This is a genomic window from Faecalibacter rhinopitheci, assembly GCF_015234135.1.
Lineage (GTDB): Bacteria > Bacteroidota > Bacteroidia > Flavobacteriales > Weeksellaceae > Empedobacter > Empedobacter rhinopitheci.
In genome coordinates this window covers 1-115,343 of the sequence record NZ_JADGIK010000003.1, presented here as the reverse complement: position 1 = coordinate 115,343, position 115,343 = coordinate 1, and the positions used below count along the sequence as shown (strand labels likewise).

101 protein-coding genes and 5 tRNA genes (1 of these 106 running past the window's edge) are annotated in these 115,343 nt (G+C 31.2%); 46 read left to right on the top strand and 60 right to left on the bottom strand.

All coding sequences use genetic code 11. The features are described 5' to 3' along the window. The 3 genes in view from IM532_RS05550 to IM532_RS05540 are tightly spaced (at most 4 nt apart) and all read right to left on the bottom strand, a layout consistent with a single transcriptional unit that may run on beyond the window. A protein-coding gene (locus tag IM532_RS05550; protein ID WP_194182465.1) for a TolC family protein crosses the window boundary here: on the bottom strand, positions 1-472 show its 5' end (the start). It extends 833 nt beyond the left edge of the window; the window shows 472 of its 1,305 coding nt (coding positions 1-472); it begins with the start codon at positions 470-472; its stop codon lies off the left edge, out of view. 2 nt (positions 473-474) lie between these two features. Continuing rightward, positions 475-3,552 (bottom strand): efflux RND transporter permease subunit, encoded by a 3,078-nt coding sequence (locus IM532_RS05545; protein ID WP_194182464.1) that lies wholly within the window; start codon positions 3,550-3,552, stop codon positions 475-477. 4 nt (positions 3,553-3,556) lie between these two features. Then, positions 3,557-4,621: an efflux RND transporter periplasmic adaptor subunit gene (locus IM532_RS05540; RefSeq protein ID WP_194182463.1), complete on the bottom strand. Its 1,065-nt coding sequence runs from the start codon at positions 4,619-4,621 to the stop codon at positions 3,557-3,559. 452 nt (positions 4,622-5,073) lie between these two features. On the opposite strand from IM532_RS05540, the gene IM532_RS05535 reads away from it, so the two are divergent. From IM532_RS05535 to IM532_RS05505, 7 genes are all read left to right on the top strand, one after another. Further along, entirely contained in the window at positions 5,074-6,369 is a 1,296-nt protein-coding gene (locus IM532_RS05535; RefSeq protein ID WP_194182462.1) for a tyrosine-type recombinase/integrase, read from the top strand. Between the two features lies 1 nt (position 6,370). Further along, a complete protein-coding gene (locus IM532_RS05530) occupies positions 6,371-7,180 on the top strand; it encodes a hypothetical protein (protein ID WP_194182461.1) in 810 nt (269 codons plus the stop codon). A 108-nt stretch (positions 7,181-7,288) separates the two neighbouring features. Beyond that, the gene (locus IM532_RS05525; RefSeq protein WP_194182460.1) at positions 7,289-7,573 is read left to right on the top strand and encodes a helix-turn-helix domain-containing protein; all 285 of its coding nucleotides are present in this window, start codon (positions 7,289-7,291) and stop codon (positions 7,571-7,573) included. Between the two features lie 9 nt (positions 7,574-7,582). Beyond that, positions 7,583-8,926: a hypothetical protein gene (locus IM532_RS05520; protein ID WP_194182459.1), complete on the top strand. Its 1,344-nt coding sequence runs from the start codon at positions 7,583-7,585 to the stop codon at positions 8,924-8,926. A gap of 231 nt (positions 8,927-9,157) precedes the next feature. After that, positions 9,158-9,301 carry a hypothetical protein gene (locus IM532_RS05515; RefSeq protein ID WP_194182458.1) on the top strand — a complete coding sequence of 48 codons (144 nt, stop codon included), beginning with the start codon at positions 9,158-9,160 and terminating at the stop codon, positions 9,299-9,301. Between the two features lie 240 nt (positions 9,302-9,541). Continuing rightward, positions 9,542-10,282: a hypothetical protein gene (locus IM532_RS05510; protein ID WP_194182456.1), complete on the top strand. Its 741-nt coding sequence runs from the start codon at positions 9,542-9,544 to the stop codon at positions 10,280-10,282. A gap of 96 nt (positions 10,283-10,378) precedes the next feature. Continuing rightward, positions 10,379-11,482 carry a helix-turn-helix domain-containing protein gene (locus tag IM532_RS05505; RefSeq protein WP_194182454.1) on the top strand — a complete coding sequence of 368 codons (1,104 nt, stop codon included), beginning with the start codon at positions 10,379-10,381 and terminating at the stop codon, positions 11,480-11,482. A gap of 123 nt (positions 11,483-11,605) precedes the next feature. Here IM532_RS05505 and IM532_RS05500 read toward each other — a convergent pair. From IM532_RS05500 to IM532_RS05490, 3 genes are all read right to left on the bottom strand, one after another. Then, positions 11,606-11,676: transfer RNA gene (locus tag IM532_RS05500), tRNA-Cys, on the bottom strand. Positions 11,677-11,728: 52 nt separating this feature from the next. After that, a complete protein-coding gene (folB, locus tag IM532_RS05495) occupies positions 11,729-12,085 on the bottom strand; it encodes a dihydroneopterin aldolase (RefSeq protein WP_194182452.1) in 357 nt (118 codons plus the stop codon). 71 nt (positions 12,086-12,156) lie between these two features. After that, positions 12,157-12,759 (bottom strand): superoxide dismutase, encoded by a 603-nt coding sequence (locus IM532_RS05490; protein ID WP_228063670.1) that lies wholly within the window; start codon positions 12,757-12,759, stop codon positions 12,157-12,159. A 134-nt stretch (positions 12,760-12,893) separates the two neighbouring features. On the opposite strand from IM532_RS05490, the gene IM532_RS05485 reads away from it, so the two are divergent. Beyond that, positions 12,894-14,072, top strand: a complete 1,179-nt coding sequence (locus IM532_RS05485) for a serine hydrolase domain-containing protein (protein ID WP_194182451.1) — start codon at positions 12,894-12,896, stop codon at positions 14,070-14,072. A 1-nt stretch (position 14,073) separates the two neighbouring features. Further along, positions 14,074-14,781: a 3'-5' exonuclease gene (locus IM532_RS05480; RefSeq protein WP_194182450.1), complete on the top strand. Its 708-nt coding sequence runs from the start codon at positions 14,074-14,076 to the stop codon at positions 14,779-14,781. Positions 14,782-14,830: 49 nt separating this feature from the next. Here the strand turns inward: IM532_RS05480 and IM532_RS05475 are convergent, their stop codons facing one another. After that, the gene (locus IM532_RS05475; RefSeq protein ID WP_194182448.1) at positions 14,831-16,237 is read right to left on the bottom strand and encodes a hemolysin family protein; all 1,407 of its coding nucleotides are present in this window, start codon (positions 16,235-16,237) and stop codon (positions 14,831-14,833) included. 196 nt (positions 16,238-16,433) lie between these two features. On the opposite strand from IM532_RS05475, the gene IM532_RS05470 reads away from it, so the two are divergent. After that, positions 16,434-18,143: an ABC transporter ATP-binding protein gene (locus IM532_RS05470; RefSeq protein WP_194182446.1), complete on the top strand. Its 1,710-nt coding sequence runs from the start codon at positions 16,434-16,436 to the stop codon at positions 18,141-18,143. A 59-nt stretch (positions 18,144-18,202) separates the two neighbouring features. On the opposite strand, the gene IM532_RS05465 is transcribed toward IM532_RS05470, so the two are convergent. The 3 genes from IM532_RS05465 to IM532_RS05455 form a co-directional block, all read right to left on the bottom strand. After that, positions 18,203-20,050, bottom strand: a complete 1,848-nt coding sequence (locus IM532_RS05465; RefSeq protein ID WP_194182445.1) for a SurA N-terminal domain-containing protein — start codon at positions 20,048-20,050, stop codon at positions 18,203-18,205. A 101-nt stretch (positions 20,051-20,151) separates the two neighbouring features. Then, a complete protein-coding gene (gene lptC, locus IM532_RS05460; protein ID WP_228063669.1) occupies positions 20,152-20,739 on the bottom strand; it encodes an LPS export ABC transporter periplasmic protein LptC in 588 nt (195 codons plus the stop codon). 29 nt (positions 20,740-20,768) lie between these two features. Next, positions 20,769-22,052 carry an aromatic hydrocarbon degradation protein gene (locus tag IM532_RS05455; RefSeq protein ID WP_194182442.1) on the bottom strand — a complete coding sequence of 428 codons (1,284 nt, stop codon included), beginning with the start codon at positions 22,050-22,052 and terminating at the stop codon, positions 20,769-20,771. A 251-nt stretch (positions 22,053-22,303) separates the two neighbouring features. On the opposite strand from IM532_RS05455, the gene IM532_RS05450 reads away from it, so the two are divergent. Together IM532_RS05450 and IM532_RS05445 are read left to right on the top strand one after the other, a co-directional pair. Then, positions 22,304-22,376 (top strand) — tRNA-Phe (locus IM532_RS05450). 192 nt (positions 22,377-22,568) lie between these two features. After that, a tRNA-Phe gene (locus tag IM532_RS05445) sits at positions 22,569-22,641 on the top strand. Positions 22,642-22,996: 355 nt separating this feature from the next. Here the strand turns inward: IM532_RS05445 and IM532_RS05440 are convergent. Both IM532_RS05440 and IM532_RS05435 read right to left on the bottom strand, forming a co-directional pair. After that, positions 22,997-25,261 carry an aconitate hydratase gene (locus IM532_RS05440; RefSeq protein WP_194182440.1) on the bottom strand — a complete coding sequence of 755 codons (2,265 nt, stop codon included), beginning with the start codon at positions 25,259-25,261 and terminating at the stop codon, positions 22,997-22,999. A gap of 196 nt (positions 25,262-25,457) precedes the next feature. Then, positions 25,458-28,220, bottom strand: a complete 2,763-nt coding sequence (locus tag IM532_RS05435; RefSeq protein ID WP_194182438.1) for a bifunctional aconitate hydratase 2/2-methylisocitrate dehydratase — start codon at positions 28,218-28,220, stop codon at positions 25,458-25,460. A 567-nt stretch (positions 28,221-28,787) separates the two neighbouring features. Here IM532_RS05435 and argH point away from each other — a divergent pair. Both argH and IM532_RS05425 read left to right on the top strand, forming a co-directional pair. Next, complete coding sequence (gene argH, locus IM532_RS05430; protein WP_194182437.1) at positions 28,788-30,089, top strand: argininosuccinate lyase; 1,302 nt, start codon at positions 28,788-28,790, stop codon at positions 30,087-30,089. Positions 30,090-30,326: 237 nt separating this feature from the next. Continuing rightward, positions 30,327-30,539, top strand: coding sequence for a hypothetical protein (locus tag IM532_RS05425; protein WP_194182435.1), 213 nt, complete (start codon positions 30,327-30,329; stop codon positions 30,537-30,539). Positions 30,540-30,626: 87 nt separating this feature from the next. Here IM532_RS05425 and IM532_RS05420 read toward each other — a convergent pair whose 3' ends face one another. Both IM532_RS05420 and IM532_RS05415 read right to left on the bottom strand, forming a co-directional pair. Then, positions 30,627-32,477 (bottom strand): lysophospholipid acyltransferase family protein, encoded by a 1,851-nt coding sequence (locus IM532_RS05420; RefSeq protein ID WP_194182434.1) that lies wholly within the window; start codon positions 32,475-32,477, stop codon positions 30,627-30,629. After that, on the bottom strand, positions 32,477-33,718 hold the full coding sequence (locus tag IM532_RS05415; RefSeq protein WP_194182432.1) for an aspartate kinase: 1,242 nt from the start codon (positions 33,716-33,718) through the stop codon (positions 32,477-32,479). Before IM532_RS05415 ends, IM532_RS05420 begins: the two co-directional genes overlap by 1 nt. Positions 33,719-33,902: 184 nt before the next feature. Between IM532_RS05415 and fbp the strand changes: the two genes are divergently transcribed. Next, a complete protein-coding gene (gene fbp / locus IM532_RS05410) occupies positions 33,903-34,916 on the top strand; it encodes a class 1 fructose-bisphosphatase (protein WP_194182430.1) in 1,014 nt (337 codons plus the stop codon). Between the two features lie 89 nt (positions 34,917-35,005). Here the strand turns inward: fbp and IM532_RS05405 are convergent, their stop codons facing one another. From IM532_RS05405 to IM532_RS05395, 3 genes are all read right to left on the bottom strand, one after another. Then, a complete protein-coding gene (locus IM532_RS05405; protein ID WP_194182428.1) occupies positions 35,006-36,562 on the bottom strand; it encodes an SGNH/GDSL hydrolase family protein in 1,557 nt (518 codons plus the stop codon). Between the two features lie 13 nt (positions 36,563-36,575). Continuing rightward, the gene (locus IM532_RS05400; protein ID WP_194182426.1) at positions 36,576-37,808 is read right to left on the bottom strand and encodes an OmpP1/FadL family transporter; all 1,233 of its coding nucleotides are present in this window, start codon (positions 37,806-37,808) and stop codon (positions 36,576-36,578) included. A gap of 150 nt (positions 37,809-37,958) precedes the next feature. Next, positions 37,959-39,167: a BaiN/RdsA family NAD(P)/FAD-dependent oxidoreductase gene (locus IM532_RS05395; protein ID WP_194182425.1), complete on the bottom strand. Its 1,209-nt coding sequence runs from the start codon at positions 39,165-39,167 to the stop codon at positions 37,959-37,961. A gap of 95 nt (positions 39,168-39,262) precedes the next feature. Here IM532_RS05395 and IM532_RS05390 point away from each other — a divergent pair, with 95 nt between their 5' ends. Beyond that, complete coding sequence (locus IM532_RS05390) at positions 39,263-39,697, top strand: DUF6646 family protein (protein ID WP_194182424.1); 435 nt, start codon at positions 39,263-39,265, stop codon at positions 39,695-39,697. Positions 39,698-39,746: 49 nt separating this feature from the next. Here IM532_RS05390 and IM532_RS05385 read toward each other — a convergent pair whose 3' ends face one another. Then, positions 39,747-40,505, bottom strand: a complete 759-nt coding sequence (locus tag IM532_RS05385; protein ID WP_194182422.1) for a tyrosine-protein phosphatase — start codon at positions 40,503-40,505, stop codon at positions 39,747-39,749. A 111-nt stretch (positions 40,506-40,616) separates the two neighbouring features. Between IM532_RS05385 and IM532_RS05380 the strand changes: the two genes are divergently transcribed. Then, positions 40,617-41,459 (top strand): siderophore-interacting protein, encoded by an 843-nt coding sequence (locus IM532_RS05380; protein WP_194182421.1) that lies wholly within the window; start codon positions 40,617-40,619, stop codon positions 41,457-41,459. Positions 41,460-41,544: 85 nt separating this feature from the next. Continuing rightward, positions 41,545-42,264 (top strand): GLPGLI family protein, encoded by a 720-nt coding sequence (locus IM532_RS05375; RefSeq protein WP_194182419.1) that lies wholly within the window; start codon positions 41,545-41,547, stop codon positions 42,262-42,264. A 40-nt stretch (positions 42,265-42,304) separates the two neighbouring features. Here the strand turns inward: IM532_RS05375 and IM532_RS05370 are convergent, their stop codons facing one another. After that, entirely contained in the window at positions 42,305-43,876 is a 1,572-nt protein-coding gene (locus tag IM532_RS05370) for an Rne/Rng family ribonuclease (protein ID WP_194182418.1), read from the bottom strand. 224 nt (positions 43,877-44,100) lie between these two features. After that, entirely contained in the window at positions 44,101-44,397 is a 297-nt protein-coding gene (locus IM532_RS05365) for an HU family DNA-binding protein (protein WP_194182416.1), read from the bottom strand. Positions 44,398-44,481: 84 nt separating this feature from the next. On the opposite strand from IM532_RS05365, the gene mutY reads away from it, so the two are divergent. From mutY to IM532_RS05335, 6 genes are all read left to right on the top strand, one after another. Continuing rightward, complete coding sequence (mutY, locus tag IM532_RS05360) at positions 44,482-45,522, top strand: A/G-specific adenine glycosylase (RefSeq protein WP_194182414.1); 1,041 nt, start codon at positions 44,482-44,484, stop codon at positions 45,520-45,522. A 42-nt stretch (positions 45,523-45,564) separates the two neighbouring features. Continuing rightward, positions 45,565-46,008, top strand: a complete 444-nt coding sequence (locus tag IM532_RS05355; RefSeq protein WP_194182413.1) for a single-stranded DNA-binding protein — start codon at positions 45,565-45,567, stop codon at positions 46,006-46,008. 17 nt (positions 46,009-46,025) lie between these two features. Then, a complete protein-coding gene (gldD, locus tag IM532_RS05350; RefSeq protein ID WP_194182411.1) occupies positions 46,026-46,631 on the top strand; it encodes a gliding motility lipoprotein GldD in 606 nt (201 codons plus the stop codon). 70 nt (positions 46,632-46,701) lie between these two features. Then, positions 46,702-48,012, top strand: a complete 1,311-nt coding sequence (gene rseP, locus IM532_RS05345) for an RIP metalloprotease RseP (protein WP_194182409.1) — start codon at positions 46,702-46,704, stop codon at positions 48,010-48,012. A 67-nt stretch (positions 48,013-48,079) separates the two neighbouring features. Next, positions 48,080-48,153, top strand: a tRNA-Asn gene (locus tag IM532_RS05340). A 57-nt stretch (positions 48,154-48,210) separates the two neighbouring features. Further along, a tRNA-Asn gene (locus IM532_RS05335) sits at positions 48,211-48,284 on the top strand. 57 nt (positions 48,285-48,341) lie between these two features. On the opposite strand, the gene meaB is transcribed toward IM532_RS05335, so the two are convergent. From meaB to IM532_RS05310, 5 genes are all read right to left on the bottom strand, one after another. Beyond that, on the bottom strand, positions 48,342-49,286 hold the full coding sequence (meaB, locus tag IM532_RS05330; RefSeq protein WP_194182408.1) for a methylmalonyl Co-A mutase-associated GTPase MeaB: 945 nt from the start codon (positions 49,284-49,286) through the stop codon (positions 48,342-48,344). A gap of 68 nt (positions 49,287-49,354) precedes the next feature. Further along, positions 49,355-50,047, bottom strand: coding sequence for a helix-turn-helix domain-containing protein (locus IM532_RS05325; protein ID WP_194182406.1), 693 nt, complete (start codon positions 50,045-50,047; stop codon positions 49,355-49,357). Between the two features lie 168 nt (positions 50,048-50,215). Further along, positions 50,216-50,365 carry a FeoB-associated Cys-rich membrane protein gene (locus IM532_RS05320; RefSeq protein WP_194182405.1) on the bottom strand — a complete coding sequence of 50 codons (150 nt, stop codon included), beginning with the start codon at positions 50,363-50,365 and terminating at the stop codon, positions 50,216-50,218. A gap of 6 nt (positions 50,366-50,371) precedes the next feature. Continuing rightward, the gene (feoB, locus tag IM532_RS05315) at positions 50,372-52,471 is read right to left on the bottom strand and encodes a ferrous iron transport protein B (protein WP_194182404.1); all 2,100 of its coding nucleotides are present in this window, start codon (positions 52,469-52,471) and stop codon (positions 50,372-50,374) included. Further along, on the bottom strand, positions 52,471-52,704 hold the full coding sequence (locus IM532_RS05310; RefSeq protein ID WP_194182403.1) for a FeoA family protein: 234 nt from the start codon (positions 52,702-52,704) through the stop codon (positions 52,471-52,473). Before IM532_RS05310 ends, feoB begins: the two co-directional genes overlap by 1 nt. A 174-nt stretch (positions 52,705-52,878) precedes the next feature. Here IM532_RS05310 and rplU point away from each other — a divergent pair, with 174 nt between their 5' ends. Both rplU and rpmA read left to right on the top strand, forming a co-directional pair. After that, positions 52,879-53,184 (top strand): 50S ribosomal protein L21, encoded by a 306-nt coding sequence (gene rplU / locus IM532_RS05305; RefSeq protein ID WP_194182402.1) that lies wholly within the window; start codon positions 52,879-52,881, stop codon positions 53,182-53,184. Between the two features lie 45 nt (positions 53,185-53,229). After that, the gene (gene rpmA / locus IM532_RS05300; RefSeq protein ID WP_194182401.1) at positions 53,230-53,487 is read left to right on the top strand and encodes a 50S ribosomal protein L27; all 258 of its coding nucleotides are present in this window, start codon (positions 53,230-53,232) and stop codon (positions 53,485-53,487) included. Positions 53,488-53,613: 126 nt separating this feature from the next. On the opposite strand, the gene thiL is transcribed toward rpmA, so the two are convergent. Next, positions 53,614-54,675, bottom strand: coding sequence for a thiamine-phosphate kinase (thiL, locus tag IM532_RS05295; RefSeq protein WP_194182400.1), 1,062 nt, complete (start codon positions 54,673-54,675; stop codon positions 53,614-53,616). Positions 54,676-54,683: 8 nt separating this feature from the next. Next, positions 54,684-55,187, bottom strand: coding sequence for an acyl-CoA thioesterase (locus tag IM532_RS05290; RefSeq protein WP_194182399.1), 504 nt, complete (start codon positions 55,185-55,187; stop codon positions 54,684-54,686). A 162-nt stretch (positions 55,188-55,349) separates the two neighbouring features. Here IM532_RS05290 and IM532_RS05285 point away from each other — a divergent pair, with 162 nt between their 5' ends. Further along, entirely contained in the window at positions 55,350-56,180 is an 831-nt protein-coding gene (locus IM532_RS05285; protein ID WP_194182398.1) for a universal stress protein, read from the top strand. A gap of 48 nt (positions 56,181-56,228) precedes the next feature. Here the strand turns inward: IM532_RS05285 and IM532_RS05280 are convergent, their stop codons facing one another. Then, complete coding sequence (locus IM532_RS05280; RefSeq protein ID WP_194182397.1) at positions 56,229-58,148, bottom strand: heavy metal translocating P-type ATPase; 1,920 nt, start codon at positions 58,146-58,148, stop codon at positions 56,229-56,231. 66 nt (positions 58,149-58,214) lie between these two features. Continuing rightward, on the bottom strand, positions 58,215-58,631 hold the full coding sequence (locus IM532_RS05275; protein WP_194182396.1) for a Fur family transcriptional regulator: 417 nt from the start codon (positions 58,629-58,631) through the stop codon (positions 58,215-58,217). Positions 58,632-58,742: 111 nt separating this feature from the next. Between IM532_RS05275 and IM532_RS05270 the strand changes: the two genes are divergently transcribed. Next, on the top strand, positions 58,743-59,411 hold the full coding sequence (locus tag IM532_RS05270; RefSeq protein WP_194182395.1) for a copper homeostasis protein CutC: 669 nt from the start codon (positions 58,743-58,745) through the stop codon (positions 59,409-59,411). Positions 59,412-59,438: 27 nt separating this feature from the next. Further along, positions 59,439-60,563, top strand: coding sequence for a DNA polymerase III subunit (locus IM532_RS05265; RefSeq protein ID WP_194182394.1), 1,125 nt, complete (start codon positions 59,439-59,441; stop codon positions 60,561-60,563). A 50-nt stretch (positions 60,564-60,613) separates the two neighbouring features. On the opposite strand, the gene IM532_RS05260 is transcribed toward IM532_RS05265, so the two are convergent. Beyond that, on the bottom strand, positions 60,614-60,862 hold the full coding sequence (locus tag IM532_RS05260; protein ID WP_194182393.1) for a hypothetical protein: 249 nt from the start codon (positions 60,860-60,862) through the stop codon (positions 60,614-60,616). 454 nt (positions 60,863-61,316) lie between these two features. Here IM532_RS05260 and serS point away from each other — a divergent pair, with 454 nt between their 5' ends. Continuing rightward, complete coding sequence (serS, locus tag IM532_RS05255) at positions 61,317-62,585, top strand: serine--tRNA ligase (RefSeq protein ID WP_194182392.1); 1,269 nt, start codon at positions 61,317-61,319, stop codon at positions 62,583-62,585. A 74-nt stretch (positions 62,586-62,659) separates the two neighbouring features. Here the strand turns inward: serS and rfbD are convergent, their stop codons facing one another. From rfbD to IM532_RS05210, 9 genes are all read right to left on the bottom strand, one after another. Further along, positions 62,660-63,517 carry a dTDP-4-dehydrorhamnose reductase gene (rfbD, locus tag IM532_RS05250; RefSeq protein WP_194182391.1) on the bottom strand — a complete coding sequence of 286 codons (858 nt, stop codon included), beginning with the start codon at positions 63,515-63,517 and terminating at the stop codon, positions 62,660-62,662. Between the two features lie 9 nt (positions 63,518-63,526). Then, positions 63,527-64,078: a dTDP-4-dehydrorhamnose 3,5-epimerase gene (rfbC, locus tag IM532_RS05245; protein WP_194182390.1), complete on the bottom strand. Its 552-nt coding sequence runs from the start codon at positions 64,076-64,078 to the stop codon at positions 63,527-63,529. A 57-nt stretch (positions 64,079-64,135) separates the two neighbouring features. After that, the gene (locus IM532_RS05240) at positions 64,136-64,651 is read right to left on the bottom strand and encodes an OmpH family outer membrane protein (protein WP_194182389.1); all 516 of its coding nucleotides are present in this window, start codon (positions 64,649-64,651) and stop codon (positions 64,136-64,138) included. Positions 64,652-64,676: 25 nt separating this feature from the next. After that, on the bottom strand, positions 64,677-65,294 hold the full coding sequence (locus IM532_RS05235; protein ID WP_194182388.1) for an OmpH family outer membrane protein: 618 nt from the start codon (positions 65,292-65,294) through the stop codon (positions 64,677-64,679). Between the two features lie 61 nt (positions 65,295-65,355). Continuing rightward, entirely contained in the window at positions 65,356-67,875 is a 2,520-nt protein-coding gene (gene bamA, locus IM532_RS05230) for an outer membrane protein assembly factor BamA (RefSeq protein ID WP_228063668.1), read from the bottom strand. A gap of 22 nt (positions 67,876-67,897) precedes the next feature. Continuing rightward, complete coding sequence (locus IM532_RS05225) at positions 67,898-68,641, bottom strand: isoprenyl transferase (protein WP_194182645.1); 744 nt, start codon at positions 68,639-68,641, stop codon at positions 67,898-67,900. Positions 68,642-68,653: 12 nt separating this feature from the next. Further along, the gene (gene porG, locus IM532_RS05220; protein ID WP_194182387.1) at positions 68,654-69,427 is read right to left on the bottom strand and encodes a type IX secretion system protein PorG; all 774 of its coding nucleotides are present in this window, start codon (positions 69,425-69,427) and stop codon (positions 68,654-68,656) included. Positions 69,428-69,528: 101 nt separating this feature from the next. After that, a complete protein-coding gene (locus IM532_RS05215) occupies positions 69,529-70,413 on the bottom strand; it encodes an NAD kinase (protein WP_194182386.1) in 885 nt (294 codons plus the stop codon). A gap of 2 nt (positions 70,414-70,415) precedes the next feature. Continuing rightward, positions 70,416-71,075: a CBS domain-containing protein gene (locus IM532_RS05210; RefSeq protein ID WP_194182385.1), complete on the bottom strand. Its 660-nt coding sequence runs from the start codon at positions 71,073-71,075 to the stop codon at positions 70,416-70,418. 248 nt (positions 71,076-71,323) lie between these two features. On the opposite strand from IM532_RS05210, the gene IM532_RS05205 reads away from it, so the two are divergent. From IM532_RS05205 to IM532_RS05195, 3 genes are read left to right on the top strand one after another with little or no spacing between them, the layout of a single operon-like run. Continuing rightward, on the top strand, positions 71,324-72,241 hold the full coding sequence (locus IM532_RS05205; protein ID WP_194182384.1) for a mevalonate kinase family protein: 918 nt from the start codon (positions 71,324-71,326) through the stop codon (positions 72,239-72,241). A gap of 18 nt (positions 72,242-72,259) precedes the next feature. Continuing rightward, positions 72,260-73,192, top strand: coding sequence for a geranylgeranylglycerol-phosphate geranylgeranyltransferase (locus tag IM532_RS05200; RefSeq protein WP_194182383.1), 933 nt, complete (start codon positions 72,260-72,262; stop codon positions 73,190-73,192). Continuing rightward, positions 73,189-74,244, top strand: a complete 1,056-nt coding sequence (locus tag IM532_RS05195) for a pseudouridine synthase (RefSeq protein ID WP_194182382.1) — start codon at positions 73,189-73,191, stop codon at positions 74,242-74,244. The genes IM532_RS05200 and IM532_RS05195 overlap by 4 nt, the downstream gene beginning before the upstream one ends. A 100-nt stretch (positions 74,245-74,344) precedes the next feature. Here the strand turns inward: IM532_RS05195 and IM532_RS05190 are convergent, their stop codons facing one another. Together IM532_RS05190 and rluF are read right to left on the bottom strand one after the other, a co-directional pair. Beyond that, on the bottom strand, positions 74,345-76,801 hold the full coding sequence (locus IM532_RS05190) for an alpha/beta hydrolase family protein (protein ID WP_194182381.1): 2,457 nt from the start codon (positions 76,799-76,801) through the stop codon (positions 74,345-74,347). A gap of 102 nt (positions 76,802-76,903) precedes the next feature. Next, complete coding sequence (rluF, locus tag IM532_RS05185) at positions 76,904-77,827, bottom strand: 23S rRNA pseudouridine(2604) synthase RluF (protein WP_194182380.1); 924 nt, start codon at positions 77,825-77,827, stop codon at positions 76,904-76,906. A gap of 98 nt (positions 77,828-77,925) precedes the next feature. Between rluF and IM532_RS05180 the strand changes: the two genes are divergently transcribed. Next, on the top strand, positions 77,926-78,276 hold the full coding sequence (locus IM532_RS05180; protein ID WP_194182379.1) for an arsenate reductase family protein: 351 nt from the start codon (positions 77,926-77,928) through the stop codon (positions 78,274-78,276). A gap of 1 nt (position 78,277) precedes the next feature. Next, positions 78,278-80,410, top strand: a complete 2,133-nt coding sequence (locus IM532_RS05175; protein WP_194182378.1) for a S9 family peptidase — start codon at positions 78,278-78,280, stop codon at positions 80,408-80,410. 33 nt (positions 80,411-80,443) lie between these two features. On the opposite strand, the gene IM532_RS05170 is transcribed toward IM532_RS05175, so the two are convergent. The 11 genes from IM532_RS05170 to IM532_RS05120 form a co-directional block, all read right to left on the bottom strand. Beyond that, the gene (locus IM532_RS05170) at positions 80,444-81,484 is read right to left on the bottom strand and encodes an acyltransferase family protein (RefSeq protein ID WP_194182377.1); all 1,041 of its coding nucleotides are present in this window, start codon (positions 81,482-81,484) and stop codon (positions 80,444-80,446) included. A 75-nt stretch (positions 81,485-81,559) separates the two neighbouring features. After that, entirely contained in the window at positions 81,560-81,988 is a 429-nt protein-coding gene (locus IM532_RS05165; protein WP_194182376.1) for a hypothetical protein, read from the bottom strand. Positions 81,989-81,999: 11 nt separating this feature from the next. Continuing rightward, positions 82,000-84,207, bottom strand: a complete 2,208-nt coding sequence (locus IM532_RS05160) for a M1 family metallopeptidase (RefSeq protein ID WP_194182375.1) — start codon at positions 84,205-84,207, stop codon at positions 82,000-82,002. Positions 84,208-84,289: 82 nt separating this feature from the next. Further along, positions 84,290-85,513: a DUF6051 family protein gene (locus IM532_RS05155; RefSeq protein WP_194182374.1), complete on the bottom strand. Its 1,224-nt coding sequence runs from the start codon at positions 85,511-85,513 to the stop codon at positions 84,290-84,292. A gap of 153 nt (positions 85,514-85,666) precedes the next feature. Further along, the gene (locus IM532_RS05150; protein WP_194182373.1) at positions 85,667-86,278 is read right to left on the bottom strand and encodes a DUF4254 domain-containing protein; all 612 of its coding nucleotides are present in this window, start codon (positions 86,276-86,278) and stop codon (positions 85,667-85,669) included. Between the two features lie 91 nt (positions 86,279-86,369). Continuing rightward, complete coding sequence (locus IM532_RS05145) at positions 86,370-86,540, bottom strand: twin-arginine translocase TatA/TatE family subunit (RefSeq protein WP_194182372.1); 171 nt, start codon at positions 86,538-86,540, stop codon at positions 86,370-86,372. 37 nt (positions 86,541-86,577) lie between these two features. Beyond that, the gene (locus IM532_RS05140) at positions 86,578-88,245 is read right to left on the bottom strand and encodes a murein hydrolase activator EnvC family protein (RefSeq protein WP_194182371.1); all 1,668 of its coding nucleotides are present in this window, start codon (positions 88,243-88,245) and stop codon (positions 86,578-86,580) included. Beyond that, positions 88,245-89,039 (bottom strand): DUF4292 domain-containing protein, encoded by a 795-nt coding sequence (locus IM532_RS05135; RefSeq protein ID WP_194182370.1) that lies wholly within the window; start codon positions 89,037-89,039, stop codon positions 88,245-88,247. The genes IM532_RS05140 and IM532_RS05135 overlap by 1 nt, the downstream gene beginning before the upstream one ends. Before the next feature lie 9 nt (positions 89,040-89,048). Next, complete coding sequence (locus IM532_RS05130) at positions 89,049-90,071, bottom strand: sugar phosphate nucleotidyltransferase (RefSeq protein ID WP_194182369.1); 1,023 nt, start codon at positions 90,069-90,071, stop codon at positions 89,049-89,051. 24 nt (positions 90,072-90,095) lie between these two features. Next, complete coding sequence (gene dut / locus IM532_RS05125) at positions 90,096-90,527, bottom strand: dUTP diphosphatase (RefSeq protein ID WP_194182368.1); 432 nt, start codon at positions 90,525-90,527, stop codon at positions 90,096-90,098. Positions 90,528-90,532: 5 nt separating this feature from the next. After that, positions 90,533-91,954: a lipopolysaccharide biosynthesis protein gene (locus tag IM532_RS05120; protein ID WP_194182367.1), complete on the bottom strand. Its 1,422-nt coding sequence runs from the start codon at positions 91,952-91,954 to the stop codon at positions 90,533-90,535. A 96-nt stretch (positions 91,955-92,050) separates the two neighbouring features. Here IM532_RS05120 and IM532_RS05115 point away from each other — a divergent pair, with 96 nt between their 5' ends. The 7 genes from IM532_RS05115 to IM532_RS05085 all read left to right on the top strand — a co-directional run bounded on the left by IM532_RS05115 (position 92,051) and on the right by IM532_RS05085 (position 98,299). Further along, on the top strand, positions 92,051-93,052 hold the full coding sequence (locus tag IM532_RS05115) for an NAD(P)H-dependent glycerol-3-phosphate dehydrogenase (RefSeq protein ID WP_194182366.1): 1,002 nt from the start codon (positions 92,051-92,053) through the stop codon (positions 93,050-93,052). A 1-nt stretch (position 93,053) separates the two neighbouring features. Continuing rightward, positions 93,054-93,464, top strand: coding sequence for a hypothetical protein (locus IM532_RS05110; protein WP_194182365.1), 411 nt, complete (start codon positions 93,054-93,056; stop codon positions 93,462-93,464). A 203-nt stretch (positions 93,465-93,667) separates the two neighbouring features. Beyond that, a complete protein-coding gene (locus tag IM532_RS05105) occupies positions 93,668-94,336 on the top strand; it encodes a hypothetical protein (protein WP_194182364.1) in 669 nt (222 codons plus the stop codon). A gap of 7 nt (positions 94,337-94,343) precedes the next feature. Further along, entirely contained in the window at positions 94,344-95,996 is a 1,653-nt protein-coding gene (locus tag IM532_RS05100) for a hypothetical protein (protein WP_194182363.1), read from the top strand. 133 nt (positions 95,997-96,129) lie between these two features. Next, positions 96,130-97,005, top strand: coding sequence for a bifunctional 5,10-methylenetetrahydrofolate dehydrogenase/5,10-methenyltetrahydrofolate cyclohydrolase (locus IM532_RS05095; protein ID WP_194182362.1), 876 nt, complete (start codon positions 96,130-96,132; stop codon positions 97,003-97,005). 6 nt (positions 97,006-97,011) lie between these two features. Then, positions 97,012-97,659: a 7-carboxy-7-deazaguanine synthase QueE gene (locus tag IM532_RS05090; protein WP_194182361.1), complete on the top strand. Its 648-nt coding sequence runs from the start codon at positions 97,012-97,014 to the stop codon at positions 97,657-97,659. A gap of 115 nt (positions 97,660-97,774) precedes the next feature. Beyond that, complete coding sequence (locus IM532_RS05085) at positions 97,775-98,299, top strand: plastocyanin/azurin family copper-binding protein (RefSeq protein ID WP_194182360.1); 525 nt, start codon at positions 97,775-97,777, stop codon at positions 98,297-98,299. Between the two features lie 289 nt (positions 98,300-98,588). On the opposite strand, the gene pgi is transcribed toward IM532_RS05085, so the two are convergent. The 8 genes from pgi to IM532_RS05045 all read right to left on the bottom strand — a co-directional run bounded on the left by pgi (position 98,589) and on the right by IM532_RS05045 (position 109,110). Further along, positions 98,589-100,241 (bottom strand): glucose-6-phosphate isomerase, encoded by a 1,653-nt coding sequence (gene pgi, locus IM532_RS05080; RefSeq protein WP_194182359.1) that lies wholly within the window; start codon positions 100,239-100,241, stop codon positions 98,589-98,591. 199 nt (positions 100,242-100,440) lie between these two features. Continuing rightward, positions 100,441-101,352 (bottom strand): hypothetical protein, encoded by a 912-nt coding sequence (locus IM532_RS05075; RefSeq protein ID WP_194182358.1) that lies wholly within the window; start codon positions 101,350-101,352, stop codon positions 100,441-100,443. 31 nt (positions 101,353-101,383) lie between these two features. Then, positions 101,384-101,854: a ribonuclease H family protein gene (locus IM532_RS05070; RefSeq protein WP_194182357.1), complete on the bottom strand. Its 471-nt coding sequence runs from the start codon at positions 101,852-101,854 to the stop codon at positions 101,384-101,386. Further along, the gene (locus IM532_RS05065) at positions 101,854-103,704 is read right to left on the bottom strand and encodes a M1 family metallopeptidase (protein WP_194182356.1); all 1,851 of its coding nucleotides are present in this window, start codon (positions 103,702-103,704) and stop codon (positions 101,854-101,856) included. Before IM532_RS05065 ends, IM532_RS05070 begins: the two co-directional genes overlap by 1 nt. Further along, the gene (locus tag IM532_RS05060) at positions 103,704-104,441 is read right to left on the bottom strand and encodes a lysophospholipid acyltransferase family protein (RefSeq protein ID WP_228063666.1); all 738 of its coding nucleotides are present in this window, start codon (positions 104,439-104,441) and stop codon (positions 103,704-103,706) included. Before IM532_RS05060 ends, IM532_RS05065 begins: the two co-directional genes overlap by 1 nt. A gap of 1,292 nt (positions 104,442-105,733) precedes the next feature. Beyond that, positions 105,734-106,870, bottom strand: coding sequence for a DegT/DnrJ/EryC1/StrS family aminotransferase (locus IM532_RS05055; protein ID WP_194182355.1), 1,137 nt, complete (start codon positions 106,868-106,870; stop codon positions 105,734-105,736). 1,446 nt (positions 106,871-108,316) lie between these two features. After that, positions 108,317-108,514, bottom strand: a complete 198-nt coding sequence (locus tag IM532_RS05050) for a hypothetical protein (protein ID WP_194182354.1) — start codon at positions 108,512-108,514, stop codon at positions 108,317-108,319. Between the two features lie 149 nt (positions 108,515-108,663). Beyond that, a complete protein-coding gene (locus IM532_RS05045) occupies positions 108,664-109,110 on the bottom strand; it encodes a DUF5675 family protein (protein WP_194182353.1) in 447 nt (148 codons plus the stop codon). A 470-nt stretch (positions 109,111-109,580) separates the two neighbouring features. Here IM532_RS05045 and IM532_RS05035 point away from each other — a divergent pair, with 470 nt between their 5' ends. The 4 genes from IM532_RS05035 to IM532_RS05020 form a co-directional block, all read left to right on the top strand. Then, entirely contained in the window at positions 109,581-109,859 is a 279-nt protein-coding gene (locus IM532_RS05035; protein WP_194182352.1) for a MerR family transcriptional regulator, read from the top strand. Between the two features lie 1,191 nt (positions 109,860-111,050). After that, on the top strand, positions 111,051-111,698 hold the full coding sequence (locus IM532_RS05030) for a DUF6266 family protein (protein ID WP_194182351.1): 648 nt from the start codon (positions 111,051-111,053) through the stop codon (positions 111,696-111,698). 264 nt (positions 111,699-111,962) lie between these two features. Continuing rightward, on the top strand, positions 111,963-112,610 hold the full coding sequence (locus IM532_RS05025) for a helix-turn-helix transcriptional regulator (protein ID WP_194182350.1): 648 nt from the start codon (positions 111,963-111,965) through the stop codon (positions 112,608-112,610). A 1,910-nt stretch (positions 112,611-114,520) separates the two neighbouring features. After that, positions 114,521-115,343, top strand: an 823-nt coding sequence (locus tag IM532_RS05020; RefSeq protein ID WP_394368345.1) for a DoxX family protein, incomplete at its 3' end; no start/stop codon positions are given.

The window sequence follows — 115,343 nt, the reverse complement described above, 5'->3', positions numbered from 1 at the left end:
CTTCTAAAAACTTTTTTTGTTCTACGATGGTATAATAGTTCGTAATTACATCTGAAACTCTTAATAATATTGTTCTTTTTAAAGATATATCTCCTTTTTTTTGATTTTCTTTTAAGATATCATATCTCGTAAACATTCCCATTCCATCAAAAATCGTCCAACCTAGGCTTACACCATAGTTTAAACTATTATTTTTTGCGTTTTTTAAGGACTTAACTTCTCCTGAAGATTGCGTTTGATTTATATTCTGTAGATTATTATTTTGAGTCAGATTACCTGTTAAATTTGGTAAAAATCCAGCGTTACCATACGTTATATTTTCTTGTGCTATTTCTAGATCATTTCGAGAAAGTTTTATATCGTAATTATTTGCAAGAGCAATCTCTACTGCATCTTTCACAGTTAATAAATCTTGTGCCTTTGCTATACCGATCGTAAAAAAAAGCTGTAATATTATAAAGTTAACTTTCATGATTAATCTTCAGTAAATTCAAATTTGGGATTATTTTTTTTCTCTTTGGATAGAATTAAATAGAATGCAGGAATTACAAATAAAGTAAGAACTAATGAAAATGTAGTTCCACCTACAATTACAACTCCCATACCTATACGACTTGTAGAGGCAGCACCTATAGATAACGCAATTGGCAATGCTCCTAATGCAATTGCTAAAGAAGTCATTAGAATAGGACGTAAACGGGCTTCTGAAGCATGTACAATTGCATTGTATTTAGAATAACCTTCCTCACGTAATTGATTCGCAAATTCTACAATCAATATTCCATTTTTAGTTACTAAACCTATCAACATGATGGTTCCGATTTGACTAAATATATTCCACGATTGACCAAATAACCATAAAGAAAATAAAGCTCCAGCTACGGCTAATGGTACAGTAAGTAATATGATAAATGGATCTATAAAACTCTCAAATTGTGCAGCTAAGATTAAGAAAATTAATAACACTGCTAATCCAAAAGCAAACATCGTATTGGATCCACTTTCCATAAAATCGCGGGATTCTCCACCTAAATCTGTCGTAAATGATTCATCTAAGACTTTTTCTTTAATACGTTCCATCGCTGCAATTCCTTCTCCCATACTTTTGCCTGGCGCTAAACCTGCCGATATAGTAGCAGACATATATCTATTGTTATGATATAGCTGTGGAGGACTGCTATGTTCTTCCATTTCTACTATATTATCCATCTGAATCAATTCCCCTTTGTTATTTTTTACATACATAGAATTAAGATCCATAGGAACTGAACGGTCATCTCTATCAAATTGTCCAATTACTTGATATTGTTTTCCATTCATCATAAAATAAGCAAATCGCTGACCTGAAAGTGAAAGTTGAAGTGTTTGTGCCACATCAAGAACTGATACGCCTAAATTTTCAGCTTTTTCTCTATTGATGGAAACATGTACCTCAGGCTTGTTAAATTTTAAATTCACATCAGTAATGGAGAAAGTATCATCATTTGCTAATTCATCCATAAACAAAGGAACTTTTTCTTCTAATTTTTGAAAATTATTGGCTTGCAAAATATACTGTATTGGCATTCCTCCCCGTTTATTCACAGCAATTGTTGGCTGCTGACTTACGGTAACTTTTCCTTGTGAATATTTTTTAGTTAATTTCGTTAAGTTATCAACAATTTCAGTTTGAGATCTTTCTCTTTCACCAGGCTGAACTAAACCTAATCGTACAAATCCACTATTTGCAGCTCCAGAACCGAAACCTGGAGAAGTAATCGCAAGCGCTACCTTTTTTTCTGGAACGGAGTCATTTATTAGTTGAGTTAAATCTTTCATGAAGTTGTCCATATAATCAAATGATACACCTTCTGGTCCATTTGCTCTCACCACTACATAACTTCTATCGTCATATGGAGCGGTCTCTTTTGGAAGAATTTGAAAGAAGAAATAAATCATTCCGAAACACGCAACAATTATAACATAACTTAACCATTTAAATTTCAAAAAACTTATTAAAGAACCTTCATATTCTTTGTTCATACTTACAAAAAAAGGCTCTGTTTTTAAATAAAAATTTGATTTTTTCTGCTTACCTCCTTTTACTAAATAAGCATTTAGCATTGGAGTTAAAGTTAAAGAAACAAAGGCGGATATTAAAACTGCAGCACCAATCACTACCCCAAATTCTCGAAATAATCTTCCTATAAATCCTTCTAAAAATATGACAGGTAAAAATACAGCTGCCAAAGTAATTGAAATGGAAATAACAGCGTAAAATATCTCGTTAGAACCTTTAATAGCAGCTTCTATTGGAGACATTCCTTCTTCTAATTTTTTATAAATATTCTCTGTAACAACTATCCCGTCATCCACTACTAGACCTGTAGCTAATACAATTGCAAGTAAGGTCAGAACATTTACGGAAAAGCCACAAATGTACATGATAAAAAATGTAGCTATTAAAGATACCGGTATATCAATTAAAGGTCTAAATGCGATTGCCCAATTACGGAAAAACAAGAAAATAATTATTATTACTAAAACTACAGAAATCGCTAATGTTTCTACAACCTCAATCACTGCTTTACTTACAAATAATGTATTATCAATAGCAATTTCCATTACAAATCCCTCTGGTAAATCGGCTTGTAATTTTTCATATTCTTTATAAAATTCCTTCGCAATGTCTAAATAGTTAGTTCCTGGCTGAGGTATGATGGCTAAACTTACCATTGGCTTACCAGATTCAGTCATACTCGTCTCAAAATTCTCTGCCTCTAAATAAGCATTTCCTATATCTTTTAACCGTATAACCTTATCATTCGTAGATTGAATAATTATATCATTAAATCCTTCTTCTGAAGAAATATTACCAATCGTTTTAATTCCCATTTCCGTACTAGAACCTGTTAATTTACCTGATGGTAATTCAACATTCTGTGTACGTAATGCAGCTTGAACATCTAGAATAGTTAAACCATAGGCTGCTAATTTATTGGCATCTATCCATAATCGCATAGCATATTTCTTTTGCCCAAATATTGAAACTGAACTAACACCCGAAATAGATTGTAATCTTTGAGCAATTACATTTTCTGCATAGTCAGAAACTTCCAATATATTTTTTGTAGAACTTTCTAAAGTTAAAGTAATAATAGGCTCAGAATCTGCATCTGCCTTAGAAACAACTGGAGGAGCATCTATATCTTGAGGCAAACTTCTGATTGCTTGCGATACTTTGTCACGTACATCATTTGCTGCTTCTTCTAAATTTTTATCAAGTTTAAACTCGATATTAATTGTACTAACTCCCTGTGCAGAGTTAGAGGAAATATTCTTAATTCCGTCAACAGAATTAATTGCTTTTTCTAAGGGTTCTGTGATCTGGGACTCAACAATCTCTGAATTGGCTCCTGCATAGTTTGTACGTACAGTAATTTGTGCAGGATCAATAGAAGGATATTCTCTTACACCTAGAAATGTATAACCAATAATTCCGAATAAGATTAAAATCAAATTCATTACAATGGTTAATACTGGCCTTTTTATACTTAAAGTGGATAAGCTCATATCTTTATTTTCTTAAAACCACTTTAACAGGTGAATCATTTTTTAATGTCATTACACCAGTTGTTAAGATGGTATCACCATCCGATATACCTGAAGTTATTTGTATATCATCTTTTGTACGCGATCCTATTTCTACAATTACTTCTTTTGCTTTACCAGATTTATATACAAATATCTTTTTCCCATTCTGAATCGGAATTAAAGCCTCGGCAGGTACCAAAAGTGCATCATTAGTAGATTCTAATGGAAAAACAATATCTGCAAATGTTCCTGGTATTAATTGATTAGAATTATTAGTTGTAATAGCTTTTACTAATAAAGTTCTTGTGGCTGTTTCTACAACAGGCTCTGTTGCATATACACGCGCATTAAAATCATTCGGATTTCCTTGTACATTAAATTTAATCACATTATTAACCTTTACCATATGAGCATATTTCTCTGGTATAGAAAAAGTAACTTTAATCTGATCTGTATTAACTAATTTTGCAATAATAGTAGATGGAGTAATATAACTTCCTTTCGAAACATTGCGCAAACCTACCTTACCAGAAAATGGTGCTCTAATAACCGTTTTACTTAACTGAGCTTCTATAATTTGAATTTGTGATTGAGAAGTTCTATAATCAGCTGTTGCTATATCAAATTCTTCTTGGCTTATCGCTTCTTTTTCTAAAAGTAATTTTGCTCTTCTTTGGTTTTCTGAAGCTAAAGTATTTCTCGTTTTAGCTTGCGCCAACTGCGCTCTTAGCTCTACATCATTTAATCGAATCAAAATTTGTCCTCTAGACACATATTTCCCTTCATCAAAATTTATAGATTCTATAATACCGGAAACTTCACTCTGTAAATCGATTTGTTCATTTGCCTCCATCGATCCTGATAAAGTTAAGAAATCTGAAAAATATTGTTTTTTAATTATTTTTCCTTCTACAGATATCTCTTTAGATGGGCCTGCTCCTTTGGTTGGCTTTTCATCCTTACTTTGATTGGCGTTAATTCGATATATAATTAATCCCACCAAAACTGCAAGTGAAATTATAATTATAAATATTCTCTTTTTATTCATGTGTAGTGTATGTCTATTAGATTTATACTATTATGTAAATAAATCTTAATGAATAGTAAAGATATAATTTTAAAGAAAAGTTAATAGAAAATTATTTTAATAAAAGTATAAAATATCGCTATCAATGAATATATATACATTAAAAACAGAAATTTTAATCTAACATATACATTTTAGATACGAGAAAAGAAAGAATTACAAAAATATAGTACATAAAAAAAACCTCTAATCTAAAGATTAGAGGTTTTAAAAATTTGGAGGTTCCTAGCGAACCAAAACAATACAATTCACACCTATTTTACATTAACATAAAATCATTAAAAACACAACAAAAGCCACTACACCAAAGGGTTAGTAAAAATATTTTTACTAGTATAATATTTTATTTAATCTTATATTGCGTGGCAAATGTGTGGCAAACCACTTTTAACCACAATTAAAATGTATTATTTATGGCTAAAGTTTCTTATAGAATTAGATCTAAATCAAATTCATCAAATATTCTTATTCAATTCAATATTAATCGTGATATAAGACCAGAAGTAAAAACTGGATTAATAATAGATGCTCAATACTGGAATAGTAAAATTGAAAAGATTACAGATAAAAACGTAATTACAAAAAACTTAAAAACTCAACTATTAGATTTAAAAACTCATATTCTTAAAGAATATAACTTAGACTTTGAAAAAGGAATCGTATTTAATAAAGAATGGTTAGAGTTAAAAATCAATAACTTTTTTAACCGAAAAGATGAAACTATTGATTTAAATTTTCTAACAAACTACATTAATGACTTTATTGAAAACAGAAAGTTAAATCCAGATTTTAAACCTACTACAAATCAAAAGTTTAAAACACTCTTAACTAAGATTGAATCATTTGAAAAGCAGAACAAAGTAAAATACTTATTAAAAGACTTTGATCAAAAGCTATTTAACAAATTTAGATTCTATTTAATGGCAGAAGGTAAGCTAATGGAAACAACTGCAAATAGAACTCTTAAAAACCTTAAAACGATTCTTAGAGATGCTCGATTCAATGGTTTTGAAATTAGCCATCAAGTAGATGGAATTAAAACAGAAGTTAAATCTGATGTTAAGATTTATCTATCATTTGAAGAAATTGAACAAATCAAAAAAACTCATATCATAGGCTCAAATAATGCAATAGCTAAAGACTGGTTAATTATTGGTTGTTTTCTAGGTCAAAGAGTTGGCGATTTAATGAAAATGAACAAATCAATGATTTATAAAAAAATCAATGCACAAGGTCAAGAGTTTGAATTTATTGAATTAAAACAAGAAAAAACTGGACAAAATGTATCAATACCAATTCATTCAGAAGTAAAGAAAATTCTTAAAAAATATAATGGAGAATTTCCACCTCTATTTTCTACAAATGCAAGTGCTAACGCTACTTTATTTAATCGTTATTTAAAAGAAGTAGCTGGAATATGTGAAATAAATACAATTGTAAAAGGAAAAGTATTTAATGATGAATTAGGTAGAAATGAAATAGTAGAAACAGAAAAACACAATTTAATAACATCACACGTTTGTAGAAGGTCATTTGCTACTAATTTCTATGCAGATAAAAGATTTCCGACACCATTATTAATGGCTATAACTGGACACAAAACAGAAAGAGTATTTTTAGAATATATCGGTAAAACTTCATCTGACTATGCAATGGACACAGCCGAAACTTTCGCACAAATAGAAAACGAAAAACAAAAACTAGCTTAATATGAATACTAAAATCGAATCAATACTTCAACTAAATTCTGATCTTGAAAAGTATAGAAATGAACATTTATACATTTTAAGTATTGAAAATAAAATCGAATTTTTAGGAGAACAATCTCATTATATTGAACTAGAAAAAAATAAGATCAAACTAATTGATAAAAATCAATATAGATTTGATTTAATAGAAAAATACAAAAAAGGTATTTATGATATTTTAAGTTTTGATTTTAATCAACAATCTGATCAAGGAATAAGTTTAAATAAAATAGGTTTAAAATTCATTTCCTTCTACTACGAACTAAAAAGATCCTTTACAGAAAATACATACAATATTCAAGCAGAAAAACAGAATGAATTAAACTTTTTTTATAATCAAGTAGGAAAAGATTTAGGAATTAAAAAAATAGAAAATCTTTTTCCTATTGACAAATCAATAACAACACATAACATTGAAAATGAATATTATAATGAATTAATTAAAGAGTGGAAATACGGAAATAATTTAACCTTCTCTAAAAATATATATAGTTCAGAAGTAGAATACTTAGCAAATAGAATACTTATTAATAAAAAAGATATGGAAAGTTTTTTAAATAAACTCGTAGAACTTAATGATCGATATGATGAAAAAAATGATGATCTAAAGTTCACTAACATATACTTATATTTTAAGGAAAAAGATGAATATTTAAAACGTCATTCTGTAAAACCATACAAAGCTTTAATTGAAAAACTTTTTAATTATAAGATAAAACGTGAACAATTACGAAATGACCATTTTGATGAAAATAAACTAGATAGATTATAGAAATAGATTTTATTTAGTGTTATTTAACACAATCCAGTAGGTAAAGTAGTTACCAACTAGTAAGTTTCACAAACAAACTTTGTTGCATAGAAATTTAAACATAATTATATGCAACATTTACATTTTGTAGGATTAAATCCTAAAGATTTTATTGATGATTTAAAACAATCATTAATCCCAGAATTAAAAAAGCAATTAGCAGAAGAATTTCAACCTAAAAAACCAGTTGAATATCTTTCAAGAACTGAAACTGCTAAACTTCTAAAAGTAGATCTATCTACATTACATAGATGGACAAAAACTAATCTATTAACTGCATACGGATTAGGGAACAGAGTTTATTATAAAAGATCTGAAATAGATCAATACCTAGAAAATAATAAACTTTTATAATACTAGATTATGAAAAGTATATCTAGTTTAAATAAAGAATTTCAAAAGGTTAAAGCTTTAACTTTTTGGAAAAAATCGAAATCGAAATTTATAATTAATCCATCTGAATTAAAACAATTTTTAGAATTAAATGGATTCTGTTTATACAACGATAAACTAATTCAGATATATGAAAATATAGCCATTGAATTAAATCCCCAACAAGTCTTTAATTATTGTTTAAAGCATATTCAAAGTTTAAAAATAAGCGATTTAGATAATGAATTTATGCGTCAAGGCGAAACATTATTAATGACTAAAAAAGCTTTATTAGGATCATTAAAACAATCTAATATAACACCTCTTAGAGATGATTTAAAGACTGGCTACATACTTTTTAATAATGGAATTCTAAAAGTTACAGAAAACAAAAAGGAGTTAATTGATTATAATCACATAAAAGATAATTTCATCTGGTTAGATTCTATTATTGAATGTGATTACACAGAAAATAATGAAATTTCAGTTTTTGAAAAATTCCTTAATAAAGTTACTAATGATGATAAACATAAACTTTCTGTTTTATCATCAATAGGATTTGCAATACATAAATATAAAATTCCTAGTTCAAATAAAGCCATTATTTTAAGTGATGAGAATACAGAATCAGAAAATAATGCAAATGGTAGAACTGGAAAAGGTTTGATTGTTCAAGGCATAAGTAAAATGGTTAATCTGATTACTCAAAACGGAAAAAATTTGGACCTAACAAATAATAGATTTGCTTTTCAAGATGTAACACATCAAACAGAAATAATATTTTTTGATGATGTAAAAAAAGCGTTTGATTTTGAGCAACTTTTCTCAATTCTTACTAATGATATAACAATCGAAAAAAAGAACAAACAAAGTTTTATTATACCCTTTGCTTTAAGTCCTAAAATAATACTTACAACTAATTATCAAATAAATGGTAATTCAAGTAGTCATAAAGGTAGAAGGTTTGAAATATATCTAAATAACTATTTCAATGATAATCACACACCCTTTCTAGAGTTTAATCATCACTTCTTTAATGACTGGGATTCTTTCGAATGGAATAAGTTTTACAACTTTATGACTAACTGCTTACAAACATTTTTAAAATCTGGTTTAATACCATATAACAATATTGATCTAAAGCAGAAAAAAGTGGTTTGCGATATAACAAAGGAATTATTTGATAAACTCGAAAAATGCGAACTAAACAAACGTTATTTTCTTAAGGATTTTGATAAAAGACTTGATCCAATAAAAAAATATGCAGAGTTCAAAAATTACACAATTAAAAAAAGTGAATACAATGGACTTACAACCTTTACAATTTACGATTAATACACTTTATATCAACATATTAAGAACTCAAAATTTAGACATTTTTTTGATAAAAGTATTAAAATGAATTTACTAGGTAATTGCATTAAATAGAATAACAATTTAACAAATATCAACTTGTAGACTTTGTAGACTTATTTACCTATATAATATTTTAAAATAAAAATAGAATATATATAAAGAATAAGTGATGATTTTAATCTACTAAGTCTACAATAAAAAATTAGAAAAATGAAACAATATAAAATTTTAAGAGATTCAAATTTAAAAGATTTTGAAACAGAATTAAATGAACTTATAAAAATCGGTTGGATAGTTCGTGGTAGCATAGTATTTAGCAACGATAACGACTTTCATATTCTGCTTTATAAATAACAAAATATCGATATAACACGATTTTAGAATGTGTCAAGTGTGTATAAAAAGCAGGTCGCAACACATCTCAACAAACCAAAACAACTAACGGAGTACCTTTTGACAATATAATAGATAAAAAATCTTATTTAAAAAAACATAAAATTCAAATTTGTTATAAATAATGTTATAATTTTTTGTATATTTGCGCAAGTGGTTTCAAAAAAAAGTATTTGCAGGTGATACAAATACATAGAAAATATGAGACAAAATTTTATAAAAGATAATAATTCGACCCGCCAGTTGAATAAAACTTTAGAAGTAAAAAATCTTGTATCTGGTGACAAAGATACAAATTTCGATTCTTCTGACAAAGAAAATTTAGTTATATATAAAGATATAGCTAATCAACAAGCTGTCAAAGAAGAAATAGGTGATGTTCTTTTAGAATTCGATAGTATTATAAGAGATTCTATTGATGAAGTAAACGAAAGTCGTTTAAGAGATAATATTAAATATTCTCAACGTGGATATTATTCACAAGATTTAAACGCTACCATTAAAAGTAAAATTTTAAAACGAATTGGATCTGATAGTAATTTCAGTAATAAAATTCAAGTTAAAACTAATAGTGGTTCAGTTTTCTTCATTGTAAAGAACAAGTATGTTTTATACGTAAAGAGACTATATGGTCAACTTAATAAACCTAAATCATACCCAACACCAAGCAGTAATAAGTTATATGCGGGAAAGCTTTTTCCAGAATTAGCGCATATTCCTTATTTATTTATAGGTCCTAATTTAGGGTCTGAAGGTAATAATTCATTTGTAACTTCATTAATTAGCAAACATGAAGTTAATTGGACACAAGCAACAATGAATTTATTTGAAACAGATACTATTGATATTAATCGTAGATCAGAAGATTCTGAATTAAACGATCAAATTTCAATTTTACACGTTAAAGAAAATGTAAAGATTAAAAGAAGAAACATTAAGTAATATTAACAATCATCTGCAAACACATCTTTTAACTTTACGCTAAAATAATTAAGTAGGTCATTTGACCTACTTTATTTAATTCATTTTATTAAAATGATGGAAAACGTTATAAACACTGAAAGAGTAAAACTAGCTAGAGAAAGTCGAGGACTATCTCAATCTGCACTTTCTAAAAAAATGAAAACTGCCTCTCAAGTATTATTATCAAAAATTGAAAAAGGCATTTCAAATCTAACACCCGAAGTTTTAGATGAACTATCACAAGTATTAAACTATCCTAAATCATTCTTTTATAAAAATGATGAATTAGTACCATTAAAACATTTTTATTTTAGAAAAAATCTTGGGACTAGTCAAACAAAATTAAAATCATTAGAAGCTGAAATAAATATCATTAATTCTAATATAAATGAACTTTTGGATTCAATAGAAATTCAAAATTCTATTCCATATTCTAATTTAGAAGAATTCAAAAATTCCCCTAAAATATTAGCATCAAGAATTAAAGAATTCTTAAATCTACCCAGAGGACCTATAAAAGATATTGTCAATTTAGTTGAAAAACTTGGAATTATTATAGTATACCATAATTTTAATACAGATATTAAAATAGATGGAGTAAGCTTAATTGGAAATAATGGAGTTCCTATTATGATTATTAATAAAAAGATTCCAGATTCAAGAAAATCCTTTACAATAGCTCATGAATTAGGGCATATAATTATGCATTTTAAATACGGAATTATAACAGAAGATCGAGATGTTGAAAAAGAAGCAAATGAATTTGCCTCAAATCTATTAATGCCTAACGAAGATATAAAAGGAGACCTATTTAATCTAAATTCGGAAAAACTATTCGATTTAAAAAGGTATTGGAAAGTTTCTGCACAAGCAATATTATACAAATCCAAAGATTTAGGTGTGCTTACACCTGATCAACACCGAAGATGGGTAACTAAATTTAACTATAACGGTTGGAGAGTTAAAGAACCTAATGAATTTAATTTAACGGAACCTAAGTTAACTCAAGAACTTATTCGAATACATTTAGAAGAATTAGAATATACAAAAAATGATATTTCTGAACTTTTTGGTTTATCAGAAACTGAATTGGATCAATATTATTTTAATAACTACTCTAGTATAAAACATTATTCTTCATTTAAAAATAATGTGATTAAACTTAAATTATCGGTATAATATAAAGGGTGGTATATTGCCACCCTTTTTACTTATATAAAATTTTGCGTGGCAAATGTGTGGCAAACATAAAAAACAAAAACCTCAACTATCTATATTTCAAGAAGTTGAGGTTTTTTAATGAGGTTCCTAGCGGATTCGAACCGCTGTGGACGGTTTTGCAGACCGCTACCTAACCGCTCGGTCAAGGAACCATTTCCATCATTTTGGTTTGCAAATATAGCAATAATTTTAAAAAAACAAAGCCTAAAAATGTTTTTCTAAAATAATACTTACTTTTTCTACGTGCCCACCAATAGGAGGATTCAGCTTAGATAATTTAACCTTCGCATACGTTACATTTGTAAGTTCCTGACTTATACGAGTTAAGATTCTTTGACATACATGTTCTAATAATTTTGAACGGATTCCAACTTCTTCTTTAACGATTGCATTTAAAGAAACATAATCTAATGCATCCACCAATTCATCTGACTCACATGCCTTAGAAAAATCAGCATGTGCCTCTAAATCCACTAAATAATCTGAACCGATGCGTGCTTCTTCGTCCAAACAACCGTGATTAGAATAAATTTTTATATTTTCTAAAATAATAATTCCCATATCCCAAAATTAAAAAAGACTTGCTTAAAACAAGCAAGTCTTTTAAATTATTTCTGTTAATCAGATTTTAATTATTTAGCTGCAGCGTATAATTCAGCAACTTTTTCCCAGTTTACAACGTTAAAGAAAGCGTTGATATAATCAGGACGACGGTTTTGGTAGTTTAAGTAATAAGCATGTTCCCAAACGTCTAATCCTAAAATTGGTTGTCCTTTAACATCAGCAACTGGCATTAACGGATTGTCTTGATTTGGAGTAGAAGTAACTACTAATTTCCCATCAACAACAACTAACCAAGCCCATCCTGAACCAAAACGTGTTGCAGCAGCTTTAGAAAATTCGTCTTTAAACGCATCAAAAGATCCAAAAGTAGCAGTAATTGCTTCTCCTAATTCTCCTTGAGGCTCTCCTCCTGCATTTGGAGCTAAAGTTTCCCAGAATAAGTTGTGGTTATAAAAACCTCCACCATTGTTACGTACAGCTGGTTTATCAGTTCCGTTTGCTAAAATTTCTTCGATTGTAGCACCTGCTAAATCAGTTCCCTCGATTGCAGCATTTAAGTTTGTAGTATATGCAGCATGGTGTTTATCGTGGTGAATCTCCATTGTTTTAGCGTCAATGTGTGGTTCTAATGCATCAAATGCATATGGTAATTGTGGTAATTCAAAAGCCATAATATTGTATTTTTTAGATTTAATATTTTGATTAAATTTAATTATAATACTACAAATATAAGACCGAAAGGATTAAATTTTAACAATAATTAAACTTATTCATTTAAATTAGTAGAACCATAAAAATTCGTACTATGAAAAAAATATGGAAAATCATTAAATGGTTTTTTATAATAATTGCTTTAATCCTTATTGGACTATGGGTTACAGGGAATGATTACATCATTAGAGGTTTACAATTAACCTATTTAAAAGGAGAAAAGACTGCTAATATTGATGATTACAAAGACTTTGATAACAATGTAATTTTGGCAGGAAATCCGCAAAATTGGCAACAACATAGTTTTTATAATAAAATTTCTTTAAATCCTTCTTTCGAAAAAGAAATGAATGAGTTTAAATCAGCAGCATTTCTTATTATTAAAGATGGAAAAATCATCAATGAACATTATTTTAATGGATATAATGAAAAGAGTTTAACGAATTCATTTTCGATGGCGAAATCAATCACTACAATGTTGATAGGAAAAGCTATTGAAGATGGATACATTAAAAGTTTCGAACAAAGAATCACTGATTTTTTACCGGAATATAAAGATGATGAATTTAGTAAAGATGTAACTATTGCGGACTTATCTGCGATGACATCTGGTTTTGATTGGACAGAGGATTATTATTTACCGTTAAACCCAACAGCAAAAGCATATTACGGAGATAATGTAGAAAAGCAAATGCTTGCTACAAAATTCATTACACAACCTGGTGGTCACTTTAAATATGCTTCAGGAGATACGCAACTGCTAGGAATTTTATTAAAACGCGCATTAAAAAATAAATCAATCTCTCAATACATGCAAGAATCGTTTTGGCAACCTATGGGAATGGAATTTGATGCACAATGGTCCAAAGATAGAGCAGATGGAATGGAAAAAACCTATTGTTGTTTCAACTCAGATGCGAGAGATTTTGCTAAACTTGGTCAATTACTTTTAAATAATGGAAATTGGAACGGAAAACAACTTTTAGATTCTACATTCGTTCAAAAGATGATTCAACCTAATACAAAAGCTTTTAATGAAGATGAGGTTCCTGTATATGGACATTCAACCTGGATGGATCCTTCTTATAAGACTCCATTCTATGCAATGTTAGGACATTTAGGGCAACGTATTATTATAATCCCATCTCAACAACTTGTTGTAGTTAGAACAGGGAAAACTCATGACGATAAACCATCGAATAAACCACTTTCAGATGGAGATATTTATAGATTAGTTGACGAAGCTATACGCATTAATTCTAATATAAAATAGTATGCTAGATACAATACCTTACCGCAAAATATTATTCCTAGATATAGAAACTGTTCCGCAAACGGATAATTGGGATTTATTATCTGAACGTTCTAAAGATTTATGGGCTAAAAAGACCGCTTTCCAACGTAATAATAATGAAATTTCGGCCGAAGAATTTTATCATGAACGTGCAGGGATTATGGCTGAATTCGGAAAGATTATTTGCATTTCTTGTGGAATTGTTGTGAATGAAAATTACATTCATATCAAAAGTTTTTATGGGGATGATGAACAAAAAATACTAAATGAATTCAATACACTTTTAAAAGATAATTATTATAAACCAGATCATTTATTATGTGCACATAATGGGAAAGAATTTGATTTTCCCTATATCGCAAGACGAATGATTATACATCAAATAGAAGTTCCTAGAATTTTGCAATTATTTGGTAAGAAACCTTGGGAAATCCCACATTTAGACACCATGGAATTATGGAAATTTGGGGATTATAAACATTATACTTCTTTAGATTTATTAGCTAATATTTTTGAAATACCAACTTCTAAAGATGATATTGATGGATCCCAAGTGGCTAAAGTTTATTATGAAGATAATAATATAGAACGCATAAAAGAGTATTGCGAAAAAGATGTTATAACGTTGATTAATGTCTTTCGTAAAATGAGATACGAAAATACAATCGGTCGTAGAGATGAAGAATAAAAAAACCCTTGCATTTTGCAAGGGCTTTTTTTGTATTATATGAGAAGTATTATTCTTCCTCTTTTACATAATCTTCAATAATATCAACTCCATCATGAATTGTCAAAACAACTTGTTCCACAGAATTGCGATACATCTTGGTAATCACACCAGAATATTCGTTTAACTCTATTTTATCATCAACTTCTAATTCACGATCAAAATAGATTTCTGAAATTAATCCAGCTAATGTATCATAATGTTCAGATTCTTCAAATTTATAAGGCAATAATCTATTGATATCAGAGATTGCATTATGCGTATTTACTAAATAAACACCATGATCTAAACGTTCTACAACAGGATCTTCATTATCATATTCATCTTGTATTTCACCAACTAATTCTTCTAATATATCTTCCATTGAAACAATACCAGCAAGCTCGCCAACTTCGTTTGTAACAACGGCCATCTGAACGCGTTTTTTCTGAAACTGTTTTAGCACATGCTTAATCATAGCACTTTCAGAAATAAAGATAGGCTCACGTAGAATTTCTCTAACATCTTGTTGAGATGGATTCTCAATCAGTTGTTTCATTAAATCTTTAGTATATAAAATACCAATAATATTATCCAACGATTCTTCATAAACCGGATATCTAGAATATCCTTCTTGTATTGCAAAATCAATGGCATCTTTTACAGTTGTCGTTACATTTATTGCAGATACATTTTTTCGTAATGTTTGAATGTTAATAACACGGCGATCATCAAATTCAAATACATTTTGAATTAAATCTCTTTCAGATTCTTCAATTGCTCCACCTTCAGAACTTTCTGTAATAATCATTTTCAGTTCTTCTTCCGTATGTATATCTCCACCATGAATTGGCTTAATACCAATTGTTCTTAAAATTAACGTTGCAAAACCATTCATCAACCAAATAATTGGTCTAAATACAAAATAGAAAACACGCAATGGCCAAGCGATTGTAAAAGTCGTTTTAGCTGGATATTGTATAGCCAAAGATTTAGGAGCTAGCTCTCCAAAAACAATGTGTAAAATGGTGATGATAACAAAAGCAATTATAAATGAGAAACTTTGTGCAAAGCTCATCCATTCTGGACTTGTTAAACCAAAAATTTGAAAAATCTTAATTATAACAGGCATCAAAGATGATTCACCCACCCACCCTAATCCTAAGGATGCAAGTGTAATACCTAACTGAGTTGCAGCCAGATAAGAATCAAGATTATTTACAATTAATTTAGCGACGTTTGAGACTCCAGAGTTGATATCTTGGTTAACCTCAATTTGGGAAGATCTTACTTTTACGATAGCAAACTCGGCTGCCACGAAAAATCCATTTAAGAAGACAAGAAATATTGTTAGCAAAAGCTTTGCTATAGAAATTTCATTAGTGACATTGTGATTAGCAACTAAAAACAATGTCGAAATCTGGGAGTATGTATCCATTAGTTAAATTTAAAAACCAGCTTGTTCAATCTTTTTTTAGCTGGGAATCAATTACTCTAATTTAATTATTTTTTTTTAATTAAAATTAGATTTTTGATTCTCAACAAATTTAAGATTTTTTTGAATTGGTTTTTAAAATTTCTAACTCTATCTAATCAATATTTTTTCAGTAAATTTCAACCATCAATTTATAGGCATGGATGTAGCAGAAACACAGCAATCTTGGATTATCGAAGTAAAAAATTTATCTGTTTCTTTTGGAGAAAAACAAGTATTAAAAAATATCAATTTTAAAGTTAATAAAGCAGAAACTTTAGGAATTGTAGGAGAATCTGGTTCCGGAAAATCGCTTACTTCATTAGTAATTATGAGCCTGCTTTCACCAAATGCTACAATACATGCAGGAAGCGAAATCCTCTTTAATCATCATAATAAAACCATTAATCTTCTGTCATTAAGCCAAGAAGATATACGAAAAATTAGAGGTAATGAAATAGCAATGATATTTCAAGAGCCTATGACTTCTCTAAATCCTAGTTTACGTTGTGGTGAACAAGTTGAGGAATCTATCCTATTACATCAAAAACTTTCAAAAAAAGAAGCTAAAGAAAAAGTCATTCGATTATTTAATAAAGTTAAACTTCCTAATCCGGAACGTATTTATAAAGCTTATCCGCATGAATTATCGGGAGGACAAAAGCAACGCGTGATGATTGCTATGGCCATCTCTTGCGAACCGAAACTACTTATTGCAGATGAGCCTACTACTGCTTTAGATGTTACGGTACAAAAAGCAACTTTGGATCTTTTGAAAGAATTACAACAGGAACATCAGATGAGTATGATTTTTATTTCACATGATTTAGGTGTAATTGCTAATGTATGCGAAGAAGTGCTGGTAATGTTTAGAGGCGATGTAATAGAAAAAGGAAATGTAAAAAGCATTTTTGAAAATCCTAAAGAAAATTATACAAAAGGACTTATCGCATGCCGACCTCGATTAGAAGAACGTTACAAAAGATTACCTACTGTTACCGATTTTTTAGCTGATGCTAATCATCAGTCAGAAATATACACAAGTGAAGAACGTAATCGTTTCCATCAAAAAATATATCAACAAACACCTATTTTAGAAGTTAAAAATCTTAAAAAATACTTTTTTCCTTCATCATTATTAGGACAATCTAAAGAACCTAGTGTAAAAGCTGTAAATGATATTTCATTTAAAGTATATCCAGGGGAAACATTAGGATTAGTAGGAGAATCCGGCTCTGGAAAAACGACCTTATCTAGAACTGTTTTATTATTAGAAAAACCTTCTGCTGGAGAAATCTTTTTTAATGGTATAGATATTACACAATTAAAGAAGGACGAAATAAGAAAATTGAGACGTGATATTCAGATTATTTTTCAAGATCCATATTCTAGTTTAAATCCACGCCATAGTGTAGCTCAAATAATTATTGAACCTATGGATGTACATAAAATAGGTTCTAATAAAAAAGAGAGATTAAAAATTGCTGAAAATCTTTTAGAGAAAGTAGGTTTGTCTGCAACAGATTTAAATAAATATCCACACGAATTTTCTGGTGGTCAGAGACAAAGAATTGGTATTGCAAGAGCTCTTGCATTACAACCAAAATTCATTATATGTGATGAATCTGTATCGGCCTTGGATGTTTCAGTTCAAGCGCAAGTTTTAAACCTTTTAAATGATTTAAAAAGCGAATTTGGATTTACCTATATCTTCATCTCTCATGATTTAGCTGTCGTAAAGTATATGTCAGATCAATTGTTAGTAATGCAGCATGGAGAAATGATGGAGTTAGATGATGCAGATAATGTATATGCTAATCCGTCTACCTCTTATACTAAAGAACTGATATCTTCTATTCCTAAATTATAGACCATAAAAAAAAGCCTGAATCTAATGATTCAGGCTTTTTATTTATATTAAAATAGCAATTATTTTATTACTCGATCACGGTTATCTTTAATGTCAGCCGCTTGTATTAACGATGGTAATAATGTTTGAGAAATGCGTCCTTTTATTTGACGATTTAAGTTCTCTAACAGCATATCACCTTTTTGTCCTGTAGGAATGTTTTGAGTCTTTGGAGTAATGTAAAAAACTCCTGCATTACCAGCAATAGCTTTAGACGATGTATTCGGCTTTACACCAAATGCAGCACCTACTACACGTGGTTCCATTCCAATTTCTTGAATATTTGAATTTGAAAAATTAACCATCGCAGTTGCTTTCGTACCACCAAATTCTTTCATAAAAGCATTGATACCACCAGTACCAATTTTCTCATCTACTAGTTTCGTTATTTTTTCTTGTAATAAGATTGGTTCTATAAACTCTCTTACTACTGAAGGATTTGCTAAACCTTTATCAAAACGAGAAGTTAAAAATACTACTATATAATCACCATTTTCTGAAGTGAATAAATTTGTAGTACCCGCTTTTACTTTTTTATCAAAAGCCCATGCTAATATTTTATCTGTTTGGTCAGCTGGTAATTCTTGAGCAATAAAAGGAGCAAAGCGCTCTATAGTCTCAGACGAACCATTTACAAAATTAGATTTTTTAGCTGTTGCTTTAAATTCAGCTAAAGATTTATTTGTAACGTTTTGTACAAATGTTCGTGCATCACTAAACGCTTTATCTGTAGTAGCTTTAGACGGTTCTATACGTTTTACAATATTTGCAATTTGGTAAACTGTTTTAGAGCTAACAGAATCTTTTTGTTCTTTCGATTTAGATAATTTATATAATTGGTAAGAATCACCAACTTTATAAGGTCCACCAACTTGTCCTACTTGTGCAGTATTAAAGAAGTTTAAAATTTCTGGTGTTAAATTAGCTTTAGCTAATTCTTCTTTAGAGAAATAATTAGAAATAAATGGCTGATCCGAATTTAATGAAACATAGATTGAATCATTTTTTGTAGATCCAAACGCTTCTATCGTATCTGTAACATTATTTACTTCATCGTGTCTTATCTGTTGACCTAAATATTTTTTGATATTTGCTAACGCAACAGCATCATCTGCTGTAGAAGCTTTTGCTGGAAAATAAGCATAAGCTATTTTAACTAATCCTTGAGCTTCAAAACGTTTCGGGAATTTATTCTCGTATGCTAAAATCTCTTCATCAGAAATTTTAACATTTAATTTTTTTGCTAAAGTTTTATAATCTACAAATGCATAGTCTATCGTTGCATTCGATCCATTATAAGTTTGTTGTAAGTCAGCCTCTTTAGAAGTTACCGCAGAACCAGCCATTACATAGCTTAAGTATTTTTGAGATAAAATTTCTAATTTTATTTGCTCTGCAGTTTGTAACCAACCTTTATAATTTTGCATCATATTAGGATCTGAAGCAGCAGCTTCTTCTAACTGATTAATTTGTTGTTGAGCCTCAGCAGGAGATTTCATCCCAAAATTCTGTGCTACATAACCCCAAAACTCATCATCAGAAACCTTTAAACCTAATTTTTCTGCATGTTGTTTTAATATTCTTTGGCTAACTAAACTTGACCAAGTTTGTTGAGCTAACTGGTTACCAGTTGCATTTTGCCCTTGCTGCTGTAACATATTTTGTACAGCTTCTTGCTGAGAATAGTATTCACTTATACTAATACTCTCACCATTGATACTTCCCACTTGGTTAGGATCTCCAGTGAACAACTGTTTAATTTTAGAGTTTTCTCCGAATAAATCACCTGCTACGAAAGCAAGCATTGCTATTCCGATTACTACGAAAATTAACCAGGTTTTCTTACGAATTTCTCCTAAAATTGCCATTCTTATGTTAATTTATATACGATAATAGGTGGCGAAAATACGACAATACATTGAATAATAAAACAGAAGAATTAGAAGATTGAGGTGTATTGTAAAAATTTTTAAAATTTTTGATCCTCTCCCATTAAGATATACCCTTCGTTATTGAAAAGTGTATATTTTTCTAAATCATCCGTTGCTTCTATTCCGTTTTTAGCCGTTACTTTACTCCCATCTTTACCAATTAATTCTACTTGTTTTGTTGAATATATAAGCTTGCGATTTTTATCCCAAAAAATTTGCTCTGATTTTACAGAGTCTCCATCTTCTGTTATCATAACCACATTTCCTCTTCCTTCATAAATCCCAGTCTTATCGCTTAATTTGCCCCAATCAGCTTTCAAAAATCCTGGTTTATCAGATCCATCATTAAAAAAATCAAGTTCTAAACCTTTTCTGAAAATAGTATAAGGTGTATCAATTAAGCTATATTCCTCTATAAGTGGGGAACGAAGATTCATTGTTATTTTCCCTGAATCTTTGAAGATAATATTTGCATCTATTAAACTACGATTAGGGAAATTTGTCTTTAATCCTTTAGTTATAACTGGTGCCGTTCTTTCGCATGAAAAAAGTGTAAAAAACACTAGAAGAATATAACCTATTTTCATAACGTCACTCCACATAAAATTTTTCACACTTTTTTTCATTATTCTATTTTTCATTGATTAGCTAGCTCTTAATCAATTACTCTTTTTCTAAACCATACATCGTTTAAATCAAAGCCTACTTTCACTCCAAAATAGTTTTCTTTGATCAAACCATAGCTATCTGTTCCTTTTTGGCCATATTCTAATGCAAGATTAATCATAGACCCATCATTTGTTTTCCCTACAGGTAAGCCAGCTCCTAATGTAACTCCGTATCTATTAATATCTTGTCCATATACTGAAAACGATGCTGATTCATAGTAAACACCAGCACGATAAATTACACGGTTTAAATAACTTTTATAACTGTTAAAGTCTGGTATCCAGTATCCTCCTACTCCTACATACATATTGTTTTTATATTCTGTATTTGAAGAAACGTTATTTGCACCACTTAAAGTAGGTTTCTCAAAATTTGACCATGTATTAAATTTTACTTCTCCAGCTAAAGCCCATGCATTATCCTTTGTATAAGATGCTCCAAAAGCAATAGTATGAGGTAGTTTTGTAGAAACATCCGAATTTCTAAAATAAGAAACTGTGTCGATTGATGCTGGTGTAGACCCCATAAAAGTATAGGTAGATGTCATTTCCTTTAAATCTGTATTTAGATCAGATCCAATCGTATAATAAGCTCCTAAATATAAATTATTATTTTTTCCAATCTTCTTTTGATACATTGAACCTAGAGTAAATTGTATCCCTCTATAATTAGCTTTTGTATCGTAATCAGTTAATAAACTAGCTCCATCTAAAGATACCAATTCATTCGTTTTTAATGCTCCAAATAAATAATTAGCACGTATACCTACTGAGAATCCTGAGGCTATGTTATGATTATAAAATGCGTGAATAGAATTAATTCCTCCTTCTCCTTTCATAGATGAAGTTTGCTTTAAATCTCCTCTCTCTGAAGTATTTAAAACATTATATCCTAAACCTGTGTATGGTTGAAAACCTACACCAACACTTCCTTTTTTAGAGACAGGGAATGCTAATGAAACATTAGATAATTTAAAACTTCCTGTTGATTTTTTCTCTGCTTCTGACTCAAACGAGCTATTATCTCCTCTGGCACTAACATTAAAGTTAGTCATACGAATATTCTGATTCGCTGCTGGGTTTGAAAAATTAGCATTTTGACCGTAAGGGTTGGTTGGTACAGTAGAGATTCCGCCCATAGCACCTTGTTCTGCGTTATTATTAAATAATTGTTCACCTACTCCAAATGAAGAGTACGGAGATACAGATACTGTTTGTGCTTGAACAGTCATCGCTCCAAAGAGAGCAAGACTACAAATAATCCATTTCATATGACGTGTATAGAATTCTAAGGCACAAATATGATGATTTGTTGTTAAACTGAAAAATTACAAAGCAAAAATGCATTGTTAAATGTCTATTAAATTTTAAATTAGCCCTAATTATAGCTACATCATCTATAAATTTATTTTTCAAAAAATATTTTATAACATTTCTACTTCTTTAATAAACTTTATAAAAATAATTAAAAAAAGATTTGGAGGTTAAGAAATTCGATATATATTTGCATCACAATTAAGGCGGTGCCTTAGCTCAGTTGGTAGAGCAAAGGACTGAAAATCCTTGTGTCCCTGGTTCGATTCCTGGAGGCACCACTGCTTAAAATCTCAATCACTTCGATTGAGATTTTTTTTTGCTTCATATTTTAGGGTTTTGATTTTTTAATAAAAAAATATTTAACCTTAAAATTTCACACTATCAAATACTTAGATAATATCTCTAAAAAAATATTAAAAAAATATTTGGAGGTTCAGATTTTCGATATATATTTGCATCACAATTAAGGCGGTGCCTTAGCTCAGTTGGTAGAGCAAAGGACTGAAAATCCTTGTGTCCCTGGTTCGATTCCTGGAGGCACCACTGCTTAAAATCTCAATCACTTCGATTGAGATTTTTTTTGCTTTATATTTTGGTTTTTTTTTAGATTTATATATCTAATTTAATCCAACTATGAAACTCAATAAAATTTTCTATTTTATCCTTATTACTTTATTCTTTATTTTAACTATAAAGAAGATTATAAGTTTATATTACTTTGAATTTAAACAAATTGAAAGCTTATCGTATCATTTAGGTGAGATAACAGGTTCTATCTTAGCGATTATAGCATGTTTAGGTTTCATAAAATTATTTTACAATAAAAGTCAACTTATAAAATAAAAAATCCGATACAAAAATGTATCGGATTTTTTATTTAAAAACTATAATATGAGTTTTATGCTTTTCCAGCTTTAATTAAATTAAGCGCAGAACCAGCTTTAAACCATTCTATCTGCTGAGAATTATAGGTATGATTTGCTAAAATAATATCCTTAGTACCATCTGTATGAACAAATTCTAATTTTAATGGTTTTTCTGGTGCAAATTCTGTTAAATCTAAAAAGTTGATTGTATCGTCTTCTTTTATTTTATCATAATCTGCTTTATCTGCAAACGTTAACGCTAACATTCCTTGTTTTTTTAGATTCGTTTCATGAATACGAGCAAATGAACGTACTAACACAGCCACCGAGCCTAAATGACGAGGTTGCATTGCTGCATGTTCTCGTGATGAGCCTTCTCCATAATTCTCATCTCCTACTATAATTGATGGAATATTTGCTGCTTTATAAGCGCGAGCAGTATCAGGAACAGTTCCGTATTCTCCTGTTATTTGATTTTTAACTTTATTTACATCTTGGTTAAATGCATTCACCGCACCAATTAAAGTGTTATTAGCAATATTATCTAGATGACCACGAAAACGTAACCATGGACCAGCCATGGAAATATGATCGGTAGTACATTTTCCAAATGCTTTAATTAATAATTTTGCACCTGTAATATTCTGACCATTCCAAGGTTTAAACCCTTCTAATAATTGTAAACGTTCTGAATTAGAATTAACAATAACATCTACAATAGATCCATCTTCAACTGGCGCTTGGTAGCCATTATCTTCAAATGCATACCCTTTCGTAGGAAGTTCATCTCCTTTTGGCGCATCTAACATTACTTCTTCTCCATTTTTATTAACTAGTTTATCTGTTAGTGGATTAAAGTCTAAACGTCCAGCAATAGCGATCGCTGCTACCATTTCTGGTGAAGTTACAAAGGCATATGTATTAGGATTTCCGTCTGCACGTTTTTTAAAATTACGATTGAAAGAATGAACAATGGTATTTTTTTCTTCTTTATCTGCACCTTCACGGTCCCATTGTCCGATACATGGACCACAAGCATTCGTAAAAATTACGGCATTTAATTCCTCAAATGTTTTTAATAATCCATCACGATCTGCAGTATAACGTACGACTTCAGACCCTGGATTAATCCCAAAAGAAGCTTTTGTACCTAATCCTTTATCTATAGCTTGTTGAGCAATAGAGGCTGCACGGGATAAATCTTCGTAAGATGAGTTTGTACAAGAACCTATTAATCCCCATTCTACTTCCAGCGGCCATCCATTAGCTGCTGCAGTTTCTTTCATTTTAGACACTGGAGTCATTAAATCTGGCGTAAAAGGCCCATTTAAACGAGGCTCTAATTCTGATAAATTTATTTCAATTAATTGATCATAATATGCCTCGGGATTAGTATATACTTCTTCATCAGAACGTAAATAAGCTTTCATTTGGTTTGCAGCTTCCGCTACATCGTGGCGATCTGTGGCTCTCAAATATCTTTCGGATGCGTCATCATAAGCAAAAATAGATGTTGTAGCTCCAATCTCAGCACCCATATTACAAATTGTACCTTTTCCTGTAGCAGACAATGATTCTGCACCCTCACCAAAGTATTCCACAATTGCACCTGTTCCTCCTTTTACAGTTAAACGACCTGCAACCTCAAGAATAACATCTTTTGGAGAAGCCCAGCCTGATAATTTACCAATTAATTTTACACCAATGAGTTTAGGCATTTTTAATTCCCAAGCCATTCCCGCCATAACGTCTACTGCATCGGCACCACCTACACCAATAGCAACCATTCCTAATCCTCCGGCATTTGGCGTATGAGAATCAGTTCCTATCATCATTCCTCCTGGAAAAGCATAGTTCTCTAAAACAACTTGATGAATAATTCCTGCTCCTGGTTTCCAAAATCCTATCCCGTATTTATTAGATACTGATTCTAGAAAATTAAATACTTCTGACGATTTACTTATCGCTTCTTGCAAATCAGTTTTAGCACCTACTTTAGCTTGTATTAAGTGATCACAATGAACAGTAGAAGGAACTGCAGTTTTTAATTTGCCTGCTTGTATAAATTGTAATAAGGCCATCTGTGCAGTAGCATCTTGCATTGCTACACGATCTGGTCTGAAGTCTACATAAGATTCTCCTCTTGTATAGGCTACTGCTGGATTACCATTATATAAATGTGCATATAAAATTTTCTCTGAATAAGTTAAAGGTCTTCCGACGATAGTTCTTGCGCTATCTACACGCTGTTGCATTTGCGCATAAACTCCTTTAATCATATTGATATCAAAAGCCATAAATATTAATTTTAATTAGTATAGTTGTTAATAAATTCAATATACAATATAAAATTTTTTATCCATTTTAATAGTTAATTAATGTTAAATGATTATCCGTAAACTCTTTATATCTCTTTATAAACTATACAATAATAAAAAAGGCTAACCATTACGGTTAGCCTTTTTATAATATATTATAATAAATTAATATCTATTATTTTGTTGAAACTGGTTTAAACTTAGTTAAGTTAATACCTTCTACAGCAGCTTTGTATTCTTCAATAGAAGGAATACGTCCTAAGATAGCAGATAAAACTACTACTGGAGTAGACGCTAATAAAGATTCACCTTTTTTACCGTCTCTATCTTCTACAACACGTCCTTGGAATAAACGAGTTGAAGTTGCCATTACAGTATCACCTTTTTCAGCTTTTTCTTGGTTACCCATACATAAATTACAACCAGGACGCTCTAAATACATGATGTTTTCGTATTGAGTACGCGCTTCACCTTTTGGTAATAAGTCACTAAATTCGAAACCTGAATATTTTTGTAACATTTCCCAATCACCTTCAGCTTTTAATTCATCAATGATATTATAAGTAGGAGCAGCAACAACTAATGGTGCTTTGAATTTAACTTCACCATTTTGTTTTTCAATGTTTTTCAACATTTGAGAAACAATTTTTAAATCGTCTTTATGCACCATACAAGAACCTACGAATCCTAAATCAACAGATTTTTCTCCGTTGTAGAAAGATAACTCACGGATAGTATCGTGTGTATAACGTTTAGATACATCATCGTTATTAACATCTGGATCAGCAATCATTGGTTGATCAATGATATCTAAATCAATTACAACTTCTGCATAATATTTTGCGTTAGCATCTGGTTGTAAAGCTGGTTTAACACCAGATTTAATTTCCTCGATACGTTTGTTCGCTTTTTCAATTAATCCATGTAATACGTTATTATGATTCTCCATTCCTTTATCAATCATGATTTGGATACGAGACTTAGCAATTTCTAATGATTGGATTAATGTTTCGTCTTGAGAAATACAGATAGATGCTTTCGCTTTCATCTCTGCAGTCCAGTCAGTAAATGTAAACGCCTGGTCAGCTAATAAAGTTCCAATATGTACCTCGATGATACGACCTTGGAAAACATTTTCACCGTCAAATTGTTTTAACATTTGTTGTTGTGTAGCATGAACCACATCACGGAAATCCATGTGTTGTTTCATTTCACCTTTAAATGTAACCTTAACAGATTCTGGAATTGGCATAGAAGCTTCACCAGTTGCTAAAGCTAAAGCTACTGTTCCAGAGTCAGCTCCGAAAGCTACACCTTTAGACATACGTGTATGAGAGTCACCACCAATAATAATTGCCCACTCGTCGATAGTAATATCGTTTAATACTTTGTGGATAACGTCTGTCATTGAGTGGTAAACACCTTTAGGGTCACGTGCTGTAATAACTCCGAAATCGTTCATGAATTTCATTAAACGAGGAATATTAGCTTGTGCTTTTTTGTCCCATACAGATGCAGTGTGACATCCTGATTGGTATGCCCCATCAACAACTGGAGAAATAACTGTAGCAGCCATTGACTCTAATTCTTGAGAAGTCATTAAACCTGTAGTATCCTGAGAACCTACGATGTTTACTTTAACACGTACGTCAGATCCTGCATGTAAAACTTTACCATCAGCAACACCAACTGCATTGTTATTAAAGATTTTTTCTACTGCAGTTAACCCTTGTCCTTCTACAGAAATTTCTTTTGCTGGAGCATAAACTAATGGAGCTTCAATTCCTAAAGTTTGTGCAGCGAAAGTTTGAATTTTCTTACCAAATACGATAGCATAAGAACCACCTGCTTTGATAAATTCTAATTTTTGCGGTGTGAATGATTTAGAAATATCTTTTAATTCAACCTCACCGTTATATAATTTTTTAGTTTTAGTGTTAATTGTTAAAACTGTACCAGTTGCTACAGAATAAACTTCCTCTAAAACAGGATCCCCATTTTCATTACGAACAACGTTTCCATTTTCGTCTGTTTTTTTCACCCAGTTTTGTAAGTCGATACCAATACCACCAGTAACGTCAACTGTAGTTAAGAAAATTGGAGAAATTCCATTTGTACCTGCTACGATTGGAGCAATATTTACGAAAGGAATATATGGAGAAGCTTGTTTACCTGTCCATAAAGCAACGTTATTAACTCCTGACATACGAGAAGAACCAACTCCCATTGTACCTTTCTCAGCGATTAACATTACAGAAGCATCTGGATGTTTAGCTTGTAAAGCTTTGATTTCCTCTTGAGCTTCTGGTGTAATCATACATTTTCCATGTAATTCACGGTCAGAACGAGAGTGTGCTTGGTTACCTGGAGATAATAAATCTGTAGAAATATCACCTTCTGCAGCTACGTAAGTAACAACTTTAATTTCTTCTGCTACTGCTGGTAATTTTGTAAAAAATTCTGCTTTAGCGTAGCTTTCTAAAATTTCTTTAGCGATTTCGTTACCCGATTCGTAAGCAACTTTTAAACGGTCAGTATCTGCTTCATATAAGAAAACTTGCGTTTTTAAAACTTCAGCAGCTTGTTTAGCGATTTCTGCATCATTTCCTAATGCTAAATCTAAAAGAACATCGATAGATGGTCCTCCTTTCATATGAGATAATAACTCAAATGCAAAAGTTGGAGTGATTTCAGCAACAGCTTCTTCACCTAAAATAATTTCTTTTAAGAATTTAGCCTTAACAACTGCAGCAGGAGTTGTACCTGGTAATGTATTATAGATAAAAAATTTAACTGAATCCTCACGGTATTCATTATTTAAATCTTTAATTTGTGCGATAACTTCGCTTAATAACTCAGCACCATCTATAGGCTTTGGATTAAGCCCTTGACTTTTTCTTTCTTCAATTTCTTTGATGTACTCCTTATAAAGGCTCATAATTCTAAATCTTTTGAATATTTAAAGCTGTTCAATAAAAATGAGTTAACACTCCTACCTTACCAACCGTTAGTTTTTTATAACTTTCTCTTTTATAACAATAATGTCTAAGAAAAAATTTCTTGGCAAATGTATATAAGATTATATTATTAATTGTTTAATTATTTACTACAAAAATACGTCTAAGCTGAATAATCTTAATAAAACTACCATTAATTTTATTTATATTCTAATAATTTAGAACAATTACAAAAAAGAATTAAATTTCACATTATTAATAATTTAGGCCAAAAAAAACTAACTTAAAAATTTTATGAGCGTTAAAATATCTACTTAACAATTTCTAGGTCTATTTTTTGCTAAGTTGCAGATTTTCTATATTTTTTAAATATTTTTTTGAGCCTCAGAAATGCACCCAACTTTATCGATTTGTATAAAAATAACATCTTAAATTACGATATACATAATTAACGTATAATTATAAGTTATTTAAGATATTTATTCATTTATATTGTAATTTTATACAAAGCTTTTTATAAATTTGCACCCTTAATCATTATTCAACATATGAAACTTTGGGATAAAGGTTTTACCATTAATGATAAAATCGAAAAATTTACCGTCGGGAAAGATAGATTACTAGACGGTTACCTTGCTAAGCATGATGTTATCGCCTCTAAGGCACAAGCTAATATGCTAGCAAAAGTTGGTTTAATTACCAATCAAGAAAATGAAGCTTTACAATCTACATTAGATGAGATTCTTGTATTAATTGAAAAAGACGATTTTAATATTGATGATAATTTTGAAGATATTCATTCAAAAATAGAAGCTTATTTAATTGAGAAAACTGGAGATGCCGGAAAAAAAATCCATGTAGCACGTTCTCGTAATGATCAAGTTTTAGTTGCTATTCAGTTATTTGAAAAGGAATATTTAAAGGATATTAATAAAAAGCTATTAAACTTAATTGATATTTTACTTCTTAAGGCAGATCAATATAAGGATGCATTGTTACCAGGTTACACACATTTCCAAGCGGCAATGCCAAGTAGTTTCGGGATGTGGTTTTCAGCATATGCAGAAAGTTTATTGACTGATTTATACTTTTTTGAAGCAGCTTATAAAATAGCAGACCAAAATCCATTAGGTTCAGGTGCAGGATTCGGAACTTCATTCCCTATCGACCGTTTACAAACAACACAAGAGATGGGATTCTCTGAAGTTTTAGTTTCTTCAGTCGGAGCACAAATGTTACGTGGAAAAACAGAAAAATCGGTTGCAACTGCTTTAGCTATGATATGTGGTACATTATCTAAAATGTCTTATGATTTGGTTTTATACAATTCGCAAGATTTAGCTTTCGTGAAGTTACCAAACGAAATGACAACTGGTTCTTCAATTATGCCTCACAAAAAGAATCCAGATGTATTTGAATTAACACGTGCACATTGTAATCGTATCCAAGCATTGCCAAATGATATTATGCTAACGATTAATAATCTTCCAAGTGGATACCATAGAGATTATCAAATCTTGAAAGAAATATTATTCGAGCCTATGATGCAATTCGAAAATATATTGGACATTTTAACTTTTGCGATTCCACAGTTAGAAATTAAAAGTGGATATATGGAACAAACAAAATATGATCCGATTTATACTGTAGAAAACATCAATGATGCAATAAAGAATGGAACACCTTTCCGTGATGCTTATCGTGAAGTAGGATTATCTGTGGAAAATGGAAACTATGTTCCACATAAAGAATTTAAAACTTCACATGTGGGAAGTATTCATAACTTAAGATTAGATTTAATTCAAAATAAAATCGAAAATTTTAAACTAGATTCTTCAATCTGTAAATAATTTAGATTAGACAACTTACAACAATAGCTTAAATCAATGTATTTAGGCTATTTTTTTGGAGCATAATTCTTTCAAATTTCAGAAAATTATCAACATAAAGTTTTGTATATAATACATTTGTAAATTATTATCTATTTTACAAATGTATTACAACATCATTACTGATAAAAACTTAAAAATCTATCTAAATTTGACTTGTCAAGTTAACAAAACGTTTAATCGATTAAATTAAAAAAGATGAAAAAATTTTTCGCATTAGTTGCAGTTGCAACTTTATCATTAGGAGCAGTATCTTGTGGAGAGAAAACTGAAACAGTAGAAGTAGAAGGAACTAACGATTCAGTTGTTGCTGAGGTTGTTGATACAGTTGCTGTAGATTCTACAGTTGTTGTTACTGATTCTGCAGTTGTTGTTGCTGATTCTACAGTTGTTGAAGCGCCAGCTCAATAATTATAAAAAAAAGCGAAGCTTAAAATATAAAAAGCGCCTAACAATTGTTAGGCGCTTTTTTTTATACTTATATTTAATAAAGGAATATTATAATTCCATATTACCTTCTGGCTTTACCGAATTTATTTTTCGTTCAAGTTCAGCTTGAATATCTTCTATTACTGGACGTACTGTAGACTCAGGAATATCTGCAACGCGGATATACATTAAACCATCTATAGCATCGTTAAAGTTTGGATCTACATTAAATGCAATAACTTTTGCATTTTGTTTGATGTATTTCTTAATTAAAACCGGTAATCGAAGCATGTTAGGCTCTACCTCATCAATCAGTTTATCAAACTTATTTAAGTCAGCTTCTGATTCATCAAAAATAAATTGTTTATCTTCATCAGATAATTTTACTTTATAATCCTTTTTTGGACGCACATATTGAGCAATTGTAGAATCGTAGTAGTGTGATTTCATAAACTCAATCATCAACGATTTTGAGAAATCTGAAAATTGATTACTAATACTTACCCCTCCAATAATAAATTTTTGGTTTGGATTACGTAAAGTTACATGGACAATTCCTCGCCATAATAAGAATAAAGGCATTGGCTTTTGTTGGTATTCTGACGAAACAAATGCTCTTCCCATCTCTATACATTGACTAAAAAATGGATGAATTTCTTGATCAAAATTAAACAATTCATTTACATAGAACCCTTTTATACCATATTTTTCATATACCTCAGCTCCAATTGCCATGCGATATGCACCTGCAATTTTATTGGCATCTTTATCCCAAAGAAATAGATGGTGATAATGATTATCAAATCGATCTAAATCAATTTCATCATTTGTTCCTTCACCAATCTCACGGAAGGTAATTTCTCGTAAACGTCCAATTTCTCTTAAAACATTTGGGATATCGTCCGCTTTAGCAAAGTAACATTCATAATCATGATTTTTAAATAATAACGATAATTCATCTTTTCTTAAATTTTCGATATCACTCTGGATCAAATCTATGGATGTTTCTGCTACAATATCTTTTACCATCGTCTTAGTATAGATTTTTGGTAAATGAATATTTGATGGATTTTTTATAACATCTTTAAATGATTTCTTCTTATTATAGTAAGAAGAAAGCATATAAGTTTTCTTACGTAAAAAAGCTTTGAATTCTTGAATATCATTAAATTCATCCTGCTGTTTTAGTAAAATTGGTTTACCTATACGAATTTGAATAGGACGTGTCCTTTTCTTCATCATTTCTGATGGTAGCATGGCAGTCTGAAAATCTGGATGAATTTTCGCTACACGATAAAATAACTCACTATTTTTTGCTCTAAAAAAAACAGGTATAACAGGTACTTTAGCCTTTTTTATCAACTTTATAGCAGCATCTTGCCATTCACGATCATTTAACTCACCATTTTCATTTCGGTAAGAAACTTCACCCGCCGGAAAAATACCAATACATCCTCCATCTTTTAATGTACGAAAAACTTCGCGCATACCGTTTAAACTATTGTACGCATCTTTTCTTGACTCAAAAGGATTTACAGGAATTACCATTGGCTCTAATGGTTTTATCTTGTGCAATAAGAAATTACCCATTACCTTAAAATCAGGACGAATTTTATTCATAATATGCATCAATAATATTCCATCCAATGCTCCTAGCGGATGATTAGATACTATTACAAATGGTCCGGATTTAGGAATTCGTTTTAAATCTTCTTCATGTATTTCATAATCAACATTTAAATCATCAATTAAATATGATAAGAAATCTACTGCTCCTAGATGAGAACCTCCATCGTATAATTTGTTCAGTTTATCAAGATCTAATAATTTCTTGACGCACCATGCCACAGGTTTTCCTATTATCCCTAAGCGAGATAAACCCGAAGCATTGTATATTTCATTAGTTGTAACTAAGCCCATTAATTTTTAACGACAATTTGTAATGTCTCTCGAACTGTTTGACGCAACAATTCTTGATCCTTGCTGATTATTGTATCAGAAGATACGTCAAAATGACGAATTGTGTATAATAATACATCTCTATCCAACTGAACTTTGAATTCTGTTTCTACATCTTGTAGAAACAATTCTAAATGATTGTATTTATCTTCTAAACACATCGAAAGTGAAATTGCAGAGTTTTGCATTAAGTTCACTTTTATTTGTCTATTATATAATTTTGTAAATATTCCGCTTAGTTTATCCTCTGTTATAAAAGAAAAATCTTTTGAACTAAGTCTAACTAAATGTTGTTCTTTCTTTAAAATAAAACAAGGAACTTTTGGTATTAAAGGTTGTCCTTTTTTTACAGCTGTACCAGGCTCTAATGGATTAATAAAAGATTTTACAAAGAATGGAATTTCTTTTTGCTGTAAAGGTTGTAATGTTTTTGGGTGAATTACAGAAGCACCGTAGTAAGCCAACTCTATTGCTTCCTCGTAAGAAATATGCTCTAGTAATTCTGTTTCTTCAAAATAACGTGGATCTGCATTCAATACCCCAGGTACATCTTTCCAGATTGTCATACTTTCTGCATTTGTACAATAAGCAAATATTGCCGCAGAATAGTCTGATCCTTCGCGTCCTAAAGTAGTCGTAAAATAGTTTGGATCTGATCCTATAAAACCTTGCGTGATATAAAATCCTACTTGAGGTAATTTTGAAATATTTTCTTCCGTTAATTTCCAATCAACTTTACTCTCACGGTAAGTATCATCTGTTTTTATATAATCTCTTACATCTAACCACTCGTTGACAATACCTATAGAGTTTAAATACATAGATAAAATCTTTGTAGAAATTAATTCCCCGCAACAAACTACTTGATCATACACATAACTTCTGTTAGGAGATTTATTTCTTCTTAAAAATGAGGTTAAATCATTAAAGAATTGACTAATCTCGTTTGATACATCTGCTGCATCTGCAAATAACTCAATAGCAATATCTATATGATGTTTTTCAACTTCATTAATCTTTTTAACGTAGTCTTCCTTTTCAAAATAATGTTTAACAACTTCTTCTAACGCATTCGTAGTTTTTCCCATTGCAGACACAATCATACATGTGTTTTGGAAGCCTACAGCTTGCAATAAATTAGCTACATTTCTGATTCCTTCAGCATCTTTAACCGATGCACCACCGAATTTGAAAACCTTCATATTAAATCATTTCTAATAATTAGCCTGCAAATATAAGCATTTGAGAAGTTTAAAATACTAACACATTATATAATGTACGTGTATTTTTAAAAAATATATCTTATTATTTTTTTTTACAATTTCAAACGTTTGAAATTGATTTATAAAATTAAAAATTCCGATATTTGAAGAGCAAAACAATACTATGACACAAAATTCACATCAAACTCTAGGTGAGTTTATTATTGAAAATCAAGAAGACTTTATTTACTCTACTGGTGAATTATCTCGACTATTAAGCTCTATTAAATTAGCAACTAAAATTGTAAATTATAAAGTAAACAAGGCGGGTTTAGTTAATATTCTTGGAGAATATGGAAATGAAAATGTACAAGGAGAGAAACAACAAAAATTAGATGTTTTTGCAAATGAGACATTTATTGAAACACTTTCACAGCGTGAAGTAGTTTGTGGTATTGCATCTGAGGAAAATGAAGATTTTATAGAAATTAAGGCAAATAGAAATCAAGTAAACAGTAAATATGTTGTATTAATTGATCCTTTAGATGGTTCTTCAAATATTGATGTAAATGTATCTGTAGGTACAATTTTTTCTATTTACCGCCGAGTATCTGAGCCTGGAACTCCAGTTACATTAGAAGATTTCTTACAACCTGGTAACAAACAAGTAGCAGCTGGATACGTAGTTTACGGAACATCTACGATGTTAGTTTATACTACAGGTAATGGCGTAAATGGATTTACTTTAAATCCTGGAATTGGTACCTTCTACTTATCTCATCCAAATTTAAGAATACCGGGAGATGGAAGTATATATTCTGTAAATGAAGGAAATTACGTAAAATTTCCTCAAGGTGTTAAAAATTTCATTAAATATTGTCAGACAGAAGAAGATAATAGACCTTATACTTCTAGATATATAGGTTCATTATGTTCAGACTTTCATCGTAATATGTTAAAAGGTGGTATTTATTTATACCCTTCTGGTACTAACAATCCACAAGGTAAATTACGTTTATTGTATGAATGTAATCCTATGGCTTATATTGCAGAACAAGCCGGAGGAAAGGCTTCTGATGGGTATAGACGCATATTAGATATTAATCCTAAAGAACTTCATCAACGTGTTCCTTTTTTCTGTGGATCAAAGAATTTAGTAGAAAAGGCAGAAGAGTTTATGGCTCAAAACCCAGAATAAACCTTATTAAGAGTATTTATTTTAAAATATAAAAAAAGCTTCTCAAATAATGAGAAGCTTTTTTTTATGTATTTTAAGTTCTTTATGTATTAAGGGATTTTAACTCCTGGATAATTTCCTGGATTAACCTTTCTTAATGTAGAACCATATTTTGCATTAATTGCATCAACAAACATATTAGCTACAATTGCATATCCCGTTCCTGTTAAGTGAATTCCGTCTAAAGAAAACGCTCCACCAGATACGAAAGTAGTTGTATATGTATTTCCGTAGAAACGAATACCTGTATTCGAAGATAATTTCTTCATTTCAGAATATGTATCAACAATTGCTAAATTATATGATCTTGCTAACTCTAATATTGCTGTATTGTATTTTGTTACAGCAGCTTCAGCTTTTGCAGTTTCTTTTTCTGATAAAACCCATTTATCTTCTAAAGGATAACTAACTCCTGCAACTGCTAATTGCGCAGCTTCTTCTTCAGATAAACCTAAACTTTTTAAAGTCTGAACACGAACGTTATCAACTTTACCTAAATAATTAGAAGATGATAATACTAATAAATCTTTAGCAGTAGCCTGACGAGCTTGTCCGTATGTCATACCAAACAATGTAGCTTTTGCCGCTCCAAATACAGGAGTTAAAGCAGCTGTAATTTGAGCTGATAAATCTGTTAAATCTTTATCCTTAATTACTACAGCACTTGCAGAATTTGTAGAAAATACGATTTTTCTTTCCGGAACACCTAAAGCTTCAAAAACTTGGTTTAACCCAGCATATGTTGCATTCAAAGTTGGGATCATCGGTCCAAAAGCAGGGTTTTTAGGATCTAACGGCGCATAAGGCACTGTTGTAAAATAAGGTACAGATGTAACAGATGGAATATTAGCAATTACACCCTTAGCTCCATTAGCCGTTAAAGCTTGTAAAGCTGAATTTATAGAAGATTTTACAACAAGAACATCAGAAATATCAGATGATCCATATTTAGATGGATCTAAATTTCCTGTTTGATCAACACCTACTCCACCAGAAATAGCATAACCCAAAACATCATTATTTCCAATCCAAAAAGAAAAGAAAGTTGGATTTTGTGCCACTGCATCTGCAACTACTGAAGTTGTTGCACTACTTGCAAAGCGTGCAAAATATGGATTAGCTAATCCTGCAGCTAACCCTGCAGCGTTTCCATAACCTGGAGCTACTAAATGATACGATTTTGCACCTGGAACTCCCATATTTTGGTATGGTCCTGATGCTGCAATATTATCCAATGCCGTTACACCTTCTAAAGGCTCTGGAGCTAAAGTTCCATTATTGTTTCTTAAAACTAATTTACCTGGAAAACCTGGTAAGTTTACAAAACCACCAATATCATCTTGCATATAAGGCGTCTTAAATTCACCACCACCGGCAGCTTTCATTAAACCAGCTAACATATTTGGATAAGAATTTTCTTGTCCTGATCTATACAATGCATTATCTGCATATCCTGATGTTAATGAATTTCCTAATGCAATATATTTTGAAAAGTTTGCTTCACCTGCAGAAGCTTGAAATTCCTCTACAGGATTTTCAAAATCATTATCACAACTAAATAGAGTTACAGCTAATGCTGCTAATAATATCTTGTTTAATTTTTTCATGTTTCCTGTAGTTTTATTTTAAATTATAAGCAACTCCTACCCCAAAATTGAATGCATGCATCTTAACATCTCCGATAAAATTATCAGCAATATTATGAATGTGTCTTTCTTCTCCTTTAACGTATCCCGCAAATAAATCTATGTAGAATCCACTTGGTAAATTAAATCCTAAACCTCCTGTAAATGAATGTAGATTAGTACTAGGAGTTTCTGATGACCAATATGAGCTTGGAACTGGCGACTTATCAAAATAGTATCCTAAACGACCTTGTATCAAGTCAGAGAATGTATACTCTGCCCCTACACGGTATATAGTATTATCTTTCCAATTCTTAACTGATACAGATTCTTGTTGATATCCTGTAGATGAGTTATATAAATTAATCGTTAAATTTTCATATCTCGTCCAATTTTGCCAAGCTACATCAGCAAACATCTGGAACTTAGGTGTAAACTTATATGAAATTCCTGCTGTAAATTCTGATGGTAATGGTAAAACTGTATTCCACTCATTTGTTTGGAATGTTTCATTACTTCCTAGACCAGATGGAACCCCAGACCATGTAATTTTTCCTTTATTCGCTTTTGCATCAACATTAGAACGGTAAGCTAATCCTAAACCAAATTTCTCTCCTGGTTTAAACATTACACCTACATTAAATCCTAATCCATGTGCATCATCATCTTCTAATTTAAGTCCAATATCATTACCTGCAACAGTTTGTACTTTTTCTAACGTCGCTGATCCATGTGTATAAATAAATCCTGCTCCTATACTAAACCAGTCGTTAAATTTATAAGCAACAGTTGGTTGAATATTAAATGCTTTTAAATCTATATGAGTAATATTTGCTCTATTCGCCCAATTTTCTGGCCAGTTCAAAGAACTTCCAAATGGTGTACTAACATTTACACCTATTGCTAAATCATCTGTTGGCTTATAACTAACCGATAAATAGATTGGTGTAGATAACTTATTATCTGTATCTGAACGTTCTAAAGTTAAAGGATCTTGCCAATTCGCTTCAGAGTTTACTCCAAATCCTCCTACAGCAACACTTAGTTTAGCGTCTACAAAAGCTAACCCTGCCGGATTATAAAAAGCAACACTTGCATCTCTTGTTTGAGTAGCAGAAGTTCCTCCTAATGCAGCTTGTCTTACACCTTGTAAAGCTACTCGATATCCTCCTGCATATGCAGATGAGGATAAAGCTATCAAGGCTAATGTCAAGAAAGTTTTCTTCATATCTTTTTTATAAATAGTTTTTTTGTTAATTTCTTATTAACAAAAATATAATATTTTCTTTATAATGTTATGTTTACATAGTAAATTTTAATACTTCATTTCAAATAAAGTAGTTAAATATTTAAAAAACGAGTGTAAAAAATACACTGATTAATAAATATCCTTTAATTTATTAGAAATTATGTATGCCTCAGACCAACAAGCTTGGAAATTAAAACCTCCTGTAATGGCATCTATATTTAACACCTCCCCTGCAAAAAATAGGTTAGGAATTAATTTTGATTCCATTGTTTGGAAATTAACCTCTTTTAAATCAACTCCACCCGCTGTAACGAACTCGTCTTTAAATGTACTTTTACCATTTATCGCGTATTCAGCTTCTGTTAATTCTTTTGCTATTAAATCGATTTGTTTTTTAGATAAATCAGCAAAAACTAATTGTTCGCTAATTTTACAATATTGAAGTATACTAATCCAGAATCTTTTAGGAAAATCAAAAGGATTGTATTTATAAATAGACTTTTTAGGATCGTCAAATTTTTTATTGTGGAGAAGATCAACGACATCTTCTTTTGTTTGTTGAATGAAATTGATCTGAATATCAAATTTATACCCCTTTTCATTCAAAGCAATCGCTCCCCATGCAGATGATCGTAAAATTGCAGGACCACTAAACCCCCAATGTGTTATGAGTAAAGGACCATCATTTTCTAATTTCTCTGATTTCATTTTAATTTCAGCATTTTCAAAGGAGATTCCCATCAATCCTTCAATGCGTGGATCTTTACAATTAAAAGTAAATAAAGAAGGGACAGGTGAAATTATTTTATGTCCTAGTGATTTAAGGTTTTTCCAGAATTTAGGTGTACTTCCTGTTGTAACAACAACCGTTTCAAACTGATATGTCCCCGAAGAAGTCTCGAGTTCAAAACCTTTCTCAATTTTTCTTATTGATTTTACTCCATCTGAAAAATTTACTTTTACTTTGTTTTTTTCGACTTCTTTTAAAAGACAGTCTATAATTGATAAAGAACTATTAGAAACTGGAAATATTCTATTATCATCTTCTATTTTCAGCTCTACCTTTCGTTCTTCAAACCAAGCCATTGTATCCCCCGGTTGAAACTGATAAAATACACTCAGCAATTCCTTTTTACCACGAGGATAATACTCAACTAAATCTAAAGGATCAAAACAAGCATGTGTTACATTACATCTTCCTCCTCCAGAAATACGTACTTTTTGTAAAGGCAATAAAGATTGCTCAAATATTACAGTATGCTTCCCAATCTCTTTTCCTAGGTTAGCGGCAAGGAAATACCCTGCTGCTCCGCCACCAATTACTGCTATTTTTTCCACGGTGTAAAGTTAAAAGAATATTTTTAAACTAATTTTAACATAATTTTACAATTAGGTACAATAATTGTTTATATTTCCATCGTTATATAATGACTATGAAAAAATTACTATTTACAGCACTTTTAAGCTTATTTACTTTCAATTTTGCAACCGCTCAAGCATACTCAGGAAATGGTGACCAAAAAGTATCTTTAGGATTTGTTCCTTGGGGTTACGGGACAGGTTTAACAGCCATATATGATTACGGATTATCTGACTTAATATCTATTGGTGGTGGTGGAGAATTCTACTTTAGCGGAAAAAATGAAGATAAGGATAATTTCTATGTTTTTGGACGAGCAAATGTACATTTAGGAGAATTATTAAACATGCCTTCAAATATGGATTTGTATCCAGGATTAGACGTAGGTTTTAATCATGGTTTAGGTTTAGGTGCACATTTAGGATTTAGATACCTATTTAGTGATAATATTGGTGCTTATATAGAAGCAGGATCTAGAGGATCGTTAGGATTACTAATTCAATTATAAAAGATATAAATATCTAAAAAAGCCTCAAAATAATTTTTTGAGGCTTTTTTTAATGTGTATAATTTTTTTTCATTACATCTATATCTACTTTCAGTACATCTGTAAGATAATCTGTCACAGAATAATACTTGTTTATAATCATATCATAAGCATAATTAATATATTCACTTTTCACTAAAAACAAATCTTCTAATTCTGGGTTTAAAGAAATGTAACCCTCATATTTCTTCTGTAAGAAATGGTTAGAAAGTAGATAATCTTCTTCTATTACATTTCTATCTACATTTAAACATTCTAAAATTAAAGCTGTAGCTATTCCTGTTCTGTCTTTACCTGCTGTACAATGATATACTACAGAGCAATTCTCCTTATTTTGCAAAATTTCAAAAAAATGCTGATAGGACTCAATGGCATTAGGACTAGTTACTAAATCGGAATAAAAATGACTTAATATATTTTTATAATCACTATTTCCTTGTTTAATTTTAAGGAAAAAATCATTCATATTACCAGCCATAATATCTAAATGAAATTCGTTTTCACATGTCGTAGGAACTTTATCTACAGAAATTTCCCTTTCCTGTTTTGTTCTAAAATCTACAATGGATTTTACATTAATCTCGGCCAGATAATCTAAATCTTGATTTTCGAGATTACTTAATTCATCTGTTCTAATTAAAAGATTTTGTATAACTTCTTTTCCATCGTTAGTTTTTATTCCTCCTAAGTCTCTAAAATTATATCCACCTACAATCGGTAAAACTCTAAGTTGATGCGATAGTTGCATATCCAAAATATTTAACTTCAATCTACTCTAATTTTTGGTAAAAAATGAAAGATTTTGTTAAAAAATAAAATTATTTTTATTAATTCTAAATTTAGATTAGTTTTGTATGGAATTAGATTTAATCTAAATAAGATGGCTGAAAAAACTAAAATCGCAAAAGAAAAATTTTATTTGAAACGTAAAGAATATGTAACACCACATTTAATACGTTTATATTTAGGAAATGATGAGGTAGAAGTTTTTGAAAATACAACATTAGGTGGTACTTGTAAATTATCCTTTCCACCACTCGGAATTCGTGATATTCACTTTGCTGAATATGATGAAAATTCGAAAAAATGGTATACTCCATCAGATAAATTTAAGCCTGTAACTCGCACATATACTTTACGTGGTGTAAATGCTAATCATAATGAGTTAATCGTAGATGTAGCAGATCATGGTGATAATGGACCTGGTTCTCGTTGGGCAAAAAATGCAAAAATTGGCGACAGAATTGGTGTTTCTATGAAAGAAAAGAAAAAAGACATTGCACCAAAAACAGATTTTATTTGTTTAGCTGCTGACTTAACGGGGTTACCTGTAATTTCAGTCATTATTGAATCTTTACCTGCAACTACGAAAGGAATTGTTTGTATTGAAATTCCGACGAAAGAAGATGTTCATAAAATTGAAACTAAAGCAAATCTTGAATTTAAATGGATCGTTAATCCACAACGAGGAAAAGGAACAGCATTAGCGAAATTAATTACGAGTCAAAAATATCCAAAACGTAAAGAAGGAAAACGCTTTATATACGCAGCTGGAGAATCTCAATCAATTAAAAAAATTAAATCTTTTTTTAAAGAAGATTTAGAATGGGCAAAGGACGAAATGTATTGTACTTCACATTGGAAAGCTGGTAAAGCTGAACGAAATGGGTTAGAAGAATGCCATGATAGAATAGAACAAACAGAAACTGTTAAGGTTTTTTAATTCCAAATATTTAAACTTTTTTAAAAAGGCTTTCATAAAATGAAAGCCTTTTTTTTATTATATTTATAAAATTAAACCACTGATTATGAATTTATTGTATCTTAATTTATTATTCTTTTCTATCTCAGTATATTCCCAAGATAAATTTAATATTGAGTATGAAAAGAGAAGTTTCCTTAAAATAGAAGGTAATAATGCTGAATATAGACATATGGAAGAAGAATTTTCCAAACCATCTTATATTCAATTATTAGGTGATGAAAATAAATGTTCTCTGAAACAAATAGATAGGATTAGTAATTCACAAGGTCCGAGAACACAGATGACAATGATTGGCGCAGAAAAGGATCTAGAATCTTATTTAGATTTTACTACTAATGAAATGATTGTTTCAAAAGAATTAGATGGAAAGATATTTCTAATTACATCTAAGATTCAACCTTTCGAATGGAAATTATCTCGAGAAATAAAAAAAATAAATGGTTATAATACTAAAAAGGCAACCTTTGAAAAAGATGGATATGGTTATGAAGCATGGTATTCCACTGATATAAAATCAAAATGTGGACCAGATAATACTTTTGGATTACCAGGATTAGTAATTGAGGCTAAAATGACATTTCTTGAAAAACCCGAAAATTACACACAATATAAATTAGATAAATTAACGATAGATCATAATCTAACATTTTCTGTGCCTAAAAAAGGAAAAGCTATATCTGCACAAGAGTTTAAAACATATCGAAAAGAATATGATAAACGATTATCAGAAATGTATGGAAACAAAGGAGTTGATAAAGATTAAAAAATAAGCTATAGAAAAAGCCTCGCATTGCGAGGCTTTTTTAATTTGATTCGTTGTAAAGTGTATTGTGATTTTTATCCAAGAAATTGAATTGTAAATATTTATACGCATCTCTTGGTACAATCTTAATCCACTTTTTGTGTTTAAAAAACCATTTCATTTGAATGCTTGGTAATCCATTTTTTAAGTACGCCGCAACGAACGGATGCACATGTAAAGACATCTTACTTAGATCTTTATCTTTACGTTCAAGGATATTCAAGAGCACTTGTTCAATTTTGTCAATTGTAACGATAGGTGCCTCAACTTCATTCATTTCCTGGTTTGGATTTTCTTCTGTTGTGACAAAGTTGATCTCTGGTCTTACTCTTTGTCTTGTGATTTGGATTAATCCAAATTTACTTGGTGGCAAAATTTTATGTTTCGCTTTGTCTTTGCCCATTTCTGTGCGCAAATGCTCAAACAATTCTTTCTTATGTTCAGCATCTGTCATATCAATAAAGTCCACTACAACAATTCCTCCCATGTCTCGTAACTTTAATTGGCGTGCAATTTCTGACGCAGCAATTTTATTTACAGCATAGGCCGATTCCTCCTGATTTTTTGAGTTTCTTGAAATATTCCCAGAGTTTACATCAATAACATGTAATGCCTCTGTGTGTTCTATCACTAAATATGCTCCTTTAGATTGTGGAATGGTTACCGTTTTTCCAAAAGCTTGCTTTATTTGACGTTCAACATTAAATTTTTCAAAAATCGGAACATATGGATCATCATATTCTTTAACTAGATTGATGACTTCTGGCGCGATAACTTCCAGATATTCCCTCATTTCTTCAGCAAGTTGCGCATCATCTACAGATATTTTAACAAACTCTTCGTTAAAATTATCTCTTAAAATAGATGAAGCTCTATCCATCTCACTCAAAATCTTAGCGGGAGCAACTTTCTTTTGTAAGTTTTTAAAGATTTGAGCCCATTTATTGATTAAATAATTTAAATCAGCTTGTAACTCATCAACTTTTTTCCCTTCAGCAACCGTACGGATAATTACGCCAAACCCTTCAGGAGCCAGTCCTTCTAGTATATTTGTTAAACGTTCTCTCTCGGGTTTTGATTTTATTTTTTGTGAAATAGAAACTCTATTCGAAAATGGAACTAAAACTAAGAATCTACCAGCAATTGAAATTTCTGATGTAATTCTTGGCCCTTTCGTATGTATAGGTTCTTTTGTTATTTGAACTAATACTGAATCGCCTGAAGCAAAGATTTCAGATATAATCCCGTCTTTGTCTATAGGCTCTTCCATACGGAAGTTTTTTAGTTTGTCAGTTTTATACAAACCATTTACTACTTTTTTAGCAAAAGTATTAGATGATCGTATTTGTGGACCTAAATCATGGTAATGTAAAAAGGCATCTTTAGAATACCCAATATCTACAAAAGTCGCATTTAGGCTAGGTGCTAATTTTTTTATTTTCCCCAAGTAAATATCCCCAACAGCAAAACCGTCATTTATAGAATCTTGATGAAATTCCATCAAACGACCTTCATCAAGTACAGCTATACGTACCTGATCTCCTTTTGTTGATATAACTAGTTCTTTGCTCATCAAAAATTAACAAATATTAACTTTAATAAAATGATAAAAGCACTTTCCAAAATCTGTGTTGAAAAGTGCTAATCTTCAAAAAAGATTAAAATATCAAACAGTTACCTGTTTATTATTTTTTCTTTTTGTGTCTGTTAAGACGACGACGTTTTTTACGTTTGTGCGTCGCTACCTTATGTCTTTTACGTTTTTTTCCGCTTGGCATGATACAATTATTTTACTTGTTATTTTACTTCGTTTACTTCGCTAGTCTTTACATCTTCGATGAAAGTTTTAGCTGGTTTGAATGTAGGCACGTTATGCGCAGGAATAATGATAGATGTTCCTTTAGTAATGTTTCTACCTGTTTTTTCAGCTCTCGTTTTAATAGTAAAAGAACCAAAACCTCTTAAGTAAACATTCTCTCCATTAACTAAAGATTTAATCACCTCCTCCATAAACGATTCTACTACTCTTTGAGTATCGCTCTTTTCAAGTCCTAATTTACCTGAAATATTATTTACTATTTCTGCCTTTGTCATAATTCCTTTTATTCTTCTTAAATTTGAAAGCGGGTGCAAATATAACTATTACATCTTAACAAAAAAAGCATTTTAGCAGATTTTATGAAATTCAACTACCTGATTTTGTCATGGTTTGACCGCAATAAAAGAGAATTACCTTGGCGCAATACTCGAAATCCGTTCCATATTTGGTTGTCAGAAATCATCCTTCAACAAACAAGGGTGGACCAAGGTAAGAATTTTTACCTTAATTTCATAAAAGAATTTGATACCGTAAAAGATCTTGCATTAGCAGATGAACAAAAAGTATTAAAATTATGGCAAGGATTAGGGTATTATTCTCGTGCAAGAAACCTACATTACACCGCTCAGTTTATTGATAAAGAATTGAATGGAGTATTTCCTGATTCTTTTATTGAGTTAAAAAAATTAAAAGGAATTGGTGATTATACAGCGGCGGCAATTGCGTCTATTGTCTACAATGAAGCTGTTCCTGCAGTCGATGGAAACATGTTTAGAGTGTTTTCTAGGTACTATAATATCGAAAATGACATCTCTAATTCGCAAACAAAAAAGATATTCTGGGAACTAGGACTAGAAATTATTGACCAAAAAAGACCTGGAGATTTTAACCAAGCTGTTATGGATTTGGGGGCGACGATTTGCACACCAAAACTTCCAAAATGTGATATATGTCCTCTAAATGAATCCTGCGAAGCACTTCGTTTAAATAAAGTTCTTGCATTACCCGTTAAAACAAAGAAAATAAAAGTGACTAATCGATTCTTACATTTTATCCTTATTAAGGATGAAGATAGAATCGCTTTATCAAAACGAGAAGGTAATGATGTTTGGAAAAACCTATATACTTTACCAATGCTGGAAACAATTAGTGATTTATTGGATCATGAAGCATTAATTGAACAAAGTTTACACCTCGAGTTAAGCTTTATTTCAGAGGAAAAACATATTCTATCTCATCAAAATTTATTTATTAAATATTATACATTACAATCTCAGAGCGAGAACATAACACGTTTGCGTAATATTACTGATTTTGAATGGGTAAAACTAAATGATATTGAAAATATCCCTTTACCAAAACCGATTGAAAAATTTATAAATTATCATTTTTTCGATTAATTTCGTATCTTAAAACCACGAAATTAAAAACCACGAAAAGCTATGAACGGAACTACTAACAAAGTTATCTTAATCGGAAATTTAGGCGATGATGTAAAATTGCATAATTTTGATGAACAGAATTGTATTGGGAGGTTTCCTATTGCAACAACAGAATCTTACATCTCAAGAACTGGAGAACGTATAACCGAAACAGAGTGGCATAATATTACAACTCGAAATAAATTGGCTGAATTATGTGGTCGATATCTTAAGAAAGGAGATAAGGTTTTTGTGGAAGGACGTATAAAAACGAGAAAGTGGGATGATAATGGCCAAACGCGCTATACAACAGAAATTGTTGCTAACTCGATTGAATTTTTAACACCAAAAACTGATTCTGAATCAAAAACATCAATACAACCCGAACAGATAAATCCTTCTACAGGAAATACATCTACCAACATAGATGTGGAATCTATCGAAGAAGATGATTTACCGTTCTAAAAAAGAAATTAATAAGAATGAATAACAATTTACAGCGTTCTATACTTGTAAAAAAAACTTTATGTTTAGTAGCATTATGTATTAGTGCTATTTTTTTTATGTCTTGTTCAGATCAATCTGAAGCAGTTAAACCGTTAGGCCAAGTTAGATTGGAATATCCCGTTGCAGAATATATTGAGTTTAAAGAAGAAACACCTTATAAATTTGAATATTCAAATTTTGGGAAAATTAAAAAAGGAAAACAAAAGGATTGGTATATTATTAACTATCCGAAAATGAAGGCTAATATTTATTTAACTTATTTCCCTGTAAATTCAAAACAAGATTTAATTTTAAAAATTAAAGAAAGTGAACGATTTGTTCAAGATCAAACGGTGAAAGCTAGCTTTATATCTCCACAGATTTTTGAATTTCCTGAAAAAAAAGTTTTTGGTACGTTATATGAGTTAGGTGGAAACTCTGCAATTAATCTTCAATTTCATGCAACAGATAGCATTCATAATTTTGTTTCAGGTTCAGTCTATTTCTCCACTGAGCCCAAAGCAGATTCATTAGCACCTGCCATAGAATACATCAAAAAAGATGTACAACAGTTAATTGAAACATTATCTTGGAGAAAATAAAATCTATTAATCTTTAAATTCGATTATTTTTGTAATTGAAAAAATTTAAAAGCAACTAATTTTTATAAATATGTTAGTACAAATCGGGCATTTAATGCTCAGTTTAATGTTGTTAGTAATGTTACACGAATTAGGACATTACGTTACAGCACGATGGTTTGGCGTTCGTGTAGATCGTTTCTTCGTCTTTTTTGATGTAAAATTTGCAATCTGGAAAAAGAAAATCGGTGATACCGTATATGGTATTGGATGGCTTCCATTAGGAGGTTATGTGAAACTTGCCGGTATGATTGATGAAAGTATGGACACCGAACAAATGAAAGGGGAAATGCAACCCTGGGAATTTAGATCTAAGCCAGCTTGGCAACGTTTAATCATTATGTTAGGTGGTATTATTGTAAATATCGTTTTAGCGATGATTATATATGCAGCTTTATTAATTGCTAATGGGGAGCGTTTTACCAAAGTAGATAACATGAAATATGGAATTGTTACAGATTCTATTCAAACTACTTTAGGTTTACAAACAGGAGATATTCCTGTAGGTGTAAATGGGATAAAATATAATTCTTTAGAAGAAATAAATAAAGAATCTTTGCTTGGAGGTACTACTCTTGAGGTAAACCGCCAAGGAAAAGAGATTTCTTTACCTATTGATGAAAACTTTAGAACTCAAATTTTAAATTATAAACAAGGTTTTTTTGTACCTCAATTTACATTTGAAGTTGATACAGTTTTAGTTGAAACTCCTGCACAAAAAGCTGGAATTTTGAAAGATGATAAAATCATCGCTATTGATGGATTTACTACGCCATATTACCATGATTTTACTAAAAAATTAGAGCAATATAAAGGTAAAACTGTAGCATTAAGCGTTGAGAGACAAGGTCAGCCTGTTGAATTAATGGTTGCTATCGATAAAGAGGGGAAAATTGGTATAGGTAATAAATCTAGTTATATTGACTCATTAGAAGGTAGAAGAAATTATTCAATTGGAGAAGGCCTTAGTGCAGGTGTCGTTAAACCTTTTGATGCAATCGCTACGCAAGTTCGTGGTATTGGAACATTGTTCCAAGTAAAAGATGGACGTAAACAAGTGGCAGGACCTATTGGGATGGTAAAACAAATGCCAACGGAATGGAACTGGTTATTTTTCTGGTCATTTACAGCAATGATTTCTGCATGGCTAGCCTTCATTAATTTACTTCCAATTCCAGGATTAGATGGTGGACACGCAGTTTTTGCACTTTACGAAATGATTACTGGGAAAGCTCCAAGTGAGAAAATTTTAGAAAAAGCACAAATGGTAGGAATAATCATAATCCTTGGTTTAATGGTATTTATCTTCGGAAATGACATTGTAAATATAATTTTTGGATAAAAAATTTTAATTTTTTTTTGTGGGTGTAAAAAATCCTTTTATATTTGCACCCACAATTAAGCAACATTCCTCCTTAGCTCAGTTGGTTAGAGCATCTGACTGTTAATCAGAGGGTCCTTGGTTCGAGCCCAAGAGGAGGAGCTTTTTTAGTGAAAAACTAAGTCAAACAAAGACTTATTCAAAAATAAATTTGGATTTTCCTCCTTAGCTCAGTTGGTTAGAGCATCTGACTGTTAATCAGAGGGTCCTTGGTTCGAGCCCAAGAGGAGGAGCATCAAATAATAAAAAGGCTATCAAAATTTGATAGCCTTTTTTTATTTATAATCCATTTACTTCATCCATTCTTTAGCCATTTCATAAGCATTAACAAAAGATTCATCAAATGGTTTAGCTTTTAATTTTTCTTTGGTTTGCCTTTCTATAATTTCTAATACATAAGTTTCGGCTTGAAGAAATTGTTGTTGTCTCCTATTTTTTTCATAAAATCCATTATGATTTATAACTTCAAAGTATTTCTCTATTGTTTCCCAAAGCTCATTAATGCCTTTCTCTTTCAATCCTGACCCTAAAATCGTTTGGCGCTTCCATTGAGAGGCTTTTGTAGGTAAAAATTGCAGAGAACGGGCTAAATCGACTTTTGCATCTTTTATCAATTTTTCTTGGAAAGCATCAATTTTATTGATAAAAATTATATCTGCCATTTCCATTATACCTCTCTTTATCCCCTGCAGATCATCTCCTGATCCTGGCAATTGTAGAAATAAAAAGAGATCCGATATTTTATTTACTAAAGTTTCAGATTGTCCTACGCCTACAGTTTCTATTAAAATATGATCATATCCAGCAGCCTCACACAGTAACATTGCTTCATAAGTACGAGAGGTTATTCCCCCAAGATTTCCATTTGTAGCACTCGGACGTATGTAAGCTAAATCGCTTTTAGAAAGCTCTTCCATTCTCGTTTTATCTCCTAAAATACTTCCCTTAGATAATGAACTACTAGGGTCAATTGCTAAAATAGCAACCTTTTTACCTCTAGAAACTAAGAATTGCCCTAAGGCTTCGATAAATGTACTTTTTCCTACTCCTGGAATACCAGTGATAGCAATCCGTTTTGATGACTTGGTCAACGGAAAAGCTTGTATTATTTCTTGTGCAACTTCTAAATGATCTATACGGGTACTTTCTGCTAAAGTTATTGCACGGCTAAGAGCAAATGTTTTCCCGTCCTTTATATCATTTATTAATTGTTGTGTATTAATTGTTTTAGACATCTTTATCAGATATTTTTTTTGAGATATTAAAAAACTACTTCTTATCTAGAAATAGTTCAACATAAAAGTTATTTCATAAGCTCAGCAGTATTTTTAGCTTCTTTTAATTTCTTAATATATTCGGAGGGTGATTTACCAACATATTGAGTAAAAAGTGTTGAAAAAGAACTATGAGAACTAAATCCCATGTCACTCGCTAAGTAACTTACTTTCGTATTTAATACCTTTTCATTATTTTCCAATTCATTTAATAAATGATTTATTCTTAACTCATTTAGATACTGATTGAAGTTCTTTTTTTTATAGCTCTTTATAATTTCGCTTAAATATTTTGTATTAGTATCAAATTGCTTTGCTAAATTATTTAGATTAACATCTTTTTTTAAAAACCCTTTATTTTTTTCGAAATTTTCTAATTTTTTCAAAAGAACCTTTTCAGTTTTAGAAGAAATATTTATTCCTAACTTACTCTGTGATATTTCTTCATTCGCTATATCATCCTGTTTTTCATCTAATTGAATATTATTTTCTGGTTTTTCTATTTTCTTATCAATAATAATTTCTAGAGATGGTTTTTCAGTTTCTTCGATAGGATGAATATCATTTTCAACCTCAAGAGACGCTTCCGGAGTTGTATTTTGGATAGTATTATTTTGTTCAGTTTGTGAGCTTTTTTTCATCAAAAAGTATAAACTGATTATAAGTATACATACAAGCGCAATAACAATTATTGTAATAGTTGTAAAATCTAAATTATTCATAAGCGTTAAATCTCAATTCTTTTTTATTTATATCTTAAATTATAAAACACATTAACATGAAAATGAATATTTTAAGTTCATTATAACACTTTGTAAATTTAAGAAAATATTTAAAAAAATAAGGCTTAAGATTTTCGTCTTAAGCCTTATTTTTAATATTAATAATTTTTAGTCTTTTGGAGTAGATGAACATCCGCATCCTTTTGAACATCCTCCACTATCTTTTTTGAATGAATTTTTTATCATTCCTATAATATACCACACAGCAAATCCTAATAGAAAAGCTATAAAAGCATATTGAATATATATGTTATCCATTTTAAATTATTTTAAAAATTGATAAGCAATTAAAGCTACGATATAAGCTAATCCTGTCATAAACCCGGTTTGAATCAATGTCCATTTCCAAGAATTAGTTTCTCTTTTAACGATTGCTATAGTACTCATACATTGCATTGCAAAAGCATAGAATAATAATAATGATATACCCGATGCAAATGTATAAGCCTTTTCCCCTGTATTGCGATTAATCTCCGCTTTCATTCGGCTTAAAAGTTTACCTTTTTGAGCGTCATCTTCAACATCAATTTCCCCTAAACTGTACACTGTAGACATTGTACCAACAAATACTTCGCGTGCTGCAAAAGAAGAAATTAATCCGATTCCCATCTTCCAATCATATCCTAAAGGCTTAACAACAGGTTCAATAACCGAACCAATTGTTCCTAAATAAGAATGTTCTAATTTATAAGATGCTATTTCATTTTCTAAATCTTCATCCGAAATTCTTGGGTTATGCGCAGTTACAATTTCCTCTGCATTATTAAATCTTTCTCCCGGTCCAAATGATCCTAAAACCCATAAAATGATAGATATTGCAAAAATAATTTTACCTGCATCGATTAAAAATCCTAAGGTTTTTTCCCAAACATTAATACCTACATTTTTCCAATCTGGTAATTTATAAGTTGGTAACTCAAGTATTAATAAGCTTCTGTGTTTTGCTTTTATAATTAAGTTTAGAATCATTGCACTTCCTAAAGCACCAACAACTCCTAAAACATACATTATAAATAATGCTAAACCTTGTAAATTAAGCCCCATCCATTTTTCATCTGGTATAACTAAAGCGATAATCACTATATAAATAGGTAAACGAGCTGAACAAGTCATGAAAGGAGTTACTAAGATTGTAAGCATACGCTCTTTAGCATTTTCAATATTTCGGGCAGACATAACCGCAGGAACGGCACAAGCAACCCCTGAAATTAACGGGACAACGGATTTTCCACTTAATCCAAATGGCTTTAACCAGCGATCCATCAAATATACTACACGACTCATATAACCTGTTTCTTCCATTAGAGAAATAAATAAGAACAGAATAGCAATTTGTGGTACAAAAATTACAATTCCTCCAATTCCAGGAATTATAGCTTGGGAAATAATATCTACTAACGGTCCTGCTGGAAGTGTAGTTGTTGCCAAATTTTGTAATGTACCAAACAATCCATCAATATAATCCATTAATGGTCCCGACCATGTATATACCGCCTGGAACATTAAAAGTATAACTAACATAAAAATTCCGTACCCTAAAATAGGATGCATTAAAACTTTATCTAACTTTTCTGTAGAAGAAGTCTCTTTACGATGAGTATATGTAATTATATCTTTGAGAGAATTATCTAAATATTTATTACGATCTAACGTTTCTTTTACTTGTAATCGTCTTTCAATTATTTTATACGATTTCTTAATTGATGCTAACGAATTTTGTAACTCTGAAGATAAATAAGAAACATTTTTCTGACCTAAATATAACCAAGCCAAGTAATCTGAATCAATTTTAAAAGTAGATTTAACTTCGTGTATTGCCTTATCATATAATTGTCCTGCTTCAAAAGTAGATTCGGCAATTTTTGGTTTATAATTAAAATGCTGAATGAGCTCATCTAGCCCTTCACTTGTACGAGCATTGGTTAAGACAACCTTAGTTTGTAAAAGCTCTTCTAATTTATTAAGATCAATTTCTAATCCTTTCGCTTGTATTTCATCCTTCATATTAATAACGAAAATCGAAGGAACATTTAAATCTTGAATTTGTTTAAATAAGAGAATAGAACGTCTTAAATTACTAGGTTCAGAAACCACTACAGCTAAGTCAGGATAATCTTTGTTAGCTTTATTTCCTAAAATCTGAAAAACAATTTCTTCATCTAATGAATTAGGGTAGATAGAATATGTACCAGGTAAATCAATAATATGATACTTATTGCCGTTATGTTCAATATTTCCTTCCCTTTTCTCAACAGTAACCCCAGGATAATTCCCTACTTTCTGACGAAGGTTAGTTAATTTATTAAATAAAGATGTCTTACCTACATTGGGATTTCCTATTAATGTAATTGTATATGAATTCATTATATTTTCTCAATCAAAATTTGACTTGCTTCCGACTTTCTTAATGCCAAAAGTGATTTGTTATTTATTATACTAATACAAATTGGGCCTCCAAAGGGAGCTTTATTCTTTACCTGAAACTCAGTCCCCGGAATAAATCCCATATCGTATAGCTTTGCGGGAACATCCTCAGTTACAAATCCACTGATAATTGCAAAGTCTCCTATCTTTAAGTCTTTTAATGTTTTACTCATTGTCTCGTTGTTAAAAACATCTTTCCAGCAAAGTTATTTAATTTTTAATTAATCCAAATAGAAGAAATATCATAAATAGAAATCTTTTAATATAAAAATCAATAAGTTCAGATTGCTGAATGAAAAAAAGTTTATATATTTGCAGTCAATTTTATATCAATAAATATTAATTTTATGTACGCAATTGTAGAGATAGCAGGGCTTCAATACAAAGTTGAAAAAGACCAACAATTGTTTGTAAACCGTTTGGCAGGTGAAGCAGGTGACGAAGTAAAATTCGACCGTGTTTTATTAACTGACAACGGAGCAATCACAGTGGGCGCCCCAGTTATAGATGGAGTTACAGTAGTAGCTAAAATCGTTGAACACGTTAAAGGTGATAAAGTAATCGTTTTCAAAAAGAAAAGAAGAAAAGGTTACCAAAAATCTAACGGACACCGTCAACAATTCACTAAAATTGAAGTAGTAACAATCGGTTAAGATTGTACTGTTTAATTTAATTATTAACCTTAAAAGTAAAACGAAATGGCACATAAAAAAGGGGTCGGAAGTTCGAAGAATGGTCGCGAATCAGAATCGAAACGTTTAGGAGTTAAAATTTTTGGTGGACAAGCAGCTATCGCTGGTAACATTATTGTTCGTCAAAGAGGAACTCAACATCATCCAGGTAATAACGTAGGTATCGGAAAAGATCACACGTTATTCGCATTAGTAGACGGAAAAGTTGTTTTCACTAAAAAACGTAACAACAGATCTTACGTTTCAGTTGAACCATTAGCTTAATTATTTGCTAAGATTCAATTGGTGGTAAAACACTAAAAATATAAGCTCATCTTAGGATGAGCTTTTTTTATACCATAAAAAAATCCTCTTCAATTATCATGAAGAGGATTTTTATTCCTATTATGTTTAATTCTCTTTTTCTTCTTCAGCAGTTCCCCAACCTTGCGCAGTTAAAGGAATCATTTGTTCGCTTCCACGTGTAATCAAGAAATTATCAGCTCCAGTAGTTGTTGCATGACCTATTACTGTTAAATAAGGATTTCCTTTTATTTTATCAAAATCAGCTTGTTTAATTGTAAATAATAATTCATAATCTTCTCCTCCACTTAGTGCACAAGTAATAGGATTAATCTTAAATTCTTCAGCCGTACGAATAACTGCAGGATCTAATGGGATTTTTTCTTCGTAAATATTGAATCCGATATTATTCTCTTTTGATAAATGGATAACTTCTGAAGATAAACCATCTGATATATCAATCATAGAAGTTGGCTTAAGATCCATTTCTGCTAATAGACGAATAATATCTAAACGAGCTTCAGGTTTAAGCTGGCGTTCTATTAAATATGAATATGGTTCGAAATCAGGTTGATTATTTGGATTTACTTTGGTTACTTGCGCTTCACGTTCTAATACTTGTATTCCTAAAAAGGCAGCACCAAGATCTCCTGATACAACTAAAAGGTCGTTTTCTTCTACACCTTTACGGTATACAATTTTTTCTTCTTTAGCTGCCCCTACTGCCGTCATATTTAATATTAATCCGCTTAGAGAAGTAGTTGTGTCTCCCCCTACAATATCAATTTCATATTTATCACAAGCATATTTCATCCCATTATAAATCTCATCAATTGCTTCTAACGTAAATCGATTAGATACTGCAATAGAAACTAATATATGTTTCGGTATTGCGTTCATCGCCAAAATATCACTAATTGCAGTAACTACAGCTTTATAACCCAAATGTCTTAATGGCATATAAGACCAACTAAAACTTACACCTTCTACTAACATATCGGTAGAAATTACTGTTTTTTCAGTCCCGTAATCAATTACAGCAGCATCGTCTCCAATACCTTTTATGGATGTTTCTAAACGAATAGGAAATCCTTCTTTAATTTGTTCAATTAAACCAAACTCTCCAATTTCGGCTAAACTTGTTTTTGAAACACTTTTATCTTCTAACATTGTCTTTTTTATATATTAAAAATTGAAGGATCTACATTTTTCGCTCGTTTTGGTAAACGCATCAAATCCATTTTAGTTAAAACTTTAACCTCTTTTCCTTCAAATGATTTTCTTATTTTATCCACCATTTCTACGGCAGGAATACTCATTTTACGCTCTTTCATAGAGAACCAAACTCCTATTAAATCTGATGAGCATAAATGTGTGCCATCTGCACGATATAGGTTTTGATTAAATTGAAATATCATTCCATCATCCGACATTCCACCAACTTCTACTGTAATATAAATTTCTTCACCTTCATGTGCTTCTCTAAAAAAAGAAAATTCTTCGTGTAAAACAGCTGGACCAATCCCATAATTACCTAAATCTTGCATCGTTATTCCATAATCACGTAAAAAAGCAATACGAGCAAAACTAGTGAAATTCATATAAGATGCATTGGCTAAATGCTTATTTGCATCTAAATCAGACCATCTTACTATGGTTTTTTGAGTATAAATTTTGTTCATAATTGAAAGTAGAATTGTTCTACAAATGTAATAATTTGAAATGAATCAATTCTTTCTATTTTTTGTCATTACAAATAAAAAAATTGAGAATAAATAAATCTAAAGCATTAACTAGAAATAAGATAATTTACTTAAATTTAATATAAACAAAAGGTCCACATTATGAGAAAGATATTATTTCCTACCGATTTTTCTGAAACAGCAAACAACGCATTTCTATATGCTTTAAGTTTAGCTGAAAGTCAAGACGCAATTGTATATATTTTGCATGTATATGAATTACCTATTATAAATGGTGGCTTGAGTGCTGGATTAATCCAAAATGTATATGACACCGTAAAGCTAGGTCAGTTTGAAAATTTTAAAGATAATATTCCTCAACTTAGAAAAATAGCTGACAATCATGGTTTAGGCCATATCAATATGAAATTCATATTAGAAGAAGGGAATTTTCTTTATTTGATGCGTGAAACTATTGAAGAAGAAAAAATTGATTTTGTAGTAATGGGTACCACTGGTAATACTGGTTTAGAAAAAATTATTTTCGGATCCAATACGATTAATGCGATTACATCTTTAAAGGTTCCTATTTTAAGCGTTCCAAATCATATAGAATTTAAAGGTATTAAGAATATAGGCTTTACTACTGTTTTTGATGAAAAAGACAAAGAATCATTATATTATTTAACTGAAGTTGCCAATAGACACAATGGCAATATAAAATGTCTTCATGTTACAAAAGATGGAAAATACAATGAAAATGCATTGGAGAATTGGAAAACAGAGTTTAAAGATGAGCCTGTAAACTTTAAAGTAGTCAAAAATCCTGAACCAGCTGATGCTGTGTTAGAGTTTATTGAAACAGAAAAATTAGATGTACTAGCAGTTGTAAGTAGAAATAAAGGTTTTTTTGATAAATTATTTTCTCCTGGCTTCACGAAAAAAATTGCATCAAAAAATAAGGTTCCATTATTTGTATTCCACCAAAAATAAACACAAAAATAAACCGACTTTATTATTTTTTTAAAAGTCGGTTTACTTTTATTTAAAATCCATTCGCTGAATTCTAACAGCGTTTAAAATTGCTAATAAGGCAACTCCTACATCCGCAAAAACAGCTTCCCACATATTAGATAAACCTCCAGCTCCAAGAATTAAAACAATTGCTTTAACAATTAATGCTAAAGTGATATTCTGAATTACAATTTTTCTTGTTGCACGACCAATTTTAATTGCTGTAACAATTTTAGAAGGCTGATCAGTTTGAATCACAACATCTGCAGTTTCTATAGCTGCATCACTTCCTAATCCTCCCATTGCAATCCCAACATCGCTTAATGCCAAAACTGGTGCATCATTTATTCCGTCACCTACAAAAGCTATTACTCGATTTTTATCCGTTTTTAAATATTGCATTTTCTCGACCTTACCTTCTGGTAGAAGTCCACCATAAGCTTCATCTAAACCAATTTCTTTCGCTACTTTTTGTGTAATTATATTTTTGTCACCACTCAACATCATGGTTAAATCAACGCCAACTTTTTTCATTTCTTGGACTGCAATTATTGCATCTGGTTTTAGCTCATCTGCTACAATAATATAGCCTGCATATCTATCATCTATTGCAACAATCACAATACTTTCAACAATTTCATCAATTTCTGCTGGATAAGAAATTCCGAATTGCTGTAATAATTGAGCATTTCCAACATATATATCCTGCTGATTTACTTTCCCTTTTAAACCCTTTCCTGAGATTTCTTCTACACTTTCCGCATTTAAATTGGATGGAAATTCATTTACAATAGCCTTAGCTATAGGATGAGTTGATTGAGATTCTATAGCGGAAACAATATTTATAAAGTAATCTTTTTCTAGTAAAGTTTCCACTTTTTGAACTTTAAACACTCCTTTTGTTAAAGTTCCTGTTTTATCCATTACTACAGTATTTATTTTACTCATTAATTCTAAATAATTAGAACCTTTAAATAATATACCATTTCTTGAAGCAGCTCCAATTCCTCCAAAATAACCCAATGGTACAGAAATAACTAATGCACAAGGACAAGAAACTACTAAAAATATTAACCCTCGATATAGCCAATCTTTAAACTCATAGTTTTCGACAAATAGAATCGGTAAAAAGGTAAGAGCAACTGCACAGAAAAAGACAATTGGAGTATATATTTTAGCAAACTTTCTAATATATAATTCCGTTTTTGCTTTTCTAGAACTTGCTTCTTGAACCATTTGAAGAATTTTAGCTATTGAACTATCTTCAAATTTTTTAGTTGTTTTAATTTCAATTACATTTTCTAGATTTAGCATTCCAGCCAAAACATTTTCACCTTTTCGATAAACTGATGGCTTACTTTCTCCAGTTAATGCTGATGTATTAAAACTTCCTTTTTCTGAAATCAATTCCCCATCTAATGCTATCTTTTCTCCAACTTTAACTTGGATTATATCTCCAATATTTACTTCATCTGGATGTACTGCCATATATTTTCCATCGCGTAAAACATGGGCCAACTTAGGCCTAACATCTAGCAGTGCTTTTATATTTCCTTTTGCACGATTAACAGCAGCATCTTGAAACATTTCTCCAATGGTATAAAAAAGCATTACTGCCACACCTTCAGGATATTCTTGAATAAAAAAAGCGCCTAAAGTGGCAATTCCCATTAACGAAAATTCATTAAAAAAATCTCTTTTAGCAAATAATTCAAAAGCTTCTCTCCAAACAGGAAATGCTACAGGAATATAAGCAGCTAAAAACCAAATAAGACGAACCCATTCAGTATTAATAAACCATTCAGGTTGTATGATATATTGAAGAAGTATACCAATAAAAAATATTGCTACACTTATATAAAGTCCATAAGAACTGTTACCATGGTTATGTTCATGCTCTTCGTTGTGTACATGATTTTCTCCACTACATGTTTTACAATTTGACATATATATTGTTTTTAAGCTACAAAACAAATGTATAAAATGATTTATGCAATCTGATTGCAAAGAAGATTAAGCATTACATTGATCACAAATTCCTTTTAAAGTGAAAGATGTTTGATCAACTTTAAAATTTCTTGGCAAGGTAATTTCCGGAAGATGAATTTTACGTAAACAAAAAGTTTGATTGCATGAAGTACAATGAAAATGGGCATGTGTATACTCTGGCGTACATTTACAATTAGATTCGCAAATGGCATATTTTATAGATCCCGTACCATCTTCAATACTATGAATTAATTTATTCTCTTCAAATTTTTTTAAGGTTCTATAAATTGTAATTCGATCTGCTTGATCCATTTCAAACTCCAAATCTGCTAAGCTCAATGCAACATTAGATTGCATTAATTTATCTAAAACCAGTAAACGCATTGCAGTTGGATTAATAGCTCTATTTTTTAGAAGATTAGTTAGCTCTTGCGTTTGCATTTTTATCAATTTTACATCTATAAATTTACAAATTTTACACCAGACTAAATCATAAAGAATTTTATTATTCAATAGTATAATACCTATTTTTGTTGTTTAATAATCTGAATTATGTACAAACTAGAAATTGCTTGTTTTAATCTTGAATCAGCTTTAATAACAGCAAAATCGGCAGCAGATCGAATTGAATTTTGTTCAGATTTATTAGCTGGAGGAACTACTCCAAAAATCGAAGATATTAAAATTCTTAAAGAACATTCAAGTCAAGCAATTCGAATAATGATTCGTCCAAGAGGAGGTGATTTTTGTTATTCAAAAGATGAGTTTGAAGAAATGAAATCTGCAATAAAAATTATCAAGGCATTAGATGTAGAAGGTTTTGTTTTCGGAATACTTAATTCTGACCACACAATTGATATAAAAAGAAATAAAGAATTAGTTGATTTAGCATATCCTTATCCATGTGCATTTCATAGAGCCTTTGATCGCACACAAAATTTAAACGAATCATTAGAACAAATTATTTATTTAGGCTTTAAAACCCTACTAACTTCTGGGATGAGCCAGAATGTTGATTCAGGTATAACAAGACTCAAAGAATTGGTTCGACTAGCTCATAATAGAATTGAAATAATGCCTGGTGGAGGTCTAAGATCTACCAATATTTCTAAAATTAAAATTGAAACTAATGCTCCATATTATCATTCTTCTGCATTATTAAATAATTCTGAAATTGCTAATTTGGAAGAAATCAATCGTTTAAAAAAACTCATCAATTAGCTTTAATAAAAATCATACCTTTGACTTATGCTTTGGGACAAAACTGTAGGACAATCTGAAATTAAATCGAAATTAAGACAATCTATAAAAGATGGGAGAATTAGTCATGCTCAACTGTTTGCTGGTCCAGAAGGGTCAGGAACTCTAGCATTGGCTTTGGCTTATGCACAAGAAGTATTATGTGGACAAGAGGAAAATAATTGTCATATAAAAGTCAATAATTTACAACATCCAGATTTGCATTTTTCTTTCCCTTTTTCGGCAACAGAAAATGTAAAAAAACCTACAGCAAAACTTTTGCTAAAAGAATGGCGTTCATTTATACAACATAATATTTATGGAAATCTAAGTGATTGGATGAAACATCTTGGTATTGAGAAAAAACAAGGTGCTATAAATGTTGATGAAGCGGACGAGATCGTAAAAACCCTATCTTTAAATAGCTATGAAGGAGGTTACAAAATTATGATTATTTGGATGCCTGAAATGATGAATACTGCCTCAGCAAACAAGTTGCTTAAAATCATTGAAGAACCACCACAAAAAACACTTTTCCTTTTAGTAACAGAACGAGAAGATCTATTACTACCAACAATTACTTCTCGTTGTCAATTGGTAAAAATACCAAACATAGAAACGAAGGATATTGAAGAATATTTACAAAAGTATGATTCGGTAGACAACGAAAAAGCTAAACATATCGCATTCATAGCACAAGGAAATTTGAGAGAAGCTTCTCTATTGCTTCATAACACGAGCCAAATATTTGATAGTTATTTTGTGACATGGGTACGCAAAGCGTTTATGGCAGCCAAAACACCTATTGTATTAAAAGATTTAATTAATTGGTCGAATGATATTGCATCATGGTCGAGAGATGAACAAAAGAATTTTCTTAACTTTTGTAGCGAAATTTTTCGCCAAGCCTTACTGAAAACTTATCAAGCCAATGATTTGGTTAATATACAAATCAATGCAGAAGGATTTAAGTGGGAAGGTTTTGCTCCTTTTATTCATGGTGCAAATATTGAAGAGATATTACATGAAATAAATGAAGCTTCTTACCACATAGAAAGAAATGGAAATGCTAAATTTATTTTCTTGGATCTCTCGATTAAATTAACACGACTTTTACATCGAAAAACAATATAAAAAAAGCGACTCTTACGAGTCGCTTTTATATTTTAATTAGTTTTTTCTAATTAGTTAGCTGGAGCTGCTTCAGTAGTTGTAGTAGTTGTAGTTTCAACTGAAACTGCTGTAGAATCTGAAGGAGTTTCAATTTTAACTGAATCACCTGCTGGAGTTTCTAACATTGTAGAATCTGTTGGAGTTGCGATTGTATCAACAACTACTTCTTCAGATGTAGTTTCTTCAACTTTTTTCTCTCCACAAGATACTGCTCCTAATGATAAAGCTGCAACTGCAACTAATGCAAAAAATTTTTTCATTTTAATATTTTTTATAATTTGTTTAATAAACTTCTAATTGTTTAACAGGACAAATTTACCTCAATTACAGTGTGTTAGCATGTAAAATCAATGCAATATAATTGTAATATAAGAATTCTAAAATATGATAAAATAAAATACTGATAATCAATACTTTATTTTATTGTTTTACAATGAAAATATCATATTTGTAAAATATAATAATTTGATTTTTATTAAGTTAAGTCAAATAATCCAGTATTAAAGTTTATTATTCATCATTAAATCTTTTAAAAAATAAAATTGAATAATTTTATTATAAAATATTATCCTTAAACAAAATAAACCAACATTTATCGGATTAAAGTAGACATTAGTTATAGAATTAATTAATTTACATGAAAAGTTGTGAAACAAATTCTGTTTTTATACGATATATTATTTTTACATTTGTAATGAAAAAATAAATTTAGATATGCTTGTAGTTTCTTATATTCAAGAAAACAAAGAGAAAGTTATTGAAGGATTACAAAAACGTAACTTTAAAAACTTAGCTATTGTTGACGAAGTGTTAAATGTTGACGAACTTCGTCGTAAAACACAATTTGAATTAGATAATATATTAGCAGAATCCAATAAGTTAGCGAAAGAAGTCGGTAATTTATTTAAGCAAGGTAAAGCGGAGGAAGCAAATGTATTAAAAGAAAAATCGGTTGAATTAAAAGCTTCATCCAAAGAACTACAAGATGCATTATCGCAACACGAGGAAGCTTTAAAAGGTTTATTGTATCAAATTCCTAACATACCTCACGAAAGTGTAAAAGCTGGAAAAGACGCTGATGATAATGAAACAATTTTTGAGCATGGAGTAGCAACTCCAAAACCAGAGAACTTACCTCACTGGGAAATCGCTAAAAAATATGATTTGATTGATTTTGAATTAGGTGTAAAAATTACTGGTGCTGGTTTTCCTGTTTATAAAGGAAAAGGTGCTCGTTTACAACGTGCCTTAACTCAGTTCTTTTTAGATTACAATGCAGATGCTGGTTATGAGGAAGTGGTTCCTCCATTCGTAGTAAATGAAGCTTCTGGATATGGAACAGGACAATTACCAGACAAAGAAGGTCAAATGTACTACATCAACGAAGATGATTTATATTTAATCCCAACGGCTGAGGTCCCTGTAACAAATATCTATCGTGATGTGATTGTAAAAGCAGACGAATTACCTATTACAAATACAGCATATTCACCATGTTTCCGTCGTGAGGCTGGATCTTATGGTAAAGATGTACGTGGATTAAACCGTTTACATCAATTTGAGAAAGTAGAAATTATTCGTATTGAAAAACCAGAAAATTCATACCAAGCTTTAGAAGGAATGGTTGAACATGTAAAAGGTTTATTAGAAAAATTAGAATTACCATACCGCATCTTACGTTTATGTGGTGGTGATACTGGTTTCACATCAGCTTTAACATACGATTTCGAAGTTTTCTCTGAAGCTCAAGAAAAATGGCTAGAAGTTTCTTCTGTATCAAACTTTGAGACATTCCAAGCGAATCGTTTAAAATTACGTTACAAAGACGAAAACGGAACGCAATTAGCGCACACATTAAACGGTTCAGCATTAGCTTTACCTCGTATTCTAGCGTCTATTTTAGAGAACCACCAACAAGCAGACGGATCTATTGTTATCCCAGAAGCTTTACGTCCTTACACTCGTTTCGACGTGATCAACTAAGAAATAAATTTCTTTATATAACATCAAAAGCCACTCGATTGAGTGGCTTTTCTTATTTTATGTTGATAAGAGTATTAAACTCCCATTGCTTTCAATTCTTTTGATAAACTTTCTTCCCAATTTGGGATTTCAATTTGATACGTTTCCTTAATTTTTGATTTATCCAATAAGCTATACGCTGGACGTTTTGCAGGAGTTGGATAGGACGTTGTAGGAATAGGATTGATTATGATTGATGAATTAGTTAACGCTTTGATTTTAGAAGCAAATTCGAACCAAGAGCATTTTCCTTCATTCGAATAATTATAGATTCCATAAACCAGGTTATCTTTTGATAACATCTGTGCAATTGCATCTGCTAAATCAACTGCATTCGTAGGGGAACCAATTTGATCATCAATAACACCAATTTCTTCTTTCTCCTTGAACAACCATAGCATCGTTTTAACGAAGTTTTTACCATATTTCGAGTAAACCCAAGCCGTACGAATAATAATTGTTTGTGGATTGATAGAAAGTGCTAAATATTCACCTTCTAGCTTCGTTTGTCCATATACTCCAATTGGATTAGTTGGATCAGCTTCTAAACGTGGTGTAGAAATAGTTCCGTCAAAAACATAATCAGTAGAAATATGAATAAAAGGTATATTCTTATTGGCTGTAATTTCTGCTAAATATTGAGTCGCTGTTGCGTTAATTAGCCGTGCATTTGCTATATCTGATTCAGCTAAATCTACTGCCGTATAAGCCGCACAATTTACAACTGCATCAAATACATTATTTTCAAAATAGTTTTTAACTAACTCTTGGTTCGTAATGTCCAATTCATTTCGAGAAACAAATACAAATTCTAATTCTTTATAATTTGTACTAATTTCATGTATAGCTTGCCCCAATTGGCCATTTGCACCAGTTACTAATATTTTTTTCATCAAAGAAATTTAAAAGTTTAATTTAAAAGTTTCAAAACTTTGTGCTTCTTGATCTTTCTCTGACAAAATCATTTGATCTACAGAAATTCCCCAATCAATAGCCAAGGATTCATCTAATGGAGTAACTCCATTTTCTGATGCTTTATTATATCCATTGTCACATTTATAAAAAAATGTTGCTGTGTCTGAAATTACAGAAAACCCATGTAAAAAACCACGTGGGATAAACAGCTGTCTTTTATTTTCTGCCGATAATTCTACAGCTACAGATTGACCAAAAGTTGGCGAATCTGGTCGTACATCTACTGCAACATCAATTACTGTCCCTTCTATTGCACGTACCAATTTGGCTTGAGAAAACTCCCCTGATTGCATATGCAAACCTCTAACTACTCCAAATGAAGATTTTGATTGATTATCTTGAACAAAGGTAGGCTTGTAACCTAGAATTTGTTCCATTTTATGCTCATTGTAAGATTCAAAAAAATATCCTCTCTCATCTTCAAAAACGGTTGGTTCTAAAATAAAACAACCTTTTAATTTCGTCTCTATTGCGTTCATTTTGTTGTATAAAAAAAGCCACTAAAATTAGTGGCTTAAAGATATTTATAATTCAGATTATAATCCTAATTCTTTTTTAACATCGTTGAATAAATCGTATCCACCATTTTTGTAAATAGTTACTCCAGCTGGTAATACATATTTAATTCCTTTTTTAGTTGCTGCTGCAGAAATCGCATCATTAACTCTTTTTTCGATTGGATCAAATAATGCTTTTTCTTTTGCTACCATTTCTTCTTGTGCAGCTTGGCGGTAAGCTTGGAATTTTTGTTGTAATTCTTGATCTTTCTCTTGGTATTTATTTGTTGTAATAATTTTTTGAGATTCCTCAGGAGATTTACCTGCTAATTGCTTCTGAACACTTTCCATGAAAGTTTTATATTCAGCTTCCATTGTTGCAATTTTAGTTTGGTGCCCTTTACCCATTGTTTCTAAATCAGCTTCTGCTTTTTTATAAGCTGGCATAGCTTCTAAAACTGCTTGTGTATCGATGTGAGCGATATCTTGCGCGAAAGTAATAACACTTCCGATAACCATCATTGCTAAAAATGCTATTGATTTAAATTGTTTCATTTCTGTTATGTTTAGTTTAATTTAATTATTTCTTCGAAGTTCTATTTGTTGTATTTACTTTAGAACCAGAATTACTTTTATTATTATTGTTATTATTTGATGTTCCTTTTTGGTTTGTTTTCGAGTTTTTTTCATCAGGAGATAATACATTTAATACTTCTCTACTAATGTCAAATTTTGGATCAGTATATATCATTATCAAATCCGAACCTTTATCGAATACAAAACTGTAACCTCTTTTATCCGCTACTTGTTTTGTAGCATTATAAATTTGATCTTGAATGGGCTTAACTAAAGCTCTTCTTAAAAATACTAAATCTCCCGAAGGACCATATCTCTTTTCTTGAAGCTCTTTAATAGCTGCTAATTCTTCTGCTATTTTCTTTTCTTGCTCTTTTACTTGATCGGCAGTTAAAAGAATTTTTTCAGCTTCAAAAGCATTTTGAACTTTGTTTAAGTTTTCTTGTCTCACTTCCAGCTCTTTTTGCCAAGCTTCTGTTTGAGTTTTTAATCTTGATTGAGACTTTGTATACTCTGGTAAATTTTCCAAAATATATTGAGAATCTACGTAACAAAACTTTTGTGCCGAAACTGAGTTAAATAACCCAAAGAATACAACTATAAAGCTAATCCATTTTTTCATATTCAAGGTGTGTTAATTCTAAAACTATGCCAAATAATTTGGTAACGCTAATGTAATAAATTTAGAATTGTTGTCCAATAATAAAATGCGTTTGCCATCCAGAACGCTCTGTTTGTCCAAATCCTTTATCAAATCCGTATCCGAAATCAAATCCTAATAATCCAAATGCTGCCATATAAATACGTACACCTGCACCTACAGATCGCTTTAACTCAAATGGTTTGTAATCTCTTGTACTTTCCCAAACATTTCCACCTTCGGCGAAAGTTAAACCATAAATTTTAGCTTGTTGGCTCATAGTAATTGGGTAACGTAGCTCTAAAGAGAATTTATTATATATAGTTCCTCCTCCTGTAGGTGTCAAATCTCCGACTTGTCCTCCTCCTGTTGATGAATCTTCGTATCCTCTTAATGCAACAATCTCACGACCATCAAATCTAGATTGAGATAATCCAGTTCCTCCAAGATAAAAACGCTCGAATGGAATTGTTCCTACTTTACGATTATAATTACCTAAAGCTCCAAATTCACCACCAATTCTTAAAACTAGTTTACCTGCTATTTGTTTATACCAATATGCTCTAGCTTTAATTTTATAGTATTCTAACCACTCAAATTTCTCTGTATCAGACATTGTAGCATAATCTTTATTTTTTCCTAATAAAGAATATGGTAATGTTGCTGTAGCAGAAATACTCATTTCTGATCCATCTTCTGGGAAAATTGGATCTGGACCGGCAGAATTTCTAGTTAATCCTAAAGTATAATTAACATTATTTGATGATCCATTTTCATAATTTAAATTACCTACCGTTAAATTATAATTGTCAAAATTATAGCGTTGGAAAGCGATAGAGTGTGATAAACGGAAATAATCATCTGGCCAAGTTAATAACTTAGTTAATCCTACAGTTGCTCCAATGATATCTAAATTAGCTTTTTCACCCCATTGGTCAGTATAACCATATTGTGAGAAATAGAAAGATGTAGATAATGCAGTTGGACGTTTTCCTCCTATCCAAGGTTCTGTAAACGATAAACTGTAATTTTTATAACCATTACCTGCTTGTGCACGAACGGATAAAGACTGTCCATCTCCCATAGGAACAGGTTTCCAAGCTTCTCCTCTAAATAAATTTCCTATAGAAAAGTTACCAAATGTAAGTCCTAAAGTACCAATAAAAGTTCCTGCACCGTAACCTCCTTGTAATTCTACTTGTGATGAAGATTTTGGAGCAACTCTCCATTCAATATCTACAGTATTATTTTCTGGATTTGGTTGAATATCTGGCGAAATCTGCGTTGGCTCTAAATATCCTAAAGAGGCTAATTCCATCAACGTACGACGTATCTCAGTTTTTGAAAATAAATCTCCTGGCTTTGTTCTTAGCTCACGATATAAAATATGATCATGTGCTTCAGAGTTTCCTAAAATTGTTACTTTATTTAAAGTTGCTTGTGTTCCTTCATAAATCTTGATTTCCAAATCTATGGTATCATTTTTTACATTTTTTTCCACAGGGAAAACACGTGCAAATAAATATCCATTATTCATATATAATGTTTGGATATCATCATCTTTATCTGAACCTGAAATCTTTTTATTAATACCTACGGCATCATAACGATCTCCTGACTTGTAAGAAAATACTCGTTTTAATTGCTCTGATGTATAAATTGAATTTCCTGAAAAAGTAACCTCACCTAAGTAGTATGGCTTACCTTCTTCTAGGTTAATTTTTACAACTAAATTTTTAGGATCCACTTGCATAATTGTATCTGAAACAATTTTTGCATCACGAAAACCTACAGATTTGTATTCATTTACAACGTTTTGTAAATCTGTTTGATACTTATCAGGAATCATTTTCGATGATTTGAAAATATTGATTGATTTCTGTTTTGTATCCTTCATCGATTTACGTAATCGTTTACTAGACAAGTCTTTATTCCCTTCGAAAACTATACTTTTAATCTTTACACGCTCACCTTTGTCAACATTTAAAACTAAGTTTTCTTGATCTTTTGATCCTTCTACTAAATTATGTTGTACATTAATTGTTGAGTTTGGAAATCCTTTTTGTGTATAGTATTCTTGAATTTTATTTTTTGTAGAATTCAATAAATTATTCGTGATTTTAACACCAGGATTTAATTTATTATCTTTAATGATATCTTCTCGTTGAGATTTTTTAATACCATTAATTTTAATATCAGCTAATTCTGGTACCGAAACCAACTCTAGAGTAAGAATTACATTACTCCCGTTTATTTCTTTGATATAAATATCTATATCAGAAAACATTTTTGAACGCCATAATTTCTTTACTGCGTTGTTTACCTTAGTACCAGGCAATTCAATTTCTTCTCCAATAGAGAAACCAGCATAACGAATTATCTGATTTTTTGAGAATTTAATGTCTCCTACAATTTCAATATCTTGTAGAATAAACATTCTTGGATCCATGTAATCCACCTCATAATTCTCTTGTTGTGCTGAAACAACATTCTGTATTGAATCTACTTGCGCATTAGCAATGTAGGCTCCAAACATACACATTGTCCAAATAATTTTCTTCATAATCCCTCTATTTCCAGTTCGATCAGTTCGTTAATTGTTCACTTATTTTACCAAAACGGCGTTCTCTTCTTTGATAACACAATATTGCTTCATAAAATGAATCATGTGTAAAATCTGGCCAAAGTACAGGTGTAAAATACAGCTCTGCATAGGCAATTTGCCAAAGTAAGAAATTGCTAATACGTGTTTCTCCACTGGTACGAATCATCAGATCGACCATAGGCATATTATGGGTATATAAGTTATTGTTTACAAGTTCTTCAGTAATATCATCTTCAATGATTTTACCTTCTTTATATTGGTTAGCAATTGTTTTTATTGCACCGATAATTTCCTCTTTTGAACCATAGCTAAGCGCTAATGTCAAAACAGAACCTGTGTTATTTTTAGTAAGTTCTATAGCTTTTTGTAAATCTTTACGAGCTGACGAAGGTAATTTCGTTAAATCTCCGATAATATTTAAACGTATGTTATTGCTATGAAGTTCTTTAATTTCCTTATTAATAGCATTACTTAATAAGGTCATTAAAAATGCTACTTCTAATTTTGGGCGATTCCAATTTTCTGTAGAAAACGCATAAAGTGTTAAATATTTGATACCTAACTCTCTGCAACACTCAATAGATGCTCTCACCGCTTTCAGTGCATTTTTATGCCCAAAAGTTCTTTCTTTCCCATTTAATTTCGCCCAACGTCCATTACCATCCATGATGATTGCAACGTGCTGAGGTAATTTATTTCTATCTATTTGATCTATTAAACTGATCTCCATTTTATATTAATTGCAATAACATGCTGGTCGTCCAAAACTATAAGTAAGAGATAGACCAGTTTGAACATACCAGTCGTTATTACTCTTATTTCCAAAATTCTTATCTAGAATTTGTGCATTAATTTTTGGATCAATTTTTCCCGCGTCCATTAATTCGGTTGTAATACCTGCTGTATTGTAATCCAAGAAATCCTGATTTGTATATCTAAATCCAGTTTCAAAGGCTAATACCCAAGCATAATTAAATCTTATTTTATATCCAACTCCAAATGGGAATGTAATTTTGTTTTCCTTTAGTGATTCATGAAATACTTTCCCTGTTTTTTGATCATAATCATAAATTCTATTTTTGGCATTAAAAATTGCTCCACCAAAGAAAATATATGGTGAATGAGCAAATTCTTGAGCCTCATTTATATCATTAAAATTATATTCAAATAATAGAGCCCCTTCTTTAATATCATTCGTAAAACTCTTATTACGATCAATTTTATATTGTTCTCCTGAGTTAAAATCTCCTGCTCCAACATGTGAATAAGAAAGATTTACTCTGAAACCCATATGTGGATTAATATTAAAACGGTAAAGACCTCCTATTGAGATGGGTAAAACTATTTTACCTCCTTGTTCTAATCTTGTAGGAAATGGATTAATATAATAACTACTTCCTATGTCTCCTATCACATTTGCTCCTCCAGCAAAAATTCCGATTTCATGTCTTTGGGCAAAAATGCTTGATGAAAAGCAGATGACAAAGATGAATAATAAAATTTTTCTCATGTATTAATTTTACGGCTTTTGCTAAATATTTCGAACAAATATAAACAAAAGTCAATTCAAGATAACTGATTTAACAAAAATTAAGAAGATTTATTGTAATATTAATTTCTTTTATCTGACCCCCACAACATTTTATCTCTCAAAGTAGTAAAATAACTTGCGTCATTTGCTTCTACTATATTGATTTTAAATTCTGCTTTAGAAATTCTTAACTCAACGTCTGTTGTTAAAGCTAAATTTCTTGAATCTAAGGATAAAAAATATTCATTTGCTCTACTTCTTATCTTTAAATCTATGCATGAATTTTCTGATACAATAAGAGGTCTAACATTTAAATTATGAGGTGCAACAGGTGTTATAATGAAGTTTTGGTTAGAAGGATGAACAATAGGACCTCCACAGCTTAAGTTATAACCAGTAGATCCTGTAGGTGTGGAAATAATTAAACCATCTGACCAAAATGAGTTTAGAAATTCTCCATCTAGATAAGTATCAATAGTAATCATAGATGTTGTTTCTCGGCGTGTAACGGTAATTTCATTAATCGCATAATTATCTTTTATTTCTACTCCATCATTTCTTTCAATCTTTAATAATGATCGAGGTATAATATGGTAATTACCATTAAAGAAATTCTCTAATTGTTCCAATAATACACTTTTATTGATTGTAGCTAAAAATCCTAATCGTCCTGTATTAACACCAACAATTGGAATTTGCGAATCTTTGACGATTGTAGCAGCAGATAATATTGTTCCATCGCCTCCAAAAGTGAAAAATAATTTTACTGTTTTATCTAAATCTTCGTAAGAAGTAAAGGTTTCAACATTTGTAAGATTAACATCTGTAAGCACAGATATTGTTTGTAAAAATTTTTCTTCTATACAATAATTTACTTTATGTGAAGATAAAAAATTTAAAAAAGGTGTTATAACGTCTTCTAAAGAAGTGCTTGTTTTTTGACCAAAAAGAGCAACTTTAACCATTTCTATGTATTCATGTATTTTAAAAGTTGTGCATATCTATTTTGCAACAACTCTTGTTTTTCATCATTATAAAATTTCTGAATCACTTGATAACCATATCTTTCAAAAGTTTCTCCTATAGATAATAAATTCGAAGAACTAAATCTAACTAAAACATTGGTTCTGTCTTCAACCTCATCTATAATCATCAATCCGAAGACTTTTCCATTATTTGCTTCTACAATATTTGTAATGGCACTCATAGACAACTCTTTTGTCGCAGTGGATACCACCATAGAAACTGCAATTTCTGATATAAAAGGAAAATTAGTCATAGCTTCTATGAGAGATTGGGCTGTTACACAACCTATATACTTTGAATCTGGAGTAATAACTGGTAATATATTGGTGTGATTCATGTACATTAATTGGAAAGCTTCAAAAATGGTGTGATCTTCTGACAAGAAAAAGGATTCAGTATAATCATAAAATTTCACTTCAGATTGTTCTAACGTAGAAAGTTCAATTAAATCTTCCTCTGCTATATTTCCTATAAATGTAAGACCACTAAACATAGGAATATGAGTTAATTTCATCTCCTGAACCATTTTTAATAAATGTTGTGGGGAATAATTAACTTTACCTGGGATAATATCTTTAGATAGGTAAGCTGTAACGTACATGCTGCAAATTTAAAATTTTTAACTAGATATCTCTTATTATATAGTATACCTTTTGATATTTAACAAAAATTTGTAGATATGTTAAAAATCTGGTTTATAACCCCATAAACAAATAATAAGCCATTCTCTAAATCCATTAAAAACAAATAAAAGTGGTGCATTTATTGTATATTGAAGGTATAATTAACGTTCAGTAACTTAGACTAAAAGTATTTTCGTAATTTTGCTGAACAGAATTAAGTTTTTTAATGAAGAATCCACTATTTTACGCGAAAATATTATTATTTGGTGAGTACGGAATTATCGAGAACTCAAAAGGCTTAACGATACCTTATAATTTTTATCAAGGTGCACTGAAATTTGAATTAACTCCAGAATCAGCTTCATCTAACGAGAGTTTGCGTAAATACGCACAATTTTTATCAGAAAATTTCTCAGATCAATTTAATACTGAATCTTTTATTGAAGATGTTAAGAACGGAATGTATTTCGATTCTAATATTCCTCAAGGTTATGGTGTAGGTAGTTCGGGTGCATTAGTAGCTGCTATCTATAACAAATACTCAAAAGATAAAATTGATATTCAAGCAGATCTAACAAAAGATAAAATAGCTGAATTAAAATTAATTTTCGGGAAAATGGAATCTTATTTTCATGGTAAATCTTCTGGTATAGATCCACTAATTTGCTACATGAATATTCCTTTACTAATTCAATCCAAAGATGATATCTCTACTGTTGGTTTACCTGCTGCTTCTATAGATGGAAAAGGTGCTGTATTTTTAATAAATTCTGGAGAACCAGGTGAAACTGCACCTATGGTACAAATATTTTTTGAAAAATTAAAAGGAGAAGGATTTCGTAAAACGTTAAAAGAAGAATTTATTAAATATAATAATGCCTGTATAGATTACTTTGTAAAAGGTGAATACAATCCTTTATTTGCAAATCTTCAGAAATTATCCTCTTGGGCTTTTGAACATTTTCGTCCAATGATCCCACAAAAGCTAGTGGATGCTTGGAAAACAGGAATAGATACAGATACTTATTATCTAAAACTTTGTGGCTCTGGCGGAGGTGGATATGTACTAGGATTTACACAAGATTATGAAAAAGCTAAAACACATTTAAAAGATTTCAATACAGAAGTTATTTATCGTTTCTAATCTTATACATTATTATCTATGACTCTACAGAAGATAATCATTAAACTATTTGCTTTATTTTCTGTTGTACGAGGATACAATTTAATTATTTTGATGCTTGCACAGTATTTAGCATCACTCTTTATTTTTGCATCTCACGACAATCATCTTAGTATATTAACTAATCCTAAGATCAACGGGATTATACTAACCTCTATTCTCTGTGTAGCAGCAGGGTATATTATTAATAATTTTTACGATTTAGAAAAAGATCTAATTAAGCGACCTATGCAAACCTATCTGCATAGGCAAGTTTCTCAAGGCTTTAAACTCTCTGTATATATCACCCTTAATATTATATCCTTATTAATTGCTGCAACAGTTTCGTGGCGGGTATTTCTCTATTTTTTAATCTATCAAATACTCGTTTGGTTCTATAGTCATAAGATGAACAAATTTGCATTGATTAAAAACATCTACTTAGTTATATTAAGAGTATTGCCATTTTTTGCTTTACTAATATATTTTGATAATTTTGATTACACACTTTTCTTACATGCTGCTTTCCTTACTATTCTACTTTTAATAACAGATATTGTAAAGGACTTATCTTCTATAAGAGTGGATTTAATTTATAATTACAACTCAATTCCAATAAAGTATGGTACAACATTCACCAAAAAGATACTCTACATTTTAATTTTAATGGATATTTTATTGAGTTTCTATCTTATTAATAACCATGAAATTGGTCAAATGAAATATTTTTTCATTTTTGGAATTTTATGTTTTATAGTGAATGGAATCCTGATATATAAAGGACGCACTGAGCAAGAATATAAAATTCTGCATTACTTTTTTAAAGGAATGATTGTTGTAGGAGTTTTTAGTATCGCATTTATCGAAATAAATCCCTTAAATTTGCAAACTATTGCGCAGAATTTAGGGAGCGCATCAATTAATATATCATGAATAACAGACGAAATCAATCCAACAACAAAAATTCCCAGGGCGGGAATAATCGTGGAAAAGGAGGAAGTACATCTTCTTCTTCATCTAGACCTACCGGAGGAAAAGGAAAACCAAGTTTTGGAGCTAAAAAAACTGAAGGTGGGAGACCAGCTTTTGGTGGAGGTAGCAGAACAGAAGGAGGTAAACCAAGCTTTGGAGCTAAAAAAACTGAAGGCGGGAGACCAAGCTTTGGTGGAGGTAGTAGACCAGAAGGAGGAAAAAGTTTTGGAGCAAACAAACCAAGCAACAAATTTGGTCAGAAGCCTTTCGTAAAAAGGCTTAAGGCTGCACCTGTTGATGATGGGACTATTCGTTTAAATAAATATGTAGCGAATGCAGGGATTGCATCCAGAAGAGAGGCCGACGAACTGATCAAAACTGGAATCGTTACAGTGAATGGTCAAGTTATCTCAGAAATGGGTTATAAAGTTCAACCAGGAGACGAAGTTCGTTTCGATGGAAAAAGAATCTCTTCAGAAAAGAATGTTTACTTTTTATTAAATAAGCCAAAAGGATTCATTACAACTTCTAAAGATGAGAAAGATCGCTCTACAGTAATGGATTTAATGCGTCCTGCTACAACAGCACGTATTTTCCCAGTAGGACGTTTAGACCGTCAAACAACAGGAGTTCTTTTATTTACTAACGATGGTTACTTAACTAAAAAATTAACTCACCCAAGTCACGACGTTAAAAAAATCTATCATGTTACGTTAGATAAAAAATTAACAGCAAATGATTTGGCTGAAATTAAGAAAGGTATCCGTTTAATTCCAGAAGGAATTGCAATTGTAGATAACATTTCTTACATCGAAAAACGTCCTAAAAACGAAGTCGGAATTGAAATCCACATTGGATGGAACCGCGTTGTACGTCGTATCTTCGAGAAATTAGATTATAAAGTTGAAGCTTTAGATCGTGTATCTTTTGCTGGATTAACTAAGAAAACAGTTGGACGTGGAGATTTCCGCCCTTTAACTGAAATGGAAGTTAACTTCTTAAAAATGATGTAATCATCTTTTTGATTCAAAATATAAAGCCTCGCATTGCGAGGCTTTTTTTATTAAAATAAAAAGCGACTACAAAAGTAGCCGCTTTTAAAATTTTCAGAAATTATTTTTTCTTCTTCGCTTCAGTCGAAGTTTCTTTTCCTTTGTTTTTTACGTATTTTTCTAACCATTGGTCCTGCTCCCATAACATATGCATAATGTTTTCGCGTGATGCATATCCATGCGATTCTTTTGGTAATAACACTAAACGTGTTGTAGCTCCTAAACCTTTTAAGGCATTAAAGTAACGCTCTGATTGCATTGGGAAAGTTCCTGTATTGTTATCCGCATCTCCGTGTATTAATAACAATGGTGTTTTCATTTTCTCTGCATTCATAAAAGGCGACATCGTATTGTACACTTCTGGCGCTTCCCAGTAGTTACGCTGTTCTGATTGGAATCCGAATGGTGTTAATGTACGGTTATAAGCTCCTGAACGTGCAATACCAGCTGCGAATAAATTAGAATGTGATAATAAGTTAGCTGTCATAAACGCTCCATACGAGTGTCCTCCTACTGCTACTCTTTCACGATCAATAAATCCTAATGCATCAACTGCATCAATCGCTGCTTTTGCATTGGCTACTAATTGAGGGACAAATGTATCATTTGGTTCGGCTTTACCTTCTCCAATAATTGGGAAAGCAGCATCATCTAATACGGCATATCCTCTCAAGGCCCAATATACTGGACCACCATAAGATGGCGAAGTAAATTTATTTTCTGAAGTTGTTACTTGACCTGCAGTTGCAGCATCTTTAAATTCGCGTGGGTAAGCCCACATCAACATCGGTAACTTCTCTTTTTTAGATTTATCGTAATTTGGTGGTAAATATAGTGTTCCAGATAATGATACACCATCTGCACGTTTATAGGTAATTAATTCTTTCGAAACTTTATTCATCGCTTCAAAAGGATTCTTCGTAAATGTTACTTGTTTTGGCTTTCCTCCTTTCTGGAAAATATTACGCACATACAAATTCGGATAATCTGATTTTGATTGAATTTGTTGTAAAATAAGTCCTTTCTTCGGATCAATTACACGTGCAATTGATTCCAATTGATTAGACTTTTGAGCTCTCCATAAACGAGATGTTTGTAAAGTCTTCGTATCAAAATCATCTACGAATGGAAGAATACCATCTTTGGATACTCCATCTCCAACTAACATTAATTTTCCTTTATTGATAGACAAAACGCTAAATCCATTATCATTAACTTCAGTTACAAAGCTACCCGGATTATTGTATGCGTCTTGAGAGTTACGGTTAAAGAAACGTCTAGGTTCTTCATTTGGTTTTGAAGGATTGAAGATATAAGTACTTTCAGAACGTGTATCATACCATGTATCACGAACTAAAGCAACTTCATCATTTCCCCATGTTACTCCACGATAACGATCTTTAGTTTTAACAACTAATTCTTTCTCTGCAGTAAATGGTGCCGCAACTTGATAAACTGCATCACGATATTCTGCTGGTTTATTTGCATCTCCTCCATCCAAAGCTTCTACCCAATACAACGTATTTGCTTTATCTGCTCTCCAGTAAATTCCTCTTTTCCCTGTTTTAGTTGAAGAGAATCCTTTAGGAACAACTTCTTGTAAATCTTTACGATCTATTTCCTTTACTAATTTTCCTGTAACATCATACACAGTTTCTACAGACGGAAAACTATTGTATGTCACTAAATAAGAAAAGGGTTTTTGAATTTCACTCACCAATACATATTTTCCATCTGGCGAAGCAGTAACATCTGTATACATTGCTGCATCTTTCCATTTAGATTTAGCACCAGTTTCAATATTAATTTTTACTAATTCTGATAATGCTAATTGCTCAAAATTGAATTCGTCATTTTTATTTTGTAACAAATCTTGGTAAGTTCTATTTTGTGCTTCTTTTCCATCTGCAACAGATACTGTTGGTCCAGTTGGTAAAGCTACACTCGTATCAATTAATGCTTTTCTTGATGATGGTATAACATTAACAATTACCTCATTATTTGAAAGCCAATTAAAAGGACGACCTAAATTTGCATTTAATTTATCTTCATAAACTTTTGTTGCAGACTTTGCTTTAACATCAATAATCCATAACTCTACACCTTTTTCAGTTGTATTTGTTACCGCATACTTAGTTTGTGCAGAATTCCAAGAAGCATTAGAAAAACGCCCTTTAGACGGTAAACCTGCTATCATTATTTCCTTAGAAGTCTTTAAATCGTAATAAGTAATTTTCTCTACAAAAGTTTCACGCGAGTTAATGTTCGTTATTGGATTAATACGTAATCCCGCTAAACGTAACTCGGTTTCTGATAATTCGTTTAATGTTTTATAACGACTTCTATATGACAAAAAAGCGTTTTCAGCTTTACGATCAGTAGAGATTGAAGGTGGCATATCAGCATCTGCTAATTGCAAAATTTCTTGTGGCGGATTTTGAAATGTAATGTTTTCTTGAGCATTTAACGAGCCTAAAGACATCGCTAAAAACATCAGAGAATAAATAATTCTTTTCATGTGTTTTTTCTTATAGTAGTTAAATATATAAATTTTATAAATGACGAACTAATAAGCACATATATAAAATAAAAAGCGATTAATTATGAATCGCTTTTTATTTTATTTCCTTTTACTAAATTTCCCTCCTTTCGACGTAGTGGGTGGTTTACTTTTACCAATACGCGCTTGATTTGTACTTTTTGGTTTATTCGTTTTTTTCTTTTGTGCTGAACGACCTTTATCATCTTTAAAATTAGGCGATAAATCTGCTGTATTTTTTGCTGGAGATTTCTTTGGTTTATTCGATGGTTTCTTTTCAGCAGTTTTTTCAGAATCTGCAGTCAAACGATTTAATTCAGCTAATTCTTCAGGAGTTAAATCACGAAATTGACCAATCGGAACATTCAACGTTAAATTCATAATACGTACACGTTCCAATTTCTTTACCGTATAACCAAAATATTCACACATACGACGAATCTGACGATTTAAACCTTGAATCAACGTAATCTTAAAAACATTTGTACTCACTTTTTCAATCTTACACTTCTTAGTCACTTGATTTAAGATTGGAACACCTTTCGACATTCGTTCGCAAAATTCATCAGTAATTGGTTTATTTACTGTAACAACATATTCTTTCTCATGATTATTACCAGCACGTAGAATCTTATTCACAATATCGCCATCACTTGTTAATAGGATTAAACCTGATGAATCTTTATCTAAACGACCAATCGGAAAAATACGCTCACCGAACGACAAGAAATCAACAATATTATCAGGATCCGAAGAATCTGTAGTACATGTAACACCTACAGGTTTATTCAACATAATATAAGCTGCATGATCTTTCTCTCGCGGCTCTATCTCAACACCTTTCACCGTCACTACATCTCCAGGACTTACATGTTGCCCTGTTTTAGCAACGCGTCCATTAATATGTACTAAACGATTCTCTATGTATTGATCAGCTTCTCGTCTAGAACAATATCCACTATCACTAATGTATTTATTTAATCGTATGCTATTCTTCTCGTCCATGTCACAAAGATAAACCTTTCTTTAAACATAAATAAAAACACTAATGCGTTAACAATCCAACTTTAATTATATTTACATATCCATAAAAATCGAAAACGATGAAAAAAGTATTTTTTTTAAAAACGTGTGATACATGTAAAAGAATTCTGAAAGAAAATGATTTCACAGGATTTGATTTACACGAAATCAAATCAACAGCTATTGCTGAGGAAGAATTAACTGAAATGAAAGAGTTAGCAGGAAGTTATGAAGCTTTATTTTCTCGTCGTGCGCAGAATTATAAAAAATTAGGTTTAAAAGATATTGAATTGTCTGAAGATGATATTAAAAATTACATCCTAACTGATTATACTTTTTTAAAGCGTCCTGTTGTAGTTGATAATGACATCATTTTTATTGGAAACGAAAAAAAGAATTTAGAAGCTTTAGCAGCTCATTTAACGAAATAACATGAAAACGAAATTACTATACGCTACACTTTTATTGAGTACTTTATCGGTTGCTCAACAAAACGAAATTACGATGAAAGATGCCGTTCTTGGATTAGGAACTAATCTTAGAGTTGAAAACTTAAACCAAGTACAATGGCTTCCTAACGAAGATGCTTTTACACAAAATGTAAAAACGAAATACGGAGAAGCTTTAATCAAGAAAACAGTTCCAACAAATAAAGTAGATACCATTTTCCGTTCAACTCAATTTGAAGGAAATCGTATTCCATCGTTAAATTGGATCAACAACCAAAAAGCTTTTTTCAATCAAAAAGGAACTTTCAAAACAGTTGCTACAAATGGACAAATCAATAATTGGATTAATATTCCTGCAAAAGCTGAAGATGTAGAATTTGATGCTGATAACAATCAAGCCGGATATACGATTGATAATAATTTATACTTTGTAGATAACACAGGAAATACTCACCAAATTACTAAAGATGGTTCGTACAACATTGTAAACGGTAAATCTGTTCACCAAAATGAGTTTGGAATCCATAAAGGAATTTATATTTCTCCGAAAGGAAATTATGTAGCATTCTATCGCATGGATCAGACAGTTGTGACGGAATATCCAATTATCGATTGGTCGGTACAACCTGCGGTAAATAAAAACATCAAATATCCATTTGCTGGAACAAAGAATCATACGGTGACTTTAGGTGTTTATAATCCGAAAACGAAACAAACTGTTTTCTTACAAACTGAACCTGAAAAAGATCAATATTTAACTTCTGTTACTTGGTCGCCAGATGAAAAACACATTTACATTGGAATTTTAAGCCGTGATCAAAAACACTTAAAATTAAACCAATATGATGCTACATCTGGTCAGTTCATTAAAACACTATTCGAAGAAAAAGATGATAAATATGTAGAACCTCAACACGAATTATATTTTATTCCAGGGAAAAATAACGAATTCGTTTGGTGGTCGCAACGTGATGGATTTATGCATTTATACCGTTTTGATACAAACGGAAAATTAATCAACCAAATCACAAAAGGAGATTGGATTGTAACGGATATCGTTGGACAAAATACGAAAGCGAAAGAATTATTAGTTGTAACAACAAAAGATTCTCCTAACGAACGCCACTTATATGCGGTAAATTGGGAAAATGGAAAGTTACGTAAATTAACAAAAGAGGCTGGAACACATAACCCTTCCGTTTCTACTTCTGGAATTTATGCCATTGATAATTGGAGCAGCGATACCACGCCTCGTAAAGTAGATGTGATTGATACCAAATCAGGTAGAATTAATAACTTATTGACTGCGAAAAATCCGTTAGAAGGATACAAAACAGCTAAAGTTGAAAACGTAATGCTAAAGGCTGATGATGGTACTGATTTGTACGGAAAATTAATCTATCCTAATAACTTCGATGCATCTAAGAAATATCCCGTTATCGTTTATTTATATAATGGCCCACACGCTCAGATGATTAGTAATCGTTTTCCTGCGTCTGGAAATTTATGGTATGATCATTTAGCTGAAAAGGGATATGTAGTATTTACAATGGATGGACGTGGGTCAGCAAATCGAGGATTAAAATTCGAGCAAGCGATTCATGGACAAGCAGCAACAACAGAAATGAAGGACCAAATGAAAGGAGTTGATTATTTAAAATCTTTACCTTTTGTTGATGCTGAACGTATGGGAATTCACGGTTGGAGTTATGGTGGATTTATGACAACTTCATTCATGTTACGCAAACCTGATGTTTTTAAAGTTGGGGTTGCAGGTGGACCAGTAATCGATTGGCGTCAGTACGAAATTATGTATACAGAGCGTTACATGGAATCGCCACAAGATAATCCAAAAGGTTATGAAGGGAACAACTTATTAACAAAAGTGAATAATCTACAAGGAAAATTATTAGTGATTCATGGTTCGTTAGACCCTGTGGTAGTTTGGCAACAATCGATGGATTTACTACGTGAATCGGTGAAGGCAGAAAAGCAAATTGATTACTATGTTTATCCTAATCATGAGCACAATGTCCGTGGCGCTGAACGTGTACATTTAATGCAAAAAATTACAGATTACTTTGATTTATATTTAAAACCAGAATCAACAAAATAAAACAGAAAAGCCTCGCAATGCGAGGCTTTTTTATTATCGATAATACTTTTTAAGTTTCAAGAATTGTTTTTCGAATATATGATACGAAAGTATACTACTAAGAATTGTAGCAACGAATGCAAATAAAGCAATTAGTAAATATTGATTTGTAAATTTATTGAACAAATTAATCCATATGGTATGGAATAAATACATTCCATATGTATACTTCCCTAAGCGATTTATAATATTGTGATCTGATATTTTTAATGCATTTTTTTCTGGTAATGTTAATGCTAATAATAAGATTGTCAATAAAGAAATTATTAATGGCTCAATAATCAAAAAATCTAATTTGAAATTAGGAATAAATAAAAGTAACGTAAGAATAAAAAAGGCTATTACTCTTTTAAGAATAGTAGAAAAAATAGCCAATTTCTCTATCCATTCTGGTTTAAACAATAAAACATATGCAAGTATTCCTCCAAAGGAAAAGTAATGAATATTAGTGAAAATATCCATATCAATGAGACCTATTTTATAATAAATTAATCTGGAAACAAAAGAAAAGAATATGCTACCTATCAAAAAATTAAGAATACGCTTCATTGGTAATAATAGAAATGCTAATCCCCAAATAATATAGAAATGCTCTTCTATACACAAGGACCACATCACTCGTAATGGTGATACATTTGCAAAACTATTAGTCAGCATCATTTGATAATTCTCCAAAAATAACAAAGGATATAACCAATTTGGTGCGTATCCATCTCCTGAAGAATCCATAGAAAGTACCTGGAGAATAGTTGGTGTTATAAAAGCGAAAAACACCATTGCATAATACAATGGCCATATTCTTAAGATTCTTCTCATCATAAAGTTCTTAAGACTAAATTTTTTTTTATTTAATTTTTCATGAAATAAAATATAGGTAATCAGAAATCCACTTAACAAGAAGAATATTTGCACACCAATACCTCCACTTTTTGTAATTTTAGAAAAATATGAATCTATACTAATTGGTAAATGATGAATAAATACTATAAAAAATGCATAAAATCTTAATGCATCTAACGTATGAAAATGTTTCATAAAATAAGAACTAAATAGACCTATTATGTGTCTATAAGTATAATTATTAAAATTTATATATAAAATTATTGTTCATTAAATATTGCTTTTTCTCCTGATAAAATAAAGATAAACTAAGCCTATTGTATAAATAACTATACTCGAAGTCCACAACCAATAACCTGATGCATACCCTGTTATTGTACCTACATGGCCTGCCTCATTTATTAGAGTGACATCAACACTTAGAAAATACAATGCGAGTAATGTTGCTAAAAGACTACAAATAATCTTACCATTAATCCTACGAAAAGGGAGAATCCAAGCTATAAATATTAATGGATTTGCCAGCCAACTCAATGCACATTCTTTTCCAAAAATAATCCCTAAAAATCCCATAAGCAAAGTACCTAAGCCATTCCAATAATCTCCACAATCATTATCAACACAGTATGTTTTCATTGGTAATGAAGCAATAAAGAAAAAAATACTAATACTAAGTAAAATAGCTTTTGGACTTCTCATTTTATTGAAATTTATTTCTTCGTGAACTCAAATTCTTGATCGCCTTGTTTTAAAACAAAGATTTTCAAATCTTCTTTGTAAATAATTTTAATTCCCCCTTCATCAAAAGAAAATGTTCTTTTACCTTCGTATGTTAATGGAAATGCTGGTTGATTGGAAGCTTGCGCCACCAGTTCATTATTTTCTAATTTTACAACGATTTCCATACCAATTTTTGAATTGCTAAAAGTTCCTAGAAATGCGTAAATATCAATTCTTTCATTTGAAACTTCTTCTTTTGTATCCATTTTAAATGAATTATTAGATACATCTGCATCAGGATAAGCACCTCTAGGATCTACTGTTACTGTGGATACTTCTTTGATTGTAGGAACATGAAAATTCCATTCAGTATTACGTTTCCAAACTTCAATAGGTAATTTTACTTCTTCAGATGTTCCATCAACAAAATTAATTTGAACGGTAGTTGGCATTGGTAATTGCCCAATATTCTCCACTGTTATATTAATTCCATTTTTATAATCTCCATTCTTGTACTTAACCTCTTTTACAGCTTGGTCAATTTTCCATTTATTTATAAACCATCCTCTCCAAAACCATGATAATTCTTCACCTGAAACATTTTCAATAGTACGGAAAAAATCCTCTGGTGTTGGATGTTTATATGCCCAATAATCAATATATGTTTTTAATGCTTTATCAAAACGTTCTTCACCAATAATATTTTCGCGTAATAATTTTAACCCCGCTCCTGGTTTATAATATAATAACGAACCTATATTACGTTCTCTCATATTATCAGGCTGTGTAGTAACAGGTTCTAAGTTATCATTGTTAAAAATTGGTGCCATTCTTTGTAGAGATTGCGCTCTAAAATATTCCCCTTGGTTAAAATTTTTAGTCGAAATATCATTTATAAATGTGTTAAAACCTTCATCCATCCAACCATGAACTCTTTCATTAGATCCTACAATCATTGGAAACCAAATATGCCCAAATTCATGATCAGTTACTCCCCATAAACCTTCTCCCTTTGAATTCATATGACAAAATACAATTCCAGGATATTCCATTCCACCTTCATTTCCTGCAACGTTAATTGCTGTTGGGTAAGGATACTCTGACCATTGCTGAGAATAATGTTCGATAGATGCTTTAGTATATTCTGTGGAACGAGCCCAAGCGTGTTGCCCATCACTTTCCACTGGATAAGCAGAAATAGCTAATGACTTCTTACCTGAAGGAAGATTAATCTGAGCCGCATCCAAGATAAATGAAGATGAGGACGCCCATGCAAAGTCGCGTGTATTTTTAATCTTAAATTTCCATGTTTTACTTTGAGATGAGGTTCTGCTATCTGCTTCTACTTCGGCAGCAGAACGTATTATAACCGTTTGATTACTATTTTTAGCTTTATCCCAACGTTTAAGTTGTTCCGAAGAATATACTTCTTTCGGATTTAGTAATTCACCTGAACCTACTACGTAATGATGAGCAGGCGCTGTAATCGTTGCAGTAACATCTCCATATTCTAAATAGAATTCTCCAGGTCCTAAATAGGGTAACGTATTCCATCCATGAATATCATCATACACAGCCATACGAGGAAACCATTGAGCTATTGTATATATATCCCCATTCTTTGTTTCAATAACGCCTGTGCGGTCTGCACCTTCATTAGGAACGGTATAAGAATATTCCACTCTAATCTTTGCCTTACCTCCTTTGGCTTTTAAAGCTTTTGCTAAGTCAATTTGCATTCGAGTATCATACACAGAGTACTTCACTGATTTACCATCTACTGTAACTGATTTAATCTTATATCCACCGTCAAAAGTAGAAGATGTATCACCATAACGACTACCCGTATTAGGTATTAAAGACGAACCTCTTGAATCTTTACTAAATAAATTTTGATCTAATTGTAACCATAGAAATTCTAAAGAATCGTAACTGTTATTGGTATAAATGATTTCCGAACTTCCTGTTAATTCATTTTTCTGATCATTTAGCGTAATATTTAAATTATAATCTGCTCTGTTCTGCCAATAATTATGTCCAGGTTTACCACTTGCAGAACGATAATCTGTTCCGTTATTTTGGTAAAAAAAAGGTTTAAAAGCTTCTTGGTAATTATATTTTGAAATTTCCTGAGCATCAATACTTACAGATAAAAGACCCACTCCCAATAGTAGCGGCTTTAAGAATTTATTATTCATTTATAGTAATTGTGTTATCTAGTGAAATTAAGTATATTTTATCAAACAAAAAATCCATTCAGTAATTGAATGGATTTTTTGTTTATGCTGTATAAAATCTTGTCGCTGAATCTATAAAATCATTGAATGATTTGGTAACTTGATCTTGTATCTTATTGGTTAATGGAAAAGGTACCATATGCGAATATTCAAAAGGGAAATCTTCTATTTGGACATCTATCTTTATATTTCTATACCCACCTTGTAAAGTATTTAGTGCTTCCATTGGTGGTGCTACTTCATCTTTTTCTAATACGTATGCTTTAATTTGACCTTCAAAATCTTTAATTCTTAATTCTCTTTCTTTTTGAAAATAATTATAGCGTAACATCATCTTAAACCAACTTTCCTGCTTATGCAATATTTGATCCTGAAAATGTCCTAATCTCGGATCGGATTTAAAATTAGAGCTTAATAATTCAGCAAATACAGTTTGCATTTTTATTGCCGCACGCGCATCCATAATATATTTTGAAATAGGAAACATACGATCTATCGTCATTCCTCCACAAAAACAAAATAACTTTGAGTTTTTAAAAACCTCATCTGGATCAGCCATTTTTAAAATCATGGATAAAAAAGAACCGATAGAATATCCGAATAAATCAATTGTAGAATGACTATTAATACTCTTAATTTGATTATTTCGTATATCATTTATAACAGAAATAATATCAGAATAAGTTTGAAAACCTGACCAAAAAATACGTTGCGGATGAGCTTCTAAACGAGAACTGATTGCAGCATTTACAAATGAGCAATCGGTATTATCTTTAAAATTTGTTTTTCTATAATTAGAAACTTCAGCCATTTGGCGACGATCAGACCAAATTTCTTCCGCTCTATTCATATGAAACGCTATAGGAAATAAGATAATTGCTTTATTTGTTTTTTGTGCCAATTCGTACGCCCATGGTAAGTATTTATCCCATTTTTTCTCATTTAATCCATGAAAAAAGATAATAGATCCTTCTACTTTATCTATATCAGCTCTTTTTAAAACATAGTAATCAAAATTCTTATTGCATTCAATTTCAAAATCTTTTACATCTACTGAAGGTAAATTATAGTGCGTGAACGATTCGTTATCGATGAAGTTCTTATCATGTTTTACACATTTATATTGTGGAGATCCATTTAAAAAATCTACTCTTTGAGAATTAAAATGAACGGTTTCTATCGTTAAGTTTAGATCATTAACGATTTCAAAAGGCTCCTTATGCTCAAAAATATTTTTCAAAACCTCATATAATTCTTTGTAATTCATGAGTTTAAACAATTGTGTGATTAATAATTACGATTAAAATACAATATCAATATTGATTGGTAAAATTAATAAAATATAAGGCATGCATAATAATAATCTGGCATAAAAAAAGCCCAACATCATGTTGAGCTTTTATATAGAATGAATAAATTCTTACTTTTTGTTAGCGTATAATACGGGATTTAAAGACTCGTCATTATACATTTTCATTTGTTTGTACACTTTCATGTATTTACTACCATTCTGGAAATCTTCTAATAACTCCTCTATAGCAATAGACATATCTTGGTGTTGTTGCTTTAAGATATCTAACTTAGTTTGGCAAGCTGCAATGTGTTCTGGGGTTGCATCAGTACGGTCAACCTCTTGTTGCATATGATAAACTTTTAACGATAGAATAGAAAAACGATCTACAGCCCAGGCAGGAGACTCTGTATTGATCTTAGCATCAGCTTTTACTTCTACATTAGCATATTGTTGTAAGAACCAACTATCCACATACTCTACCATATCCGTACGCTCTTGGTTCGACTTATCAATCCAACGTTTTAAGCTTAATGCTTCCACTGGATCAATTTGTGGATCTCTAATAATATCTTCTAAATGCCATTGAACTGTATCAATCCAATTCTTTTTATATAATAAATGTTCAATTAAGTTAGACTCATCGTATGGGTTTTCAATTGTTCTATTTACATCATCATAGATATGATAATCATTAATTGATTGATTGAAGATTTGCCAAGCTTTCTCTGTAAACTTCATTGTAAATTCTGCGTTTTATATTTAAAATAAAAGCATTGTAATTAAAAAGTTGTTTCAACTACAATGCTTTGTATATAATTAAAATTATATCTTAATTTTCTTTTTTAGGCTCATTGTCCTTCTCTTCATTCTTCGTAGCATCTTTGAATTCTTTGATTCCAGATCCTAATCCTCTCATCAATTCTGGAATCTTTTTACCTCCGAATAATAATAAGACTACGATAATGATAAGAATCCATTCTTTACCTCCTAACATTCCCATATTGTACTGATTTTAATGCAAATATATTTATTTTTTGTTACATTCCTGCTATCCAAAGTGCAGGATTTTGTTTAGTTGCTCCATTCCAAACTTGGAAATTCATAATCGTTTCACCATTAGGAGTTGTATCAATAAGCCCTAAGAGTTGTCCTCGCGAAACACGATCATCTTTAGCAACATTAACTGATGTTAAATTAGAATAAGTTGTAAAGTATGTTCCGTGGCGTACCAATACTGTCTTATTACCTCCCGGAATTTGAATAACTCCTTGTACAATACCTTCAAAAACTGCTCTAGCGCTAGATCCTTTTCCTGTAGAAATATCCACTCCACTATTTTGGGTAGAAATATTTGATAAGATTGGATGCGAGTTAGTACCAAAGTGGCTTACAACTTTTCCTTTTGCTACTGGCCAAGGTAATCTACCTTTATTAGCTATAAAATCACCTGATATTCCACCCACTTCTGGCGTATCTGCAAAATTCTCTGCCGGTTTTGGTGCATCTGCAATAACAACCTTTTCTTTTTCTGGAACTTTTGTTACAACTTTTGCAGCTGCCTCTGCTTTGGCCTTGTTTTCTGCTTCTACACGAGCTGCAGCAATTTTACGCTGATCTTCTTCTTTCTCAGCCTTTATACGTGCCTCTTCTTCAGCTTTTCGTTGAGCAATCAAACGTTGACGCTCTTCTTCAGCTTCACGCTCTAATTTTTCAAATTTTGCCACCTCTGTACGAGCTGTAGATGCAAAACTTCCTTTCGGATTAGATTTTAAGTAACCTTGGTAAGATGCTTTTGTATGTGTACTACGCGCTATATTCCACGCCTTAGCATCTGCTTCTATAGATGCAATATTTCTGCGTGCAGAAGTTGCATAATCTCCTTTCGGATTTTCTTTTAAATATTCATTATAAGCTGCAATAGTATTAGAGCTACGTGCCAAATCCCAAGCTTTTTTATCTTTTTCAGCTCTAATCTTAGCCTGACGAATTTCTTCTTCAATAATTGCCTTGATTTGACCATCAACTTGACGCTGTGCCGCTTCTTTAGCATTAATTTCTGAGGCTATTAGACCTTCATTCTTTTTAAATTCTTCAACAGCTCTTTGTTTTTCTAATCTTTCTTTTTCCAAAGATTGAGAAAATAATTGTTGCTGAGTTAAAACTCTTTCTTTGTCTTGTTTTGCTTTTTCCTTGGCTTTTTGTTTAGATCTAATATCAGTAGTTTTACCAATAATTTCCTCCGCTTGACCAAGTTGATAATCTGAATACTTTTCTAAATATTTAACACGGCGATAAGCTTCACCTAAACTTTTTGAAGATAGTATGAATAGGAATTTATTATCTACAGATCTATTTTTATAAGCCTTTACAAGTACTTTTTTATACTCTGCTTTTAAAACTTCTAGCTCTCTGGATAATTTGTTAATATCTAATTGAGTCAAATAAATTTCATCTTCAATAAAGCGTTTTTCCTTGCTTAAATTGTTAACTAATTTTGACTGTGTATCGATTTTTTTAGAAAGATTTTGCACATATTCTACATTCAGTTTTGATCCTTCTTGATTTTTTTTCAAGGTTTGACCCAACTGTAGAATTTCCTTTTTTAGCTGTGCATTTTGTTTTTGCAAATTCTCTTTATTATAGGGTGTTTGCGCGTTTGAAAACACAGATAAAGAGAATAATAGAGCGGTAAAAACAATCCTCATTATTTTATTTCTTTTTTCGTATACCCACTTGGAATTGAGAATGGTGTATTAGTTTCTTGATATGTAAAACTATTATATTCCAAATCCACTTGACGCGTTTTTTTATCTTTTATAATAATTTTAACATTTTTAGGAAACTCTTCCTCACCTACTTTTGTCCAGTTTGCATAATTGATAGTAACTTCCATAGTGCGTTTTGGATCTTTTAAATGAGCTTCTGCTAATCTAAAATTTTGATCAAATACGTATGTTTGGATATATTCTCCAGCTTTTGGCTGAGCTTGGATAGCTGAATTTTTATTGTAAGTTATAATATATTGATTATTTACAAAATTTGCCGTATAATCATTCGTATTAAAATCTACAAATATTTTACCTAGCATCAAATTTTGTAATTTTTGATAATCGATAAAATCAACCTTTAGTAATTTATTGGCTAATGAAAAATCTCCTTCGTAATAAGTTCCACCTAACTTTTCATACGCTGTAAAACCATTTGGAGTTATCAAAGCACGAGCGCCTGTAAAACCAAATTTTGTGGCGTTAACCCAAATCTTAGATCCATTATTTACAAAGATAGTTGCTTTTACATCTCCAGCTAAGCCTTCTAAATCTGCGGTAACTTTAGCTTGTATCGTTAAATCTTTAAACTTAGATTTTTTAGCTATTGTTTGATTAATAATTTTAGAGGATTCTGAAACAACTGGTGTTGTTACCTCATCCTTTACAACTTTAGATGTGCTACAACTTACTATGGATAAGGATAATCCTAAGATTAAGGCTAATTTTTTCATATGTATATTTTAAGCTTCTTGAGATTTGAAATCTAATTCAGAATAATCTCCTAAAGAAATACTACGAGAAACTCCATAGTATTTGGCATTATTACCAATCATCGTATCTGTTAGATTTGCGTTTGCAATTATTGATTTTTCTTGAATCAATGAATTGTCAATATTTGAACATTCAACTTTTGTTCCATTTCCTAAAGATACATTAGGTCCAATTTTAGAATTTTTGATTACAACAGCATCTCCAATAAAACAAGGTGGTATAATCAAAGAATTTTCAATTGTAGCATTAGGGTTAATTGCTGTATAATCTTCTTTATCTAAGTTTAATATACGTGAGTTGGTGTCTACTGTAACAGCTTTATTACCACAATCCATCCATTCATCTACTTTACCTAAAGTAAATTTATCACCTTTAACGCGCATACTTTCTAACGCATCAGTTAATTGATACTCACCGCCTGTAGTAATGTTATTATCGATGATATGCTCAATTTCTTTGTATAATTTTTGACCATCACGGAAGAAGTAAATTCCAATAATTGCTAAATCTGAAACAAATTCTTGAGGTTTTTCTACAAAGTCTGTAATAACTTCATTTTCATCCAATTTAACTACTCCAAAAGCAGATGGGTTTTCTACTTGTTTTACCCAAACTACACCATCTGATTCCATATCTAGTTTAAAATCAGCACGGAATAATGTATCTGCATAAGCCACAACTACTGGCCCTTCTAAAGCTTCTTTAGCCATCCAAATAGAATGTGCCGTACCAAGTGGTTCTAATTGATGACAAATAGTTCCTTTAGCACCTAAATTTTCCGCAATTTTAATTAAATCCGCTTCTACTTCAGCACCAAAATCCCCAATAACAAAGGCAATTTCTTCAATTTTCTCAGAACTTACCTTAGCAATATCTTCTACTAATCGATGTACGATTGGTTTTCCAGCTATAGGAATTAGTGGTTTTGGTGTTGTTAACGTATGTGGGCGTAAACGTGACCCACGTCCAGCCATTGGGATTATAATTTTCATTTTATATTTTTGTTAAGTTAGTTCTTATTTTCCTGTACTTCCGAATCCTCCTTCTCCTCGTTCAGTTTCATCTAGTACTGTTACTTGTTCCCAAGTAATTGTCTCGTGTTTAGCGATAACTAGTTGCGCTATACGCTCTCCATCTTCTATCGTATAGGTATCGTTAGAAACGTTAGCGATTATTACACCTATTTCACCACGATAATCTGCATCAATAGTTCCAGGAGAATTTAAACATGTTAAACCATGTTTTAAAGCCATTCCACTTCTTGGGCGCACTTGTGCCTCATAACCTGCAGGTAATTCAATAAATAATCCTGTTGGGATTAATCTTCTTTCTAATGGCTTTAATTCTATAGGAGAATTAATATTAGCTGTCAAATCCATTCCAGCAGATAACGCTGTTTTATATTCAGGTAACGCGTGTTTTGACTGATTGATTACTTTTACTTTCATGGGATTTATTTACGTATCAGTTTTTTAAATGTTGCTTTTTCTGCAAATATTAGCAACGCAATGTACGAGATTAATAAAAGATTACCAATAATCAAATTAGAGTCTAATACATAATAATTAAAGCAAGCCAAAGTAACGGCAATTGCCATATAAATTAAAATTTTACCCGTTTTATAAGGTATTTTATACGATTTTTGACCCCAAATGTAGGAAATGATCATCATCGTTCCATACGCAATTAGAGTTGCCCAAGCCGATATCATATATCCAAATTTTGGTAATAAAACCAAATTAAGTATAACTGTAATTGCTCCACCGATTAAAGAAATTATGGTACCAATATTGGTACGATCGGTTACTTTGTACCAAGTGGAAAGATTATAATAAATTCCGTAAAATAAATTCGCAATCAAAATAATTGGAACAATATCCAAAGCAGTCCAGAACGAGGATTTTGGAATAAATAATTGTTTAATCCAACCTATATTGGCCAAAATAGCAAGGATAACAATATTACAAATAATACTGAAAAAGAATAAGATATTCGCATACATCTGTTTGGCATCCTTATCCTTTGCTACTTTAAAAAAGAAAGGTTCTATTCCCATGCGGTAAGCAGTTACAAAAAGCGTCATTAAGGTGGCTAATTTGTAACAAGCTGCATACGAACCTGCATCAGCCTCACTAATTAATTGACGCTGAACCAATTTATCAAAATTCTCATTCAAAATAAATCCTAAACCAGCAATCATAATAGGATAACCGTAAGAGAACATCTTTTTAAGAATTGCTTTATCCAATTTAAATTGCACTTGTCGTAATATCCCAATCAGTAAAACTAAACCTAAAATACTCGCAATTAAATTAGATATAAATGGATAAGAAATTGTGTTTGTAAACCCTAAATCTACCATAAAGTCAGTAGAAACATAATACAACAAAAAGATAGTAAGAGCCGCCTGAAAAACGTTCTGAAATACTTTTATGGCAGAATAATAAATTGGTCGGTTGGTAAAACGTAAAACCGCAAATGGTATAACACAAATAGTATCAAAAAAAGCAATCCATCCAAACCACAGTAAATATTCCGGATTTGCTGTATAATTTGCAAAATCTGCTAATGGCTGAAGAAATGCATATAAAAACACCATCATCAACGTAGATGTAATGGTCATAAACCAAAAAGCTGTATTTAAAACCTTTTGATACAATCCCTCTTCTGTGGCATATCTAAAAAAAGCAGTTTCAAATCCAAAAGTTAAAATTACATTCAAAAACGAAACAGCTGCATACAATTGTCCAAAAATAGAAAAATCCGTTTCTGCTGTTTTCCCAATTATAAAAGGGTTTAAGGCAAACATAATCAATCGGGGCAAGATTGATCCTATACCATAAATAATGGTTTCACTAAATAATTTTTTATACAACTTGAGGCGTTTTTTATAATTTTCAACTTCTTTTTAAAAATACAAAAATACGTATTCTACAAATTCCGTAACTTTGTAAGTTCAATAAAATTATACATGATTGAGTTATCAAATCGTAAAGTTGGATTAATCGGGAATGGAAGCTGGGCAACTGCGATCGCAAAAATGCTTAGTAAAAACCTAGAATCATTCAACTGGTGGGTAAAAGATGAGTATGTAAAAGACAGTATTATTAATAATCGTCATAATCCAAATTATTTAACAGATGTAGAATTTAATCCCAACCGATTAAATATTTCTACTAATCTTAATGAAGTAGTAGCCAATTCGGATATTATATTTATTGTAGTTCCGTCTATTTATGTCGAGAACTGTTTGAGTAAATTAACGATTTCTCTTAAAGATAAATTTGTTGTCACTTCTATCAAAGGAATTGTACCTAATCATTACAAAGCAGTGGGACAATATTTATTTGATGAGTTTAACCTAAAACAAGATCAATTAGGAATTGTTTCTGGACCATGCCATGCAGAAGAAGTTGCTTTAGAAAGACTTTCATATTTAACGATTGCTGCTTTAGACCAAAATAAAGCTAAAATTGTAGCAGATTGTTTAAACTGTGATTTTATCAATACAAAATTATCGAACGATATTTTTGGTACAGAATATGGCGCAATCCTAAAAAATATATATGCTATTGCAGCAGGTATAGCTCATGGATTAGGATATGGAGACAACTTCCAAGCAGTTCTGATGAGTAACGGAATTAGAGAAATGAATCAAATTCTGAAACAAGTTGATAAAACAAAGCGTAAAATTAACGACTCAGCCTATTTAGGAGATTTATTGGTGACTGGTTATTCTAACTTTTCTAGAAACCGAATGTTCGGAAATATGATAGGAAAAGGATATACTGTAAAAGCTACTATTATGGAAATGAATATGGTTGCAGAAGGGTATTATGCGACAAAAGGAATTGCTATTATGAACAAAGATTATAAAATAAAAGCACCTATTATCCATGCAGTATATAGTATATTATATGAAGGTACAAATCCTGCAAAAACGATAGAAAAATTATCTAAAAAATTAGATTAAAATGATAAAACAAGATTTTATTTCAAAATATATTCAGGAATTGGCTAAAACATTAGCTAAAATTATTTCGTTAGAAGCTGGAAATTCAGACGAAGGATTTTTGATTATTTTTAATCAAATGTTACAATCTTATTATAAAATTGATGATAATCAATTGAATATTTTATTGGAAGAAAATCAAGAAAGAGATCAATTCTTATTATCAGACGAACTCCGAAAGAAAAATATCCTAACATTTTTAAAAGCTACTGCACTATTCCTTAGAAATAATAACCAAGCAAAAGCAGAAAATAGTTTTAGAATTGTAGAGAGAATCCAACAAACAAATACAGGTATTTTTCAATTCCCTACGGAAGAAGATCAAATCATATCAAAAGAATACAACCATATTAAAAAGAGAATTAATTTTTAATTAAATAAGTTTTACTTTAAAAAGGGCTATCAGAAATGATAGCCCTTTTTTTATTTAAATATCAATTATATTCAAACAGTTAACCGATTAAACATAACTAATTAATAATCAATTAACACACCTTTAATAGGTATTGTTCTATTTATTAATAATATTTATATTTGTAAATTATTTTTGCACGAAACAACAACACTTTAAACGATATGAAAAACCACCTATTCCTATTATGCGCTGTATTGCCTATATTATCATTTTCACAAGTAGGTATTAACACCATTAAACCAAATGCATCATTAGATGTACAAGCAAATGCAACAACAGTAAATATCCCGGATGGAATAATTGCACCTCGACTTACAGGCGAACAACTAAAAGCGAAAGATAGTGCATACAATAGAGACCAAATAGGAGCTATGGTATATGTAACCCAAGGACTAGTGGAAAACGATCGTGTAGGAAAAACAATTAAAGTTAAAAATCCTGGGTATTATTATTTTGACGGAGAAATATGGCAAATAATTGAAATTGGAAAACAAGCACAAGATTGGTTTTATATGCCTTCATTTAACTTAGATATGGGTACGATAGGACAAAAAACAGTTAACTTGTATGAAAGTTATCGTTCTCAATTTGTAAATGATTCATCAAACTCTACACGCTTTTTTTCAAGCAACTCAACAACAACATATGTTTCTAATTCAGAGCAGACTATTTTTGAAGCAAACGAATTAGAATATATTGTTACATATTATAACGATTCATACCTTACAATTAATAGTATTTCGGCAGATGGCATGATGACTTATACTGTAAAAAACACCAATCCTCCTGCGAATTCTTTTATCAATATTATTTTAAAACCTTTAAAATAACGTGATAATGGTATATTTTAAATATTTAAGCTTATTTCTAAGCTTATGCACCACATTTGTACATGCGCAGAAAGAAAATTACAATTGGGTTTTTGGTGAATATGCGGGGTTAACGTGGAACACTGTTCAGAGTTTTACTGGTACCGATTTTTTTAAAACTGCAGGGGGAAATGTGATATTACAAGGTATTCCCACAGCATTTAAATCAAAAATTAGAACTTCAGAAGGTTGTTTTAATGTATCCGATTACAATGGTGAATTATTGTTTTATTCGGATGGAATACAAGTTTGGGAAAAACGACCAAATGGTGACGAAATTATTGCAAATGGTACAGGTTTAACAGGAAATTCAAGTTCAGTTCAATCTGGTATTATATTGCCCTATCCAGGAACTCCCTCAAGTTATATTGCAGTAACCTTAAATACGAAAGAAGGTGTTAATACTCCAATAACGACTGAAGAAACTCAAAAATTTCTTTCTTGGAGCCCAATTGTAAAAAATTCAGTAACCAATCGCTTTGAAATTCCTGAAGGGAAAAAAAATATTACCCTAAATCCACCTAAAAATCAATTTTATAAAGAAATTGTGAATGCGGTGAGACATGCAAATAAAAAAGATTTTTGGATAGTAGCTCCTTCAAGAAAAATTGATAATACTACAAATCGTAATTTTTATCAATTATCGGTTTATAAAGTAGATGAAAATGGAGTTACAGCTAATCCTATATTACAAAGAGATAATTTGAATTATATACAAACAGATATCGTAACACATTTTACATCATATGGTCAAATCAAATTCAATAAAAGTGGAACTCGCTTAGCGTTGATTTCACATAACCGTAACATTGGAAATACGATATATAATAATTTATTGATTGCTGATTTCAATAGTGAAACAGGGAAAATTACAAATTTACATCATCGCTCCATTGGTGTATCAAATGAACAAACATATAGTATTGAATTCGATCCCTCAGAACAATACGTATATATCACCTCATTGACAAATACTCCTGCTGAAGTAGGGAATCGAAAATACACACTATATGTATTTAAGGTAAGTGAATTAATCGACCCTACAATTGCAACAGCTGATTTACATGATTATGGTATAAAAGAAGGAATTGTAGTAAATAATTCAACAGTTCATTTCGGAGCTATATCTACTGGTGTTGATAACCGAATGTATATCACAGAACCAGGTACTCAAAATTTATTCGTAATTCCTAATCCAGAAAATCCAGCTTCAAAGAAAATATATCGTTTAGAAAATATATTACCTCAAGGGAGCACCGCTCGTTTAGGATTACCTTCTTATGCTTCATTTTATTTTAATGTTAATATGGATAAGGTAAATATTTGTAAAGATACACCTACTACTTTCACTATTAATATTACAGGTGGTGAAGGCGGAGACGATTATTCAAGAACAGAAATTGATTTTGGAGACAACTCTTCTATAGAAACGCTTGAAAATAATGGTCTAAACAAATCGTACACCTTAACCCATCAGTATCCAAATGATGGCATATATACGATTCGCATGACGAGCTACGATTTACAAAATAATGTTATAGAAGCTTCATCTAGTACCGTTGAAGCAACTGTATCTACTTGTCAAATTAAAGTAAATCCACACATTCGTATCAATCTTTAATTCTATTTATTCCAATATCATAAGCCGTTTCTTTAGAAACGGCTTTTTTTCTCCCCCTTTTTCAAAACAACATAAAACGAATTATAAGGCGAACTCCTATTTTGTTCTTATCTTTGCGCAAACACAACAAACAATGCAAATTTTAGATGGTATTAAACTTTCAAAAGAGATCAAGCAAGAGATCAAACTGAAAGTGGAATCGTACAAAGAACAAGGAAAACGTGTACCACATTTAGGTGCAATTCTAGTTGGAAACGATGGTGCATCACGCACTTACGTGGACAACAAAATCAAAGATTGTAATTACGTAGGATTTGAATCTTCAGAACTTATATTAGAAGATACAATCACACAAGAGGAATTAATCGCTAAAATCCAAGAATGGAATAACGATTCTAATTTAGATGGATTTATCGTACAGTTACCCTTACCAAAACACATCGATCAAGAGGCTGTAATTAATGCTATCGATCCTAACAAAGATGTAGATGGTTTCCATCCAATGAATTTTGGTAAAATGGCGTTAGAAATGGAAACATTTTTACCAGCCACACCGTACGGAATCATGGAAATGTTAGAACGTTATAAGGTGCCTACAGCAGGTAAACATACTGTAGTTATTGGCCGTTCTCGTATTGTAGGTCGTCCTATGTCTATCTTAATGAGCAAAAATGGTAACCCTGGGAACAGTACAGTTACACTTACACACTCTAAGACAGAAGATTTAGCAAAATATACAAAAGAAGCAGATATTGTAATCACAGCTTTAGGAGTTCCTGAATTCCTGAAAGCAGATATGATAAAAGATGGAGCTGTTATTGTCGACGTAGGTATTACACGTGTAGACGATCCAACTTCTCCAAAAGGATATAAATTAGCTGGTGATGTAGATTTCGAAAATGTAAAAGAAAAAGCTTCTTGGATTACCCCAGTACCAGGTGGTGTTGGACCAATGACAAGAGCTATGTTACTGAAAAATACACTATTGGCTTATAACAAAAATAACTAGTAAGCAATGATAAATATTACATCAACGACAACAGAGCAACAACAATTACTTAAAGAAGGTAAACTATTACCAATTATGGAGCATTTCTATACCATTCAAGGAGAAGGTGCTTATACAGGTGTAGCTACATATTTCATTCGTTTAGGTGGATGCGATGTCGGCTGTCATTGGTGTGATGTGAAAGACAGCTGGGATGCAGAAAAACATCCTCTTACTTTAGCAGATGATATTGCAGAAATCGCAACCGCACAGGCTTCAATTATTGTCATTACAGGAGGCGAACCATTAATGTGGGACTTAACTTATTTAACGAAAGTTCTACATGAAAAAGGTGCACGCATACACATAGAAACTTCAGGAGCTTATTCCATGTCTGGAGAAATCGACTGGGTATGTCTATCACCAAAGAAAACAATGCTACCTAAAGATGATGTATATAAAGCTGCTCACGAATTAAAGTGTATCATTTTTAATCAACATGATTTTAAATTTGCTGAAGAACAAGCTGCTCGCGTAGGGAAAGATTGCGTATTATACTTACAAACAGAATGGAGTAAAAGAGAGAAAAATCTTCCAGAAATTGTAGAATACGTCAAAGAAAATCCAAAATGGAGAATTTCCTTACAAACGCATAAATACTTAGATATTCCGTAGGAAATTTAAGCTACAAATAATTTTATTCTATTTCTATAAAAGCACTTCAAACTGAAGTGCTTTTTTTTATCTCAAAATTGCCGTATCTTCAAGGATAACAATAAAATTAATCACCATGAAAAAGATACTTATACTAGCTTTTGCTATTCCTATCTTATTTTCCTGTGGAAAAGAAGAAAAATCAAATGAGAATACGGATATCATAGAATACAACGAATCATCTCCCAACAGTACAACAACTACAACACAAGCTTCTCAAACAACCAACCACATCGTTATCAAAGCAAATGAAGACATGACCTTTGATCAGACAAAATTTAATGTAAAAGTTGGAGAAGAAATTACATTGCTATTAATGAACAACGGAACCAGCTCTAAAGAAGTGATGGGACATAATGCTGTGGTACTACAGCAAGGTGTAGATATCAATGGATTTGCATTTGCAGCGTCTTCAGAAAAAGAGAACGATTACATTCCTAAAGATAAAATAAGTGATATTATTATACACACCAAATTATTAGGTCCTAAGGAAAATGACCAAGTCAAATTTAAATTAGAGAATGCAGGTACATACGACTTCCTTTGTACTTTTCCAGGACATGCAGCAACTATGAGAGGACAAATTACAGCCGTTAATTAATACAAATTTATACCCTAAAATTTGTTTTGGCACACAAATTGCAAATACTATAATCGTATAAGATTTAGTAGAGTAAATTTTGTCCTCATGTGTTAATTTTAAGCCTGAAGTAGTGTTCAGGCTTTTTTTATGCCTTAAACTTTATAAAGTGTTCTAATATAATTATCTATCTACACATATTCTCAATAGTAATATTCTCCAATTATATCCCATTCTTCATGTTGAATATAAAGTAAAAGGAGGAACACTCAACGAACATCCCTCCTTCTAACATATATTTATTCACTAATTATTTTCTCCAATATTTATAAGCATTAATCAATCCATTCGTAGAAGAATCATGAGAAACAACATTTTCATTATCCTCTAATTCTGGTAAGATAAAATTAGCCAATTGTTTACCAAGTTCAACTCCCCATTGGTCAAAAGAGAATATATTCCAAATTACACCCTGTACATAGATTTTATGCTCATACATGGCAATTAAATTCCCCAAAACTTTAGGCGTTAACACTTGGTATAAAATAGAATTAGTTGGACGATTCCCTTCAAAAATTTTAAAAGGTGTTAAAATTTTAATCTCTTCCGCAGATTTACCAGCTTGTATCAATTCCGTTACCACCGTCATTTCATCTTTACCAAAGGCAAGCGCTTCAGTCTGTGCAAAGAAATTAGATAATAACTTCATATGATGATCTCCTAAAACATTCAATGATTTTGCACCAGCAATAAAATCTGCTGGAATCAATTTTGTCCCTTGATGAATTAATTGATAAAAAGCATGCTGACCATTAGTTCCTGGCTCTCCCCAAATAATAGGGCCAGTTTCGTAGTTCACTTTATTCCCATCACGGCCTACATATTTACCATTAGATTCCATATCACCCTGCTGAAAGTAAGCTGCAAATCGAGATAAATATTGTTCATATGGCAATAAAGCAACAGAATCGGCTCCAAAGAAGTTATTATACCAAATTCCTAATAAAGCCAAAATAACAGGAATATTCTGATCCAAAGTTTCTGTCCTAAAATGTGTATCCATTTCATGCGCACCTTCTAACAACTCTTCAAAGTTTTCATATCCAACAGCCAAACAGATGCTTAGACCTATTGCACTCCATAAAGAATAGCGACCACCAACCCAATCCCAGAACTGAAACATATTGGCTGTATCTATCCCAAATTCTGCAACACCTTTCGCATTTGTAGACAAAGCCACAAAATGTTTGGCCACATCAGCTTCCTTTGCACCATTAGTCAATAACCATTGCTTAGCAGTAAAAGCATTAGTCATCGTTTCCTGCGTTGTAAATGTTTTCGAAGCAACTATAAACAACGTCGTTTCCGGATTTACGACCTTAAATATTTCTGCTAAATGCGTCCCATCAATATTAGATACAAAATGTACATCTAAGCGAGTTTTATAATGTTTTAACGCTTCAGTAACCATCACAGGACCTAAATCAGAACCTCCGATTCCAATGTTTACAACGTCTGTTATTTCCTTACCAGTAAATCCTTTCCATTCTCCTGCAATTACTTTAGCAGAAAAATCTTTCATTTGGGCCAATACTTCATTTATCTGAGGCATGACATCCTTACCATCCACCAATACAGGATCATTCGAACGATTACGTAAAGCGGTATGCAACACGGCGCGACCTTCTGTTTGATTGATTGTTTCACCTTCAAACATTTGCTGTATTGCCTCATCTACACCCATTTCCTTAGCCAAGTCAACCAACAATTGTATGGTTTCACTTGTTATTCTATTTTTAGAATAATCAACTAATAAAGATGGATATTGAATAGAGAATTCTTCAAATCGCTTTGCATTCGATTCAAATAATTCTTTTATAGAAGTATGTTGTATAGCTTCATAATGAGCTTGCAGTTTTTGCCAAGCCGAAGTTGTCGTTGGATTGATCGTATTTAATGCCATAGTATGTTTGTTACCTAACAAATTTAAGCATTTAGATGGCATCATAAAAGAGATTGTTTAACGATAACGTTTGAGCAGTGATAAGATTTTTAAAAATAAAGCACAGACCATTCCTTACAACCGTTATACCCCATTAATAGCAAAAGAAAAAACCTGAAAATATTCAAAAAGCTGTAGTACAGAAAAACTAATTACAATATTATTTCACCTTCTTATTTGTCATGATAACTTTAGCCTCATCCAGCCAAGGTTGGTATTTACAATGCTTTACAATGGCATCATAATAAGCAACACTCATGCTATCAGCAGGATCTAAGCCATCAATTAGCGTACGCATAAAGGCATAACGAATAGATTCACTTTTTGTACTTTCTAAGATATCATTTGCAGATAGCCCACGATTTAATTGTTCATCTAAATAATAAGTAACAATATTTCTATAACTTTTAAATTGCTTAAAATCCTCTTCGTGGTCTAAATTATAATTAGAAAAGTTAATAAAATCAATCGGTAATTGTGTCTTCTGAGGATTAAAATAAGGATAAGAATCGCGGTAAGCATACAATAAATTACACTCATCAAAATAAAGATTCTTAGTTTCTATTTTAATAAAGGATTTATCAACCCCATTCTCAGCCATCTCTAATTTTAAATGATGGAGAAAGTCAGCTAAATTTTCTTGATATTCTTTAGGATCTAACCGAAAAACCAATTCGTTTGCTAACCAATTGTTTACCAAATTTTCTTTTAGAAAAAGATAATTGTTACGCGCTGCACCCGTTCCATTAAACACGAATGTATCATCAAATTTATGAAGATCAACACGAAGATGTAAACTATCTCCCGGAATTAAATACATCGAAAATTCTTCTCGATCAATGGATAAAGTTTTGTAACCTTCATCATTTAACTGAACAGTATCTGAGAAATTTCCATCAAAATCTAATGCAAAACCCTTTTCACGCTCATTCAAGATAATATAAACACTATCCAACTTGGCGTTTTTTATATGTCCACTAAAAGTTACAAACTGATTTTCCTTTTTAGGTTCGCTACAAGCAATCACACAAAGTATGATCGGAAAAATCAACCACCATTTATTCATTTTCATTATTCGGTATTCCTACCTACAAATTTATAACTTATTCGTCTTGATGTTGCTCAAAATAATGATCTATTTTAAAATTTTCTGGATTATTAGCAGCTTCTACCGCTAAAACATCAGCAAGTTCGTTCCATACATTACCTGCATGTCCTTTTACCCACTGAAATTTAACCTTTTGTAATTTATAAACTTCCAAAAAACGACGCCACAAATCCTCGTTCTTTTTCCCTTTAAATCCCTTTTTTACCCAACCAAAAACCCAACGTTTTTCCACAGAATCTACCACATATTTAGAGTCTGTAAAAATCGTGATTTCAGTATTGGTAAACTTCAACGATTCCAAAGCTACACAAACCGCCATTAGCTCCATGCGGTTATTAGTCGTTAGCCGAAAACCTTGAGAGATTTCTTTTTTTACCATCTTTTCCGTTTCCAAAAGAATCAATCCGTAGCCACCAGGACCAGGATTACCTAAGGAAGAGCCATCTGTGTAGGCGTATATTGCCATTAGTTTACTTTATAGTTTAGCATCACATCTAGGGTATTTCGCGCAACGAAATGATAATTAGGACGAGCATCTTTATAGATGTTATGAGCCAATTCCATTTGGTTAGTTTCTTTTAAAGCCAAATACAAAGGCTCCAAAAATTTGCGTCTTCCCACATGTACCAAGAAGTCTTTCGCATTTTTATTTACCACATCGTACTTCATCAAAAAAGCTTTTTCATACCATGCAGTTTGTATTTCAGGATTTTTAGAATTGGTAAAATCATAGACCTCATCCAAATATTTTAAATCTTGAAGGGTGTTCTTTTTTGGATCAATTAAGCGAATAAAATGAACCCATTCGTTCGTTGACTTGGTACTGATTTCAACTTTAGATGGTACCACATTTCCACGTGCCGCCTCTATATCTTTATTAAATTGCTGTTCTGCTAAATCAAATAATTTTGAAGTTGGTTTCTTTAAGTCCTTCGGCCAACCTGTTGTATAAATCCATTCTTGTACAAAATCATCTTCCCCATTGGTCAAATTCTTCTTCATATAATCCACAAAAACTTCAGTTGTAATAGTCTGAAAAGCATGCGAAGAAAAATATTGAATCAAAAATTGATCAAACTTCTCACGACCATAACGGTCTTCCAACATTTTTAGGAATAAATAACCTTTGTCATAAGGCACATCCGAGAATGCATCATCGGGGTTAGCCCCTTCCATATTCACCTTTAGCGAAGTATATTTTTCAGGTATTGTACGCATAGAAGTTTCTAAATCCTGAAAACCAATTACCGCAATCATATCAGCATAGTCCTTCCCTTCTAATTCTTCCATAATACGGCGTTCAAAGTAAACCGTAAAACCTTCATTTACCCAGAAATCATCCCATGTCGAATTTGTAACTAAATTTCCTGACCAAGAATGCGCCAACTCATGCGCAATAAGATTGGTCATCGAACGATCTCCAACAATCGCAGTTGGCGTAGCAAATGTTAAGCGAGGATTTTCCATCCCACCAAAAGGAAAAGAAGGGGGTAATACCAACACATCAAATTGTTCCCATGGATATTTCCCATATAACTTTTCTGCTGCATCTACCATTTTTCCCATTTGTGCAAATTCCCATGTAGCCGCTTTTAGCATGCCAGGTTCTGCATATACACCAGTACGATGATCCACAGCTTGGTATTCTACATCACCTACTGCCAACGCAACCAGATAAGGCGCAATAGGCTGAGGCATCTTAAAAGTATAAATACCATCTGCCGATTTCTCTTTTGGATTGATAGCACTCATCAAAGCCATCAGACCTTGAGGCACTTTTACTTTCGCATCATAAGTTATACGAATAGAAGGCGTATCCTGAATCGGAATATAAGAACGCGTTAAAATTGCTTGACCTTGAGTCAATAAAAACGGAGCTTTTTTATCATTCGTTTGAGAAGGATCCAACCATTGTAAGGCATTTGCTTCAGGAGAAGTCTTATAATATATTTTTACAATAGTATCAGCTGGCGAAACAGTAATATGCAACGGTGTCCCTTTGATAGAATCTTGTACGCCAAACGTAAAAGAAGTTTTCTTACCGTTAGCTAATAGTACTGAGTCAACCGTTAATTTCTCCGTATCAAAAATAATCTCTTTAGCTTCGTTATTCTCAAAAGAATATTGAGCCGAACCTTTTATAATATGTTGGTCAAAATCAGTTTCAATATCCAAAGACAAGTGTTTTACCTTGGCTTTAGAAATATCCGCAAAAGTCTGATTATCTATTACTTCATCCAATTCCGTTCCTACCACTTGCTTACTACAAGCTGTTGCTAGGACCATTCCGGCTGCTAATACTACTATTTTACGCATTATTCTATCTCTTTTCGTATGATGTTGTAGGTATACTCCTTTAATTCAGTTTTATGATCTTTTATATTTTTTCCTTCAGTTGGGATTACATCCAATAAAGTAACTTTTACCTTACCAGGATAACCTTTAAACCAATCAAATGGAAACATTTCTTTCAACCCCTCAATTGCCAATACCGCAATTGGAGTTTGAGTTTCAACGGCAATATTATATGCACCATCTTTAAATTTATCTAAAACGATAGACGTATCGTCCGACACGCCTCCTTCCGGAAATATAAAGATACTTAGATTTTGATTTAACTTATGTTTTGCATCAGGAATCACTCGCGCTCTACTCTTCAAACTCGAACGATCCACCATAATACAAATGCGCTTATAAATCCTTCCAAAGATAGGAATTTTACCCAATTCAGCTTTTCCAACAAAAACAATAGGATGATGTTTCAGCACCGTCAAAACAGTCATGATATCCATCATAGAAGTATGATTCGCAATAAAAACATAATTTTCATGGGGATCCAATTGCACACGTTCCTCATATTCTAATCGAAAACCTGTCGCATAAAAAGTTACTTTCCCCCAATACCTAATAATAGAATATACATACTTAAAAGAATTTTCTGAAATTAATAACGGAATCAACACAAATAACCCCAAAACAATCACATAAATTCCTGCCACAAGAATCATCCAAAGGCGCCAAATAAAAACTAAAATCGCTCTGATATACTTCATTTATTTATTTTAGTGTAAACGAAGATAGTATTTTTTATTGACCAGTTTTTGCTACATCAAAAGTTGAATAATGATTTTATCGCTACATTATATTCATTACCATATTGTATTTTTATATTTCACACCTTTAGGTAACCTTAAATTCCCGCGTTAAGAAAAAGAAATTAAAATGACTTTTTTATTAGATCATTTTTCTTTTGGCCTTAAATTCGCGCGTTAATAAAAAAAACGAAGAAGGCGTTAAAAATAATTTGCCGACGTCAGGAGCGATTCAAATTATTTAGCCAACTGAAGTTCTTTTTTAGCAAAGAATTTACAGCCTTGATTTTTTTGGTTCTTTTTGTATCAAGAAAAAAATGAACATCTAAATAGAAAAACAAATTTCTACTTATTAAATCAAATAAATCCTTCACTTTTTAAATGGCCTCTAAATCTATAACGTTAAGAAATTAAATACAATGGAGGATAAGAAAGATTTAGCGAGTGCCAACGAGTCATTTAAATCTTTCCCGAAATGAAATTTAATTTTAGTTAAATAGATTTGAAGCCTTGATTTTTTTGGTTCCTTTTTCATCAAGGAAAAAAGAACATAATTAAAAAAATACCTAAGCCACACCGTGGCTTCTCCTCTCAGATCAAATTTTTTGTATCAAGACAAAAATGAACATAATTAATAAAAAAAATTACTAAAACTAATTCACGAGATCAATCGTTTACAAATTAACTTTTTTAATCCGGCCTTAAATTCGCGCGTTAAGAAAAAGAATATTCTTTATTTATCACTTTTTGCTTGACCAAAAAGTAATCAAAAAGTCAAGGCTTCGATTTTCAACGGTCAATTCTCATTTCATTTCTCTAAAATGTTTAAATCATTCGCTATCGCTCAGTAAACATTTTTACGATCCATTCATTGGATTGACACTCGTCTCCAAATCGTTAGGCCAATTTTATAATTACATCTTCACAATTCTTTACAACCCACTTTTTAAATGGCCTCTAAATCTATAACGTTAAAAAATTAAAGAGAATGCAGGATTAGAAAGATTTAGCGAGTGCTAACGAGTCATTTAAATCTTTCCCGAAATGAAATTTAATTTTAGTTAAATAGATTTGAAGCCTTGATTTTTTTTGGTTCTGTTTTTTGTATCAAGACAAAAAATGAACATAATTAGTATAAAATCAATATTTACTTACTAAAACTAGTTCACTTCTTCCCCTATAAAAAAAAGAGAACCAACTTCCGTCAATTCCCTTTTTATTATTTTTACGTATTACCTATTTTGTAATCCGAACTACTTCCCAAATACTTCTTTTACTTTTGCAGCAATACGAGCACGATCTTCGTCAGTCAAATTAGAACCAGAAGGCAAACATAACCCATTATCAAAAAGCTTTTCAGCTACTATCCCCCCATAATAAGGTGCATCAGCAAAAATAGGCTGCATATGCATTGGTTTCCATAACGGACGAGATTCAATATCATCTTCCAAGAAAGCCAAACGCAAATCCTCTCTCGTAATACCAGTAATTTCAGCATCAATTAAGATAGCTGATAACCAATGATTAGAAAAGAAATCCTCATTAGGCTCTGTAAATACCGTTACTCCATCAATACCTGCGAATAATTCTTGGTAAAAAGCATTCATTGCACGACGCGCTTCAACTCGGTTATCCAAAACTTCCATTTGTCCACGTCCAATACCTGCTGTAATATTACTCATACGGTAATTATATCCAATATGAGAATGTTGGTAATGAGGTGCATTATCACGCGCTTGTGTAGCTAAAAATACAGCTTTATCCTTATCCTCTTTTGTATTACAAACCAACGCACCACCACCAGAAGTCGTAATAATTTTGTTCCCGTTAAAAGACAAAGCACCAAAACGCCCAAAAGTACCACACTTTCTTCCTTTATAAGTAGAACCCAATGCCTCAGCAGCATCTTCAATCACCGGAATATTATACTTAGCAGCAATAGCCAATACCTCATCAACTTTAAAAGGCATTCCGTATAAATGAACCACTAATATCGCTTTAGGCGTTTTTCCTTTTGCAATACGATCTACAATAGCTTCTTCTAATGCAATAGGACAAATATTCCATGTATCTTCTTCCGAATCTACAAAAATAGGAGTAGCACCCTGATAAGCAATTGGATTAGCCGATGCAGAAAATGTCATCGACTGGCAGATAACCTCATCCCCGTGCGTTACACCACATTCTATCAAAGCAAGATGCAAAGCAGCAGTACCCGCAGACAAAGCAGCTACATAAGAATCTACCTGTAGGTATTTTTCTAAATCCTCTTCAAAACCATTCACATTTGGACCAAGGGGAGCAACCCAATTTGTATCAAATGCTTCATGTATATATTTTAGTTCATTTCCTCCCATATGTGGAGACGATAGCCATATTTTTGAGCTCATTTATAGTGTTTTTCTACAACAAATTTAAGAATTAGATATTGGATATGAATCGTGTTTTTATGATTTGTTTAGATAAGCATGATTTCAGATATTTAACTGATTAAAAGAACATCTACTTATTAAAACAAATTCACTCATTTCCCTATATTACTTCTTCACAACTACCCTAATCGGCCTCTAAATCTATAATGTTATGAAAAATAATATTCTTTATTTATCACTTTTTATAAAACCATAACTCTATTATTCTTTTATACTCACGTTCATTTTTTTCGTCAAAAAAACGAACCAAAAAAGACATTGCTAAAATCTTCAACTAAAAATAAATTTCATTCGAGGAAAGATTTAAATGACTCGTTAGCACTCGCTAAATCTTTCTTTTCTCTACTTCAATTTATTTTCTTAACGTTTACGATTTACATGCAATTTTTTATCACACATTCTAATGAAATTTATGGTTTATTAATCAATAGCTGGACGCTAGTCTATTAAACGCTTCGACAAGCTCTGCGTGACAATTAATCGTCAATTCGAGTGATTTTTCGATTCTTTTGAATAAGAAAAATTGTATCGAGAATTTAGACGTATAATAACTCTGCTTTCCTTGTTTATCTGTTTTAAAACTCCCTAATACAACTTATACCTGAGAACTTACTTCTTCACTTTTTTAAATGGCCTACCGATTAGCAGACGAGTGTCAATTCATTGAATGAAACGCAAAAATTTTTAGTAACCGATAGGTTATCTTATTAAAAATTTTAGAATTTGAGATTAAGAGGAGAAATCATAATATGATTTCGGGTACTAAAGCTTATTAAGCTTTAGAAAATGAACATAATTATTATAAAATCAATATCTACTTATTAAATCAAATAACTTCATCAATCATTGCTTTTTAATTGGCCTTAAATTCGCGCGTTAAGAAAAAGAATAAAGTAGGCGTTAAAAATAATTTGCCGACGTTAGGAGCGATTCAAATTATTTAGCCATCTGAAATTCTTTTTTAGCAAAGAATTTACAGCCTTGACTTTTTTGGTTCTTTTTGTATCAAGACAAAAATGAACATCTAAATAGAAAATAATTCTTCACTTATTAAATAAATTATTCTTTAGTAAATTATATTCCAAAGCTTATTAAGCTTCTCCTCTTAAATCAAATGTTTTGTGTCAAGACAAAAATGAAAGTATAAAAGAATACCTAAGCCACACCGTGGCCTCTCCTTTTAATCTCAAATTGTTTTTTGTATCAAGACAAATCCGAAGGATTCATGAATACAATAATTATAAAACAATAAACACATGAATAAAAATGAACATCTAAATAGAAAAATATTCTTCACTTATTAAAAACAACTTCACTTCTTCACTCCTCCTCCTTTACTAACAACTAACTCTATATCATAACAAAAAGGCCTCTAAGCAAAACTTAGAAGCCTTTTTTTATATACTATGATTTGAAATGCACATACCGTTGTAAAAACAACGACATACCAAAACTAACCAAAGCACCAATTACAGTTAAAACAACAGTAGATACAATATTTTGCCACTGTATACTTGCCATAAATCCCGACATTGTACCGCCAAATGCCGCTATCTTAAGATGATCATCTTGAGGAATGGGATTCAAGGACAAAAGCATCATCAACAGTTAATTGACTTACACCCGATAAAATACCTCCAGCAACAACCAAGTATCCTCCTATCTGTACCAATAGAGTAGGAATAGCAATAGGTGCGGCAATTAGAGCTCCACCAATACTGGCAGCAACTAAACCTATTGTACGTAATTGTTTAAATATTTTTGGGGTGGGTTTCTGAATACGTTCTAGTATATTCATCTTTTTTAGATTTAATGATTAAATTAACCTCTTCACCTCTTTCAAAGCATGAAAAAACAATCGACCTAAGCTTTTCAAATGCCTTTTTAGAGTAACTACCTATTCCCTCACCAGTGAGCGAAGTAACCGGAGCAATACAACCATTTAGCTCCTTTAGTGCATAATTAGCAGGATGAATGAGAATGAGTGATCGGTTCAATACTTTATCAATCAATACATGCCATCCAAAACGTTGACTATAACGCTTTTTTAAAGGATATTTTCCTTCAGGAATACAAGAACGGTTTCGTTCATTGTTTTTCCAAGGTCGTTCAATAGTAAAACAAAGCTGTTGTTGTTGTAACCATAAAGTTCCATTTGTACCCTTTGAGAAATAATCCCTTACTAATACTAATTCCATAATACGTTAGTTAATGTTAATAAAAGGTTGATAACACCCTACGAAATAATTAATCCAAAGTAACTACCTAAAAATCAGAACAAAAAACGAAACGTACCATATGGCATTATAAGACATATTTAGGTAAAAAAAACATCAACATATTGCTTCTATCAAAATACAACGACTGTTTTTAAACAATTATATGCTCTTCTTAAAAATATTTAAATAACTAAATAATAGGTTTTAAATTATTATAACATTTTTAATCAAACAGTTATAAACACTAAAAAATTGAATATGAAATTTAAAAAAAGAGTAATTATTTATCCAAAGGACGTACAACTCTTAACTGGGAGAAGCTACCGTCAAAGTTTAAGACTTATGAATAAAGCAAAAGCAATATTAGGTAAAACAAAAGATGAATTACTTGGCTTCAAAGAATTCTGTGAATGTTATAAAATTAGTTTAAAAGAATTTAAAGATGAATTATGAATCAATCCCTTGATCCTATTTACTCCGTACAATGGTTCAATAATCTTATTGAGAAGATTAATGAACTAGAAAATAACTGGAAAAATCACATTCCAACATTCAATAAATCTATTTTTATTGAAGAATACAAAGTAGCACAAATGCTACAAATATCAGTCGTAACACTGAAAAGATATTGTAACAAAAAATATTTCAAAGTCTATCGCATAGGAAAACGAAATTTCCTCTTACAACACGACATTATTAGAGGCGTATTATTACATTTAGCAAAATAGAATATATCCGAACCTTCTTACTCTCACTACTTTTTTTCACCTCTTCACTTCTTCAATCATTGCTTTTTAAATGGCCTCTAAATTTATAAGAATATTCTTTATTTATCACTTGTCCTTTGGCCTCTAAATCTATAACGTTAAGAAAAAGAATATTCTTTATTTATCACTTTTTGCTTGACCAAAAAGTAATCAAAAAGTCAAGGCTTCGATTTTCAACGGTCAATTCTCATTTCATTTCTCTAAAATGTTTAAAATCATTCGCTATCGCTCAGTAAACATTTTTACGATCCATTCATTGGATTGACACTCGTCTCCAAATCGTTAGGCCAATTTTACTTCAGGTAATTAATTACATCTTCACAATTCTTTACAACCCACTTTTTAAATGGCCTATAAATCTATAACGTTAAAAAATGAAATAGAATGGAGGATTAGAAAGATTTAGCGAGTGCTAACGAGTCATTTAAATCTTTCCCGAAATGAAATTTAATTTTAGTTAAATAGATTTGAAGCCTTGATTTTTTTGGTTCCTTTTTCATCAAATTTGAAATTAAAAGGAGAAGCTTAATAAGCTTCGGAATATAGTATAAATAGAAAATCAATTTCTACTTATTAAAAACAATTTCACTCATTTACTCCTTCACTCATTAACTTTTTAAATGGCCTTAAATTCGCGCGTTAAGAAAAAGAACGAAGAAGGCGTTAAAATAATTTGCCGACGTCAGGAGCGATTCAAATTATTTAGCCAACTGAAATTCTTTTTTAGCAAAGAATTTACAGCCTTGATTTTTTTGGTTCTTTTTGTATCAAGACAAAAATGAACATCTAAATAAAAAAAATTACTAAAACAATAAACACATGAATAAAAAATGAACATCTAAGAACACTTATAAACAAACACTTATTCCATTTTAATTACTAAAAACCTCTTCACAACTCCCTTCCCCAAACAAACACCGAACAAACCCTATACAAACGATATAGAATGCCTACAGCGTGCATACAGAACACCTACAGAAACTACGCACAAAAACTTAAAATCGTTACACAAAACCTCTCTTGAAAAATCAAAAAACACTTTCACTGATCAATCTATTCATCACCTTATCACAGTACACAATATCTAAAACCATCCCTGTAATTTCACACTGTTGTTGTAATCATAGTATTAATCATTTAAAAATCAAAATCATGGGAAAAATTACAGATTCATTATTATCAGGAACAAGAGGACGCACAGGACGTATCGTTGTTTCGAATATCCAAGGGCATGAGATCTCTCGGATGAGACCACGTAAAACAGCACGAACAGCAACCCCAAAACAACAGCTGGTCAAAGAGAGATTCAATTTTGCAGTAAAATTTATACAAGGGTATAAAACAGTTGTAAAAGAATATTACGGCAAAAGAGTAGGACTTAAATCTCCTTACAATGTAGCGATGAGCAATTTATTAAAGTCGATTAAACTAGATGTGACAGACTTAACATTCAGTGTGAATCACGAGGAAATTATGTTTACAAAAGGAAATTTATTAGAACCTCAACCTTCAAGCATTACATCAGATGACCCATTAACAGTAAATGTTAATTGGATGGATAATTCTACAGACACATTAGATGAGAATGACATCCTATATGTAATGTATGCAGAAGAAAATCAAGACAAGCTCCTTAGCACGGTCGTAAAAACAACTGCTTTACGAAAAGATGAAAGTGTTGCATTCCAACTCCTTCCTAAATTTCAAGGTGTCGATTTACACATCTGGGTTAGTTTTGTAAATCCTATTTTGCAAGAAGCCTCCAATTCAATCTATTTAGGATTAGTCACTGTAACCTAAGTTTATATCCCCTCTCTGGAGGGGATATTTATTTTTATAAATAAACATATCAAATATTTAAAAATATTTTAAACAACGCATAATTTCCATTAAATTAAATAATGATATCACACTAATATACAATTGCTTATGAAATTTGAATTTTACGAAGAGTTAGTAGTTCGACTGAGTGACTATAAAGAAAAACTTTGCGAACTCTTAAACCATAATGATAACCGCTTATTCAACCAAGCATCACTCATCCAGCAACTAAGTTACCTCTATTTGGAGTCTATTCTCGAACTGTTTTATGACATTAATTTTTTAGGAATTAATGCATTCCATCATCAAATGAATATAGCTTTAGACAACTATTTCATGTACAATACAGACAATAAAGAATGGGTAAATACTAAAATAGATGATAAAATACAACATCACCTCCCTTATATCACCACTTTTTTATTAGAAAAAATAAACAAAATAAAATGGCAACAACATTACAAAACTTTTAATATTGATATATCTGAAATCTCAGAAGGATACCATCATCTCTTATTTTCAGGACACAAAATAGGCCAAAATACGTACACTTTTTATCTTACATCCATACAAGTGCACAGTACACAAGTTAACCTCAACAAAAGAATATATTACAACTTGAAAAAATCTGAGTTACTTAATATAAATGATATAAAAAATAAATACAGTTATTATAAAATAAGATTAGGCTACGAATTTTATTTCAATTCATCACCTTGTATGTATATGCAACATATACAAATCATAGATGCGTTTACATTAATCACACTAAGCAATTATAACTTTAAGGAAGTGGCATATAAAGTAGGCTTCAAAAATTACTCAACAATGTACAGAGTATTCAAAAAACATAATATTAATCTATCCAACCTACCTAGACTCGTGACATAAACATTCTTTCACCCTCCAAAATCAAAAACCCTCCCACATTAATAAAACAACTTATTCTTCGCTACCTGTAGAATTATAATACTTCCCTTCCTCACCTTCACAAATTCACACATTTACACTTCACTTTTTAATCGACCTTAAATTCGCGCGTTAAGAAAAGGAATATCCTTTATTTATCACTTTTTATAAAACCATAACTCTATTATTCTTTTATACTCACGTTCATTTTTTTCGTCAAAAAAACGAACCAAAAAAGACATTGCTAAAATCTTCAACTAAAAATAAATCTCATCCGAGGAATGATTTGAATGACTCGTTAACACTCGCTAAATCATTCTTTTCTCTACTTCAATTTATTTTCTTAACGTCTACGATTTCCATGCAATTTTTATCACACATTCTAATGAAATTTATGGTTTATTAATAGTTTTACATTCCTTTATTTATCACTTTTTCTTTTGGCCTACCGATTAGCAGACGAGTGTCAATTCATTGAATGAAACGCAAAAATTTTTAGTAACCGATAGGTTATCTTATTAAAAATTTTAGTATTTGAGATTAAGAGGAGAAATCATAATATGATTTCGGGTACTAAAGCTTAATAAGCTTTAGAGAATGAACATTGACCGTCGAAAATCGAAGCCTTGATTTTTTTGGTTCTTTTTGTATCAAGACAAATCCTAAGGATTCATGAATACAATAATTCTAAAATAACAAACACATGAATAAAAAAGAACATCTAAATAAAAAATATTCTTCACTTCTTCAATCCTTTACTTCTTAACCTTTTCACTCATTCACTTTTTAATCGACCTTAAACTCACGCGTTAAGAAAAAGAATATTTTTTATTTATCACTTTTTAAATGGCCTTAAATTCGCGCGTTAAGAAAAAGAATGAAGAAGGCGTTAAAAATAATTTGCCGACGTTAGGAGCGATTCAAATTATTTAGCCATCTGAAATTCTTTTTTAGCAAAGAATTTACAGCCTTGATTTTTTTTGGTTCTGTTTTTTGTATCAAGACAAAAAATGAACATCTAAATAGAAAAATATTCTTCACTTCTTCAATCCTTTACTTATTAACCTTTTCACTTTTTTAAATGGCCTACCGATTAGCAGACGAGTGTCAATTCATTGAATGAAACGCAAAAATTTTTAGTAACCGATAGGTTATCTTATTAAAAATTTTAGAGAGATGAAATGAACATTGACCGTCGAAAATCGAAGCCTTGATTTTTTTTGGTTCTGTTTTTTGTATCAAGACAAAAAATGAACATAATTAAAAAAAATACCTAAGCCACACCGTGGCTTCTCCTTTTAATTTCAAATGTTTTGTATCAAGACAAAAAATGAACATCTAAATAAAAAATAATTCTTCAGTAAATTATATTCCAAAGCTTATTAAGCTTCTCCTCTCAAATCAAATGTTTTGTGTCAAGACAAATCCGAAGGATTCATGAATACATTAATCATAAAATAATAAACACATGAATAAAAAATGAACATAATTATTATAAAATCAATATCTACCTATAAAATAACATCTTCACTTTTTAATCGGCCTATAAATCTATAACGTTAAAAAATGAAATAGAATGCAGGATTAGAAAGATTTAGCGAGTGCTAACGAGTCATTTAAATCTTTCCCGCAATGAAATTTAATTTTAGTTAAATAGATTTGAAGCCTTGATTTTTTTGGTTCTTTTTGTATCAAGACAAAAATGAACATAATTAGTATAAAATCAATATCTACTTATTAAAACAAATTCACTTCCTCCCTCCTTCACTAATAAACTATTCCATTTTTAAAAATATTATCACAAAAACTAAAAAAAAACAATCTCTATTAAAATAAATTTACCCGATTATATAATTGACCATAAATTAGTTAATAACACTAATTCAAAAGTCATGAGGAGCAATTTTAAACATATTACCATAACCATTATCTCCTACCTATTTATCTTATTATTTGTTTACGCAGCAATAAGTAAAATAATGGATTTTGAAACTTTCCAAGTCCAGTTAGGACAGTCGCCAATACTTAGTGCATATGCTGGCGTAATTGCTTATGGCGTAATTGCTACGGAACTTATTATAGCTGGATTGTTTATTTTTAAAAGAACACGGTTAGTTGCTTATTATGGGGGTTATATGTTGATGGTAGCATTTACTGTTTATATCTACCTCATCCTTAATTTCAGTGATTATATACCTTGTTCTTGCGGTGGAATTTTGGAAAAAATGGGATGGACAGAACACTTAGTTTTTAATGTTGTTTTTGTTGTATTTGCTGTAGTTGGTATATTATTTCTTTCTCCATTTTCTAAAAAAAATGCTACATCTATTATAGTAGCAGGAATAATTGCGATAGGAAGTATGATTACCTTATTTTTTAATTCAGAATATATTATCAAACAAGAAAATAATTTCACCCGAAGATATTTACCACATCCTATTATAGAGCAAGAAGCCATTAATTTAGGTGCAAACTCCTATTACTTTGCTGGTTTTGATGCACATAAAATATACCTCGGAAACTATACTGCGCCTTTAATCCTTACCAGTATTAATCTAGATTTAAAAGATGTAGAAAAACATCGCATCGAATTAGAACAGTCTAATTTTAATTTTAGAGCAATAACCATTAAAGTATTTGAGGATGAATTTTATGTATATGATGGTAATGTCCCCGTAATATTTAAAGGATGCTTGCCCAATTACAGGGCCGAAA

Excerpts from the sequence above, each read along its gene's own strand:
- IM532_RS05545 (WP_194182464.1), bottom strand. The coding sequence starts at position 3,552 with ATGAGCTTATCCACTTTAAGTATAAAAAGGCCAGTATTAACCATTGTA.
- IM532_RS05540 (WP_194182463.1), bottom strand. The coding sequence starts at position 4,621 with ATGAATAAAAAGAGAATATTTATAATTATAATTTCACTTGCAGTTTTG.
- IM532_RS05535 (WP_194182462.1), top strand. The coding sequence starts at position 5,074 with ATGGCTAAAGTTTCTTATAGAATTAGATCTAAATCAAATTCATCAAAT.
- IM532_RS05530 (WP_194182461.1), top strand. The coding sequence starts at position 6,371 with ATGAATACTAAAATCGAATCAATACTTCAACTAAATTCTGATCTTGAA.
- IM532_RS05525 (WP_194182460.1), top strand. The coding sequence starts at position 7,289 with ATGCAACATTTACATTTTGTAGGATTAAATCCTAAAGATTTTATTGAT.
- IM532_RS05520 (WP_194182459.1), top strand. The coding sequence starts at position 7,583 with ATGAAAAGTATATCTAGTTTAAATAAAGAATTTCAAAAGGTTAAAGCT.
- IM532_RS05515 (WP_194182458.1), top strand. The coding sequence starts at position 9,158 with ATGAAACAATATAAAATTTTAAGAGATTCAAATTTAAAAGATTTTGAA.
- IM532_RS05510 (WP_194182456.1), top strand. The coding sequence starts at position 9,542 with ATGAGACAAAATTTTATAAAAGATAATAATTCGACCCGCCAGTTGAAT.
- IM532_RS05505 (WP_194182454.1), top strand. The coding sequence starts at position 10,379 with ATGGAAAACGTTATAAACACTGAAAGAGTAAAACTAGCTAGAGAAAGT.
- folB (WP_194182452.1), bottom strand. The coding sequence starts at position 12,085 with ATGGGAATTATTATTTTAGAAAATATAAAAATTTATTCTAATCACGGT.
- IM532_RS05490 (WP_228063670.1), bottom strand. The coding sequence starts at position 12,759 with ATGGCTTTTGAATTACCACAATTACCATATGCATTTGATGCATTAGAA.
- IM532_RS05485 (WP_194182451.1), top strand. The coding sequence starts at position 12,894 with ATGAAAAAAATATGGAAAATCATTAAATGGTTTTTTATAATAATTGCT.
- IM532_RS05480 (WP_194182450.1), top strand. The coding sequence starts at position 14,074 with ATGCTAGATACAATACCTTACCGCAAAATATTATTCCTAGATATAGAA.
- IM532_RS05475 (WP_194182448.1), bottom strand. The coding sequence starts at position 16,237 with ATGGATACATACTCCCAGATTTCGACATTGTTTTTAGTTGCTAATCAC.
- IM532_RS05470 (WP_194182446.1), top strand. The coding sequence starts at position 16,434 with ATGGATGTAGCAGAAACACAGCAATCTTGGATTATCGAAGTAAAAAAT.
- IM532_RS05465 (WP_194182445.1), bottom strand. The coding sequence starts at position 20,050 with ATGGCAATTTTAGGAGAAATTCGTAAGAAAACCTGGTTAATTTTCGTA.
- lptC (WP_228063669.1), bottom strand. The coding sequence starts at position 20,739 with ATGAAAAAAAGTGTGAAAAATTTTATGTGGAGTGACGTTATGAAAATA.
- IM532_RS05455 (WP_194182442.1), bottom strand. The coding sequence starts at position 22,052 with ATGAAATGGATTATTTGTAGTCTTGCTCTCTTTGGAGCGATGACTGTT.
- IM532_RS05440 (WP_194182440.1), bottom strand. The coding sequence starts at position 25,261 with ATGGCTTTTGATATCAATATGATTAAAGGAGTTTATGCGCAAATGCAA.
- IM532_RS05435 (WP_194182438.1), bottom strand. The coding sequence starts at position 28,220 with ATGAGCCTTTATAAGGAGTACATCAAAGAAATTGAAGAAAGAAAAAGT.
- argH (WP_194182437.1), top strand. The coding sequence starts at position 28,788 with ATGAAACTTTGGGATAAAGGTTTTACCATTAATGATAAAATCGAAAAA.
- IM532_RS05425 (WP_194182435.1), top strand. The coding sequence starts at position 30,327 with ATGAAAAAATTTTTCGCATTAGTTGCAGTTGCAACTTTATCATTAGGA.
- IM532_RS05420 (WP_194182434.1), bottom strand. The coding sequence starts at position 32,477 with ATGGGCTTAGTTACAACTAATGAAATATACAATGCTTCGGGTTTATCT.
- IM532_RS05415 (WP_194182432.1), bottom strand. The coding sequence starts at position 33,718 with ATGAAGGTTTTCAAATTCGGTGGTGCATCGGTTAAAGATGCTGAAGGA.
- fbp (WP_194182430.1), top strand. The coding sequence starts at position 33,903 with ATGACACAAAATTCACATCAAACTCTAGGTGAGTTTATTATTGAAAAT.
- IM532_RS05405 (WP_194182428.1), bottom strand. The coding sequence starts at position 36,562 with ATGAAAAAATTAAACAAGATATTATTAGCAGCATTAGCTGTAACTCTA.
- IM532_RS05400 (WP_194182426.1), bottom strand. The coding sequence starts at position 37,808 with ATGAAGAAAACTTTCTTGACATTAGCCTTGATAGCTTTATCCTCATCT.
- IM532_RS05390 (WP_194182424.1), top strand. The coding sequence starts at position 39,263 with ATGAAAAAATTACTATTTACAGCACTTTTAAGCTTATTTACTTTCAAT.
- IM532_RS05380 (WP_194182421.1), top strand. The coding sequence starts at position 40,617 with ATGGCTGAAAAAACTAAAATCGCAAAAGAAAAATTTTATTTGAAACGT.
- IM532_RS05375 (WP_194182419.1), top strand. The coding sequence starts at position 41,545 with ATGAATTTATTGTATCTTAATTTATTATTCTTTTCTATCTCAGTATAT.
- IM532_RS05370 (WP_194182418.1), bottom strand. The coding sequence starts at position 43,876 with ATGAGCAAAGAACTAGTTATATCAACAAAAGGAGATCAGGTACGTATA.
- IM532_RS05365 (WP_194182416.1), bottom strand. The coding sequence starts at position 44,397 with ATGACAAAGGCAGAAATAGTAAATAATATTTCAGGTAAATTAGGACTT.
- mutY (WP_194182414.1), top strand. The coding sequence starts at position 44,482 with ATGAAATTCAACTACCTGATTTTGTCATGGTTTGACCGCAATAAAAGA.
- IM532_RS05355 (WP_194182413.1), top strand. The coding sequence starts at position 45,565 with ATGAACGGAACTACTAACAAAGTTATCTTAATCGGAAATTTAGGCGAT.
- gldD (WP_194182411.1), top strand. The coding sequence starts at position 46,026 with ATGAATAACAATTTACAGCGTTCTATACTTGTAAAAAAAACTTTATGT.
- rseP (WP_194182409.1), top strand. The coding sequence starts at position 46,702 with ATGTTAGTACAAATCGGGCATTTAATGCTCAGTTTAATGTTGTTAGTA.
- meaB (WP_194182408.1), bottom strand. The coding sequence starts at position 49,286 with ATGTCTAAAACAATTAATACACAACAATTAATAAATGATATAAAGGAC.
- IM532_RS05325 (WP_194182406.1), bottom strand. The coding sequence starts at position 50,047 with ATGAATAATTTAGATTTTACAACTATTACAATAATTGTTATTGCGCTT.
- IM532_RS05320 (WP_194182405.1), bottom strand. The coding sequence starts at position 50,365 with ATGGATAACATATATATTCAATATGCTTTTATAGCTTTTCTATTAGGA.
- feoB (WP_194182404.1), bottom strand. The coding sequence starts at position 52,471 with ATGAATTCATATACAATTACATTAATAGGAAATCCCAATGTAGGTAAG.
- IM532_RS05310 (WP_194182403.1), bottom strand. The coding sequence starts at position 52,704 with ATGAGTAAAACATTAAAAGACTTAAAGATAGGAGACTTTGCAATTATC.
- rplU (WP_194182402.1), top strand. The coding sequence starts at position 52,879 with ATGTACGCAATTGTAGAGATAGCAGGGCTTCAATACAAAGTTGAAAAA.
- rpmA (WP_194182401.1), top strand. The coding sequence starts at position 53,230 with ATGGCACATAAAAAAGGGGTCGGAAGTTCGAAGAATGGTCGCGAATCA.
- thiL (WP_194182400.1), bottom strand. The coding sequence starts at position 54,675 with ATGTTAGAAGATAAAAGTGTTTCAAAAACAAGTTTAGCCGAAATTGGA.
- IM532_RS05290 (WP_194182399.1), bottom strand. The coding sequence starts at position 55,187 with ATGAACAAAATTTATACTCAAAAAACCATAGTAAGATGGTCTGATTTA.
- IM532_RS05285 (WP_194182398.1), top strand. The coding sequence starts at position 55,350 with ATGAGAAAGATATTATTTCCTACCGATTTTTCTGAAACAGCAAACAAC.
- IM532_RS05280 (WP_194182397.1), bottom strand. The coding sequence starts at position 58,148 with ATGTCAAATTGTAAAACATGTAGTGGAGAAAATCATGTACACAACGAA.
- IM532_RS05275 (WP_194182396.1), bottom strand. The coding sequence starts at position 58,631 with ATGCAAACGCAAGAGCTAACTAATCTTCTAAAAAATAGAGCTATTAAT.
- IM532_RS05270 (WP_194182395.1), top strand. The coding sequence starts at position 58,743 with ATGTACAAACTAGAAATTGCTTGTTTTAATCTTGAATCAGCTTTAATA.
- IM532_RS05265 (WP_194182394.1), top strand. The coding sequence starts at position 59,439 with ATGCTTTGGGACAAAACTGTAGGACAATCTGAAATTAAATCGAAATTA.
- IM532_RS05260 (WP_194182393.1), bottom strand. The coding sequence starts at position 60,862 with ATGAAAAAATTTTTTGCATTAGTTGCAGTTGCAGCTTTATCATTAGGA.
- serS (WP_194182392.1), top strand. The coding sequence starts at position 61,317 with ATGCTTGTAGTTTCTTATATTCAAGAAAACAAAGAGAAAGTTATTGAA.
- rfbD (WP_194182391.1), bottom strand. The coding sequence starts at position 63,517 with ATGAAAAAAATATTAGTAACTGGTGCAAATGGCCAATTGGGGCAAGCT.
- rfbC (WP_194182390.1), bottom strand. The coding sequence starts at position 64,078 with ATGAACGCAATAGAGACGAAATTAAAAGGTTGTTTTATTTTAGAACCA.
- IM532_RS05240 (WP_194182389.1), bottom strand. The coding sequence starts at position 64,651 with ATGAAACAATTTAAATCAATAGCATTTTTAGCAATGATGGTTATCGGA.
- IM532_RS05235 (WP_194182388.1), bottom strand. The coding sequence starts at position 65,294 with ATGAAAAAATGGATTAGCTTTATAGTTGTATTCTTTGGGTTATTTAAC.
- bamA (WP_228063668.1), bottom strand. The coding sequence starts at position 67,875 with ATGAAGAAAATTATTTGGACAATGTGTATGTTTGGAGCCTACATTGCT.
- porG (WP_194182387.1), bottom strand. The coding sequence starts at position 69,427 with ATGAGAAAAATTTTATTATTCATCTTTGTCATCTGCTTTTCATCAAGC.
- IM532_RS05215 (WP_194182386.1), bottom strand. The coding sequence starts at position 70,413 with ATGGTTAAAGTTGCTCTTTTTGGTCAAAAAACAAGCACTTCTTTAGAA.
- IM532_RS05210 (WP_194182385.1), bottom strand. The coding sequence starts at position 71,075 with ATGTACGTTACAGCTTACCTATCTAAAGATATTATCCCAGGTAAAGTT.
- IM532_RS05205 (WP_194182384.1), top strand. The coding sequence starts at position 71,324 with ATGAAGAATCCACTATTTTACGCGAAAATATTATTATTTGGTGAGTAC.
- IM532_RS05200 (WP_194182383.1), top strand. The coding sequence starts at position 72,260 with ATGACTCTACAGAAGATAATCATTAAACTATTTGCTTTATTTTCTGTT.
- IM532_RS05195 (WP_194182382.1), top strand. The coding sequence starts at position 73,189 with ATGAATAACAGACGAAATCAATCCAACAACAAAAATTCCCAGGGCGGG.
- IM532_RS05190 (WP_194182381.1), bottom strand. The coding sequence starts at position 76,801 with ATGAAAAGAATTATTTATTCTCTGATGTTTTTAGCGATGTCTTTAGGC.
- rluF (WP_194182380.1), bottom strand. The coding sequence starts at position 77,827 with ATGGACGAGAAGAATAGCATACGATTAAATAAATACATTAGTGATAGT.
- IM532_RS05180 (WP_194182379.1), top strand. The coding sequence starts at position 77,926 with ATGAAAAAAGTATTTTTTTTAAAAACGTGTGATACATGTAAAAGAATT.
- IM532_RS05175 (WP_194182378.1), top strand. The coding sequence starts at position 78,278 with ATGAAAACGAAATTACTATACGCTACACTTTTATTGAGTACTTTATCG.
- IM532_RS05170 (WP_194182377.1), bottom strand. The coding sequence starts at position 81,484 with ATGAAACATTTTCATACGTTAGATGCATTAAGATTTTATGCATTTTTT.
- IM532_RS05165 (WP_194182376.1), bottom strand. The coding sequence starts at position 81,988 with ATGAGAAGTCCAAAAGCTATTTTACTTAGTATTAGTATTTTTTTCTTT.
- IM532_RS05160 (WP_194182375.1), bottom strand. The coding sequence starts at position 84,207 with ATGAATAATAAATTCTTAAAGCCGCTACTATTGGGAGTGGGTCTTTTA.
- IM532_RS05155 (WP_194182374.1), bottom strand. The coding sequence starts at position 85,513 with ATGAATTACAAAGAATTATATGAGGTTTTGAAAAATATTTTTGAGCAT.
- IM532_RS05150 (WP_194182373.1), bottom strand. The coding sequence starts at position 86,278 with ATGAAGTTTACAGAGAAAGCTTGGCAAATCTTCAATCAATCAATTAAT.
- IM532_RS05145 (WP_194182372.1), bottom strand. The coding sequence starts at position 86,540 with ATGGGAATGTTAGGAGGTAAAGAATGGATTCTTATCATTATCGTAGTC.
- IM532_RS05140 (WP_194182371.1), bottom strand. The coding sequence starts at position 88,245 with ATGAGGATTGTTTTTACCGCTCTATTATTCTCTTTATCTGTGTTTTCA.
- IM532_RS05135 (WP_194182370.1), bottom strand. The coding sequence starts at position 89,039 with ATGAAAAAATTAGCCTTAATCTTAGGATTATCCTTATCCATAGTAAGT.
- IM532_RS05130 (WP_194182369.1), bottom strand. The coding sequence starts at position 90,071 with ATGAAAATTATAATCCCAATGGCTGGACGTGGGTCACGTTTACGCCCA.
- dut (WP_194182368.1), bottom strand. The coding sequence starts at position 90,527 with ATGAAAGTAAAAGTAATCAATCAGTCAAAACACGCGTTACCTGAATAT.
- IM532_RS05115 (WP_194182366.1), top strand. The coding sequence starts at position 92,051 with ATGATTGAGTTATCAAATCGTAAAGTTGGATTAATCGGGAATGGAAGC.
- IM532_RS05110 (WP_194182365.1), top strand. The coding sequence starts at position 93,054 with ATGATAAAACAAGATTTTATTTCAAAATATATTCAGGAATTGGCTAAA.
- IM532_RS05105 (WP_194182364.1), top strand. The coding sequence starts at position 93,668 with ATGAAAAACCACCTATTCCTATTATGCGCTGTATTGCCTATATTATCA.
- IM532_RS05100 (WP_194182363.1), top strand. The coding sequence starts at position 94,344 with ATGGTATATTTTAAATATTTAAGCTTATTTCTAAGCTTATGCACCACA.
- IM532_RS05095 (WP_194182362.1), top strand. The coding sequence starts at position 96,130 with ATGCAAATTTTAGATGGTATTAAACTTTCAAAAGAGATCAAGCAAGAG.
- IM532_RS05090 (WP_194182361.1), top strand. The coding sequence starts at position 97,012 with ATGATAAATATTACATCAACGACAACAGAGCAACAACAATTACTTAAA.
- IM532_RS05085 (WP_194182360.1), top strand. The coding sequence starts at position 97,775 with ATGAAAAAGATACTTATACTAGCTTTTGCTATTCCTATCTTATTTTCC.
- pgi (WP_194182359.1), bottom strand. The coding sequence starts at position 100,241 with ATGGCATTAAATACGATCAATCCAACGACAACTTCGGCTTGGCAAAAA.
- IM532_RS05075 (WP_194182358.1), bottom strand. The coding sequence starts at position 101,352 with ATGAAAATGAATAAATGGTGGTTGATTTTTCCGATCATACTTTGTGTG.
- IM532_RS05070 (WP_194182357.1), bottom strand. The coding sequence starts at position 101,854 with ATGGCAATATACGCCTACACAGATGGCTCTTCCTTAGGTAATCCTGGT.
- IM532_RS05065 (WP_194182356.1), bottom strand. The coding sequence starts at position 103,704 with ATGCGTAAAATAGTAGTATTAGCAGCCGGAATGGTCCTAGCAACAGCT.
- IM532_RS05060 (WP_228063666.1), bottom strand. The coding sequence starts at position 104,441 with ATGAAGTATATCAGAGCGATTTTAGTTTTTATTTGGCGCCTTTGGATG.
- IM532_RS05055 (WP_194182355.1), bottom strand. The coding sequence starts at position 106,870 with ATGAGCTCAAAAATATGGCTATCGTCTCCACATATGGGAGGAAATGAA.
- IM532_RS05050 (WP_194182354.1), bottom strand. The coding sequence starts at position 108,514 with ATGATGCTTTTGTCCTTGAATCCCATTCCTCAAGATGATCATCTTAAG.
- IM532_RS05045 (WP_194182353.1), bottom strand. The coding sequence starts at position 109,110 with ATGGAATTAGTATTAGTAAGGGATTATTTCTCAAAGGGTACAAATGGA.
- IM532_RS05035 (WP_194182352.1), top strand. The coding sequence starts at position 109,581 with ATGAATCAATCCCTTGATCCTATTTACTCCGTACAATGGTTCAATAAT.
- IM532_RS05030 (WP_194182351.1), top strand. The coding sequence starts at position 111,051 with ATGGGAAAAATTACAGATTCATTATTATCAGGAACAAGAGGACGCACA.